We start from the raw sequence: 115,343 nt of genomic DNA on the forward strand, positions 1-115,343 counted from the left end.
TCAAAAAGGAGAGAACCAATTTGGTCCTCTCCAGGTTGTAACTTTTCATCAACCCACTACAGTTGACAAGGAGCCAGAAAATTCACGATTCAAATAATTTTGCAAAGCCTCAAAAATATTCAAAAGTTGTAAATAATTGGATAGACTGGAGCGTCCTGGAATATCATTCACATCCAAAGAAATACGCTCGACATCTTTTTCATACAAAATACGGAAAGAGACCACAGGCTGATCCGAAAAATAATTGTCACCAGCTATGAGGTAACACTCATAGATAATACCGATAGGGTTAGAGACCTTCATCTCAATGCGAATAGCTCCAAACCCCAAGTCCTCCACCTGCTGAAAACGCTCCAAAATAGCCTGTCGCTGACTGGGAATAAAGTTTGTAATCTCCATAGCAACCTCCCAACGCTTCTTTTTGTCTATTATAGCCTAAAGATGGGAAAAAATCTTGTAATGGGTTTCCTATTAAGACTACAAGACCCATGAGAGTATTATTTAACTTCTTTATAGTCTCTAAAGTCAGATTTTATATTGTTATCGTCATCATGTTCATCTACCCAATCCTTTATATCAGTAAAAGAATGAATATCTTTCTTAATACCAGCACCATCCTCTACAGAAATTACAATTGCTTGCTCTCCATTTGTTCCCAACCAATGTAAAATATCATTGGTCTGCTCTTCAGGGGAGAAATAGATTTGTGATTGTTTGTCGTATTCCCTATCTCTAAAAGACTCATATTTAGCTAACTTCTTTTTATAGGCCTTATATTTTCTATTATAATCTTCCTTAGCTTTTTGACGTACTTTTTCGTAAGCTCGATAGTCTCTCTGGTAGTCTTGTTGAGCCTTCTTATTAAGAATGTCACTAAAACTTAAGGTTTTAAAAGGAAAAATAGAATCAGGGAGAGCATTAAATTCTGGAAGTTTCTTTGGCTCTCTTGGTTTATTAGGTAGGAAACTTTTCACTGGCTCAGTTGGACCGGCTGGAAAATCCCCTTCCTTACCTTGACGGGTCAATAGTTTAAATTTCTTTAACGTATCACTATTTGTTGTTTGATTAACAGCCTCTTCGTAAATATGCTTAACTTCAGGATTTTCATTAAATAGATTAATCTGATTCTCTTGTTTTGAAGTATCTACATTATCGATCTCTTGGATAACATTGAGGTGTGCTGATAAATAGCTGTCTTTTTGAGCTGGCAATTTCTTTAAAAGCTCATCTAAGTTTCCCTCTCTTTTTAAATAGCCCCACATATTACTGTCATTCACCTGATTACGAGCAGAACTCCTATCACCGAAATAAAGCAATTCATCTTTACTGTAAGAATAATCTGGTAGGTCTCTAGTTAAAAATTGATTGGTATCGAGATTATAAGCAAATTGCTTATCGCTTTGAGAAGTAGTCAAGAAAACATAATCATAACCATCAATCTCTCTTAAAGACACACCAAACTCCTTAATATCTTCAAAATTTTTGATTTTCTTCAAATATGGGGTCAAATTAATAATTTTCTTTTCAAAATTTTTGTTAATATCATAAACTACCAAATGAGCTTGATGCAGACTACTCATGGTATCGTAATAGCGAACAAAATGATTTCTACCAATTAATTCAGTAGCTACATTATCTTCAGAATTATAATAAGTGGGTTCTTCATGACTAATGGCAACATATTGTTGACGACTACCAAAAATCTCATTGGAAGTTACCTTATCTGCTTTTAGGGCCGTCTGCAACTCTTCTACAGCTTTTTCATGAAATTTGTGCTTTGTATATGCATTTCCTAAAAAGAAAAGCATGAGTATAGCCGCAGTATAAATCCTTCCACGCTTGGAGAAGGGAAATTTTAGAATCTTCTTTATCATAACTTTTTTACAAAAATAGCCAGAACATCACATTCTGACTATTACTCTTATTTCTCTTCTTCGTCCATTGAAAGCACAGACAAGAAGGCTTCTTGGGGTACTTCCACCGAACCGATGGCTTTCATACGTTTCTTACCGGCTTTTTGTTTTTCGAGGAGTTTACGTTTACGTGAAACGTCGCCACCGTAACATTTCGCCAAGACGTTTTTACGAAGGGCCTTAATATCAGTACGAGCAACAATTTTTTGACCGATAGCCGCTTGAATGGGCACTTCGAATTGTTGACGTGGAATGATTTTCTTAAGTTTATCAACGATAAGTTTTCCACGCTCGTAGGCAAATTCCTTATGCACGATGAAGCTAAGGGCATCGACCTTGTCACCATTAAGGAGAATATCCATTTTCACCAATTGTGAGCGACGGTATTCTGACAATTCATAATCGAAACTTGCATAACCACGAGTTGATGACTTCAATTTATCAAAGAAGTCAAAGACGATTTCAGCAAGTGGAATCTGATAGATAACGTTAACACGATTATCATCGATGTATTCCATAGTCTCAAAATCACCACGTTTACGTTGCGCCAACTCCATAACCGCACCAACATACTCTTGAGGAACCATGATTTGAGCTTTAACATAAGGTTCTTCGATAGCATCAATACGTGTAGGATCTGGAAACTCAGATGGGTTAGACACTTCAAGCATGTCACCATCAGTAGTGTTAACATGGTAAACTACCGATGGTGCTGTCATAATGAGATCGATGTTAAACTCACGTTCCAAACGCTCTTGGATAACATCCATGTGAAGAAGACCCAAGAAACCACAACGGAAACCAAAACCAAGGGCTTGAGACGTTTCAGGCTCAAACTGAAGACTGGCATCGTTCAACTGGAGCTTTTCAAGAGCTTCACGCAAGTCATTGTATTTATTAGACTCAATTGGATAAAGACCGGCGAAGACCATTGGATTCATTTGCTTATAGCCATGAAGTGGCTCTGCCGCTGGATTGTCCGCAAGTGTTACTGTATCACCGACACGGGTATCCGCGACAGTCTTGATTGAGGCTGCCACATAACCAACATCACCAGTCGCAAGGTAGTCACGGCCAACAGCCTTAGGTGTGAAGATACCCACCTCAGTAACGTCAAAGGTCTTACCATTAGACATCATTTGAATCTTATCGCCAGGTTTCACCATTCCGTTAACCACACGCACTTGGAGGATAACCCCACGGTAAGCATCGTAAACAGAGTCAAAGATAAGGGCTTGAAGTGGCGCATCTACATCGCCTTGAGGCGCAGGAACCTTTTCTACGATTTGCTCAAGAATCTCCTCGATACCAATACCGGCCTTGGCTGAGGCAAGCACTGCTTCAGAGGCATCTAGACCAATAACATCTTCAATTTCTGTACGGACACGTTCAGGATCTGCGGCTGGAAGGTCAATCTTATTAATAACCGGCAAAATTTCCAAGTCATTATCAAGTGCCAAGTAAACATTGGCGAGTGTCTGTGCTTCAATCCCTTGAGCAGCATCTACTACAAGGATAGCACCTTCACAGGCAGCAAGAGAACGAGACACCTCATAAGTAAAGTCCACGTGTCCTGGTGTGTCAATAAGGTGGAAAATGTAGGTTTCACCATCCTTAGCTGTGTAGTTGAGCTCAATAGCATTTAGTTTAATAGTGATTCCACGTTCGCGCTCAAGGTCCATACTATCAAGGAGTTGCGCCTGCATCTCACGACTAGACACTGTCTCAGTCTTTTCCAAGATACGGTCAGCAAGCGTTGATTTACCATGGTCAATATGGGCAATAATCGAGAAGTTACGAATCTTCTCCTGTCGTTGTTTTAATTCTTCAATATTTGGCATTCTTATCTTTCCTAGTTCTTACTTGTGATTATAGATAAACTAATCGTTACCTTCTATTATACAAAAAAGACAGGCATTTGCCTATCTCTAATATCTGCTTTCTGATTCCGGTTAAGTCATCCTACTTCTTAAAAGTATCGTTGTAGTGCTTATTAATAATAGCTGAACGTTTGTTCTCTGTTGAACTGCTTGAAAATGGTGCTAAACCAAAAGCTAACACGACAATTCCCAATAGAATGAGGCTGAAAAATGGGTGCTCAGCAATATAGTGTAAAATGTCTGACATAGGAAGACTCCTTTAAGCGTAATTATTTAACCTTATATTATCAGAAATATTATGATTCTTCAAGAAAAAAAGAGAGCTTCCGCTCTCCCTCTTAATCTTAATGGAATTGCATACCACCATCAACGATGATTGTTTGACCAGTGATGTAGTTTGAGTCAGGTCCAGCAAGGAAGCTTACTGCAGCTGCCACATCTTCAGGCTCAGAAAGACGTTTCAAAGTGATATCTTTTGCGAATGTTTGCATACCCCATTCGTCATCTTTACCAGCATTTTTACCAACTTCGTGGGCAATGTCAAACATCATTGGTGTCTTAACAATACCTGGTGCGTAGGCATTAACAGTAATACCTGAATCAGCCAAATCACGCGCCAAAGTTTGTGTGATACCACGAACTGCAAATTTAGTACCACCATAGATAGTCAAGTTAGGGTTCCCAACGACACCAGCTTGTGAAGTCGCATTGATGATTTTACCACCATGTCCAAGAGCTTTAAATTGTGCTTGGGCAGCTTGGGCACCCCAGATCACACCACCTACATTGATATTGAATGTACGATGGAATTGTTCTTCAGTGATTGTATCAAGTGGAGTTGTAGGTGCGACACCAGCATTATTGACAACAACGTTCAAATCGCCAAAGTGATCAACAACTTTTTGGAAGGCTGCTGCTACCTCAGCTTGTTTAGACACATCTGCTACAACCGCAAATGCTTTGTCTGCTGACAATTCAGCTACCGCTTTATCAGCAGTTTCAGCATTGTAATCTAAAATCCCAACTTTAAATCCATCTTCAACTAAACGTTTTGCAATCGCAAAACCAATACCTTGACCTGCACCTGTAACAATAGCAACTTTAGACATATAAAATCCTCCTCTACCAATTGAGGCCCTACTTCGTTGATCCAACAAAGCTTATCTCAATCGGAATACGCAAAGTTAGTCAAGTTCTGGCAAAGTCATTTTCATAAGCTTTGTCTTAACTTAAATAAGATTTTACGCTTATATGAAAGCGTTGTCAAGTAAATGTCATACTTTTCTGAAAATAGATAAGGAATATCTGTTATTTTGTCCTATTATAAAACGAACTCAAAGCCTAGTGCTTCCATGTCGTCCAAGCCACCAAGGTTGGTAACATTGCTATAACCTCTCTCATGAAGCACTGCTGCAGCAAAGTCAGCCCGAGGTCCCATTTTACAATAAAGGTAAATTGAATCGTCTTTTTTAGCTGGAATGTCAGCTGTGAAAAACTGCGTGTGAGGTATTAATAAAGCATCCTTAACATGTCCTTCTGCATACTCTTCCGGACTACGAACATCAATGAGCAATCCACCTTGAGCTATATCATTTTGAATCTGCTTTAAATCCATGTTATTTACCAAACCAAAGCTCGATTTCTCGAGCCGCAGATTCTTCTGAATCGGAACCATGAACAATATTTTGTATGCCATGTTCATCGGGTGCGGTCGCAAAGTCACCTCGAATTGTGCCAGGAGCAGCTTCACCAGGATTTGTCGCTCCCATCATATCACGCCATGATTTGATAACACCTGGCCCCGAAAGAATCCCAATAATTGCTGGCCCACTCATCATATAGTTTGTAATACTAGAGAAGAATGGCTTATCTACCAACTGAGCATAATGCTTTTTAAGGCGCTCTAGGTCAAGCGTTAGCATTTCCATACGTTCAATAGTAAAGCCACGACGCTCAATACGGTCAATGACTTGTCCAACGAGGTGACGTTTAACAGCATCTGGTTTAATGATAAATAATGTTTTTTGCATGATTTCAACTTTCATTATTTTCTTTTCATTTTACCACAGGATGCCACTTTTTGCAGACTTGGGCCTTTTATAGTCTCTAACTATATGACAGGTAACAAATTAACTATTTTCCATTAGCGTGATTATGCTGCTAATTACAAAATCCCTTACCAATACAGTAAGGGATTTTGTTGTTTTCTATGCTTGAATAAAAGCTTGTAAATCTTTAAGAGCTCGCTCAGCAATTTTTCCATAGCGCTCTTTCTTGTCACGAATACGTGGGCCTTCTAACTCTTTGATAATACCGAAGTTAACATTCATTGGTTGGAAATGTTTGCTTTCAGCATGTGTCACATAATAGGGAAGACTACCGATAGCTGTTGTCTGAGGGAAGATAACTTCATCTTCACCCTTAAAGAGACGGGCAGCATTGATTCCAGCAACCAATCCTGAAGCAGCTGATTCAACATAACCTTCAACACCAGTCATTTGTCCAGCAAAGAACAAGTTAGGGTTTGATTTTGATTGGAAGGTCTGTTTAAGCAAGTTTGGCGAATCCATGTAAGAATTGCGGTGCATAACCCCATAACGCACAAATTCAGCATTTTCAAGACCTGGAATCATTTGGAAGACACGCTTTTGCTCTCCCCATTTGAGGTGGGTTTGGAAACCAACGATATTATAGAGGCTACCAGCCGCATTGTCCTGACGAAGCTGAACAACCGCATAAGGGGTCTTAAAGTCACCGTCACGTGGCCCTTTGTAATCTTCAGGATACTCCAAACCAACTGGTTTCATAGGACCATAGAGCATTGTCTTGATACCACGTTTAGCCATAACTTCGATAGGCATACAGCCCTCGAAATACTTTTCTTTTTCAAAAGAATTCAAAGGGGCTTCTTCAGCTGTTGTCAAGGCTTCATGGAAGGCCATAAATTCTTCCTTGGTCATTGGACAGTTTAGGTAAGCTGCTTCACCCTTGTCATAGCGTGACTTAAGGTAGACTTTGTTCATGTCAATAGTCGCTTTATCAACGATTGGTGCAGCAGCATCATAGAAATAGAACCCATCTCCAACGTTAAGCTTGTGAATTTTTTTAGCTAAAGCATCAGAAGTCAAGGGACCTGAGGCAATAACTGTAATGGCATCATCAGGAATTTCTGTGATTTCTTCACGGATAACTTCAATTAATGGATTGTTCTCAATTTCAGTTGTCACTGCTTCTGCATAACCTTCACGGTCAACCGCCATGGCACCACCAGCTGGCACACGGTGAACTTCTCCATTACGCATAATGATAGAGTCCAAGCGACGCATTTCTTCTTTAAGAAGCCCTACAGCATTTGTCAAGCTATCGCCACGGAAAGAGTTAGAGCAAACCAATTCTGCAAAGTTTGTTGTCTTATGCTGAGGTGTTGCTTTGACCCCACGCATTTCATATAGTTTTACCGGAATACCACGTTTAGCAATCTGATAAGCTGCTTCAGAGCCGGCCAAACCAGCTCCAATCACGTTAATATAATCTGCTTTTGATTGAGACATGACACTAATACCTCTTCGGGAACAAGATGAAATCCTGCCCCCACAAATCTTTCTTCATTTTTACTCTTAGTAGTATAGCAAAAAACTCCTCGTCTGGCGACTAGGAGTCATCTGTATTTATAGGGGTAAAATGATAGTCACTTTAGCACCACCTGTATTATCATCATTTGAAAGCGAAAGACAACCATGATGTAAGCGAACAATATCATTGGCAATAGTCAGACCAAGGCCACTATGATTGCGGCTCTGTCTACTTTTATCCTCTTGATAAAAGAGCTGAGTGGCCTTTTCAAGGGATTCAAGTGAAAATCCAGGGCCAGAGTCAAGGCAGATAAACGTAAATTCATCTTCTTCTACCCTAGCAGTTAAGAGCAACTGACTACCACTTGGCGTATGCTCTACGGCATTAGCAACAATATTCATAAAAGCTCGATTCAACAAGGATCTGTCCCAATGGCCTATGATTTCTTTCTTAATATCCTTCTTGTCAAATGCAACATTGATTTGTTTGGTTTGAGCTAGTGACAAGGTTTGAGCGTAAATGTCTTCAACAAATTCCCTAACCGAAATGTCTTCAAGTGTCAAGGTTTTCGTCAAACTCGTTTTGTTGAGTTCGGACAACTCTTGAACATAAGCATCAACCTGTGTAATCCCCTTTTGAAAATGCTCTAATAAGTCCATCTGTTCCGCATCCAAGGGAGTCATAGCTAAGAGTTCCGCATTTCCACGAGCAACTGTCAGTGGGGTCTTTAAGTCATGGGTTAAGGCTGAAATCTGATTTTGCTTATCCTGCTCTGCCTTCCAATTTTCCATTAAAGACTCACGAAGTGCTACTCGCATATGATCCAAACCACTTAAAACCTGATTGAACTCCTTAATGGTAGACCGGGAGGTTTGAAAATCCAAGTCTTGCTCTGCTATTTTCTCAGTTGCCCTCAGTATTGGTCTAAGCTGTTGACGTAATTTATTAGCATAGAACAATGTTAAAACAATAAAGATGAGTAAAATGGACACCATCATTGAACCAATCATCATAAGATCAGCATTGGGAAAATACTGGTTCATCCAAGCGTTACGATACCGAGGTGATAGTTGATAGTTGACAATGACTATGCCATCTGACCGTTCAAAAGACTGAAAATAGCCGTATATCCCACCGTGAGCATTCTTGAATTGGTAATTTAGTAAGGATTCTTCTTGCAAGTTAACTGGCATGTTAGACTTCTTAAGCTTGAAATCCCTAGTCAAAAAGACATAGCGAGTACCATCAGGCAAGACATTTGGATTAAAGACCTTAGAAGTTTCAATATCACTTCTCACAGCGGACAAATCACTCTCAACTTGATTTGCTGGAATCACAAGGCCAAAACGATAAGACAAGCTGAACAAAGACAAAATAAGAAGACTGCTGATTACCGAGAGGACCGTCAGGCTGACGACATAAGATAACAAAATTGTTCTTAGAGAGTGTTCTCGTTTTTTAATTAGTGCCACTTGTAACCAATCCCCCAGACTGTTTCAATAGGATTTTGCCCAACTTCTTTTAGCTTTGCACGGATATTTTTAATATGTTCAGCCACAGCTGTTGGACTTCCTTTATCCTCATAGCCATACAAATGCGTGTAGATTTGTTCTTTTGAAAAGACTTGGCCCTTATTTTCAGCCAAAAATTGACAAATACCGTACTCCGACTTAGTCAAATCTAACAACTGATTCTCAACATAAAGCTCCTGAGCCGACAAATCAAACTGAAAATCACCAAGTGAAAGCTTATGATGACGCTCACGATGTTCCCGTCTCAAGTGAGCAGACACACGCGCTTGAAGTTCTTTAACTCCAAATGGCTTGCAAATATAATCATCCGCCCCATAAGTCAAGCCTTGGACAATATCAGCCTCTTGCGTTTTGGCTGTAATAAAGAGGATGGGACAATCCACCTGTTCCCGAATCTCATGACAAAACTGGAGACCGTCAACATCAGGCATCATGATATCCAGCAATATCAAGTCAAACCGTGGAAGCGAGTTCTTATCCAAGTCCAAAACACTCGTAAGTCCTGTCACCTTATGGTTTTGAAGCTCTAAGGCCTTTACAACCAATTTCACAATATCTTCCTGATCATCAATAACAAGAATCTGAGCCATAAGCTTTCCTTTCGTTCAAAGTTACTCTTATCATATCATCTATAGAAGATAACTGACAAGGCGTAAAGGAGATAAATATGACTTGGATAAAAGATGTAGAACAAATATTTTGACCCATTCCCTCTTTGACCGTTATAACAAAGCAGCAAAGGAGCAGCAAATAGTTCCATCCATTCAATGTATTTAAACATTAAATCGTGAATAGAAAGTCTACCTAAAACAATCGCCATTAGTACCCAAACAAGACTAACACTCACAAAAGCAAGCACTTCTTTCTTAAGATTCTTATGACAAAGATACATAGCGATACCAGTCAAAAGCAACCATGTTCCTCCATCACTAATAAATGTATGAACTGGTAGCACTGTAAAATTGAGAAATTTTAGTAGAAAAAGTAACATAGGTTTATTCACACTTAGCAGATAAAAAGGCAACATTAGCAATGGGAGTAATATTGGGAAAAGTAAGGTTGGAATTCCTTTAAGGTATTTCTTTTCTTGAATCCAAGCGATACCTTGAAGAGCAACGAGCAAAATAGCGAACGACGACAGCATCATATTTTGTGGAAAGAAACCATCTGCCCTTACAAGAGGATGTAGAAAATTATAAAATCCAAACTGAATCAATCCCATCAAAATCGCTAAAGCATAAATTTTTAGGAAGTATTTTTTTCGATTGTGTGTATGAACGAAACCTTCAATCACAGCAAATAGGAACAAGGGGGCCGCTAATCTCCCAATCATAGTAAACCAAATGGGTATTTTCCCAGTATAGTCAAAAAAATATTGAATATGGTCGAATACCATAGTAATGAGGGCTATATATTTGAGTTGGAAACCTGATAGACTTAAACGTTTCATAATAACTCTCCTTTCTTTCATTCTCAGTATAAAAAACAAATTTAAGGAAAGTATCAGTTTTTTGGATAAAATACAAAAAACTATCCCAAGTCTTAACTTGAGATAGCTATGTCTTTATTTAACAACAGATTCTTTGTAGTCACACTCTTCGTTACTACAGATGACTTGCTTACCGCCACCACGGACCTTCTTCTCGACAAGATAATCGCCTGATTTAGGACAGTTACGTCCGACAGGGATATCCCACGACGTAAATTCACAGTCAGGATAGCGATCACAACCGTAGAAGACACGATTACGTTTTGTCTTACGTTCGATGACCTGACCTTTACCACAGGTTGGACAAGTAACGCCAATTTCTTTAGTAATGGCCTTGGTGTTATGACAGTCTGGGAAATTACTACATGCGTAGAACTTACCGTAACGACCAAGTTTGATGACCATTGGGTGACCACAGAGGTCACAATCAAAACCAGCAGGCTCATCCTTAATTTGGATTTTTTCAATACCTTCTTCAGCTTTTTCCAATTCTTTTTGGAAAGGCTTGAAGAATTCATCAATAACCTTCTGCCATTGTTCCTTACCAATTTCAACCTTATCAAGTTTACCTTCCATCTCAGCGGTAAATTTAACATCCACGATGTCTGGGAAGAATTCTACGATCAAGCTATTTACGATTTCACCAAGTTCAGTTGGCTCAAAACGTTTAGCCACCAATTTGACATAGTAGCGACGTTGGATAACATCAAGCGTTGGCGCATAAGTAGACGGACGACCAACGCCGTTTTCTTCCAGCGTCTTAATCAGTGTCGCTTCAGAATAGCGTGCAGGAGGTTGGGTGAAGTGTTGCTCAGGCGTTGTCACAACCTTCTTAACCGTATCACCCTCAGCCATATCAGGAAGCATTTTGTTCTTATCAGAGTCGTTGTAAACGGCCATATAACCGTCAAACTTGATTTGGCTTCCATTTGCTGTGAAAATGACACCATTTTGAGACAAGGTAACCTTCATCGTATCAAATACTGCAGCTGTCATTTGACTGGCTACAAAACGATTCCAAATAAGGGTATAGAGCTTGAGTTGATCCTTATCCAAATACTTAGCAATGCTTTCTGGCGTTTGAAAAACATTTGAAGGACGAATAGCCTCGTGTGCATCTTGCGCTGCTGAGCTATTTTTCACCTTGCTACCATGCTTAGAATACTTAGAACCAAAGCGTTCTGTAATAAATTCAGCAGCTTGGTTTTGAGCAACCGGACTGATACGTGTTGAGTCCGTACGCATATAGGTAATCAAACCCTGAGCCCCTGAACCAAGATTAATCCCCTCGTACAACTGCTGAGCAACCATCATGGTCTTACGTGTACGGAAGTTAATCTTATTGGCAGCATCCTGTTGTAGTGATGACGTTGTATATGGCAATGGTGCATTACGACGGCGTTCTTTTTTCTCTACCTTATCAACATTAAAGTCATCACTCGTGATACGAGAAAGAACAGCTTGAACATCGTCATTATTGTTGAGCTTAAGCTTTTTACCATCCAAGCCATAGAAGCTAGCCTGAAATTTCTTAGCCCCCTTCTTAAAGGCACCATCAATAGTCCAGTATTCTTCTGGTTTAAAGGCCTTAATTTCATTCTCACGGTCTATAATAAGCTTAAGAGCTACCGATTGGACACGCCCTGCAGAAAGACCTTTCTTAACCTTCTTCCAAAGAAGTGGAGAGATTGAGTAACCCACGATACGGTCCAAGACACGACGAGCTTGCTGCGCATCTACCAAGTCCATGTCAATGGCGCGTGGCTCCACAAAGGCATTTTTCACTGCATCCTTTGTGATTTCATTGAACACAACTCGATTCTTATCGTGATTATCCAGTCCAAGGATATGTGACAAATGCCATGAAATAGCTTCTCCTTCACGGTCCGGGTCACTTGCGAGAAAGACTTGCTTAGCTTTCTTAGCTTCTTTCTTTAATTCATTGATAAGTGGGCCCTTACCACGAATATTGATATATTGTGGTTCGTAATTGTTTTCAAAGTCAATGGACATACTTGATTTTTTCAAATCACGGATATGCCCAACAGAGGCTACAACTTTATAATTGCGCCCAAGGTACTTTTCAATGGTTTTTGCTTTGGCAGGAGACTCCACGATAACCAAATTTTTCTTTGGTGTCGCCCTCTTTTTAGTCGTCTTTTTAGCCGTTGTTTTCTTTGTTGTTTTAGTTTTCGTTTTTGTTGTCGTTGCTGTCGCCATAGATTATTTCCTTATTTTGTTATAAACTGGCTGCGCCATTAATCTGTCTATATTTTAGTCACAAGACATTAAAAAGTGCAACACCTTGGACCGAGCAACTAACATAATACCGTCCTTTCCTTAAACTGTCAATAAAAAAATTTTTTCTCTATAGGAGAAGTTTGATTTTCAAGAAAACTCAGAAAGGATATCAAAGCCCGTCGTAATACACTTTGCGCCCTCTTGAATGAGGTGATGACAGCCATCCGATTTTCCGTCTAAAATATTTCCTGGAATAGCAAAAACATCTCTTCCTTCCTCCATGGCACGCTCACAAGTAATCAAACTTCCCGATCGAAGCTTAGCTTCTACAACTAAAACCCCCTGACACAAGCCTGAAATAATACGATTTCGTTCTGGAAAATGATACTTGAGAGGTTGTTCACTCGGTGCATATTCTGAAAGCACGAGATGATTTTTACTCATATAGTCCTGCAAAGCTTTATTTTCTTTAGGATAATAGACGTCTAGTCCAGTCCCAATAACTGCAATGGTGTTACCTTTATTTTTCAAAGCTTCCATATGGGCACAGGTATCAATGCCACGCGCCAAGCCACTAACGATAGTAAAATGATTACCGAGTTCATTAACAACCTTACGAACCGACTGTTTTCCTGTTTCAGAGCACTTCCTTGCCCCAACAATTGCTAACTTAGGTTTACTCAACAACTCAATATTTCCTTGATAAAAGAGGAGAACTGGTGGATTGTAGGTGTGCTTTAACTCAATCGGATAGTCCTGGTCAAAAATAGATACTGTCGGATAACGCTGATACTGCTCTTTAAGTTGCTTAATATCTAAAGTCTTGTATTTTTCCATAAAAAGTACGGCATTTTTAGACTTTGAAACCACTGCCATATCTCGTAAACTTAATTTTCTATCTTGAGTCTTCTGATAGTCTAAAATATTAAGGATGTTTAAATTCGTCAATCCAGCGGCTTTTAGTTTAAAAAGTTCAAAGTTATTCATATAAATACCTCCATTTCTTTATTCGCAAGAGATAAAGAAAAAAGCTCCCTTTATGGAACTTTCCTTGATTATAAATCATTTTCAGACATAAAATAAGACGCTGCGCCTAGGAGGTTACTGTCGTTATGGAAATGACAAGCTTGAATTGTTATCGGCTCAAAACCTATATCAGACTTTTCATTAAATAACCCTTCATAAGCATTAACAATACCTTCTATCAAAGAATCTTGTCTGCTGATGCCACCGCCGATAACGACTCTTTCTAAGTTCATGAAAGTCTGTAAATTCAGAATAAGCACCGCAATTTCATGACAATAGTCCTTAAATAGCGAATTGAGTTTTTCAAATTGACCTTCTTCTATAGCTGAGAAGACAGCTGGACCATCATCCTGATCTAAGCCAAGTAATTGACTGGCCTCATGGACAAAACCAACCGCAGAACCTTTATTATCGACAAGGCTAATCAGTGCCTGCTTAAACAAGGCCCACTTGAAAGGGAGAGCCGTTTGACTCTTACTTTGGGAACTTGGTCCTCTCAGAAATTTGGAAACCAAGAGAGGTGTTAACAGGGCTCCCTGAGAGACGAGCCCTAAGCCAACACCCGTACCTAAAACCAAAGCAGCACCACAATCAACTTCTTGTAGACTACCATATCTAGCTTCAGCCAGAGCAGCCGCATCAGCATCATTGATAACCTTTACAGGTAATTGAAAAGTTTTAGATAGACCTGTTCCAAGAGGAATAGCTGTTAAATAAGGGATAAGGCCACCCTTGAAAACAAAGCCACGTTTACTATTAATTTCTCCCGGGCACGCAATAGCAATCCCCGAAATTTCATCTTCATATGATGAAACAATATTTTCTAAAGTTACCCAGAAATCATCTATGCTTGCTGGAGTTGGAACTTTAGATTGATTGGTAATATTGAAATTATCGTCAACTAAACCAAACTTGATAAAGGTTCCTCCGATATCAATAGCTACAATCACTCTGCTCACCTACTTTTTAAGCATTGACTTTATGGGTTCAAAGCTTCTTCTATGAATTGGCGTGATACCAAGTTTATCCAGACCAGATAAATGCTCTTTAGTTCCATAGCCTGCATTTTTGGTAAATGCATAGCCAGGATACTCTTGATCATAATCAGCCATCATCTTATCACGGGTTACCTTTGCTACGATTGATGCTGCAGCAATAGATAAGGAATTAGCATCCCCCTTAATAATTGATGTTTGTCCTATAGGTAAATCTAAAGTCATAGCATCAATTAACAACTGTTCTGGTTGAGGACTGAGGTTTTCAATAGCTTCAATCATAGCAAGTTTAGTTGCCTCATAAATATTGACATCGTCAATGACATGATTGTCCTTAACACCAATACCGACAGCCACTGCTTGTTTCATTACCTGCTTATAGATGGCTTTATGTTTTGATTTTGGGATTTTTTTACTGTCATTGAGGCCTTTGATTTTGCAAAGCTTTGGCAAGATAACAGCTGCGGCAACCACTGGTCCAGCCAGGGGGCCTCGTCCAACTTCGTCAACACCTGCAATGAGTTCAACTCCCTGGGCATAGAGCAATTTTTCGTAATTAAGCATCGTTTCCAAACGCTCATCCTCCGCAATCTCCGCCAGGATGGCCTTACGGCGTTGCTTAATAGCGGTCTGTACTCCAGTACGGCTATCTTCCTCAAATGTCGCCCAACGATGGTCGTCTAGGTCTTTCAAAGATGCTAATTGTTCCTTGACTTCTTTAATTGTCGCCATCAGTATCAACCCCAACAATATCAAGTGTGTAACGGCCTAGTTTTCCATCACGAACATCTTTGACAAAAAGACTGTAAAAACGGTCATAATCTTCACGAAAGCCTAGTTTTTGGGTCATTTCCATAATGATTTCTGGAGCCTCTTCTTCAAGGTCAATCCCTTTAAAACGTTCCTCGAGACGTTCTGGATAGTAGGTTTTAAAGTAGTTGAGTCCAAAAATAGTGACTTCATCCATTGGTAACAGCTGGTCTTTGATAGCACCCGTCAAAGCAAGTTTCAAGCCAACCAATTCATCCTCAAACTTAGGCCACAAGATACCTGGAGTATCAAGAATTTCCAAGTCCTTATTTGACTTCAACCATTGTTGGCCTTTTGTAACACCAGGTTTATTTCCCACAACAGCAATTTTTTTACCAGCGAGACGGTTCATCAAGGTTGATTTCCCTGCATTTGGAATACCAATAATCATGGTTCTCAAGGTCTCTTTCTGAATCCCACGTTCACGCAAGCGTTGAATTTTCTCAGACATAAGACTCTTAGCAGCATCTGTCACCAATTTAACCGTAGACTGCTCCTTGGAATTAATATCCAGAGTTTTAATGCCTTGTTTCTCAAAGTAAGTACGCCACTCTTTGGTACGATTGCTGTCAGCAAGATCCGATTTATTGAGAATTAAAAGCTTAGGCTTGTCGCCAACAATCTTAGTCAACATAGGGTTTTGACTTGAAAGTGGTAAACGTGCATCCACTAAAATGGTGACAAAATCAACATGCTTTATATTTTCCTGGACCTGTCGGCGAGCCTTGGACATGTGACCAGGAAACCATTGAATAGTTGCCATTTGTTTTTCTCCTCTTTAATAGCCTTAGTAAAATATCATATAAATTCTTTTAAAAAAAGCCAAAATCTTGGCTTTACTTTACTTATATTATAACAGATTTAGGTTGAGATTCCCAATTGTTATCACTTGGTTAGGCCTCAATAGGCATGAAGTTACCGACAATTTTACCGATAATTCGAGGGTCTTCATCATAATGAGCAAATTTGTCACCATAGCGTTTATTAAGAGAAACTAAACGCAAGCCCTCTTCCTCACGATAAACCTTTTTGATATAGGTTTGACCATCCCAATCCACAGCATAAACAGCACCATCATAATCAAAACCAGTTTGTTTGATCAACACTACTTCTCCATTTAAGTAAGTGGGTTCCATAGAATCTCCAAAAACCCAAGAAGCAAAATCATGGTCTAATTCTTCATCATAGAAAACTTCATCATAATTGCCATCACCAAAATAAGTATATCCTGTTCCGGCTGATAAACGCTCGAAAACTTTGTAAGAATAAAGCGGAATAACAGGTGCTTTCTGCTTTTCTGCTTCTTGTTCTTCTAAAAGAGCCTTAGTGAGTCGCAAAGCTTCTTTACGATTTTCGTCATTAAGTTCCAAGTAAACTTCCACTATCTCATGTTCAGACAGAAAATAGGTTTCAGCCACGCCAAAAAGTTGGGACAATACTGTAAGATTCTTTTGATTTGGCTTTGTCTTACCATTTTCCCAATTAAAATAAGAGGAGCGTGAAATTCCCAGATGCTTAGCCACTGATGCTTGGCTCATTCCTTGCGCTTCTCGAATTTCCTTTAGTTTTTGTCCTGAAAACATAGCCACCTCCGTAAGTTAATAAACTAACATAAGTTTACCAAAAAAAGTAGTTGATTTCAAGTGAAATCAACTACTTTTACATTTCTCTTTTGTATTATTCTTTGACCAAAAATCCTATATTGTCAAGTGCCTCTTCAATGTAATCTAAATCTTGTTGACTATCAGCTTCAACAAGGTGATAGTGAACACCATTGGTTAATTCAGATAGTGGACGAAAATCACTTGACGCTGCTTGTTCTAAAAAATGTCTAACATCTCGACGACAAGTCAACTTCAACAAGGTTTGGATTTCACCATAGACTGGATGATCAATCATGATATTTTGAATACGCCCCCCATTATCGACAATAGCTAGAAGCTCTTCTTCCATGTCATTCACCGTATGATTCACTTTAAAGAGTCGATGCTCATAAGAATTATCATCACTGTTTTTATAAATATAACCCCTGTTAGTTGAAATAATTTGAGCACCATCTGCTCGCAAAAGTGCAATATCTTGGACAATGATTTGACGGGTAACACCAAAATGTTCCGCCAAACTCTGCCCATTTATCGCTTCTTTAGACTGCTTTAACAGTGCCAATAATTCTTGCTTGCGATTTAAAGTCATAGACTAAACAACTCCTCTTACAACTATCGAATTTTTCGAATACTTTTGAAAATCGTTAATGCTATAACATAGTCTATCATACTATGGACAATAGTACCAAATCCAACTAAAACAAACAGAACATAAAATAGTTTTTGGAAGTCCTCTCCCGTTACTGAATAAAAAATCACACAAGCAATTACTTCAGCTACAGCATGAATAACACCTAAAACAAAGTTAAAAATTAGTGATGATTTATGGTTTTCTATTGTTTGAGGGAATTTTTTCAAATAAAAAGCTCCTAACAAACCAAAGACGATATGCGAGAATGCCCTAAAAACAATGACAATCGGATAGCCGGCCATAAGGAATCCTAAACTAGACGCTAAGATAACAAAAGCTGCTACCCAGGGCGATATAAACATAGCTAGAAATATTGGAACGTGACTCCCCAAGGTATAAGAAGCCGGTGGAATGATTAATTTAATTGGCATAATAATTGGGATAAGGATAGCAATCGCAGTTAACAAAGCTGCAAAGGTCATTTCTTGAATTCTCTTTTTCGGTTTCATAATCTACTCCTTTTTATTGTATATACACTAGTATATTACAATGTATATCCCTAGAAGTCAATATGCCATAAAAAAACTAGAGCCATAAGCTCTAGTCCTTCCTTATTTACGTTTTTTCTTAGCCTTCTTCATCTTGTTAGCTTGACGTTTCATAGCATGTTTCATAGCAAATGAACCGACCTTACCTTTAAGACCACCACCAAGCATTTGGCTAAGGTCCATGTTCCCAAGGTCCGGCATACCTGCGCCACCCATCATGCCTTCAAGGGCAGACATATCCATATTACCCATATCAGGCATATTTGGCATGTTTTTTGGCATATTATTTGGGTTAAGACCCATTTGACGCATCATTTGCTCCATATCACCAGACATAACACCTTGCATCATTTGTTTGGCTTGGTTGAAGTCTTTAATAAACTTGTTTACTTCGATGAAGGTATTTCCCGAACCATTGGCAATACGGCGACGACGACTTGGTGTCAAAAGATCTGGATTTTCTCGTTCTTCTGGTGTCATTGATGATACAATAGCACGCTTGCGAGCAATCTGTTTCTCGTCTACTTTAACATTAGCCAAGGCTGGATTGTTAGCCATACCTGGCAACATCTTAAGCAAATCCTCCATAGGACCCATATTTTGCACTTGGTCTAATTGGTCGATGAAGTCATTGAAGTCAAAGGTGTTTTCACGCATCTTTTCAGCCAACTCAAGAGATTTTTTCTCGTCGTACTCTTGAGAAGCTTTTTCAATAAGGGTAAGAAGGTCACCCATACCTAAGATACGGCTTGACATACGGTCTGGGTGGAAAGTCTCAATATCTGTGATTTTCTCACCAGTACCTGTAAATTTAATTGGCTTACCAGTAATCTCACGAATAGAAAGAGCCGCACCACCACGTGTGTCACCGTCAATTTTAGTAAGAACGACACCTGTGATATCCAGTTGTTCATTGAACTCCTTGGCAACATTAGCAGCTTCCTGACCAATCATGCTATCAACAACCAAGAGGATTTCGTTTGGATGGGCGAAATCCTTGATATCACGCAACTCTTGCATGAGGGTTTCGTCAATCTGCAAACGACCCGCCGTATCAATCAAGACATAGTCATTTTTATTGGCACGCGCTTGTTCCAAACCATTTTTGACAATCTCAACCGCTGGTGTCTCTGTTCCCATATCAAAAACAGGAACATTAATTTGTTGGCCCAAGGTCTTCAACTGGTCAATGGCTGCTGGACGATAGATATCCGCCGCTATCATCATTGGGCGAGCTTCTTGTTCTTTAATCAGCTTATTAGCTAATTTACCAGCAAAGGTTGTTTTACCAGCCCCTTGGAGACCAACCATCATAATGATTGTTGGAATCTTTGGAGATTTCTCAATTTCAGATGTTTCAGACCCAAGAATCTCTGTCAATTCTTCATTAACAATCTTGATGATTTGTTGTGAAGCATCAAGAGTATCAATGATTTCGTGACCTACGGCACGTTCACGAACACGTTTGATAAATGTCTTAACAACCGGTAGGGCAACGTCTGCTTCAAGGAGTGCCAAACGAATCTCTTTAGTGACTTCTTGAACTTCTTTCTCTGAAAGTTTTCCTTTACGTCTTAAATTTTTGAAAACGCCTTGCAAGCGTTCCGTTAAGCTTTCAAAAGCCATATATTATTTCCTCTCTTACTTTCTGCTTGAATCTAATCTCTATTATCAATGCTACTTAGAATTTCAATTTGTTCCTGAAGATAGCTATCATCTGGGTATTTTTCCATGATATCATCAAAAATTTGGCTACGGACGATGTAATCTGAATACATATGTAGTTTCATCTCGTAAGCTTCCAAAATCTTCTCAGTACGTTTGATGTTATCATATACCGCCTGACGACTGACGCCAAATTCTTCAGCAATTTCTGCCAAACTATAATCATCCGCATAATAAAGCTCAATATAGTTCATCTGCTTATCTGTTAACAAGGCAGCATAGAACTCAAAAAGAGCATTCATGCGATTGGTTTTTTCAATTTCCATAAGCTTCATTTTACCATAAAATCATGGTGTTAGCACGATTCTTGTGCAGAAAAAAGCAGTGTCTTCTAATTGTTCTCCAAATAAAACTCAAAACGATCACCGACATAGTAGCTACGTACATATTCGAAAGCCTGTCCATCTTGAAGAAAGGAAATTTGCGTCAGACTTAAGAGGGCATCACCAGTCTTAACCTTGAGGTGCTTGGCTAGACTACTATTGGCCAAACTAGCCGAAATGGTTTGTTGGCTCTTCCCTATTTCATAACCATTATCGGTTAAGGTCTTGAAGAAATGTTCTGTAATTTCAGATTCTTCAAAGCCACGGATAATCTTTTCAGGGATACTAGCAATCTCATATGCAACTGGGATGTCATCGGCAAAGCGAACACGCTCCATCCTAATCACATAAGACTGTGGTAAGACACCTAAATTCTTGATTTCAAACTCATTGGGATGTAGACGTTTATAAGAAATAAGCTGACTAGACGGTTTCTTGCCTTGCGCTTTGACGATTTCCGTAAAACTCGTGGTTCCACGCATCTTCTCCTTAACACGACTACTGGCAACGAAGGTCCCACTACCTGGTTTACGCTCCAAAATTCCCTCGTCAACTAACAGTGTAATGGCCTGCCGTACAGTCATGCGACTGACATCAAAAGTTTCGCAAAGATCTCGCTCACTAGGAAGACGTTGCCCAATTTTCCAAGTACCTTCATCAATATCTTTTTTTATTTTATCATGTATGCGAATATACGCTGGTAACATCTAATACCCCCCTTGTTATCCCTATTTTACAAAAAAAGTGTCAGAATTGTAAAGGTGATTAAATGACTTGTAGTTTCTCGTATAAATCTAGGTGCTAAGTCCTTAAATTTGTGATACAATGAAAGCATAAGAGTCCTTATGTGACGTAAAAAGAAAGGGTAATAATGACTGACATTTCTACATTGAATGATGTGCAGAAAATCATTGTTCTAGACTATGGTAGCCAATACAATCAGCTTATTGCACGTCGTATTCGTGAATTCGGCGTTTTCTCTGAGTTGAAGAGCCATAAGATTTCTGCTGAAGAAGTGCGCGAGATTAATCCAATCGGTATCGTACTTTCTGGTGGTCCAAACTCTGTATATGCTGATGACGCTTTTAGCATTGATCCTGAGATTTTTGAACTCGGTATTCCAATCCTCGGTATTTGTTACGGAATGCAACTGTTGACTCACAAACTTGGTGGTAAAGTTCTTCCTGCCGGTGAAGCTGGTAACCGTGAATATGGTCAATCAACACTTCGACTTCGTGCTGACTCTAAACTCTTTGCTGGTACTCCTGAAGAGCAGGTCGTCCTTATGAGCCACGGTGATGCTGTTACAGAGATTCCGGAAGGGTTCCATCTAGTCGGTGACTCAGTGGATTGCCCATTTGCAGCAATGGAAAATACGGAGAAAAACTTCTACGGTATCCAATTCCACCCAGAAGTTCGTCACTCTGTATATGGTAATGATATCTTGAAAAACTTTGCTTTTGGTATCTGTGGTGCCAAAGGTGATTGGTCAATGGCTAACTTCGTAGATATGCAAATTGCACAAATCCGTGAAACAGTTGGTGACCGCAAAGTTCTTCTTGGACTTTCAGGTGGGGTTGATTCATCTGTTGTTGGTGTTCTCTTGCAAAAAGCTATCGGAGACCAATTGACATGTATTTTCGTTGATCACGGTCTTCTCCGTAAAGGTGAGGGTGACCAAGTTATGGAGATGCTTGGAGGTAAATTTGGCCTTAACATTATCCGTGTTGATGCTTCTAAACGCTTTCTAGACCTCTTGGCTGGTGTTGATGATCCTGAGAAAAAACGTAAAATCATCGGTAACGAGTTTGTCTATGTCTTTGATGACGAAGCAAGTAAGCTTAAAGGCGTTGACTTCCTAGCTCAAGGAACACTTTATACTGATATTATTGAATCAGGTACTGAGACAGCTCAAACAATCAAATCTCACCACAACGTCGGTGGTCTTCCAGAAGACATGCAGTTTGAATTGATTGAACCGCTTAATACCCTCTTTAAAGATGAAGTACGTGCCCTTGGTACTGAAATGGGAATGCCTGACGAAGTCGTTTGGCGCCAACCATTCCCAGGACCTGGACTTGCCATCCGTGTTATGGGTGAAATCACTGAAGAGAAACTTGAAACTGTTCGTGAGTCTGATGCTATCCTTCGTGAAGAGATTGCCAAAGCTGGTCTTGACCGTGATGTATGGCAATACTTCACAGTTAACACAGGCGTTCGCTCTGTCGGGGTTATGGGTGATGGCCGTACTTACGACTACACTATCGCTATCCGTGCCATCACTTCAATTGACGGTATGACAGCTGACTTTGCGAAACTTCCATGGGAAGTTCTTCAAAAGATTTCTGTTCGAATCGTTAACGAAGTTGACCACGTTAACCGTATCGTCTACGATATTACAAGTAAACCACCTGCAACAGTAGAGTGGGAGTAAAATATAAACCTAATTTAAAGTGACTTGATTGATTTAACAGCATTTTGAATTGTTTTAAAACGCTAAAATCTAATTAATTATATTTGGTTCCCCACCAAATACCCCACCAGAAAGAAATTCTGGTGGGGATTTTTTATATCTTAATTACAAAAATAAACCAATAAGCAATGATATGGGTCAGAAAATTTTTTCTTAAAATTAATTTCCCATCTTCTACTCTCGATAATAAATTTCCGCTCCATCACTGACATGATTTTTACTCCAAAAAATTGACTCTCTTCCATCTTGTCCCTTTGGAGTAAACACTATTGGTGTCTCACTAATACCTTCTGATGTTTTTGTAACGGCTGTGAGCTTTTCTCCTTGGACGGCGAACTTTTCAAAAACTACATCACCCGAAGGATTACCATTCACTTGGGTCAAGCCATTGGCATCGAAAGTAATACTATTACCTTGTGCATTTCTCCAAGATCCTTTAACACTTGAAAAATTACCTGTTTGAATTTCTTGAATGTTCATACCACTAGATTCCGATTGAGTTTGTTTATCACCTTCTATTCGTTCCGTATAATCAAGAGCAATCCATCCTTGACCAGATTGTAATTTGCCCCAAGTGTAACCTTCTGCACTTGTTGTTTCCGAAATAGTGTGAATACCTTGAGATATCTTGCCCAGAGACTGAGACTTAGCACTAGGTTCTTTGCGTATTTCCAAATCCGATATTTGCACACGAACCTGAAAACCAGTTTCTGACTTAATATCCTCACTCTGACTAGAAGATTTCATATCACTTTCTTTTGAAGAAGTCGTTGAACCTTTATCAATTGATTCCCACTTTAAGTTTTTGAGATTCAAAGCCGTAGACGAAATACCTAGTTCATCTTCGATTTTCTTCTTATTATTTATTTGTATCGTAGTTTCTTTTTCCTTATTTGGGACACTAGCTTCAACTTTGTATAAAGTTAGGTTTACTTCTGGATTCGATGATTGCCAGGCAGCAAATACTACCTGACCGTTTTTATAAGCAGTGAGAGATGAGCGTGCTCCACCAACAGGTGCTGCATAGGCAACATGTAACAAAGTAGGTTGACTATTTTTTAGATAATATATTGCAGAAATATAATCTTGTTTACCAATCAATAACTCGTCCTGTCCATCTTTATCTAAGTCTACAAACGCATATTGAAAATCAACTGACGTCCCTGAATGCCCTAAATTATCAATGAGCATGTATTCCTCAGATGTAGCTTCAACCTGTTTCAAGGCTTCAGTTAATCGACTAGCATCACCACTATTTATTGCTTGCTGATAAGATTTATAACGATCTAAGACCGTTTGAAATGCTTCCTGTCTATTTCTCTTTAATTCTTGCTTACTAGACGAAGATGATTGCTGTGTTACCTGCTTCATTTGATTAGAGCCACACGCAACTAAGGTCAAACTACTCAGGCTTAAAAGAGATATCAGTATCCATTTTTTCATATTAAGTTCTCCTATTCTTTCAATAAATTTATTTCCTCTAAATGTTTTGATTTGATTACCCACCACTACTCATTGGCAAATTTTCTACAACTTAACATTGATCAAACTAAAATATAGGGTAGAAATAGTTAGTAAATCTTTCAATAAGTCAATATTAATTGGAAGATTCTATATGCAAAAACTATTTCAGCAAAATAGGACTCCGTTGAAGAGTACGATGAATCTTCATGAGAGTCCTATAACTATTTATTGTTTTTCATAGGTGGCATCGTGAAGTGCATAACTCACATTGGTATTAGTGAATTCAAAGAAAATAGATTCAATCTTTCCTGTCGAAAGTTCACCTTCAGCTTTTGGACCACTTGTTGCTGTAAACTTAATTTTATCACCTGCAATGCGCCAAGTACCTATTCTAGATTCTCCACTTTCTTTTGTAATTTTTAGGCTCTTATTTGATTTCAACTCAATCGTTACGTCATTTTCTCCGTCGTACCAAGTCCCGACGACCTGTTGTTCCGGAGACTTTTCACGGGTTAAGAAATATGTTCCTACACCAATACCTGCTAGTGCGATTACAACAACAGAAACAATAATTAATACTTTTTTCATTTTATATTCTCCTATTTATTATTAATAAAACTTATTTTTTTATTCTCAACTTCTCTAGAATATGGAAGTAATTGTGATTGAATTAAGGCAGTGATTCTTTAGTTATGTCATAACTTCTCACTCAGTAAAGCAATTTAGAAACTATAATTTATAACTTCTTCTTTCTCATCACTCCAGCTAGAGCAAGAAACGTAATTCCTGAAAGCGTATAAATCGCTGTATCACCTTCACCTGTTTCAGGTAATGATGCTTGATAGATCGGTACGCCATGTTTCGAAACGACATTATCGGTAATAGTGCGAACAGCAGTTCTGACATCTCGGGAAAATGAAGAGTTATAACCTACTATTTGGCCATTTTCATTAAGGAGAGGAACTGGAACATCACCTCGTTGAGAAATGACTTCATATTGTTCTCTTACTTGAGCTTGTGTATAAGCTGCTTTCACAGCTTCATATTGAGCTACTGCATCACGCTTATTGATAAGCAACCGTTTAAGTTTTTCAGTTTCTTTATCAAGAATTGATTTAGCTTCTTTATGTTTTTCTACTGCTAATTTATAAGCAACTTTAGCTTTTTCTAAATTACTATCAGCATTTTCTAGTTTGCTAAGGTAGTCTTTTGTTTCTTGAAGTTTAGTTTGAAGAGATTTAATCTCGTCTTTGATTTTAACTTCATTCGCTTTCAAAGCGTTCACTGTTTCTTGAAGAGAAGCAAGTTCTTTTTCATCTTTAGCTTTTTGAGCTTTAAGTTCTTCCAACTTAGCTTCTTCATTTTGAAGTGTTGCTTTAGCATCCGCAAGAGCTTTAGTCTTAGTTGCAACATCTGAGCTAAGATTATTAACAGCTGTTTGAGCATTAATTAATCTTAGCTCAGCTAATTCACGCGCCGAAGTCGCTTTAGCCAATTTGACTTTAGCATCAGGTGTGAGGTCAGCAGTTACTTTGAGTGAAGCAATCTTATTGCGAGTTTCTGAGAGTACTTCATTAGCAAGTTTATTTTTAGCCTGCGCATAATTTAATTCTTCATTAGCGACTTTGTTTGCGTTGTTGGCTTTTTCTTGTGCTACTTTCGCATTGGCAAGAGCTTTAGTTTTAGTAGCAACATCAGCGTTAAGATTGTCAACTGCTTTTTGAGCGTTACTGAATTGACTTTCTGCATTCTTACGTGCCTCAGTAGCTTCATCCAACTTAGCTTTGGCATCAAGTGTGAGGTCAGCAATTGCTTTGAGTGCGTTCAAAGTTTTTGTTGTACTAGATACAGCATCCTGAGCTGCTTTATTTGCTACTGATGCTGTAGTTAATCGGTTTTGGGCTGTTTTGTTAGCATTATCCGCAGAAGTTTGAACAGCTTTAGCGTCAGCTAATTGAGTTTTTACAATTGAAGAGTCAAATGGATTAGCTAATATTTTATCAGTATCTGACGAAGTGTGATTGAAATGAATTTCATGCATCAATCCAAGACCTTCTGGTGTTACGCTTGTTGCAGCACCAATATAATTTGGAACAACCTTACCGTTTTTATAGTCAGGTTTTCCTCCAACTGTTGTAATGATATGTGCATAATTCTGATTGTAGTCACTACCAAAAGTATTGATAATAGATTTATAAATACCTTTATACAAAGCTGACATTGTAGTTGGTTTAGCTTTGATGTAACCGAGGTTTTCTGCCTTCCAATGCGTAGTATCGGTTCCATAATTAGTTAGTGCACTAAGAAGATGGTCTCCATCAGGATTTGACATGTTCGAATAAGCAGTTGTGATATTCTTCATTGCTGTAACAACATCTTCTGTCACAAGAATTTCTGAATCACCCCAGATAGTTTTTCGCACTTGTTGAATCAAACTTGCTTGATAGAGTGAGAGGTTAGCAATTTGTTCTTTTGTTAAATTGCTAAGATCGTTGATTACAGTATCGTCAGCAGGATAGTTGTATTCTTTGCTATAATCACGGTTATCCCACCAAGTCTGAACAGCATCAAAGAGCTTATCTTTGTTTGCTTCTGTTTTATCTTCATAGAAGCTTCGATAAGCACTTGCAACCTCTTCTGGAATTTCAATAGTGCTAAGATTTTCTAAACTAGTTAGTTTATCTTCCAAACGTTTTACAGCTTTGTCTGCTTCTTCTTTTTTAGACTTAGCTTCAGCCGCAACAGCTATAGCAGCTGTCAATTCTGTTGAAGTTCTCGAAGCTACATTTTGTTGAGCTGTCAAAGTTTCTGTCAATGCTTGGATTTTAGCTTTTTTATCAGCATCAGTTTTTTGAGCTTCTTTCAACTTTCTTTCAGCCTCTGCTTCGGCATCTTTTTTCGTTACCAAATCAGTTTGAGCATTGTCTCGCTCTAAGATGATTTCTTTAGCTCCTGTACCATCAAGTGCTGCTTGAGCATTAATTACAGCAATATTAGCATTATTGAGTTGCTCTTTAGTCTGTTTAGCCTTAGCTTCAGCATCACTCAAAGTTTTAGAAGTGTCTTCAACAGCTTTAGCTTGAAGTTTTTCATCTTTTTCAGCTTGTTCAAGTTTAACTTTTTTATCAGCATCAGCTTTCTGTGCTTCTTCTAGCTTGCTTTTGGCATTAGCTTCAGCAGCTTTTTTCGATTCCAAATCACTTTGAGCATTATCTCGTTCTGAGATGATTTCTTTAGCTCCTGTATCATCAAGATTTTTTTGAGCAGTTTCTACATTGGTTTTAGCATTCGCTACATTAGTTTCTTGAGTAGTAATCTTTGTTTGATCACTGTTAACAATTTCAGTTTGTTTGTTAACTTTATCTTGAGCTTTAGCAGTCTCAGCTTGAGCATTCTGAAGTTGAACATCTTGATTTTCGATTGCTGATTCTGTTTCACTAATACTTTGTTTAGTTTTATCAATTTCAGCAGGAGTGGCCTTGTCTTTTATAATTTGAGCTTCATCAAGAGTTTCCTTAGCCGTAGCTTCATTTTTTTCAGCTATCTCTTCTTCAGTGATGGCCTTCTTAACTACATCTTGTTGAGCGTTTACTGCTTGTACCGTTACACTTTGTTTGTTCTCAGCTTCTTTAAGAGCTTGAATAGTTACTTTAGAACTTGAAGTATCAACTTCTGTTTTTGGGGCTTCTTGTTGATTAGCATTCGCTACAGACGTTAATCCTGTCGCTGCAATCACCGTCGAGACTCCAGCCAATGCCTTAATAGCCTCTTTCTTTTCCATTAACGCTAAAACTCCTTTTATTTTCAATAAATTATACAATTCCTATATTGTAATGTTTACATTATATAACTTAAAAACAACCTTGTAAAGTTGTTTTTAACCTTTTAAGGTGTTATAACCAACCTTTTAGGGTTGTAAAATTAACCTTGCGAGGTGGTTTATGTCAAATCTACAAGAATATATCAGTAAGCGTATTAGAGTCTTACGAATAAAAGAGGGAATGACCCAAGAAATGCTTGAAGAAAAAGCTGAATTGGGGACAAATTACGTTTATAAAATTGAAAATCTAGAACCTAACATTAAAATCAAAACTCTTGAAAAAATTATGAAAGCCTTAGATGTGGATATCCCCACTTTCTTTGATGTCACACTAAAAGAAGAAGATAGCGATTTGGTAAAATTGATTGACAATTTAAAAGCATTGCCTGAGTACAAACAAAAGAAATTAATCACAGCTATCAATACTATTATGACTGAAACAAAATAACAGAACCTTTTTGAACTGAACAACTACTATAGGTTAAATTAGAATTTAAGTAAAAGACTTATCTCAATATTGCATAGAGATAAGTCTTTTTAGCTTTCTTTATTTATCATTGTGATATATAAATCGGATACTGAAGCATTCTTTTTATCAAAAATTATGAAAAATTGTTCATTCTAATAGTATGATAACCATAATAACTAGCCCCTCCTACGACAACAACCCCTGCACCAACGAGACTCATTTTTACAGTCTTGTTCCTAATTTATTTATTTGCAATATCTTTTAAAAAATCCAATACTTTGAGATGCTTAGTAATTTATCCCTTATTATCTCTGATAGTAAAAACAAACTGTTTGTAAATACCTGACTCTAAACCCTTTTGAATATCATATTTGGCATAACTAAATTTAAATTATTATTTCCCTAAGATAATAGAATCTGATAAAATCATAGCCACACGTCTAACCGATGATTTATTTGTTTCGCACCTTCGAAGCAAAACAGACTTAAAGTCACGTAACAAACAAAAATTCCATCGACACAAATAAATCGGTGGAATTTTATTCTGATAAGCTTCTTTCAAAAGTGATTTAGTCTGTTTAAACTGCTCTACTCTTCAAGTAATCGTGATAACACTATAAGAGAGATATTATCACTTAGTGAAATCCAGTACTTTACGTCCTTGGATTTGTCCTTTTTCCATTTGATCAAAGACTTCTACCGCTGTATCAACAGGAACGGTTTCAACAACCGGTACTACCAAACCTTGTGCACCGAAGTCAAAGGCTTCTTCCAAGTCTTTACGTGTACCTACAAGAGATCCAACAACACGGATACCATCTAGAACTGTTTTGACAATTGAGAGCTCCATATATTCAGATGGTAGACCAACCGCAACGACTGTCCCACCGGCACGTACACTATCAACAGCCTGGTTGAAAGCAACTTTAGAAACAGCTGTTACAACTGCACTGTGAGTACCACCAGTTTTTTCTTGGATATAGCCTGCCACATCTTTAACTTCCTTACCATTTACAACTAAATCAGCACCAGATTCTTTAGCCAAATCAAGTTTATCTTGGTTGATATCAACAGCTACTACTCGTGCATTAAACACTTTCTTAGCGTATTGAATAGCCAAGTTACCTAGTCCTCCAGCACCGTAGATTGCAACCCATTGACCAGGTTCAACTTTAGCCTCTTTAATCGCTTTATAGGTTGTGACTCCTGCACAAGTAATAGATGAAGCTTGAGCTGGGTTAAGTCCTTCCGGAACTTTCACAGCATAGTCAGCTGTAACCAAGGCATAGTCACTCATACCACCATCCACATTATAACCTGCATTTTTTACAGAACGACAGAGAGTTTCACGACCAGTTGTACAATATTCACAATGGCCACATCCCTCAAAGAACCAAGCAATTGACACACGGTCGCCTTTTTTAAGTGTTTCAACGCCTTCACCCACTTCTTCGACAATACCAATTCCTTCATGTCCCAAGATACGACCTGGAACCTTACCAAAATCTCCATGAGCTACGTGAAGGTCCGTATGACAGACACCACAATATTCCACTTTAACCAAAGCTTGACCATGTCCTACTACCGCTGGTTTGTCATGATTAACAACTTCTACTCCTGTACCTTCATTATTAACAACAACTGCTCTCATTTTAGTTACCTCCATATAAGAACTTTAACACTTTCATTGTAGCACTTGCACAACAAATGTCAACGCTTACAATATTTTTTCTCTACCATCTAGAAATTTTCGTGAAAGCCCTTTGTACCAATCAATCATTTCCAAGATACTTGTATTTTCTTACAAGTGTCCTAGAATCCAGAAGACTGACCTCAAAATGGAAATAATGGCTGCGTCCATCCCTAGCATTCTCTTTATTCAATAAAAAATAGTTCTTCTGACTGATTGCCATTTCTCTTAAAATGTCATCCGTCAAGAAGGTCAGAGGTATATCCATAGCAGAATAGCGATAAAAATCTTCTTCAAATTTTAAATAGCTATCAGAAAAATAGTCAATCTGAAGCTTATCGTCATAAATTTTTCTCTTCTTCATTTATGGCTTCAACTCCCAAGCTAATTTCTAGTATATCCTTAATGTAAATCCGTATATGCTGCTTATCAGATTTTACCGTAACTTGATTAAGATTCAAGTCAACCACATAGCCACTACATCTACAGCATCTATTTTTATCCTTTATCTGAAAACTTCCCAATAATTGTCCCGTATAAAGCTGGTTTAATAGGGTAAATTTCTCCAAATCCTCCAAATGACTCGTAAAATCTTCTTTAGTCTTATCTTCATATAAGGAACTTGTGTGTTCTGACAAGAAAAAGCCCATCCACTTCATCATTCCCCTATCTTGATGCTCCCTAGCTGATTGAAAGGGAAGGTAACTACGGTCTATCATTTTAAGCCATCCAATCCTCCAGCAGAGTGTCCACCAATAAGCCTACTACGAGCAAGGCTCCTAGAGGCCTCTTGTAAAGCATTAGCCTTTTGAAGAGTAGTAAAGCCAAATTCCTGGCGAATACTATCTATAGCTGCTTGAAGCCTTTCTTCTTTATCAATGTCATCTGGATTATCAAATAAAGAAAGAATTTGAAGCCCTTCATCTACAAAATTTGCATAAGAGACACTCACACTTCGAACAGCTCCTCCTTGATACCTCTTCCTAAAGAGTGCAATGACGTGGCTTATTAGTACTCTCGTATTATTAGCAGGTTCAATCTTCATCTGTGCTTGTAGCGAACGTTTGCCTTCTAACTTTGAAAATCCAATGCTAATGGAAACTTGACAAGCTTTCTTATGGGCTCGTCTTAATCTAATGGCTACCTGTTCTGCCATCTCTCTTAGAATCAATTCTATATCAGCTTGACGCTCATAGTCTCGTGGTAAGATTTGAGAATTTCCTAAGCCATGTGACTTTGGTTTATAAGGTTTATGAACATTACTCTCATCAATACCATTGGCATGAAAAAAGAGGTCCAGTCCAGCAACACCTAATTCCTTTTTAAGGATATCAGGATTGCTATTCGCAAGTTCTAGAATAGAGAAAATTCCCAACTTGTTTAGACGCTTCTCCATTCGCTTTCCAATCCCCCAGAAATCAGTCATATGGGGAATATTCCAAACCTTAGTCTCGACATCTTCATAGGACCAGTTGGCTCTCATAGTAGCCGTATGTTTAGCCTCATTATCAAGAGCTAACTTAGCCAATAAGGGGTTGCTGTTAGACATCCCAACTGTTGAGTAAATACCTGTCTCCCTCCAAATATCTCTTTGGATACGCCCTGAAATCATATCTAACTTATCTTTTCTAGTAACAGTCCTATCGGGAATAAAGTAATTCAGTGACGATGTGAGATCAATGAAACCCTCATCAATCGAGTAGGGAAGAATATCTTCAACACTAGCATAATTCTGGAAAATATGTTGAATTTGAATATTCTTCTTGATATAAAGGTCCATTCTAGGAGGGACGATAAAGGTAACCTTGGCCCAAGATTCGATATAATCTACAAAATCCCTATCCGTTGGCAGTCCTTGTTTTTTGGCATTATAATAATGAAACTTACGAGAATGAATGTCAAAAGGTAAGTCATAAGAACGACTAACATTTGACTTACCAAAAACTTTTTTAAATATGGGTGAAGAAGCTAGTATCAAACCATTCGCATTTTCAGCCCTACTCATCACACATAGAGAAGTTTTAAGAGGATGCAGGCCACGTTCAACACACTCCACACTCGCATAGAAAGATTTCATATCTACAAAAGCAATATCACTTTGTGGCTCTCTTGAATAATCAAAATATCCCATGCTTGCTCCTTCGTTAGTTTATAAACTAACAATAGTATAAAATATAACTTGTTTTATTTCAAGTATTTTTCGTAAAAAATAACAACATCCCTTCTAGAATGTTGTTATCATCTTATTTTTTCCCTTTAACTTGGTCTGTGGCAACATCTTCACCAAACCATTTGTTAGAAATCTTTTGGAATTCACCATTTTTATAAAGGGTTTCAAATCCTTGATTAATTTTTGTGATTAGAGTCTTATCTGATTTACGGGCACCTACGGCAAAGCTTTCACCCTCATACCCAGCAGGCATAACGTTATACTGATCCAGAACCCCTGATTTCTCTAGGTAGTAATTAGCGTACACACGGTCAATCAACAAGCCATCAATACGTCCACTCTCCAGGTCAATCAAGGCTTGTGTAAAGGTTGAATATTGAACTGCTTTTTGGTTAGCAACAATATTCTTCAAAATTTTCGGAGAAGCATTGAAAGCATCATAACCAGAGGAACCTGCCTGAGCACCTAAGGTCTTACCGGACATTCCTGCAACAGAATCAATTCCTGAAGATTTTTTGGTTACCAGTACTTGTTCATTGATCATATAAGGTTCCGTAAAGTCTGCTGACTGCTTACGTTCATCAGTAACTGAGTAGCCATTCCAAATGAGATCAATTGTCCCATTTTTTAATTCTGTTTCCTTCATATCCCAGTCAATGGCTTGCCATTCAACATCAATACCGTACAATTTAAAAACTGCGGTAGCAAGATCAATATCAAAACCGACATAGCTACCATTTTTCTCCTCATATCCCATAGGAACAAAGGTCGCATCAAAACCAATTTTGATTTTCTTTTCTTTGGTGTAGGTTTGCCACTGGTCTTTCTGAGTTGCAAAATGTGAGCGCGAGCTGCAAGCTGATAGCGCAAACAAAGGCAAGAGAACAAGACAGCCTAGCAAAACTGTTTTTACTATTTTTTTCATGCAAAATCCTCACTATTTTGGATTGATAGTGACAATCTCATCAGCGATGTTCTGTGCGAACTGCATATCGTGAGTGATAACAATTTGCGTAATCCCTGTATCACGATTCTGCAAAATCAATTTCTCCACTTCTTGACGCAACTCAGGGTCCAACGCTGAGGTTGGTTCATCATAGCCGACGATTTTCGGATCAATCATCATAGCACGCGCAAAAGCAACCCGTTGTTTTTGTCCTCCAGAAAGAGAGTAAGGATAAGCATTTCCGTGAGCTCCAAGTCCTAAACGGTCAAGCAAACCTTGGGCTTTTTTCTGGGCATCTTCTTTAGACATTCCCATCGTCTTAATTGGCGAAAGCATCAGGTTATCTAAGACAGTCAAGTGCGGAAACAGTTGAAAATCTTGGAAAACAAAGCCCAGCAAATTACGACTTTCCATCTGATCCAAAGGAATCTCTTCATTTTCATAGATAATTTGCCCAGAATCAATGGTTTCAAGTCCCGCTAACATACGCAAAAGAGTTGTCTTACCACCACCAGATGGCCCAACGATAGCTAGGATTTTCCCCTCTTCAACAGTTAAGTTGTATTTATCAAAAATTTTGTGTTGACCAAATTGCTTGGAAATATTTTTTAATTCTAACATAAGGTCTCCTATTTGTAGTAGTTGAATTTCTTTTCGATACGTTTAGAAGCTACAGTTACCACACCAACAAGGATAAGATAGATAGCTCCAGCCACAAACATAGGTGCTAAGGTCGCATCACGATTGGCAGCGGTACGACTTTCCAAAAGGAGGTCTCCGACTCCAAGAACATAAACCAATGATGAATCTTTAACCAAGTTAATAATTTCGTTGAAGATACTTGGCAAAACAATCTTGACCACTTGAGGAAGGATAACATAGCGAATCGTTTGGAAAGGACTCAATTTAAGCATCTTGGCAGCTTCATATTGACCTTTCGGAATAGCCAAGATTCCTCCACGAAAAATCTCTGCAAAATAAGCTGCATAGTTAAGGGTAAAAGCAATAATGGCAGCTGGTAGACGGTCAAAGACAATCCCAATACTCGGAAGAACATAATACACAAATATCAGTTGCAAAAGGAGCGGTGTCCCACGCATAATCCAAACATAGAGGGTCAACAACCAATTTAAAGGTTTGAACTTAATCTGCATTAAGAAAGCAAGCACAATCCCTAATGGAATCGACAGTACGATAACAATGAAAAATACTTGAAGTGTAACTACCGCACCATTCAAAAGGGCTGGTAATACTTCCAAAACGTATGACATATAAACTCCTATAATTATTTAGTATTTTTGAATATTATACCAAAAAAAACGAAAAAAGGGTATAAAATTTTGAAAATACTAAAAGGAGAGAGGCCGAACTCATTGTAATGAACTTGAGTCCCCAGCCTCACTCCTCAAAGACTTAGCTAATATTAGCAATTGTAAATATTTAAGCTTACCTACCTATGCACTAATTTTAGACTTTCTTGACAAATTCAGATTTAAGTTTCATAGCACCAAAACCATCAATCTTACAGTCAATGTTGTGGTCACCTTCAACTAAGCGAATATTTTTAACACGTGTTCCTTGCTTGATGTCTTTGGGAGCACCCTTAACCTTAAGGTCTTTAATAACTGTGACAGTATCACCATCAGTAAGACGTGTTCCGTTGCTATCAAGAACCACAAGCCCTTCTTCTGCAACCTCGTTTGGATCCCACTCATAGGCACATTCTGGACAGACTAACAAGATACCATCTTCATAAACATACTCTGAGTTACATTTGGGACAATTTGGTAGTGACATATTTCTCTCCTAAAAATTCTGATATAGCTATTATTCTACTTTAGAATGAGTAATTACGCAAGAGTAAAAACAAACAACACCTCCTAGAAAAATCAGAGGTGTTGGCATTTTTATTCAACAGTAACTGACTTAGCCAAGTTACGTGGTTTATCAACGTCAAGTCCACGATGAAGCGTTGCAAAATAAGCAATTAATTGAGTTGGCACAACCATTGAGATTGGTGACAAATATGGATGAACGTTGTTAAGAACGATGTCATCATCTTCTTTAGCGACATTTTCTTCCGCAATAGTCAAGACTTTAGCACCACGTGCTGCTACTTCTTGAATGTTACCACGAGTATGGCTAGCAAGGACTGAATCAGACAAGAGAGCGATAACAGGCGTACCATCTTCGATAAGAGCAATTGTACCATGTTTCAACTCACCTGCTGCAAAACCTTCACATTGGATATATGAGATTTCTTTCAATTTAAGACTAGCTTCCATAGCCACATAATAATCTTGTCCACGTCCGATATAGAATGCATTACGTGTTTCTGCAAGAAGGTTGGCAACTTTCCCATCAATAACTTCTTTTTCAGAAAGTGTTGATTCGATAGATTGAGCCACGAGAGACAATTCGTGAACCAAGTCAAAGGCCTTAGCTTTTTCATTACCATTAACTTCACCCACTGCTTTTGCCAAGAAAGCCAAAGTTGCAATTTGAGCAGTATAAGCTTTAGTAGAAGCGACAGCAATTTCTGGTCCAGCGTGAAGAAGCATTGTATGGTCTGCTTCACGTGAAAGCGTTGAACCTGGAACATTTGTTACTGTCAAACTTGGAATACCCATTTCGTTAGCTTTAACAAGAACCTGACGACTATCTGCTGTTTCACCTGATTGACTAATAAAGACAAAGAGAGGTTTCTTGCTAAGGAGTGGCATACCATAACCCCACTCAGAAGAAATACCAAGCTCAACTGGTGTATCAGTCAATTCTTCAAGCATCTTCTTAGAAGCAAAACCAGCATGATAAGAAGTTCCTGCTGCAAGAATATAGATACGGTCAGCTTCTTGAACAGCCTTAATAATATCAGCATCCACAGTCACTTGACCCTTATCATCTGTATAGGCTTGAATAAGCTTACGCATCACTGTTGGTTGCTCATCAATTTCTTTGAGCATATAGTATGGGTATGTTCCTTTACCAATATCAGAAAGATCAAGCTCAGCTGTATAACTATCACGTTCTTTGACATTTCCATCATAGTCTTGAACTTCAACACTATCCGCCTTCACGATAACCAACTCTTGATCGTGAATTTCCATATATTGATTTGTTTCACGAATCATAGCCATGGCATCTGAGCAGACCATATTATAGCCATCACCAAGACCAATCAAAAGTGGTGATTTGTTTTTTGCCACATAAATTGTTGAGGCATCTTCTGAATCCATGAGGGCAAAGGCATACGATCCACGAATAATATGAAGAGCCTTCTTGAAAGCTTCAAGGGTTGACAAACCGTCTTCTTCAACAAATTTACCAATCAAGTGAACAGCAATTTCAGTATCGGTTTGACCTTTGAAATGATGACCAGAAAGGTATTCTTCCTTAATTTCAAGATAGTTTTCAATAACACCATTATGAACCAAAACAAAACGTTCTGTTTCTGAGCGGTGTGGGTGAGCATTGTCCTCTGTCGGTTTCCCGTGAGTCGCCCAACGAGTATGTCCAATGCCAGATGTTCCCTCTACTCCTTTAGTCTTAGCAGCAAGTTCTGCAATACGGCCCACAGCCTTAATTAATTGACTAGATGTATCACTAGCTACAAAGATACCAGCTGAATCATATCCTCGGTATTCTAACTTTTCAAGTCCTTGAATCAAGATATCAGTTGCATTTGTGTTCCCTACAACACCGACAATTCCGCACATATTTTTTATATAACCCCATATTAAGGAGGTTATGTCTCCTTCATTTTAAATTGGTATAGTCAATAAGCTCTTAAGAAAGCTTAACGATGACAGTATATTCCATATACTTAACATTGTCAAGCATAAAAATTGGTATAGTCCTAAAAAGAACTTTTAACACTTCTTATCCTAAGGAATAATCCTTAAAATATGCTATAATAAAGCTATGCGAATTCAACAGTTACATTATATTATTAAAATCGTCGAAACCGGCTCTATGAATGAGGCCGCAAAACAACTTTTCATTACACAACCGAGTCTTTCTAATGCTGTCCGTGATTTGGAAAGAGAAATGGGGATTGATATTTTCATCCGTAACCCTAAGGGAATCACCTTAACCAAGGATGGGGTCGAGTTTCTTTCCTATGCCCGTCAGGTAGTGGAACAAACTAACCTTTTGGAAGAACGTTACAAAAGTCATACCGAAACACGTGAATTGTTCAGTGTTTCTTCACAACACTATGCCTTTGTGGTTAATGCCTTCGTCTCACTTCTCAAGAGAGCTGATATGACACGTTATGAGCTCTTCTTACGTGAAACTCGCACTTATGAAATCATTGAAGACGTTAAGAACTTTCGATCAGAAATCGGCGTCCTCTTTCTTAATAGCTATAATCGTGACGTCTTGACTAAGATGTTTGATGACAACCGTCTCACATATACCAGTCTCTTTAAAGCCAGACCTCATATCTTTGTCAGCAAATCAAATCCATTGGCCAAGCATGAGATTGTCTCTTTAGAAGATTTAGAAGACTTCCCATACCTTAGTTACGATCAAGGAATTCATAATTCCTTCTACTATTCCGAAGAAATTCTCTCACAAATTCCCCACAAAAAATCTATAGTAGTTTCAGACCGTGCGACCCTCTTCAATCTATTAATTGGTTTGGATGGTTACACTATTGCCACTGGTATCTTAAATAGTAACTTAAATGGTGACAACATTGTCTCTATTCCACTCGATATTGATGATGAAATTGATATTGTTTACCTGAAGCATGAAAAGGCAACACTCTCTAAAATGGGAGAACAATTTCTAGATAACCTTGTTAAAGAAGTTACTTTTGACAACTAAGCTAACGACTTCTCATCTTAATCCCCACATATGTTGCTGGGGATTTTTAAGTGCGCAAAAAAAGAGCCTTTCGACTCTTACTATTATTTATAATTTTTATAGCTTGCCCAAGCCTCGTCTATAGATAAAGTTTCAGCGTCCGTGTAAGACCCTCTATAGCGATTCCAAACAAGACTACCAGTTGAACCTGTTGTTTGGGTAACTGGAGCTTGGTCATAGGCAGTAAGACCATAGTAGGCAATAATACTGTTCAACTTAGAAGCATAAAGACTATCTGTAGCATATGTTCCTGTAAGTGCTTGAGTAGCATCCGCATAACTGCTTGTATTAGATTTCCAAGTTCCAGCATAAGTTGATGATGTCATCAAAGCGGCGTAATCCGCCAAAGAGTCGCTCAAGCTACCATAAGAACGGAACGGCTGATCAATCTCATAAGTCTTCCCTGTACCATCATCTTCCCAAGTACGCATTGTTACCGAGTTTCCATTGTAAGTTCCTTTAATTCCAAAAAAGTTGTAATAAGGTGCTTGACTAAGACCTGACTGCCCAGAATTCGATTCAAGAATAGCTTGAGCAATTAGAACAGAAGCATAGATATTATAGTCTTGACCAATTTGTCTCGCAGTTTCACCGATACTACCAATAAAAGCAGTAGTCGTTTGGTTATAAGCAGCTTCAGCTTTAGCGTTGACACTGTTATCATTTTTTCTATCGGTTGTAAAAGCTAAGACTAAAAATAATGAACAAATAAAAGCTCCCACAATAAAAATCAAATACTTCTTTAAATGACGATACATATAGCCTTCCTTCTTAAGATTTCCCATTATAATATTTTAATACTATTCTATCAGAAAAAAAGGCCCTTAGCAAGTTATAGAGATGTTTTCCCAAAAAACAAGCCCTAATAACACCTTTACATAGCCTAAATAATAAGATATAATGTAGGCAATTTTTAAGGAGATGAAAAAATGAAAATCAAATCATTCTTACCTGGTATAAGTATTGCAATACTTATTTCACTTGTAGCCTGGTATCTTGGAATATTATTTCCTATTATCGGAGGGCCTGTCATTGGCCTTTTCATTGGCCTCTTGTTTGGCAGTTTAATTACAGACTCTGAAAAACTTAAAACTGGGATACAGTTCACATCCAAAAAAGTATTACAATACGCTGTTATTCTTCTAGGGTTTGGGCTAAACCTTTCTCAAGTTTTCCAAGTTGGCTTAACCTCACTTCCTATCATTTTAGTCACTATTGCTACGGCACTCAGTACAGCTTATATCATTCACCGGTTATTTAAGTTAGATAGCGAAATTACTACTTTAGTAGGAGTTGGTTCTTCAATCTGTGGAGGTTCTGCTATTGCTGCAACAGCACCTGTCATCAAAGCGAAAGATGAATCCATAGCCACAGCAATCTCGGTAATATTCTTTTTTAATATCTTAGCGGCTCTGTTCTTCCCTCACTTGGGATCTTGGCTAGGCCTTAGTAATGAAGGATTCGCCATATTTGCTGGAACAGCCGTTAACGATACTTCGTCTGTAACTGCCACTGCCAGTTCTTGGGATAGCTTGCACGGAACATCGATTTTAGAGCAAGCAACAATTGTTAAGTTAACTCGTACTCTTGCAATCATTCCTATTACACTTGGCCTATCTATTTGGCAATCAAAAAAGGAAGATAGAAAAGAGTCATTTTCTCTAATCAAAGCTGTTCCTAATTTTATTCTCTGGTTCCTAGTGGCTTCTCTCATTACAACTGTTACAACGTCTCTTGGCACATCCGCTACTGTTTTTGCTCCTTTAAAGAACCTTTCAAAGTTTATGATTATCATGGCAATGACAGCTATCGGTTACCAAACAAATCTGAAGAAACTCATTACCAAAGGCGGATCCGCTCTACTAGTTGGGGGGCTCTGTTGGGTATTGATTAGTCTTGCATCCCTGCTCATGCAAAAAGTATTAGGACTCTGGTAAAATATAAATACAAAAAAACTCACAAACTATTCGTTTGTGAGTTTTTATCACGAGATGTCATTTCTTATACTCGAAGATGTAGGTTTGAACAACCTTATCCCCTTCATTTGATACATGCAAATCAACATCATAACTCTTAGTTTGGCCACTAAAGTCTTGGACTTTATAAATACCATCTTTTTTAGCTGTAGAAGATGACTGACCAGAATAATGCTTAATTTCCAAACTTGAAGTCTTGTCTAAAGACAATGGGAAGAGTTCATTTAAAGAATAAAGGCCATAGAACGTAAAACATAAAAGGCTTAGTGAAGCAAGACTCACCAAATAATATTTACAAAAAGAACCCCATTTCAACCCCTGATTACTCACTTCGTTATTATCTTCCTTTAATCTTTAGTTCTTTTTATTAGAGTATTTTCAAATTTTATTTTACACATATTTGAAGATTTTGTCAAATTATTTGGTATTTTAAATGTATGTTATATCTACTTAATAGATTAATATGATTCTATCAGGGTAAACTAAAAGCCGTTAGCAAGCTAGCGGCAACTTTTTATTTCTGAAACAATATATTCTAGGCGGCTATAGAGACCAAGCAATAGGTCATAACTACGATTTTCATTTTCTTTCAAAACTGTATAAACTGTTGTTGCATAGGTAAATGCAAAGAAGTCATCTATGTCCTTTAGCCAATCATCAATAACTCCTAAATTTTGATCGATAATCGTGAATAAACTTGGCTGGTACCAGATAGTTCCTTCAATATAAAGGTTTTTATCAGATAATTTAGACAGGGATACTTTTAGGTCAGCAAGCTCTCTTTTGACAAGATTAGGGTCAATCTTTAAATCAAAAAGTAATCGTGCATCATGATTAAGAATATCGAGTTCTGCTTGCAGCAGTTGAATATAGTGTATCGCTACTAAATACTGGTTCATAGGTCTCTCCTGATCATCTGAAAATCGTAATATTATTGTACCACTAAAGAATGAAAAAAAGTAGTAATAATTTAATTTTTTCATGATTTTTTAGAAAAAATTTTTTTGTTTAAATCTTCTATTTTAAAATTATTGAACAAGCTATTTTTCTAAGAGTTTAAAAATGAAAGATTTTTTAAAGAAGAAAAATCACTCAAAATATGAGTGATTTAATAGTATCAGTGACTGATCATTTCTTGTGCGATATCAAAGCCACTGAGTTTTGCTGGATAATAAGTTGGCCAATTATCCATTTCTTTTAGAATCTCATCTTGACTGCTATTTCCAAAGAAAATATGGAAATGTGCTGAAGTTGTTGAATCTATTTGATGATCTGAGAATTGGACATATTGGTAAGGGTTATCTGCCGCTTGACTGTCAGTAGCTGTGAAAAGATAGCGAACACCTTTCTTACCAGAAGCATAGGTCAAAACCTTATAGCCGTCATAACGATAAGTATGTGTCACACTACTTCCATCAGTCTTAGTGAAAGTCATGGTCATTTTCTTACCATCAATCGAAATTTTAGAAACGTCTGTTTGATACCCTTTAGTATAGTAATCCTTATACTCTTGTGCTGTTTTATCCTTGTTCATTAGAGATTTGTATTCGAATACTTGGTCTAAAGTACCATCTTGAAGGTAAGGATAAACAGATTGCCAATCACCTGACCAATCAGTTAATTTTCTATCTTTAACATCCTTGTCATCAAAATAGCCATTTTGGACTGTTTTCTTATCATCACTTCCAGATTCTGGTTGGATGGTTTTACCTTCAACATCAGTAGTCAAACGAAGATTTTTTAAATTTTCGTTCATGACGCTGACATAATTTTCACCTTTTTTCAACTGATCCTTGGTTAAAGATTCAATCGGATTTAAAACTGCTGTCTTAACGCCTACTTCATTTGCTAAGGTCTTAGCAACACTACTTGAAGCATTCTCTTCAAAGTAGATATAATTAATGTTATATTCTGAGACATACTTAGAAAGACTAGCAATACGTTTAGCCGATGGATCAGACTCAGCAGAAACACCTGAAATTGGCACTTGTGTCAAACCGTAATCTAAGGCTAGATAACCAAAAGCTGCGTGTTGTGTTACGAAACTCTTCTGTTTGGCTTGACTGAGTGCTTCGGTATACTCTTTATCTAAGGTTTGTAATTTTTTAAGGTATTTCTCTGCATTTGTTGTAAACACCGCTTTCTTGTCAGGGTGTTGCGCAATCAAACCATCTCTAATGGTTTCTACCAACTTTTGAGCACGTTTTGGTGACAGCCAGACATGAGGATCATACTCATGGTGATGACCTTCTTCCCCGTGCTCATGCTCTTCTTCCTCAATACCAGGAAGAAGAACCATACCCTTACTTGCCTTAATGACTTTAGTATGTTTAGTGTTAATGGATTTTTCAACCTTTGGAACCCATGTTTCCATATTTTCATTTAGATAGACAAAAGTGTCAGCCTTTTCAATATCAGCGACATTCTTCGTAGAAGGCTGAAAATCATGGGCTTCAGTTCCTGCAGGAATAAGATAAGACACCTCTCCCTCATCACCAACAACCTGCTTGGTGAATTCATAAACGGGATAAAAACTTGTAACGACTTTCATATCACCATTGTCTTTTGAACTATGTTGGCTAGTCGTATAATAAATACCTGCACCTGCCGCTAGAACAATCGCTGCTAGGCCTGCTAGGCCAAAAATACGTTTCTTTTTCATAATAATCCTTTCAAAAAATACTTAACCAGTTAATAGTTTACCGGTTAAGTATATCACACTATTTTTATTTTGCAAGTCCTAAAATAAAAAAATTGAAATATTTCGGTGTAAATGAATTATTTGTTATACTGGAAGTATCATTTGGAAAGTAGGTTATACATGTTTCGAAAATTAACCCTGTATATTTTTTTGTTACTTTCAGCCATTGGCCTGACTTATGATACCCAATCATACACTTCAGGTGCTCTGTCTGGTTCAGCTTACGGTATCATTGGGCTATCAACACTCATTGCACTATGTTATATCGTTCCAGCTTTATTTCTTATTTATCATTTAGGTAAAAAATGGCAGGTTAGACCACTTGTGCTAGCTTTTTCCCTAATTGGTGGTCTCTTTATCACGGGATGGATGGCAGGTTATGCCAATACCTTCTCTCATGAATGGGTAACGGCCCACCTATCTTCGAAACATTTTTTCTATCGTTTTGAAGATGCTATTATGGCTCCTCTTGTTGAGGAACCTCTCAAACTGGCAGCTTTTCTCTTTGCTATCTATATGGTACCAACAAAAAATTACAAAGGGCTCTTACTTGTTGCTATAACAGCTGGTCTAGGTTTTCAGATTAGTGAAGATTTCTCCTATATCCTTTCAGATTTACCTGATGGTTTTTCTTATACGATTTCGGGAATCCTTGGCCGCAGTATTGGTGTCGTATCATCTCACTGGCTTTATACGTCTTTCTTTGCTATGGGATTAATCTTAATATGGCGTTCATGTCGAAAGCTTATTAATCAAAAATACTGCCTTATTGGCTTCCTTTATGCCTGTGGTGCTTTTGCCGCTCATTTTGCTTGGAACTCACCTCTTAGAAATTTAGAAAGTGATTTTCCCTGGGCTTCAGGCCTTCTTATTTCAATTAATCTTTTCTTCTTCATTATGCTTTATCAACTGCTATCTAGGCTTGATGAAGAAAATAACAATAGTTAAAGCACTAAAAAGCCTTTCCATTTTTTATGGAAAGGTTTTTTAATAAGTTTAATCACTCATTGAGAATCGGTTAGTCATTAAATTGCTAGCATCATCTAAGACTTTTGCCAATAGTTTATCTGTTTCTGACTGAATCTGGTCACTAATTTTTTGATTTTCAGCTTCAAAATCAATACTCTCACCATTTGCCAAAGCCGTATCGACACGATTAATCATGGCATGGCCAAGAGCCATAGTTGTTTCGACATAGTCATCCAAATCAGCTTCGTGATGTTGAAAATGAGAATCACAAATGGCAGCAATCAAGCGATTACTCCAGTAGAAATTGCCTGTGTCAACCTTATCAGTTGTTTGACGGAAATAAGCAGGCGTTGTACCAACTTGAGTCCAAAATGGTACCATGGTTCCAAAAGGCATTGATCCATAGGCTAACCATTGGATACCTGTCGTTTCAGAAGGTTTATGAGGACGCATTTGCAAGAGAGCTGTATGACTCGTACGATTAATACCAATTGGACGGAATTGACGTTGACTAACAGCATCACCTTGAGGGCCATAAGGATCATAAGGGGTGTCTTGATAATGAAGGCTCAAAACATATTTAACGTCTTCAACTGTAATTTTGCGGTAAGGTTTTTGACACCATGGAATGAAGAATGATTTTGGATCATACTCCTTTTCTGGATTCAAAAACTTTTGCATAGCCCAAGCACGTGGTGTATTGTAATGACGGTCCTTATCTCGCTGGCTACCAAAAGCATAACGTGGATTGAAGTGTTCGTTAGAATAAGTCAAATCCAAATGATGCTTATTAATAAAGTCACGAATATCTGGTGAAGCGAGATAGTCATCTGGATTTTCAAATTCATAATGATCAATACCTAGTTGATTTGGGTTGGTAACATAGACATCATCCGGAACACGTCTAGCAATCCAATGGTGACCACCAATTGTTTCTAGCCACCAAATTTCTTCAGTGTCAGAAAAAGCAATACCATTTGACTCATAAGTTCCATAAGTTTCAAGGAGTTGTCCCAAGCGAAGGACACCTTCACGAGCAGTCTTAATATAAGGTAAAACCAGAGTCAGCATATCCTCTTCGCCAAATCCATCTTTAACAAGAGGATCCGCACCAAGAACACGCGCATTGGTCGTGATTGTTTCCGTTGCACTCATAGCAACATTCGCTGAGTTAATACCGGCTTCTCCCCAGATACCATCTTTACCAAGGGCATCTGGTACGGAAGTATAACCTAATGGATTATCTGGCAAATCAATCGAAAAATCGCTAAGCACAGATTGGTAATGACGTGGTTGGTCCTCGGGTGTTACTACAAGAAACTCTTTAGGTGTGAAAACACCTGATTGAGAGTCTTCAGTACGGGCAATCATGGTAGAGCCATCATATGAGGCTTTCTTACCTACTAAAATCGTTGTACAAGCCATAAAAGCTTCCTTTCTACTTACAAATCGTCCGCAATTTTATTGATTTTTCTGAGACGATGGTTGACACCACTTTTGGTTAGAGGCGGCTCTATACTATCAGCGATTTGCTGAATTGAGTAATCTGGATTTGCAATACGGAGTTGGGCAATTTGACGCAGTTCAGCCGGCAAAATCTCCAAGCCAACCGTATCCATAATCTTGATAATGTTATTTATTGTTTTCATGCTAGCACTGATAGTCCTAGCGATATTAGCTGTCTCAGCGTTATTTGCCCGATTTAGGTCATTTCTAGTTTCTCTCATAATCTTGACTTCTTCGAAAATTTCCTTTGAAGTCATGGCTCCAATGACAAGAAGAAAATCCATAATATCTTCTGCTTTTTGAAGATAGGTCACAAAGCCATTTTTATGTTGCAAAACCTTGGCATCAAGCATAAATTTTTTCATGAGAGAGGCTAAATCCTCTGCGTGGTCCTGATAAACAGAGAAAATTTCTAATTGATAACGTCCTTTTTCAGGGTCACGTACCGTTCCTGTTGCCAGAAAAGCCCCTCGTAAATAAGACCTTCCAGCCTCATCGTCTTCCATTATTGACGTCTCAATCCCTGTCTCAAAGCCAAAGAAAGAATCCGCCAATTGTAAATCAGACAAAATATCATTGGCTTGTTCAGCCACAAAAACCGTATAGACACGATTTTTCTTGAGGTTAGTCTTATTATGGTGTCTTAACTCAGGGGCAATATGATAGCGACTCTCCATTAATTGATAAATGTGACGAGCAATCTTTGCATTCTCTGTCGAGATAGAGAGTGTCAGCCCTTGATTGGTCAAACCTACAGAACCAGACATCTTAATCAAAGCTGACAATTCGGCCTTATCTTTGGTTGATTCAGCAATGATCTCTTCTTTAACCTTGATTGTGAAACTCATGACTTCTTCCTCACTAAATGCATGAGTTCTTCAACGACTAAATCACCATCGTGGAAGGCACCCCCATTTTCTAGGCGAAGAAAATTAGATGAGACAACTGTTTTTGCTTCACGACGTAAACCGTTGAAATCATGGTCAACTTGAACAAGGTATTCGTCAAACTTGTTATTCGTCATGTATTCCAGAGGAACTTTCTCAATATTTACTAAAACATTATCAATCACATCAGAGCCAAGATGTCGATTAAGCACAGCCACATGGTCCGCATCCGAAAATTGTTCTGTTTCACCATATTGAGTCATGATATTACAAATATAAGTAACATCAGCCTTAGTCTCAATAAGCGCTTGACGAATCTCAGGGATAACTAAGTTAGGTAAAATAGATGTATAGAGAGAACCAGGGCCAAGGACTATCATGTCACTATTTAAAATAGCATCAACAACCTTACGACTTGCCTTTGGTTCATCCTCATTATAAGCATTGGTTACATAAACACGCTCAATCATGCCATCATACTTGGCAATACTACTCTCACCAGCGACCTCATGTCCATCACGAAATACCGCATGCAGTGTCAAGGCTGTTTCACTGGCAGGGTAAATCTTACCTGTCACATGAAAGAACTTGGTTAAAAGCTGCATGGCGTTGTATGTAGATCCCTGCATTTCTGAAATTCCTGCGATAACAAGATTCCCAAGAGGATGACCAGCCAATGCACCATCAGTTTTGTCAAAACGATATTGGAAAACACGTTCATAAAGTTTAGGCATATCACTCATAGCTACCAAAACATTACGTAAATCCCCTGGAGGTGTCAGTTGCATGATATCACGTAAATTTCCTGAAGAACCGCCATCATCAGCCACAGTTACAACAGCAGTAATATCAACATCTTTATGGCGCAAACTACGAAGAATGACTGGAATACCAGTTCCTCCACCTATTACTGTAATTTTTGGTTTGTTCATGAACGATTCACCGTCTCCTTACGTCGATCTTTATCACGATGTGTTTCGTTGACCGTCCAATCATTTTTCAACTCTTGAGCCAATCGATGTGCAAAAGCTACACTGCGGTGTTGGCCACCTGTGCAACCAACAGCAATAGTGAGAACAGATTTACCTTCTTTTTGGTAACCCGGTAAGATTGGTTTAATAAGTTGAGTCAAATGACTGTAAAACACCTCTGATTCCTTGTGTTCCATAACATAATCATAAACTTCTTGATCCAGACCAGTCTGGTTACGAAGAGCAGGATCATAATAAGGGTTTGGCAAGAACCGCACATCAAATACCAAATCCGCATCTAAAGGCAAGCCATATTTGAAACCAAAACTCAAGATCTCAATACGGAAAGAAGTCTGATCCTCTGTAGATGAAAACTGTTCAGAAATGGTCTTACGAAGCTGACGTGGGGTCATTTCAGTTGTATCTACAACGTTTTGGCTCAAGCTCTTAAGTGGTGATAAGAGTTCACGTTCAAGCTTAATCCCATCCAACACACGACCATCTGCAGCCAAGGGGTGGCTACGACGTGTCTCTTTATAACGAGAAACTAATTCACCATCTGTAGCATCCAAGAAAAGAATCTTGAAATTAAGTTCCTGATTACTTTCCAACTTGTCTAAAATGACATTTACCTCGTCGAAAAACAATCGACTACGCATGTCAACAACTAAGGCAATCTTAGAAGTCTCTTCACTATGTTTTACCAACTCAATAACCTTAGGCACTAATGAAGGTGGCATATTGTCGATGGTAAAGTATCCTAAATCTTCAAAGGATTGAATCGCTACAGTCTTACCTGCACCACTCATTCCTGTTACGATAACTAAATCAATTCGTTTCGTCTCCATGAATCTTCCTTTCTAATCCTTTTTCCTTCATCTTACGAATATCATCCGACATTTTTTCAACTTGTTGACTAACCGCCATTATCATTTCTGTCTGCAATTTTTGGATGGTAAGCAAATCAGACTGGTCTTGTTGCACCAAGTGATCAATCTTTTCATGCAAAAAACGAATCTCTTCCTTAGACTGTTTATTCACATGATAGTCATTTCGGGCTTGCAAACGGTCATAATCCGAAGCACGATTCTGGCTCATCATAATCAATGGTGCTTGAACCGCCGCCAAGGTTGATAAGGCCAAGTTAAGCAAGATAAATGGATACTTGTCAAAAGAAATTCCAAATGGTTGAATGACATTTAGTGCCATCCAAATCCCCATAAAAGCTATAAACGACAAGATAAAAGTCCAAGATCCACCAAATCGTGCCACTTCATCCGCAACTTTTTGACCAAAAGTAATCCGACTATCCAATTGTTCCTGGACGTCCTGATCCTCATACAACAAATTTTTGGTCACATCATGTACTGTCTCACGTACATGCTCGTTCTTTTCATTGGCACTAGCAATGATTTCATCAAGAAAAACCAATCTATAATCCAAAAGACTGATATTGCTAATAAAATCATGTCCTTGTACAAGAGGATAATCTTTTTTTACAAGCACCTGTATCCGACTGTTAAGTCGTTCAAAGTAAGAGCCATCTGTTTCATCAAACCACTCTTTAGAGATATAATCCTGAACTCTCTTTACCTGCATATTGTCGCCTTCTTTCTAGGCTCTATTATACCACAATGAATCCTTAATCGTTCAATGGATAAGGGAAAAAGAGTCCAAGATTAGTCTCAGACTCTTTCCTCTTTTAGGATATTTGATTGAAAATCATATTATTGGTAATTCAAAGTCCAGTAATAAGTACCATCTCCAGCAATGACGTAAGCTACTGCAGCTTGAGTCGTATTAGGATTCATAAGCAATTCACGAACACCACTATTTAACCATTTATTAGCGACAACTGAACCATCTGATTCTCGACGGTAGACAATACCAATGCATTTATAATCGTTTACAATATTATGTTAAGTAATATTTATTTGATTGTCAAATTATTTTATGAATAGAAGTTTTTAATAAGAGGATTACACCCCCCTAATATCTTAATGGAAATTGTGTGTAAGTTTTGTAAAAATTTCATACTCTTTCGAAATGTAAAAATCACTAACAGAAAAAGCCTTCACAGTTATAGAAGGCTTCGGACAATATTAACGATTATCAATATTTTCTGGGTAGAGGTCGTGATTAAAAAGGCGTTGCTCTGCCATTTTTTCATACTTAGTTTCTGGACGACCGTAATTATAATATGGATCAATCGAAATACCACCACGAGGTGTAAATTTACCCCACACCTCAAGGTAGCGAGGATTCAAAAGCTCTACCAAATCTTTACCAATGGTATTGATACAATTTTCGTGGAAATCTCCGTGATTACGGTAACTAAAGAGGTAAAGCTTCAATGATTTAGACTCAACACAGAGCTGGTCTGGAATATAAGAAATATAGATGCTGGCAAAGTCAGGCTGCCCAGTAATCGGACAAAGTGAGGTAAATTCTGGACAGTTGAATTTGATAAAGTAATCATTATCAGTGTGACGATTATCAAAAGACTCCAAGACTTGTGGAGAGTATTCAAAAATATAAGGTGTCTCCTTGTTACCTAGGAGAGTGAGGTTTTTCATTTCTTCTTGTTGTGACATTTTTCTTCCTTTTTTCTTGTATAATTTTGATGGTTTAGGATACACTTTCATCCTTCCTAAACACCACGCTCATTGTCGTAGAGTAGGGTATGCAGTTGAGGGAGGACACGGACGTTCCCCCACGAATCATCTGCAGCTACTGTCTCCCAGAGTTCTTTGAGACGTTCTAGTTGGTGCTGGACAATATTTCCTTCTGCTTTGGGTTCAGGATTACCAGCTGAGAGAAACATCACATCTGGTTGATAACGTTCCTGAATCATTTTAGCAAAATCCAAGTCAGCATCGTCAAAAACAGGAACCTTGAAGGTCACTTTATCAGGATCAAGCTGAGAGACAATAAAATCAAGTGTTTCCAAATTGACTTCCATCTTTGATGATGGTGGTTTAGGGCTTAGAGTGACCTGATCAATATCTCTTAGCCACTCCTGCCAACGAGATCCTTGGGTTTCAACAGCCAAAGTTACGCCTCTCACCTTGAGTTTTGAAACGAGTTCCGCCATATTGGCTGCTAAAAGCGCCGGATTTCCTCCAGATAGAGTAACATAGTCATAGGTACCGAGCGCATCCAAAGCTGCAATCACTTCATCAGCTGTCATTCGAGTAGGCTTCTCTGAGCCATCCCAAGTGAAGGCTGAATCACACCAATCACAGTGGTAATCACACCCTGCTGTTCTCACAAACATGGTCTTTTGCCCGATGGCTCGACCTTCCCCTTGAAAGGTCGGCCCAAAAATTTCAAGAACTGGTAGTTTAAGTACTCGCTCTCTAGTCATCCAACCACTCCCGTCTAAACTCTGCAAAAGCTGTCGGTGTCTCATATAGGCGTACATATTCCAAACGAAGCCCTCTTTCCTCAGGCAGATGTTGACTCGTCGTTTGGAAAATCCAGAAAACCATATTTTCCGCAGTCGTGTTCATATAAGGCAAAGTCTCATTGAGGTAGCGGTGATCCAGTTGAGGTTCCAGATAATTCTTATAAATATTCTTAAGATCACCAAAATCATAGGTCATACCACGCTCATCCAAATACCCACTGACTGCAATCTGGAGATGATAAGTATGACCATGAAGGGACTTGCATTTTCCTTCATAATGAAAGAGATGATGGGCGGCATCAAAAGTAAACTCTTTAGAAACCATTGTACGGTGAGGATTATAAACCAAAGACTCACCTGTTTCAGTCTTGATTTCTTTAGGTGCAAAAAACATTAAGCTTCTCCTCTTTCTGCAAGATATTTTTCAAGACCTCTTTGACGCAAATGACAGGCAGGACATTCCCCACATCCTGTACCTATGATACCGTTATAGCAAGTCAGCGTTTTTTCACGAACATAGTCAAAAGCTCCCAGTTGGTCAGCCAACGCCCAAGTCTCAGCCTTATCCAACCACATGAGTGGCGTTTGGATGACAAAATCATAGGCCATTGCAAGATTAAGTGTGACATTAAGTGATTTGACAAAGACATCACGACAGTCCGGATAACCAGAAAAGTCAGTCTCACAAACACCTGTCACAATATCAGTAATCCCACGTTGCTTAGCCAACACAGCAGCAAAAGAAAGGAAAAGATGATTACGCCCGTCCACAAAGGTATTAGGCACTTCACCTTCTTTAGACTCAATCTCAATATCAGATGTTAAGGCATTTTCAGTGATTTGTCCAAGTAAGGACATATCCAAAACATGGTGTTTAAGACCTTGTTCTTGCGCAATCTTTTTAGCTACTTCAATTTCCAAGCTATGACGTTGACCGTAAGCAAAAGTAACTAATTCAACAGTTTCATAATGTTTTAAAGCCCAAAAAAGGCAGGTTGTAGAGTCTTGACCGCCACTAAAGACGACCAAAGCAGATTGACGTTTCATAATATTCCTCTTTATCTCTGATGTCTGAGACACATAAAAAGCTCCCTTGAGGGAGCTAAAAAACGCCATTACTGGTTTTTTTTAGCGATGGTGTCTCCCAAACATCGAAAATTTATTTCAGCTATAGTTTATCACAGTTGAGCCAAAAAGAAAAGAGCCAAGGCTCTCATCATTAATCAATCTCAGCAATAACTTCGATTTCAATTTTAACATCTTTTGGCAAGCGTGCCACTTCAACTGCTGAACGAGCAGGGAAGTCAGCTTTAAATGCAGTTGCATAAACTTCGTTAAATGGAACGAAATCGTTAATGTCACTTAGAAAGCATGTTGTTTTGACAACATGATCAAAATCTGTTCCAGCTTCCGCCAAAATGGCACCAACATTTTTTAGCACTTGTTCTGTTTGTTCTTGAATGGTTTCACCAATGATTTCACCTGTTTCTGGTGACAATGGTACTTGACCAGAAGCAAACAAAAGATTTCCTACGATTTTACCTTGAACATAAGGACCGATTGCTGCGGGTGCTTTATCAGTATGAATAGTTTTTGCCATGATAGTTCTCCTTTGACTAGTATGTTGTTATTATAGCAAAATATTCAGAAAATTGAAACAGGTATTTTCAAAAAGAAAAGAATTAGCTCAAGACTAATCCTTCTCCTATTATTTCAAATATTTTTTGACATAGTCATAGTAATCTGGCTTTTCTTTTTTATTGAGCGCAAAGAGCATTTGGCCTAAAGATTTCACACGACTCGATTCTTATTGTAAAGGATGTGCCTACTTTACCACAATTTTTAAAGATAAAAAAACTCTCCCTGCACAGCAGAGAGAGTTCGTTCGGATTTTGTTAAGCAAGATGCTATTATCCAATTTAAACTTATGTAGACTAATCAAAGTCTGGAATATTAATCCATCTTTGTCCCTTTATTTATTATCTTGCCCATTTTCCCCAATCCAATCAGTAAGAGAGGGAAAGAGAATAGCGTTACAAGGCCCAGGATGATAAAGACTACTACAAATCCATAACTATCGATGAACCAACCCGTCAGTGGGAAGATGACAATCATGGATAGACTAAACATCATCGAATTGATGCTCAGCATGGTTGCCCGTACACTGGATGGTAAATAGCCTTGTAAATCATTGTAGTAAATGGGTTGATAAACCGCATAAAGTGCATTGGTCAAGAGATAAACACTTAGATAGGCGAATGGAGTTCTCAACCATACCAACAGCAAGGCCAACCCTGTCAGCGCAACCAGAATTGGAAAGACTTGATTGCTATTCCATTTTTTCCCGATTTGACTAGCTAGATAAACAGCTAGAAGATTTAAGAGACTACCAACAAGCATGATGAGCGATACTTGCCAACTGGCTAGGTCACTGATTTTCTGTTGGTAGTAAAAATAAAACATACACATGAAGGTTCCTAGCAGTTGATAGGTGAGCATCCAGTAAAATAAGACCGGTTTCTCCTGCCATTCTTGTTTCACCACCACCAATATCCGTTTTAAGGTTAAGCTATCTCTTTCATCACTCTTAGTTTCTGGCTCCTTCATCAGAAAAATCAAGAGAATGGAAACTAATGAAAGGCCAATCGCAATATGATAGGTCCAGGCCAAGGCTCCGTGAACAAAGAAACCAGCAACAACTGTACCTAGAGTTTGGGTGACTTCTGTTACACCAGACAAAAAGCTAGAAATCTGAAGATAGCGGTCCTTTTGATCTGCTTCAACTGCTGAATCATATAAGAAAGCCGTACTGGTCCCCGAGTCAAAATTGTAAGACCAAGCATTGACCATCATGGCAATCGCATAAATCCAAAAATTTCCCTGACCAAGTAAAATCAAGACAGAGGATCCAATACTGGCCAAGCGAGCCAAATAGAGATTGGTCTTGTAGCTAAACCGATCGGCCAACATACCTGATGGAATCTCACACAAGAGACTTGTCCCATGAAAGATACTTTCTAGTAAACCGATTTGAAGTAAGGAAAGACCATTCTGAATGAAAAATAAAATCCAAAAACTGGTGATTCCAAAATAAGATGTGAATTCCAGTCCTGCTAGAAGTGGAATATTGCCTTTGTAAGTTCTTTTAAACATCGTTTTCTCACTTTCAATATGTAATTTGATTGTTTCTAAAAGACTTACTTAGAGTTGCCTACATTTTCCTCACCTCTTTCATTTAAAGTAAAAACGCCAGTTGGCGTTTTTATTTCAGATACTTTTTGACATAGTCATAGTAATCTGGCTTTTCCTTTTTATTGAGCGCAAAGAGCATTTGGCCTTTCAGGGACTCTTTATCATTATTGGGTTGCAAAAAGAGGGCTGTCTCTTTTGATTTTGTGGGGAAAAATACAGTATAACTGGTTTCATTTCCCTGGTCTTTCAACTTAAGAGAATAATAAGTAAAACCATCTTTAGCTTTAGGACCATTCAAAGTATAATCATAGTCCTGCTTACCAATCGTTACTTTATCTTTCTTAAAAATGATCTTATAATCTTTTTTAAGAGCATCCTGAGCTTTCCACTCACCTTGTAAAGAGGGAGCAGATTTGCTACAAGCAACCATTAAAACCAAACAAAGTAAGGCTGACAAGCCAAGTAACCATCTTTTCATACACCTGCACTCCTAGAAAATTGACTTATGGTTTGATACGATGCAACATACGTGGGAATGGAATAGCTTCACGAATGTGTTTCGTACCAGCTACAAAGGTAACCATACGTTCAATACCAATACCAAAACCACCGTGAGGTACTGAACCGTATTTACGAAGGTCAAGGTAGAATTCGTATTCTGTGCGATCCATACCGAGTTCATCCATCTTAGCAACAAGCGCATCGTAGTCATCCTCACGCATTGAACCACCGATGATTTCTCCGTAACCTTCAGGTGCCAAAAGATCGGCACAAAGAACACGCTCAGGATTACCAGGAACTGGTTTCATGTAGAATGCCTTGAAACTTGCTGGATAGTTAACAACGAATGTTGGAACACCAAAATAGTTAGAAATCCAAGTTTCATGTGGTGAACCAAAGTCATCCCCATGTTCAAGATGCTCGTAGTCTGTATCTTCGTCATTTTCATGGGCTTGAAGAAGGTCGATTGCTTCATCATAAGACACACGCTTGAAAGGCTCAGCAATGTATTTCTTAAGAAGATCGACATCACGTTCAAGAATTTCAAGAGCTTGTGGTGCACGGTCAATAACACCTTGAATAAGAGCTTTGACATATGCTTCTTGCAAATCAAGCGACTCATCATGTGATAAGAATGAATACTCAGCATCCATCATCCAAAACTCAGTCAAATGACGACGTGTTTTTGATTTTTCAGCACGGAAAACAGGACCAAAGTCAAAGACACGACCAAGAGCCATAGCACCAGCTTCAAGATAAAGCTGACCAGATTGGCTCAAGAAAGCAGGTGTTCCAAAGTAGTCTGTCTCAAACAATTCTGTTGAATCTTCGGCAGCGTTACCAGACAAGATTGGACTATCAAATTTGATGAAGCCATTTTTATCAAAGAAATCATAAGTTGCATAGATAATGGCATTACGAATTTGTTGGATAGCCATTTGCTTACGTGAACGCAACCAAAGGTGACGATTATCCATCAAGAAGTCTGTACCGTGTTCTTTGGGTGTGATTGGGTAATCTTCAGATTTACCAATAACTTCCACTGCTGTTACATCAAGCTCATAACCAAATTTAGAGCGCTCATCTTCTTTGACCACACCTGTCACATAGACAGATGTTTCTTGACTAAGGTGTTTGACAACATTAAATTTTTCAGTACCTTCTTCTTCACCGAATTTTTCGATAAAGTTAGGTTTGAAAACGACAGCTTGGAAGAAAGCAGTCCCATCACGCAACTGAAGAAAGGCCAATTTCCCTTTTCCAGATTTGTTAGCTACCCAGGCACCAATAGTGATTTCTTCACCAACGTGTTTAGGCACATCAATAATTGAAACTAATTGTTTAGACATGTAAATTACTTCTCTTTTCTGTTGATCTATATTAAAATTTATTTTTCCATAAATGCTTTGATTCGGCTAACAGCCTCTTTCAAAGTATCTAGGTCTGTAGCATAGCTGAGACGAATATTTTCAGGAGCACCAAATCCTGCTCCAGTTACCAATGCGACTTCAGCCTCTTCAAGGATAGCATTGGTAAAATCATTGACATCTGTATAGCCTTTGATTTCCATAGCCTTTTTAACATTAGGGAAGAGGTAGAAGGCACCTTGAGGTTTGATAACCTCAAATCCAGGCACTTCAGCTAATAGTGGGTAGATGGTATTCAAACGTTCTTCAAAAGCTTGACGCATTTCTTCGATAGAAGTTTGATCTCCTGTCAAAGCCTCAATAGCAGCGTATTGAGAAACGGCTGTAAGATTAGAGGTTGTTTGACTGATGACCTTAGCCATACCTGCAATAATCTCTGGATCACCAACAGCAAAACCAACACGCCAACCTGTCATGGCATAAGTCTTTGAAACACCATTGATGACAATAGTTTGCTTACGAATGGCATCAGAAAGACTTGAAATCGGTGTGAAACTATTGCCATTGTATACCAAGCGACCATAGATATCATCAGCTAAAATCAAAATATCATGCTCAACTGCCCAATCGCCAATTGCTCGCAATTCTTCCTTGCTATAAATCATTCCGGTTGGATTTGATGGCGAATTAAGCAAGACCACTTTCGTTTTTTCAGTGCGAGCTGCCTCAAGCTGTTCTACTGTTGCTTTAAAGTGATTTGCTTCAGTCGTTTGGAAAGTGACCGGAACACCTTCAACCATTTTCACTTGATCTACATAAGAAACCCAACAAGGCGTTGGAATGATTACTTCGTCACCAGGATTGATAACAGTAGCAAAGAAAGCGTACAAAATAAACTTAGCACCAGTTCCGACTACAACTTCATTTGGTTTTACAGAATAACCATAGAATTTGTCCATATAGCTACCGATAGCTTCTTTGAGTTCTGGAAGACCAGAGGCTACGGTATAAAAACTTGCTTTACCACTTTCGATAGAGGCAATAGCAGCTTTCTGAATATTCTTTGGAGTAACGAAATCTGGCTCTCCAAGTGTCAAACTCAAGATATCACGTCCTTGAGCTTTTAGGGCTTTAGCACGCGCACTGGCTGCTAAAGTAACACTTTCACCCATTTCTAATACACGATTTGATAATTTTGTCATTTTTATAGTCCTTCCACTTTAATAACCTGACCCGAGATAAAATCGACCAGAAAATACTTGGTTCCTGACTTCACTTCCCAAATAGGAGTTTTCTTATACTTTCCTAAATGCACATAAGATATCTTCTTAGCACCATACGCCTTGGCAGCTTTCTCTGCTACCGACTTACTAATACCATCAGACTGCTTGTAAATATCAACCACACCTGAATCTTTACTGACAATGAGGGCAAGCTTTTCACCTTTACTCGTTTTACCAAGAAGACCATAATAGGTTTCTAGACCATGGTAGATATCAAATTCAGAAACAGTCCTAATATCCGCCTTACTCTCAGCTATGGCAATCACTTGCTTTTCAGCATCAATATAGGGCTTTGTCGCTACAATCAGTAAAGCTGTCATAGAGGCAATTAAGGTCGCAACGATTGTAATTATTCCCAAAATAATCTGTTGCTTTTTCGTCAAAGCTGATCGTTGTTTACGCATAATTTCTCCTAAAAAAGTTTCTGAAATTATTATATCAGAAAATGATAAATCTTTACATAGCTATGTCGCTAGTAATGGATATTTAACGTCATCTTTTTAGGTCTGAGAAACTCTTTCATCTTAAAATTTGATTGACATTATATAGCTAACTTTCCTTTTGCAGAAATGTCTGGATATCTTCATTGAATGTCTTAAATTTAGTTCGTTCAAGCGAAATCTCTTGAGATACTTCTTTCAAAAATAGCTTCCCATAGCTCTTGACTAGGGGGCGGTTGTCTAAAAGAAGTATAGCTGAACGCTGATCCGGACGTCTTTGCGAACGCCCAATAGCCTGTTTAAAACGCAAAATTGTCATAGGAAGACTGTAGCTATTAAAAGTATGCTTTCCTTGTTTAGAAAACCACGACTCCAATTTTTGATAGAATGGATCTTTAGGATTGTCAAATGGAAGACGTGCGATGACCTCAATAACCCTATCTTGTTGAGCAAAATCAACACCTTCCCAGAAAGAACCCATTCCAAGAAGCATATTAGTCTCACCTCTATCAAACCGTTTTTTGACGTTAAAAGCCGTACCGTTCTTTTCTTGAGTGAGGTGATGTACTTCCTGTAAATCCAGCAAATCTGAGACAGCTAACATGCTTTTTCGAGATGTGAATAAGACTAATATAGGATATTCCGTTTTAGTCAACTTCTGAAGACGTTTTGCGACAGCTTTATCATAGTCTTCTTCAGATACAACACCAATCATAGGCATGCTTTGATCAATCCAAATTGCCTGATTGAGAAGATTGTCCATTGGAAGACTAACCTTATGCACCTGATTTAGCCCTAATAAATCTGCCACATCAACTTCAGGACCAATATCAATGGTTGCTGAGACAATCAACACCTTCTGAGCACTCGGAAGATAGGCAGACAGTTTCAAAAGTTCCTGACGTGAAGCCTTTAGATAAGACACCCGATGTTCCTGATAGTAGTCAGTTTCAAGCCAAAAATGGCTGTAAAGGGGTGTTTGCAACGGAGATAACATTTTCACCAAACCGCTTTCCCCTTCAAGTTCAGTTATGGTCTGAAGCAAACAATCTAATTGCTGACGATTATACTGTTTTTGTGGGAATTGTTGGTGTTCCTGAATCAAATGACTAATTTCAAACTGCAAATTTTCAAGTAAACGCTGTTGCAGTAAGGATGGGTTACCATGATCAAGAATACGATGGATCTGTTGCAAAAGACTTGTTAAATTCACTTGGTAACGAGAAAATTGTTCTAAAGCCAGAACCATCTTTTGCCCCTCATCAATGACAAGCGTTTTCCCTCTGACAAAATCATGGTCATCCTCCATACGGGTTAAGAGATAGGCATGATTAGTGACAACAACTTTAGCCTCTTTGGCCTTTTGATAGGACTGTTGCCAAAAATCGTAATCCTTAAAAAGACTATCTGCCTTTAACTTACCATCATGTTTAATCTCATCAAAATAAGCCATGTAGCGCTGCTTCTGTCTTATCTCGTCAAGATCACCAGTCTCCGTATCTGTCAACCAAACCAAAAGTTGCATCTTATAGCGATTGACCAAACGATTACTATCCTGACGTAGTAAGGTTTGATAAAAGGCATCCAACTTAATATAATTCTGCGGTCCCTTAAGGCTGTGAAAATTAATATTAAAGATTTCAGCTAAACTTTTAGCTTCTTGACTCATAATTTGATTTTGAAGAAGCTTGGTCGGAACAGCTACAACGACTTTATCTACATTTGCTTGTGCCAAAATGGTAAGAAGATAGCCATATGTTTTCCCAATTCCTGTCTGAGCTTGAATCATGGAAATGTCAGTATTATCCAGTTCTTTTCTGACCGCCTCAGCAAACTTTTCTTGCTTAGGTCTTGTTTCCAAACCTAGGAGTGCAATATTGGTTTCAAAATCTTGAGATAATTTGCGTTCGTTCTTATAAGTCAATGGCTTTCGAAGGACAATACCAGACTCCTCAAGCATGATATACTCTTTTGCAAGTTCATGCTTTTGTCCTCTTATGGCATCACGAATGACTAACTCAGACTCAAAAAGCAAATTATCAGAAAAGGTCAAGAGTAAATCAATGGTTTGTCTAGGTAAACTAGCTATTTTATCCATTAAATGAAAAAGAAGTTGACCTGTAGCCCTTGCATCCTCAATAGCAGTATGGGCTTGAGCTAAGTCAAGATTTAAGACCTTAGATAAATGAGAGAGTTTATAGTGTTCCAGTGTCGGATAAAAAACCTGAGCCAACTCAACTGTATCAACACGGGGTGTCCTTAATTCATAGCCCTCCATGAAAAGAGCTTCTGAGAGTAGGTTGGCATCAAATTTGACATTATGGGCAACAAAAATACAATCTTCAATTAAGTCAAAAATCTTACGAGCAATTTCTGAGAAATCTGGTGCCTGGGCTAACTGCTGATCTGTAATACCCGTCAAATGAATAATATGATCATCGAGTTTTTGGTGCGGGTTCACATCACTTGCAAATTCGTCAATCACCTGACCATTTTGCATGATGACAATTCCCACCTGTATAATACTAGCCATTGACGAAGCAGATGTTGCTTCCAAATCAACAATGGCATATTTATTGGTGTTTTTTTCACTCATAGTGACCTTATTATAGCATATCCAAAACACCAAAAAAAGACAAAGTCTTTATTCCAACAATGGAAAAAGCCTAAAAATCGTGTTACACTAGTCCTATGAAAATAAAACGAATTTTAAACCCTGTTGCTCAGGAGAATACCTATATTTTAGAGAACGATACAGCTTGTTTAGTCATTGATCCAGGAAGTGATACTTCTAAAATCTTGACTGAGCTTGAAGTTATTTCCAAACCCATCGCAGCCATCCTTTTGACCCACACGCACTACGATCACATTATGAGTGTTGAAGCTGTCCGTCAAGCGCATGAGCATCCTCCTGTTTATGTCGCTGAGGCTGAAAAAGACTGGTTGATGAATCCTGTCGATAATTTATCTGGTCTTCCACGTCATGATGATATGGAGGATGTTATTGTCAATCCTGCTGACTACTACTTTGATTTCACCAAGGACTATAACATTAGCGACTTCTATTTTAAAGTTGTCCCAACACCTGGACATTCTATCGGTGGTGTTTCCTTTATCTTTGACAAGGAAGAGACTGTTTTTTCTGGTGACGCCCTCTTTAAAGAAACAGTTGGGCGATGGGACCTTCCAACAGGTAACCACGACCAGTTACTCTCTAGTATTCAAAAGCAACTCTTCACTCTTCCTAATCACTATCTCGTTTTCCCAGGTCATGGATGGGACACCACTATCGGTCACGAAAAAGTCTTTAACCCACATTTTTCATAAAAAGATAAGCTCATCACTGCCGTTTTCACTTTGGCAATGTTGGGCTTTTTGAGTACAGAAAAAGAAGACCTTTAGGCCTTCTCATCTGAAACTCTTTAGCGAGCTTATTTAGATTTAATATAGTTAACACCATCTGCTTTAGGTGCTACGGCTTTACCGAAGAATGCAGCCAAAACAATAATTGTCAAGATATATGGTGCAATTTGCAAATAGACGTTTGGTACATGTGAAATAACAGGCAACTGTTTTCCAATGATTGCCAATGATTGTGACAATCCAAAGAACAAACTTGAGAGCATAGCACCAATTGGGCTCCAACGACCGAAAATCATGGCAGCCAAGGCGATGAAACCAGGACCTGCAATCGTTGTAATGGCAAAGTTGTTTGAGATTGATTGTGCATAAACCGCACCACCAACACCACCAAGGAAACCTGAAATCATAACGCCATAGTAACGCATACGATAGACGTTAATCCCAAGTGTATCTGCTGCCTGTGGGTGTTCTCCGACTGAACGAAGACGCAAACCAAAGCGAGTCTTAAAGATAAGCCACCATGATGCTACTGAAACCAAGATAGCAACATATGCTACCAAAGAAACATTAGTGAAGAAAACTTTACCCAAGAAAGGGACACGATCTAAGATTGGGAAGGACACAGTCTTAAAGTTATAACTGATAGCAGGTGTTTGACCAGCACCATAGATAACACGTGTCAAGAACACTGCCAAAGATGGTGCGATAAGGTTCAACACTGTACCAGAGACAACATGGTCAGCTCGGAAGTTAATTGTCGCAACAGCATGGAGCAATGAGTAGAGAACACCAACCAGACCTGCTACAATCGCAGCAATCCAAGGTGTCGCATCTCCAAAACTTTCTGCAAAAGTCAAGTTAAAGAGAACACCTGCGAAAGCACCAATTACCATAATTCCTTCAAGGCCGACATTTACGATACCGCCTCGTTCAGAGAAAGTTCCACCGATACTTGTAAAAATCAATGGTGCTGAATACTTCAACATAGAGGCAACGATCAAGGCTAAAATAGTAATAAAGTCCATATTAGTTTTGTCCTCCTTTAGCTTTCACTGATTTATGACGAGGGCGAACCCAATATCTAATGATGTAGTTAGCACCAACAAAGAAGATTATCAAGGCTGATACAACATCGATAATTTCAGGTGGCACACCAATCATACCACTCTTACCAATAGACAAGACACCATAAAGAAGTGCGGCAAATGGGATACCGATAGGTGAGTTAGACGCTAAGAGCGCAACCGCCATACCGTTCCAACCGATAGCCAATGAAGAGTTTTGAACGAAGACATTTTGGAATGTCCCAAGACCTTCTACTGTTCCTCCAAGACCACAAAGAGCACCTGAGATAATCATTGACATGATAATAACACGTTTAGATGACATCCCTGCATACTCTGACGCATGAGGATTAAGACCTACAGATGTAATTTCAAAACCAGTTGTTGTTTTCTTAAGCAAGAACCAAACTAAGAAGGCAGCCGCAAGAGCCAGGAAGAAACCAATATTGAAACGTGAACCACCAGTTATTTGAGATAAATACTCTGTTTGATAACTAGCTGAGGCTACAACCTTGTTAGAAGCTTCTGAGGAACGCAACATATCAGCTGTAAATCCAAAGCGAATAATATTGTTTGCCACATACAAAATGATGTAGTTCATCATAATGGTTACAATGACCTCACTTGTTCCCAAGTAAGCACGGAGAATACCTGGAATAGCCCCAGCGATACCGCCTGCAACCAGGCCAATGATGACTGTACAGATAACTGAAACCACCTTTGGCAAATCAGGAAATGATAAAGCAAACCATACGGCAGAAACCCATCCTGCCAAGGCCTGTCCTGGCAAACCAACGTTAAAGAAACCTGCCTTAGATGCAACAGAGAATCCAAGTGCAATCAGAATCAGCGGACTCATGGCACGAAGAATTTCACCAATATTTTTCAATGAACCAAAGGCCGTTGAGAAGAGATCATAGTAAGCCCAGAATGGATCGTAACCGAAAATTAACATCAAAACGGCTCCAATCAGCATTCCCAAGAGGACAGCAATTAAAGGAACTGCCCAATTTTGTACTTTTTTAGACATTTGCTTCCTCCTTATTCAATTGTCCACCAGCCATAAGAATACCAAGATCTTGCTTATTCGTTTCAGCAGGATCTAGAATTCCCTGAATTGCACCATCATAGATAACGGCAATTCTGTCTGACATATCAAGAATTTCATCCAATTCAAAGCTGACAACAATAACAGCCTTACCTTTATCACGTTCAGCAATAATACGTTTACGGATGTACTCAATGGCACCAACGTCAAGACCACGAGTTGGTTGACTGACAATAAGAAGTTCTGGGTCACGGTCAATCTCACGAGCGATAACAGCTTTTTGTTGGTTACCACCAGACAATTCACCACCAGCAATTAATTCTCCTGCACCTCGAACATCAAATTCTTTCATCAATTCACGCGCTTTTGCATTGATGACACTATAGTTCAAGATACCATTCTTAGAATTTGGCTCTTTGTAGTAGGTTTGAAGAGCGATATTTTCAGCAACTGTCATTTCAAGGACCATACCATCACGATGACGATCTTCAGGAATATGACCAACACTCATCTCTGTAATCTGACGAGTTGTCTTATGAATAATCGATTCACCCTTGATAGTAATATCACCTGACTTAACTTTACGAAGCCCTGTAATCGCTTGGACAAGTTCTGTCTGACCATTGCCATCGATACCGGCAATACCAATTATCTCACCAGCACGCACATCTAATGACAGATTTTTAACAGCAGGAATTCCACGGTTCTCGTTAACCACCAAATTTTTAATAGAAAGAACAACTTCTTTTGGATTTGAAGGAATTTTCTCTGTCTTGAAGGAAACCTGATGACCAACCATCATTTCAGCCAAATCAGCATTTGTTGCCCCCTCAATCGTTACCGTATCAATTGATTTACCACGTCTAATAACCGTAACACGATCAGAAACAGCACGAATCTCATCCAACTTATGGGTGATAAGGATAATAGACTTACCTTCCTTAACCAAGGTTTTCATGATGTTTAGAAGTTCCGTAATTTCAGAAGGTGTCAAAACGGCTGTAGGCTCATCGAAAATCAAAATATCAGCTCCACGGTACAAGGTTTTGAGGATTTCAACACGTTGTTGAGCACCAACTGAGATATCTGCTACCTTAGCTGTTGGGTCTACTGCAAGACCGTATCTTTCAGATAGTTCAGTAATTTCCTTGATAGCCTTCTTCATATCAAGGACTCCACCAGCTTTGGTTACCTCACTACCCAGGATGATATTCTCAGCAACTGTAAAAGCTTCAACCAACATAAAGTGTTGGTGAACCATTCCAATCCCTAGTTTCGTTGCTTTAGACGGTGAATCAATCGTCACCTCTTGACCTTTAACCTTAATGGTTCCGCTCGTAGGTTGCAAAAGACCTGAAAGCATATTCATTAAAGTTGACTTACCTGCACCATTTTCACCGAGGAGGGCATGGATTTCTCCTTGTCTCACATCAAGATTGATATGATCATTTGCCACGAATTCACCAAATTTTTTGGTAATATCGTGCATCTCAATGACATTTGGCTTCGTCATACAATCTCCTTTCAAGAATAATTTTTATTTCAGCAAAGGGGATCATTAACTGCTTCCCTTTGCTGAGACAAAAATTGTCTCAGTTTAAGCTCTATAAAAACTTATGCTTAACTATTATTTGCTAAGACCATCTGTTGGTTTCAATTCACCATTCTTGATTTGATCTTTAGCTTTTACGACTGCATCTTTGATATCTGAAGGGAGATTAGATGTTACAATGTCCACGCCACCGTCTTTGATACCGTAAGTCTTAGTTTTACCACCTTCAAATTTATCGCCTTTGAGTTGTCCGTTAGCGATATCTTTAACAACTGTACCAACTTGTTTGATTGTTGAAGTCAAAACAAAGTTAGATTTTTTCTTGTCTGAAGATGTATAATTACCTTCTGCTGTTTGGTCACGGTCAACACCGATTACCCATACTTTTTTATCACTGTCAGCATCAAGTTTTTCGTTAACTTCTTTAGCAGCTGTGAAGACACCAGTACCAGTACCACCAGCAGCTTGGTAAATTACGTCAACGCCTGAAGCGTACATTGTTGAAGCGATTGTTGTCCCTTTAGCTGCATCAGAGAATGATTCAGCATATTGAACTTGTACATCAATGTCAGGTTTTACTGACTTAGCACCAGCTGTGAAACCAGCTTCAAAACGTGTAATTGTGTCTGATGTTTGACCACCGATGAAACCAACTTTATTTGTTTTTGATTGCATAGCTGCTGCGATACCTGCAAGGTAAGCACCTTCGTTATCAGCAAACAAAACGCTTTCAACGTTCTTTTGGTCTTTAATAACATCGTCAATAATTACATAGTTCACATCTTCGTGTTCTTTAGCTGCGTCTGCTACTGCATCATGAAGAGCAAAACCAACACCAAAGATGAGATTGTAGCCTTGACTTTGTGCTGAAGACAAGTTTGTTGCAAAGTCAGACTCTGAACCAGATTGGAAGTAATTGTAGCCAGAATCTTTTTCAAGTTTGTTAGCTTTACCCCAAGCTTGAAGACCTTCCCATGCTGATTGGTTAAATGATTTATCATCAACACCACCAGTATCTGTAACAATTGCAGCTTTAACTTTCGAATCAGCTGCTGAGCCACCTCGTCCACCACGAGCACAAGCTGCAAGACCAAGTGCCGCTACAGCAACAAGGCTAAGTCCGATAATTTTCTTGTTCAATTTCATCTTGAACACTCCTCCTATAACTTGCAAGATAACTTGCTTAATAAAGAATAAAATAATTCAGACTATTGTAAGTCTGTAAAAGAGTATGGTAACAACTCTCCGACTGTCATCTCGACTGTCGATTTATCTTCAGCGATAAGAATCACTTTAGAATCTGATTTAAAAAATTCCACCATTACTTGACGACAAGCTCCGCAGGGTGAGATAGGATCTTTTGTATCTCCATATACCGCAAGACACGTAAAATCCCGATGTCCTTCAGAAATGGCCTTAAAAATAGCTGTTCTTTCTGCACAGTTGGTTAAACCAAATGATGCATTTTCAATATTACACCCTTGAAAAACTTTTCCCTCTTTGGTTAGCAATGCTGCTCCAACTCTAAACTGAGAGTAGGGAACATAGGCGTTTTCTGCTGCTAAAAGAGCTGCTTCTATCACCTGAGCTTTTTTAGTAGCATTCATGACTTTCTTGCCCTTTCATAATAGCAACACCTGATGACGTTCCAATACGGGTTGCACCAGCTTTGATAAAGGCTTGTGCTGCTTCAAGTGTACGAGCCCCACCTGATGCCTTAACACCCATGTCAGGACCAACAGTCTTACGCATGAGCGCAATGTCTTCAATAGTAGCACCACCAGTAGAAAACCCTGTAGAGGTCTTAACAAAGTCAGCACCAGCACTCTTAGATAATTGACATGCCTTAACCTTTTCGTCATCTGTTAAAAGACAAGTTTCAATAATAACCTTAACAAGCTTTGTACCGCTAGACTCTACCACTGCTTTAATGTCATCTTCAACTAATTTAAAATTTCTAGATTTAAGAGCACCGATATTGATAACCATATCAATCTCATCAGCCCCGTTAGCAATGGCATCTTTAGCCTCAAAGGCCTTGACGGTAGATGTTGATGCTCCAAGCGGAAATCCTATTACCGTACAAACCTTAACTGAACTATCTTTAAGAAAGTTGGCAGCAGTCTTCACCCATGTTGGATTGACGCAAACACTTGCAAATTGATATTCCTTAGCCTCATCAATTAAGGCATGAATCTGTTCTTCATTAGCATCTGCTTTTAATAAAGTATGGTCAATATAGCTATTAACAGACATAAATAAGCTCCTTAATTAAGTTTAGATGAAGACCTAGGAAATGATTTTTAATATTTCTGTCGGTTTTTTACACACTCTACCAATAATAACATTTTTTTTGAATTCAGTCAGCAATTTTTTACTTAAATTTTCTTGACTATAAACCTTAGCAACAAGGTCTCCTTGAGCCACAGAATCACCGACTTTCTTTTCAAAAACAATTCCAGTTTCGTAATTAAGACTATCCGTTTTTGTAGCACGACCGGCACCTAATTGCATAGCAAATTTCCCGAAAGCCATCGCTGGTAGTTCTTCAATATAGCCGGCTTCATCTGCAAAAATCTCAGTCACAACTGGGGCACTACTTTGGCGATAAAGATCTTGCAAATCTCCCCCTTGAGCTTGGATAAGCTCTTCAAACTTAGCAAGGGCCTGTCCTCCGACTAAATGGTGACGAATATCTTCTTGGCTAACGTCAACTTGGGCTAATGTCAATAATATCTCAGCCAATTCACAGATAAAATCAGTAATATCTTCACGCCCCTTACCTTGCATAATTTCAAGGGCTTCGGTTATTTCCAAACGGTTACCTATGGCCTTGCCTAGAGGCTGACTCATATCAGTAATAACAGCAATTGTTTCACGATTGACTTCACGACCTAATGCCACCATGGTCTCAGATAACTTTTCGGCATCGGACATATTTTTCATGAAAGCACCTTGACCAACGGTAACATCCAGTAAAATCTTATCCGCACCTGCTGCAATTTTTTTAGACATGACAGAACTTGCGATAAGAGGAATGGAATCAACCGTAGCAGTCACATCACGAAGAGCATAAAGCAACTTATCAGCCTTAACGAGGTGTTCTGACTGACCAATCAGTGAAATGCCAATTGCTTTAACCTGCTCAATAAATTCTTCCTTGGTACGCTCAACCTGATAACCCTTGATAGACTCTAACTTATCAATGGTACCTCCCGTATGACCCAGACCACGACCACTCATCTTAGCAACCGGTACACCAAAACTCGCTACAAGTGGCATGAGAATAATAGTGACCTTGTCACCAACACCACCGGTCGAATGCTTATCAACCTTAATTCCTGGAATTTCTGACAAATCATACTGCTCACCAGAAACCACCATCTCCGTGGTTAAATCATGGATTTCACGAATAGACATACCCTGATAGTAAATAGCCATCGCTAAGGCGGCTATTTGATAGTCTGGAATAGCACCAGAGACGTAGCCATTGATAAGATAGGTAATCTCCTCAGTGCTTAATTCTCCACCATCTCTTTTCTTCTCGATTAAATCAACTGTTCTCATATTTTCTCACTTCTCAGGATATAATATCCCTTATCTTTTTTTACCACTTCAGCATTACCAAAAACATCTTCCATCTTAGCCTTTGCTGAAGGAGCTCCTTGTTTTTTCTGAATGACAATAGTCAAAGTACCACCTTGATTGAGATGATCATAAGCTTCTTCAATCACTTGATGAACAACCTTCTTACCGGCACGAATAGGTGGATTCGAAATAACATAATCGAATTTTCCAGTAACACTTTCATAGATATTAGATTGGAAAATATCAACGTCAACCTTGTTTCGTTCGGCGTTTTGTTTAGCCAAATCAATCGCCCTACTATTGATGTCAATCATAGTGACTTTGACACCTTGAACTTTGGCTAGACTAATCCCAAGTGGTCCATAACCACATCCCACATCCAGAAGTGTTTTTCCATCCTCTAAATCCAGTGAATTTAAGAGCACTTGACTTCCGAAATCAATCATCTTTTTTGAAAAAACCCCAGCATCCGTATAAAACTGGAAACTTTCCCCTAGCAAATTTACCTTTAAATCATGAATATCGTGAGCCGCATCTGGCGTCTCAGCATAGTACATTTTTGACATAATGTGTCCTTCTAATTGTAGTTTTTTTCTATTTTATCAGAAATAGAATCCTAACGCTAGTTATATGATAAGGCTTACATTTTCTTGCTTTTTCTGCTATAATGAGACTTATGCTAAATGAATTTATCAATTTTGAGACGATTTCTCGCAAAGAATGGCAACGTCTCCACCAAGAGGCTAATGCTCCCTTGACTGCTGAAGAACTTGATTCCATTCGAAGCCTAAACGATAAGATCGATGTTCAGGAAGTCAGTGATATTTATCTTCCCCTTATCAATCTCATTCGCATTTACCAAAAAAATGCCAACGATTTAACCTTCTCGAAAAGTATTTTTTTGCAAAAAACGCAGACTAACCGTCCATTTATTATTGGTGTTTCGGGTTCGGTTGCTGTCGGCAAATCAACCACCAGTCGTTTGCTCCAACTCTTGTTGCAAAGGACTTTTCCGCAATCTAAGGTCGAACTCGTCACAACTGATGGCTTTCTCTATCCTAACCAAGTTTTAATTGACAAGGGAATCCTTGATCGTAAAGGTTTCCCCGAATCTTATGATATGCCATTACTGCTCAATTTTTTAGACATTATAAAAAATGGTGGGGATGTCGAAATTCCTGTCTATTCTCATGAAATCTACGATATTGTACCAGGGCTAACACAAGAGATTAAGCAACCAAATTTTTTAATCGTTGAAGGAATCAATGTTTTCCAAAACCCTCTCAACCAACGTCTCTATATGACAGACTACTTTGACTTTTCCCTTTATATTGATGCTGGTGTCGATAATATTGAAACTTGGTACCTTGAGCGCTTCCAGACCCTTTTGGATCTCGCAAAGAATGATGAAAAAAACTATTACCATCGTTTCACCAAAATCAGAAAAGAAGACGCTTTAGCTCTAGCACAAAAGACCTGGCGAGATATTAACTTGGTTAATTTGGAAAATTATATCGAACCTACACGTAACCGTGCTGAACTCATCCTTCATAAAGGTGACAATCACAAAATTGACCTCATTCATTTAAAAAAATAGAAAAAGCTTGCCAAGGGACCTAAAATAACGTATAATGACATAGTTAGATAAATTTGGAGGTGAAAACATTGGCAAATATTAAATCAGCTATCAAACGCGCTGAACTTAACGTTAAACAAAACGAAAAAAACTCAGCTCAAAAATCAGCTTTGCGTACTGCTATTAAAGCATTCAACGCTAACCCAACTGAAGAAGCTTTCCGCGCTGCATCAGCAAGCATCGATAAAGCCGCTTCAAAAGGTTTGATTCATAAAAACAAAGCAAGCCGCGATAAATCACGTCTTGCAGCTAAATTGGCTAACTAATCTAAAGCTCCATAAGGAGTTTTTTTAGTGCCTAGAAATCATTAAAAATTAACAACAACCCCTGCTAGCCTAAAAGCTAGCAGGGGTTTTCTTCATGCAATTATACTCCAGTAATTTTAACTTCAAAAATAGTCCCTTTAGGTTGATTATCCTTTACAGTAATCGTTCCCTTAAGTGCAACTACAATTTGTTGTGCTAAGGATAAGCCTAGTCCAAAGCCACCTTTTTGTCTGGTTCTGGCCTTGTCCACCCGGTAAAATCGATCAAAGATTTTTTTCTTATCTGCATCTGAGATACCAGGACCATTATCCGCAACAGAGATATAAAGATGTCGATCATTTGTGCGAACGGTAAAGGTCACCTGTCCATCATCTTCCGTATATTTAACAGCATTGTCAAATAAAATCGTCATCAACTGTTTCAACAAGGTCTTATCAGTCTGAATAGGACGAATAACTTGATTTCGAGCAGTAAAGCCCTTCTCACTTTCTTCAGCAATCATCGCATAATTAGCAAAAACAGTATCGAAGAAAGCTGGATCTATCGTTTCAATCTCTGGCTTAATCCCATCATCACGACGGGCCAAATTCAAAAGATTTGTTGTCAAAAGACGCATATTACGTACTTCATCTAGACTTGATGCAATATTCTCCGAATTGTCTAAAATTGTACTCTCTGGCTTACGGAAAAGAACTTCAAGACGGTTTTGAATGACTGCAATAGGCGTCCTTAACTCGTGACTAGCATTTTCAACAAAGGCCTTCTGCTTTTCCAAACTTTCTTGGATAGGACGTCTTGACCATTTGGCCAGATACATACTTGCTGCTACAGACAACAGCCAGAAGAAACTCATCATAATGACGATTAGCTTAACGTAACGTTCAGTCGCCTCCTCTAACTGAGTCGTGTTGATAGCGATAACAACATACTTAGCATCAGGGTATAGACTACTATCTACCTTTTCAGTAATCAAACGATACTTTTCAGTCTGATTGAAGTAATTCTGAGCACTACCTTGACTAATAATGTCAAGATTACTTCTATCAATTGAGAGATTGGTCAAGCTAGAAAATTTATCAACAGTATTTAAGACTTTGCCATCTTTATCAAGAACGAAAACACTTGTATTAGCAGCCACTGATAAATCATGAGGAGCATCTTCCATCTTAGATTTTTTCTTTTTAGAATCTTGATTATTAGCACTGGTTTTAGGCGGCTCTGAAGACCCTTTGGTATCATATGTCTGATAAATAGTTGTCGTATTGTTTTGATCTACCTCAGAAGTCACAAAGAGTTCTCGTTTCAACATCTCCATTTCCAAATAAGAATTTGATTTGTTTGCTGCAATTTTCAAACTAGAATCAACATTAGAGTAAACACCATAACTCAAAATTTGCAATATCATGACAGTCATGATGAGGAAAATACCAGAAAAAGTCGCAAAGAAATGGATGAAAGTCTTAAAACCGTCTGACTTGATTCTCCTTAAGAGATAATTGAAAAACTTAGTCAGCATTTTTCAAAATATACCCCACGCTTCTCAAAGTTTGAAGGTTAGCCGCAAAGTCAGTTCCCTTCAATTTCTTACGAATTTTTGAAACATAAACCTCAACAACAGAGACGGTAGTATCACTATCAAATCCCCAGAGACGGTCAAAAATTTGTGACTTAGGTAGGATGACATTTTGATTTTGTAGGAAGTAAACCAGCAAATCAAACTCTTTACCTAGAAGTTCCACTTCTTTGTCTCCCACGAAAGTTGAATTCGTAGAAAGATTAACACGGACATCCCCAAAAGAGAGGGTGTTTTGGTCAAATTTACCAGAGCGTTTCAAAAGTGCTTGAATACGCATTTTTAGCTCTTCCAAATAGAAAGGTTTGGTAAGGTAATCATCAGCGCCAAGCTCAAAACCGTGTCCCTTATCATCAAGACTTTCCTTAGCGGTCATAATGAGAACAGGTGTTGTGACTCCTTTTTCACGTAGCTCCTTCAAGACCGTAAAACCATCTTTTTCAGGTAACATAAGATCTAGAAGGATTAAGTCATAAACCCCACTCTCAGCCTCATAAAGGCCTTCATCACCATCAAAAACTTGCATAACATCAGCAAAATCATCTAAAAAATCAAAAACTGAGTTTGACAAACTCAAATCATCTTCAACTAGTAATATTTTAATCATAGTTATCTCCCTTACTAGGTGGAAAACCTAGTCATATATCTCTCTAAGTCTTCCCATTATATCGAAAATACACTTAATCTTCTAGTGCTTTATTTTCTTTCGTTAAGACTCAGTTTATCTTATCTTCCTTAAGTTTTTCATAAATAGAGCAAAAAAACAGCACCAACTGGCACTGTTTCCAAGAAATATTTGTTATTAGAACAAACCAATTGCTGTTCCGTCTTCAGCAACATCCATCTTGAGGGCTGCTGGGGCTTTTGGCAAACCAGGCATGGTCATGACATTGCCTGTAAGAGCTACGATAAAGCCGGCACCAGTCTTAGGAATGAACTCACGAATCGTGATATCGAAGCCTTCTGGAGCCCCGAGTAAGAATTGATTATCAGAGAAGCTGTATTGTGTTTTAGCCATACATACTGGCAATTTGTCCCAACCAAATTCTGCAAATTGTTTGAGCTGGGTTTTAGCTTTTTTCTCAAATACAACTGATTTACCACCATAGATTTCAGTAACAATCTTTGTAATCTTTTCTTCCAAGCTGTCATCATCCGAATAGAGACGTTTGTAATCAGCATTGCCATTTTCAACAGCATCTACTACTGCATTAGCAAGGTCAATACCACCATCAGCTCCATTAGCCCAAATACTAGCCAATTCAACAGGAACATTGATTTCTGCACAAAGTTCTTTGAGGGCTGCAATCTCAGCTTCTGTATCAGCAACAAACTCGTTAATAGCAACAACAGCTGGAATTCCGAATTTACGAACATTTTCAACGTGGCGTTTCAAGTTAGCAAAACCATCACGAACGGCTTGAACGTTTTCTTCAGAAAGGTCAGTTTTAGCGACACCACCATGCATCTTAAGGGCACGAAGGGTAGCAACGATAACAACGGCATCAGGTGTCGTTGGAAGGTTTGGCGTTTTAATATCAAGGAATTTTTCAGCACCAAGATCCGCACCAAAACCAGCTTCAGTAATTGTATAGTCGGCCAAGCGAAGCGCTGTAGATGTTGCAAGAACTGAGTTACATCCATGAGCAATATTGGCAAATGGACCACCGTGAACAAAGGCAGGTGTACCATAAATCGTTTGAACTAAGTTAGGTTTGATGGCATCTTTAAGAATAAGAGTCAATGCCCCTTCAATTTCAAGGTCACGTACATAAACAGGCGTACGGTCGTAACGATAGGCAACAACAATATTTGACAAACGCTCTTTTAGGTCATTGATATCCGTTGCCAAGCAAAGAATCGCCATGATTTCAGAAGCAACAGTAATATCAAAACCATCTTCACGTGGAATACCATTAAGCGGTCCACCAAGACCAACTGTTACATGACGAAGAGCACGGTCATTAAGGTCAACGACACGTTTCCAAATAATACGGCGTTGGTCAATGCCAAGTGCATTTCCTTGGTGAATATGATTGTCAAGAAGTGCTGATAAGGCGTTATTGGCTGTAGTGATAGCATGCATATCACCTGTGAAGTGGAGGTTAATATCTTCCATAGGAAGCACTTGAGCATAACCACCACCAGCAGCACCACCTTTGATACCCATAACTGGACCAAGAGAAGGTTCACGAAGGGCAATCATGGTTTTCTTACCGATTTTATTAAGAGCATCTGCAAGACCGATTGACATGGTTGATTTACCCTCACCTGCTGGTGTTGGGTTAATAGCTGTAACCAAAATCAATTTTCCTGGTTTATTATCTTTGACTGCATTGATTTTATCAAAAGACAATTTTGCCTTGTATTTTCCGTAGAGTTCCAAATCGTCAAAGCCGATTCCAACTTTTTCAACTACTTCTGTGATTGGTTTTAATTCTACACTTTGAGCAATTTCGATATCTGATTTCATGAGACACTCCTCTATATTTTTCTTAGTTTCTATTATAACAAATAGATAGAAAAAACGCATTATTTTTAAGTGAATAGTTTTTATTGTTCGGTTTTTAAAAAATTATGGATTGTTATAACTTTATTTTATATGGTAAACATCCAAGAATACTTACTTTTATTTACTAAAACACCGATTTTTAGTACAATACTACTATGAAAATATTGATTACATCGGGTGGTACCACTGAAAAAATTGATTCCGTACGAGGAATCACAAACCATTCAACAGGACACCTTGGTAAAAAAATCGCTGAATTATTTTTAGCTAAAGGTCACCAAGTAACCTTAGTAACAACCAAAGCTGCGGTTAAACCAGAACCAAAAGAAAATCTAAAGATTACTGAAATTACCAACGTAGAGAGTCTTCTTGAAACCATGGAACCTCTCGTTAAAGAACACGACGTTCTCATCCATAGCATGGCAGTCTCGGACTACACCCCTGTTTATATGACTAGTTTTAATGAGTTGGAAAATAGTGAGGACTTTACAGAGTTCCTAAACAAGTCTAACTCTGAAAGTAAAATTTCATCCGCTTCAGATTATCAGGTTCTTTTTCTCAAGAAGACACCAAAGATTATTAGTCTTATCAAACAATGGAATCCCAATATTCTATTAGTTGGCTTCAAACTTCTCGTAAATGTCAGCAAGGAGGAACTTTTTGAGGTTGCTCGTACCAGTCTTAAACGTAATCAGGCTGACCTGATTGTAGCAAATGATTTAAGTGACATTTCAGCTAATCAACATATCGCTTATCTGGTTGATGAACAAAGTCAAGAGAAAGTGTCAACAAAATCTGAAATTGCCCAAGCCTTATTTGAAAGGATATGTCATGACTAAACGTATCATTCTGGCTGTGTCAGGATCAATTTCTGCCTATAAAGCAGCCGATCTAACAAGCAGATTAAAGAAAAAAGGTTATGATGTTCACGTCATTATGACTGAGGCTGCTCAAGCCTTTATCACCCCTCTGACACTTCAAGTTCTCTCGAAGAACCCCGTTCACACTGATGTCATGGAAGAAAAATTAGCTGAACGTATTAATCATATTGACTTAGGAAAAGAAGCTGACCTCTTTATTGTAGTTCCAGCTTCAGCAAACACTATTGCCAAATTAGCTCATGGTATGGCCGACAATATGCTGACTGCTACTGCTTTAGCTTTACCTAGCACTACCCCAAAACTAATTGCCCCTGCAATGAATACGAAAATGTATGCGAATCCACTGACTAGGAAAAATTTAGATACTTTGCATGACCTTGGCTACCAAGAAATTCTTCCAAAATCAGGTTTACTGGCTTGTGGAGATACAGGACGCGGTGCTTTGGCTGATATTGATGTCATTCTTGAAGCAATTGACTCTAAGCTAATAAATTAATTTTCTACAAACAATAGGAGATGAAGATGAATAAGAAAAGTAAGGCAAACCAAACAGCGCAGTTGGCACTCTTGATAGCTACAATGGTGGTCATTGAAGTGCTCAGTCAAACTATTTTCGCTGCTTTTGTACTCCCCATCAAACCAACCCTAACACATATTCCAGTGATTATTGCTAGTATCGTCTATGGCCCCAAAATTGGAGCCTATTTGGGTGGTTTCATGGGACTTATGAGTATCGTCCGTAACACAGTGATCTACACAGTGAGCAGCTACCTTTTTAGTCCCTTTGTTGAAGGTGGAACTTGGGCATCTGCTGTTATTGCTATTGTCCCTCGTGTATTAATCGGTATCTTACCGTATTTTGTTTACAAGATACTTCAAAACCGCTTAGGCTTGACGCTTTCTGGAGCCATTGGAGCATTTACAAATACCTTTTTCGTACTCTTAGGTATCTACTTTTTAATTCCTAATTTCTACTCACAGGGTGGCAAAACGTTAATGGCAACCATTTTTACAACCAACTCGATTGCCGAAATGGTTATTGCTGGACTTTTGACAGTAAGTATCACTCCTATGCTTCTACGATTGAAAAAGTAAATTATTTAATCTATGGATAGTGCTGAAAATCAGATACTATTCTACAAACTCGTAAGGAAAATTTTTATGAAAAAATCAACCGCTATTTCACGAATTGCCATCTTTTTTGCAGTAATGCTCACCATTCATTTTGTGACGTCCTTCATTCTCGAATTTGTTCCGTCTGGGATTCAACCGACCTTGGTTCATATTCCTGTTGTTATCGCTTCCGTCATTTATGGACCTAGGATTGGAGCCATTTTGGGACTCCTAATGGGACTCTTTAGTGTGACCATGAATACATTGGTCTTGACACCAGCAAGTTTCCTCTTTAGTCCCTTTGTCTCACATGGAAACCTCTATTCTCTCATTATTGCACTGGTTCCACGTATTTTAATTGGAGTGACTCCTTACTTCGTCTATCGCTGGCTACACAATCGTACTGGTTTGGTAACAGCTGCTATTGTCGGATCTATGACCAATACCATTTTTGTTCTATTAGGAATTTACATCTTCTTCGGCAACATCTATGGTGGCAGCTTTCAACATTTTCTTGCTTTGATTTTGACAACAAACTCTCTTATTGAAGTCATTGCTACAGTTCTTGTCGCAACTGCAGCCGTTCCGACGCTTGAAAGATTAAAATAATTAGTTAGGTCAAGACTGATATGTCTTGGCTCTTTTATTTTCATTTACATTTCAGATACCATTTTCTTTTTAAAAAGATTTACAATTATCGCTAGAATTTTCTGAAAAAATTTGTTATAATGTAAGCGGTTAGAAATATAAAGGAGAATGCTATGTCTTACACTGAAAATTATAAAAAATGGCTCGATTTTGCTGAATTACCAACTTACCTTCGTGACGAGTTGGTCGCAATGGATGAAAAAACCAAAGAAGATGCCTTCTATACCAACCTTGAATTCGGTACAGCTGGTATGCGTGGTTTGATTGGTGCTGGTACAAACCGTATCAACATTTATGTGGTCCGTCAAGCGACTGAAGGTTTGGCGCAATTAATCGACTCAAAAGGTGAGGAAGCTAAAAAACGTGGGGTTGCTATTGCCTATGACAGCCGTCACTTCTCTCCAGAATTTGCATTTGAATCTGCACAAGTTTTGGCAGCGCACGGTATCAAATCTTATGTATTTGAAAGCCTTCGTCCAACACCTGAGTTGTCATTTGCAGTACGTCATCTTCACACATTTGCTGGTATAATGGTAACAGCTAGCCACAACCCTGCACCATTTAATGGTTACAAGGTTTACGGAGAAGATGGTGGACAAATGCCACCAGCAGATGCAGATGCATTGACAGACTACATCCGTGCTATCGAAAATCCTTTCACAGTGAAATTGGCTGATTTAGAAGAAAGCAAGGCTAGTGGACTCATTGAAGTCATCGGTGAAAATGTTGATGCTGAATACTTGAAAGAAGTTAAAGATGTCAACATCAACCAAGACTTGATTAATGAATACGGTCGTGACATGAAGATTGTCTACACACCACTTCACGGTACAGGTGAAATGTTGGCACGTCGTGCACTTGCTCAAGCTGGATTTGATGCTGTTCAAGTCGTTGAAGCTCAAGCTGTTCCAGATGCTGACTTCTCTACTGTCAAATCACCAAACCCAGAAAACCAAGAAGCCTTTGCTCTTGCTGAAGAACTCGGTCGTAAAGTAGATGCCGACGTATTGGTTGCAACTGACCCTGATGCAGACCGTCTTGGTGTTGAAATTCGCCAACCAGATGGTTCTTACCTCAACCTTTCAGGTAACCAAATTGGTGCTATCATCGCCAAATATATCCTCGAAGCTCACAAAACAGCTGGTACCCTTCCAGCTAATGCAGCTCTTTGTAAATCAATCGTATCAACTGAGTTGGTAACTAAGATTGCTGAAAGCTACGGCGCTACTATGTTTAACGTCTTGACTGGTTTCAAATTTATCGGTGAAAAGATTCATGAATTTGAAACACAACACAATTACACTTACATGCTTGGTTTTGAAGAAAGCTTCGGTTACCTCATCAAGCCATTTGTACGTGATAAAGACGCTATCCAAGCTGTTCTTATCGTTGCAGAAATCGCAGCCTACTACCGTTCACGTGGCATGACATTGGCTGATGGTATTGAAGAAATCTACAAAGAATACGGCTACTTCGCAGAAAAAACTATTTCTGTTACTCTCTCAGGTGTTGATGGTGCTGCTGAAATCAAGAAAATCATGGATAAATTCCGTGGCAATGCTCCTAAACAATTCAACAAAACTGATATTGCTAAGACAGAAGACTTCTTGGAACAAACAGCTACTACTGCTGCCGGCGTAGAAAAATTGACAACTCCTCCAAGTAATGTATTGAAATACTTCTTGGCTGATGATTCATGGTTTGCCGTTCGTCCTTCAGGTACAGAACCAAAAATCAAATTCTACATTGCAACAGTTGGAGAATCTGAAGCAGATGCTAAACAAAAGATTGCCAATATTGAAGCAGAAATTAACGCTTTCGTAGGGTAATAAGATTTAACTGTTTAGACATCAAATAACACAAGATTATATTGAATAGTCTCTCAGACTATACAAGCTTACAGGGGTTAGATGGAACATTGATTCTGTCTAACCTTTTTATGATTTCCTTTATGTCTGTTTTAAGTTTGAGGGAAATCAGAACATCTTTATGCCACTACCTTTTGAGAGACAAAGAAACCACTTATAGATAAATCTATAAGTGGTTTTAAAATCGTTTTATTACTTCTCAGAATTTGAATGACTCTTAAATAAAGCATGTGTCGCATTGTAAATATGTCTAGCTGTCGCTGCATTATTCATCGTATACAGGTGAACTCCTGCAACGTCTTGTGTAACCAAATCCACGATTTGGTCAACAGCATATGCTAAACCGGCAGCTCTAAGAGATTCAGGATCATGCTCATACTTATCCAAAATAGCACGGAATTTACGTGGCAAGTGGATATTTTCACAGGTCTTAAGTAGGCGTAAGGCTTGATTACGATTCAAAATAGGCATAATACCAGCATGGATAGGCACATCAATACCAGCAAGAGTACATTTATCTTGGAAATCGTAGAAGCGTTCATTATCAAAGAAGAGTTGAGTCACAAGACTAGAGCAACCAGAATCAACTTTTTTCTTAAGATTTTGAATATCGGAGATTTGATTTGGTGAATCAGGGTGACCTTCAGGATAACAAGCACCGACAATATCAAATTGAGGAGCCTTTTCCTTGATAAACTCAATCAAATCAGTAGCATATGTGAAATCTTTAAGAGGTTCAACCCCTGGGATAATATCACCACGAAGGGCTAAAATACGATGCACACCGACAGCATCTAATTCACGAAGTGTGTCCGCAACCTTTTCTTTTGTCAAATAAATAGCTGGAAGATGGGCAATTGTCGGGATAGCTAGATCATTTTGAATATGGTTTGCCAAAGGAACCGTTGTCTCTTTGATATTATATTTGTTATTACTAGCTGTGACACTAATAAAATGGGGTGACAGTCCTTTCATATCCTCAAGGGCAAGCAAAATTTTTTCATTACCTACAGCTGGATTAGGCGGAAAGACTTCAAAAGAGAGTGATGGTGTTTGGCTTGTCATATATTTTACCTTCTTCTTTTTAGATTTTTGTTGAGACAAAAGCAAATTTTAGTGTTTAGTCATCTCAGAACCACATAGAAACAATTTTAGCTAGCCTACTTGCAAAAATCTTTAGGAATCATTACCTATTGAAGACCCTCTACACTCAGTAAGAAGGTCTTCAAAGTATTATAATGTTAATTACAAGTGTTCACGCGCTTCTTTAGCAGCATTAACTAGTTTGATCAAGCTTTCTTTTGTTTCTTTAATTCCGCGAGTCTTCAAACCACAGTCAGGGTTGATCCAAACTTTGCCACTTGGTACTTTGGCCAAGATCGCTTCGATAGTGTGATCAATTTCACCGTCTTGTGGGACACGTGGTGAGTGGATATCGTAAACCCCAGGTCCAACTTCTGTTTGGAAGTTTTTGGCTTTCAACTCATCCAAGATTTCAAGGTTTGAACGGCTAGCTTCAAATGAGATGACGTCCGCATCCAAGTTATCGATCGCTGGGATGATATCTGTAAATTCTGAGTAACACATGTGCGTGTGGATTTGTGTATCTGGCGCTACAGTTGAGTGTACCAAACGGAAGGCTGGAATCGCCCAGTCAAGGTAATCTTCGTACCAGTCGCTACGACGAAGTGGCAATTTCTCACGAAGAGCAGCTTCGTCGATTTGGATGATTTTCACGCCTGCAGCTTCAAGGTCAAGAACTTCATCCTTGATAGCAAGAGCGATTTGAAGAGTAGAATCCTTGATAGAGATGTCTTCACGTGGGAATGACCAGTTAAGAATGGTAACAGGTCCAGTCAACATCCCTTTAACAGGTTTATCTGTACGGCTTTGTGCGTAGCTAGACCATTTCACAGTGATTGGGTTAAGACGAGTAACATCTCCCCAGATGATTGGTGGTTTCACCCCACGCATACCGTATGATTGTACCCAACCGTTTTTAGAGAAGAGGTAACCAGACAAGTTTTGACCGAAGTACTCAACCATGTCGTTCCGTTCAAATTCACCGTGTACAAGAACATCAAATCCAACTTCTTCTTGCCATTTGATCCATTCATCAATTGTTTCAGCAAGGAAGGCATCGTATTCTTCTTGAGTCAATTCACCCTTACGGAAGGCCAAACGTTTAGCACGAACTTCTTTCGTTTGAGGGAATGAACCGATGGTTGTTGTTGGAAGCGCTGGAAGTTTGAAGGATTCTTTTTGGATTTCTTCGCGTTCTGCGAAAGCTGGCAAACGAGTGTAGTCTGCTTCTGTCAACGCTGCGATACGAGCATGAAGTTCAGCATTTGCTCCGACACGTTCGGTTGCAAAGAGTTCTTTGTTGGCAGCAAGAGCTTCTGCACCTTGACCATTGCGGATGGCATCCAAATCACGCAATTCACCCAATTTTTCAACCGCAAAGGCGAAGTGGTCCAAAATAGCTGGTTCAAATTCTTCATTAGCAGTTGTAAATGGCACATGAAGAAGGGAGCAAGAAGTCGTCAAGACAACCTTTTCAGCTGGAACTTGATCCAAGATTTCTAAGCTCTTTTCATAGTTGTTGCGCCAGATGTTTTTCCCATTCACAATACCAGCATAAAGGGTCTTATCAGCTGGGAAGCCACCTTTCACCAATTCAAGTGTTTTCTTCCCTTCAACAAAGTCAAGACCAATACCATCTACTGGCAAGTTCACAAGGTCAGCGTAGACATCACGAACATCACCAAAGTAGGTTTGAATCAAGACTTCAAGGCCTTTCTTGTCCGCCAAGAGTTTGTTGTAGAGGTTCAAGAAGAGAGCTTTTTCTTCGGCTGTCAAGTCTTTAACAAGAGCTGGCTCATCGAGTTGAATACGAGTCGCACCAAGCTCAGCCAATTTGGCAAAGACTTCTTGGTAAGCAGCAACCAAGCTGTCGACGAAGTCTTCAGCTTTCACACCATCTTCAAAGTCAGATAATTGAAGGAAAGTGAATGGTCCAACGACTACTGGACGAGTGTTGATCCCCAATTCTTTAGCTTCTTGGTACTCATCAAAAATCTTGTGACCAGCCAATTTCACTTCTGTTGTTTTTTCAAATTTAGGAACGATGTAATGGTAGTTGGTGTTGAACCATTTTTTCATTGGAAGGGCACGCACATCCCCTTTTTCACCTTGGTAACCACGCGCCAAAGCGAAGTATTGTTCAAGGTCTGTCAAATCCAAGTTTTGAACAGATGCAGGCACGACGTTGAAAAGGAAGGCTGCATCAAGGAAATTGTCGTAGTGTGAAAAGTCATTTGAAGGAATCTCTGAGATGCCTTGTTCTTTAACGATGTTCCAGTGTTTTGCACGCAAGTCTTTAGCAGCTGCCAAGAGCTCGTCTGCTGAGATTTCTTTTCTAAAGTATTTTTCAGTTGTAAATTTTAATTCACGGAATTCACCCAAACGTGGGAAACCAATGATAGTAGTTGACATCTTGTGTCCTCCTCTTTGTTGTTGCATTAATCTTACCAAAGAAATAGCTTTCTGTATAATTGGTATTAGTTTTCTCTATATATAGTTTTTAGCTATAACCCATAAACTAAGGGATTTGTCCTGTCTGTTATCTCCTTTTGCTTAGATATTATTATAGCTAATAACTATAGGTATGGTAGCAAAAAATCCCTAGACATTTGTCTAGAGATTCTTGTTGCTGTACCTGATAGCTTAAGCCTTACCTTTATCATTATTGCTGTATTAATAGAGAAAGCCAGACCTATAATGACTAACTCCTAATAGATTCTATCACTCTCTCTTGAATCCAAGATGATGTATAAGACATATTTTCACTATTATAACTATTCCAAATAAAATAACCAAAAACTGCTAGTACAAGTAGGAAACAAATTCCCAAAACGGCTAACCAAATGATTTGTTTCTTTAAACTGTCATATTCATTCATATAGCCATTATGAATTTTAATCAGTTCATCTCTCTTTTTGTTATTAGACTCTTTGGCAATGGCAATTTCAAGTTCATACATCTGGTGTTTCCAAGAATTGCCTTTTTTTGTTTTTTTGTTTGAAAGGTTGCTGCTACCTTTCTCAAAGTTATTCTTTTCAGTCATAATTCCCTCTAAAATCTTCTTTTACTCCTTTCATTATAACATATGTAAAACTATCTGAAAAGTTCATCTTTGGTTAAAATTTTGAGAATAAGATTTAAAACATGAAAAATAACCAGAGACAAACTTCTTATGTTATACTCTAACTATGCATAAGAAAACTGTTATTGATTTTAAAGATTTTGGGCTGAGACAAGTCTTTAAAAATCCTCTCAAAGAATTAAAAACCAAAGATATTAATGAAGTTAAACCACTTCTAGCCCAAGTAGAGGCCTATCAAAAAGAAGGCTATTATGCAGTGGGCTACCTTTCCTACGAAGCGTCTGCGGCCTTTGAACCTAAGTTTGAGGTTTTGAATGGCCCCTTAATGTCTGAATATCTCCTCTATTTCACCATTCATGAAACCGTTCAAACGGAACCTCTTCCATTATCGTATGAGCCAGTTTCTCTACCGGATTCATGGAAGGAGCTAACTTCAGCTTCTGAATATAAGGAGGCTATCCAGAAAATACATCATCATATCCGACAAGGAGATACCTACCAGGTCAACTATACTGTTCAATTGCAACAAGACCTAACTGCAGACCCTTTTGCCATCTATAACCGTCTTGTTGTCGAGCAGAATGCTCACTACAACGCCTTTATTCAACATGATGACCTTTCTATTATTTCAATAAGTCCAGAGCTTTTCTTTAAGAAAGAGGGCGATACACTAACCACACGTCCTATGAAAGGCACGACCAGTCGCGGTTTAACAACTGCCACTGACCTCAAACAGGCTCAGTGGCTTGCGCATGATCAAAAAAATCGTTCAGAAAATATGATGATTGTTGATCTCCTACGCAATGATATGAACCGTATCTCAAAAATAGGTAGTGAAAAGGTCAAAAGCCTTTGTCATGTTGAACAATACTCTACAGTTTGGCAAATGACTTCTACTATTGAAACACAGCTCTTAGAAAATAGTAATCTAAGTGATGTCTTTCAAGCACTTTTCCCTTGTGGATCAATCACTGGAGCACCCAAAATAGCTACTATGTCTATTATCTCAGCGGTAGAAAAACAGGCGCGTGGTGTTTATTGTGGGGCTATCGGTATTTTACCACCTCAGGGACCGACAATTTTCAATGTTGCAATCCGAACCCTTCAAATGCAGGGAACAAAAGCTATCTATGGTGTCGGGGGAGGCATTACCTGGGATAGCAATTGGGCAGATGAATATGAAGAAACCAAGCAAAAAGCAGCTGTTTTATATCGTCAAAATCCTAAATTTGATCTCATTTCAACTGGTCTAGTCCATCAAGGAAGATTACTCTTTTTAGAGGAGCACCTTAATCGCTTACAAGAAGCCAGCCGCTACTTTGATTTTCCTTTTAAGAAGGAAGAAGCTCACTATCAAGTAGAATCCCTGTGTCAGTCTTTTGATGTTGACACAGACTATCGGCTTAAATTCTCTCTTTCAAAAGACGGTGAACTAAAGTTTGACCATTCTCCACTAATAGACTTGTCCGATAGTTTTTGCCAAGCAAGATTAGTAGAGCAATTGCATCCTTTAAATAGCCCCTATACCTTCTTTAAAACAAGTTACCGACCTCACCTTAGTATTGGACCTCATGAGCAAATCTACTATAACCATGAGGGGCAACTCCTAGAAACCTCTATCGGTAACCTCGTTGTCAAAATTAATAACCAACTTTACACACCTCCTGTGCAACTTGGTATCCTAAATGGGATTTACAGACAGCACCTGATAGCTCAAAAAGAAGTTAAAGAAAAGGTATTAACTTTAGATGACCTAAAACAAGCTCAAGCTATCTATGCTTGTAATGCTGTGAGAGGATTGTATGAATTAAGTATTAGAGGTTAACCTGAGCTTTAAAGGACCACTTTGTGTTTTCTACCAATCCGTCACTGCTAGCGATTAAGTTTTATTACTATTTCTTCTATTGAGTAATTAACCATTTCAGTTTAAATGCAGTATAATACTAGGTAGCAGTCATTAAAGCTATGATTCCTTTAATGACAAATAACACAATCCTGAAACTTAAAGCTCAGGAACAGTTTTAGAAAGGACAAAAACCTTAAATGAAAAATTTTAAAGGCTTGACTTCTGCTGAAGTTCAAGCAAGTAAAAACACCCATGGCGATAATAGGCTCTCTAGCAAAGAAGCTAACTCGCTTCTCTCAATCTTTATAGAAGCCTTCCAAGATCAGTGGATTCTTATCCTCTTGGCTGCCTTAGGATTAAAAATTATCTTCAACTTTGTTGGAATGATTTTCCCTGCTGTTGGTGAAGCTAATTGGTATGAGGCTATCTCACTAATTTTCGCCATTTTAATGTCTACAGGATTTTCAGCCATTTCACAATACCGTAACGAGCAAAAATTCAATACCCTTCAGGAAGAGGCTTCAAAAACTAATGCTAAGGTTTATCGTGATGGTAAACTTAAAGAGGTTCTCGTGGATAATATTGTAAAAGGAGATCAAATCCTCCTTCAATCAGGGGACAAGGTTCCAGTGGACGGTATCATCTTGGAAGGTGAGTTAAAAGTAAACCAAGCTGTCTTAAATGGTGAGAGCGAGGATGCTAAAAAACTTCCTCTTGGTAATCAAGAAGAACCAGATTCTTCAGACCTCTTTACAGAGCTCAAAGTCTTCCGTGGAACTGTTGTGACTTCTGGTGAAGCTGTTATGGAGGCTACACAAATTGGTGACAATACAGTCTTAGGAAGTATTAATACCTCTCTTCAAGAAGACAGTAAAGATTCCCCTTCTAAAGAAAAGCTTAATCAACTTGCCGGAAACATCGGTGTCCTTGGTTATAGTGCCGGTGGTGCCTATTCCGTTATCAACCTTGTATTAGGCTTTATTGCCCTCAATAAGGCTAATAACCTCAATGGTGGTTCAATTTTCCTTCTTATCATTGAAACAATTCTCTTTGCGGTTACTATCATCATCATGGCTGTTCCAGAAGGACTTCCAATGATATTGGCCCTTGTTTCTTCTATGAACTCAGGTCGACTTTTGGCTCAAAATATTCTGGTTCGCCATCCTGATACCATTGAAACAGCTGGATACATGAATATCCTCTTCAGTGATAAGACTGGTACTATCACTGAAGGTAAACTATCTGTAGTTGACTTTTTCCTTGCTGATGGAACACTCTATGCAGCAACTGGTGAAACTAATGCTCCAGATTTTGACACAATGTCAGATAGCCTTAAAGCAGAAATGATTAATGGTATCGGTCTTAATAATGATGCTATGATAGCAGATGGCAATGCTGTTGGTAGTAATGCTACAGACCGTGCACTTCTTGACTTCCTTATTGGACGTGATAGCCTTAATTTTGATACCAACTCTATTACTGAGAAGCAACAATTCAACTCAGCAACAAAATTTGCAAGTGTGACGACTAATGACGGAAAAACCTACATCAAGGGCGCTCCAGAATTTATCCTAAATGACTGCTACTACTATCTTGATAAAGATGGACATAAGCAAAACTTTACAGATGATATCAAAACTCGTTTCCAAGAATTATCTTTGGAACAAGCGAACCGTTCAATGCGTTTGCTTGCTATCCTCAATACAGATGGTAATGATAAAGTCTTGATTGGTATCGTATGTATCCGTGATAATGTCCGTTCTTCAATTAAACAAACTGTTGAAACCATGAACCGTGCAGGTGTTCAAGTCGTTATGGTAACTGGTGACCGTAAGGAAACTGCCGTTGCCATTGCTAAGGAGGCTGGTATTGTTACTGGAGAAAACGACCTTGTTCTAACTCATGATGAACTCACTGACCTCTCAGATCAAGAACTTAAGCAAAAATTACCTTTCTTGAAGGTTGTTAGCCGTGCCCTTCCAATGGATAAAAAACGTCTTATCGAGGCAGCTCAAGATCTTGATATGGTCGCTGGTATGACAGGAGATGGAGTTAACGACTCACCTGCCCTCAAATCAGCTGATGTCGGCTTCTCAATGGGTGACGGTACTGAAGTCGCACGAGAAGCCTCAGATATCGTTATCTTGAATAATTCATTGACTTCGATTGAAAAAGCTGTCCTCTATGGACGCACCATGAGTAAGTCAGTAAGTAAATTTATTATCTTCCAGTTAACCGTTAACGGGACGACTATTGCCATGTCACTTCTCTCACCACTTTTAGGTCTCAAAGAGCCATTTACAATTATCCAAATTCTGTGGATTAACCTTATCATGGATACACTTGCTGCCCTTGCCTTTGGTGAAGAGCCTACGCTAGATCGTTATATGAACGAAAAACCAGTTGCTAAGAAAGCAAATATTCTTACTGGCTATATGAAGTCTGCTATCGGTGTAGCTAGTGTCTTCATTACTGTCGTATGTTTGGCAATTCTCAAAAATGTTGGTGGTATCCAAGACTTTATCACAAATGGAACTGGAAACTTTGAAATGGTAACAACATTTACATTTACTGTATTTATCTATGCCGTCATTTTCAACTCGCTTAATACACGTAGTAATGGATTCAATGTGTTTGAACATATCAGCGAAAACAAGAAATTCTCAATTGTAATGATTTCTATCGCTGTTGTTCAAACCTTGATTATCCAATTCGGTGGAAAAGTATTTAGTACTGTTCCAATGGATATTCATCACTATATCGTTGCTCTTCTTATTGCTGTATTGATTATACCAGCAGATTTCATTCGAAAGGCCCTTACAAAAAAGAATTAGCATAAACTATTTAGTTAAATCTCAAAAAGGATTGGACGTTTCTAATTACCTCCAATCCTTTTTATTTGTTCACTATTCTGTCCATCGCATAGTATAAATTGATTCATTAGATAATAGCTTAGTATCAATCTAGAATAAAATCAATATATCCTTACAAACTTGCTATAGCTTAAAAATAGGATGTTCTGAAGCCTTCGTATGAAATCCAAATATGAATGTATTGCACCAGTAAAATCATTTTAAATCTGTCACTTTTTATTACTTATATGCTCGTACAATGAGTTAACAGACTGTAAGTTGAAGTCATAATGATTTTTACCCATAACAAAAAGGCCTTCTCCAGGCCTCTTTTTGTTAAACAATATTACTTGAATTCATTTGGGTTGGCTGTGTAGTTTGCCCAATCCTTGCTATAAAAACGATCATTCAAGTTATAGCTTGGGGCAGGTGTTGGATTACTTACAAAAGGATCAACAGCCTTATCAAAGGCTACCCAACCTTTCCAGCCCATATGAATGGTATCTTGCATAAAGTAAGCTTGATCTCCATCTTTTGAGAAGTCAGCAATATTGGTAAAACCTTGACTTTCCAATTGATAACGAATCTTCAAAACTGTTGCATCATACATTTCCTGGTTAAGTCCTGTATAGGCCATCCACTTACTATTGACTGGTGGAATGACAAAGATAACATTAGTTTTTAATTTAGCAAATTGATTGAGAACCAATTGTAGGTCACCGTATTCTTGTGAAACTTCATAAGAAAGGTGTTCTTGGAAGCCTTTAAGCTTGCCAATTTTTTTAGACAAGCGTTTCTTATAGAAACGATCATCAATACCAAAGCTATTTGATTTCGTATGTTCTTCCGCATCTCTTACTGCAACTTGATCAAGGGCTTCATAAGAAAATTCATCAGGCAATTCTTTTAAATAGGGAAGAACTTTTTTATCGTAATTGGCATTATTTGGTGCTGCAAATGGACTAAATAAGGCGTCTTCACGTTTATTAAGCTCAGCCAAGAATTGTACATAAGTCTTATCAAAAGCGTTTAGTTCTTGACCTTTTGCGACCTTAGTAAGTTGAGACTTCATCGCAATCTCAGGCTTCATCTCTAAGATACGCTTTGCAGCATACTCTGAATTCTCATCAGTTTCATTTTGATTCAAGAAACTACTGAGCTGATCATTACTGAAGAACTGTTGAAAAGCTGCTGAATTGTAACCCTTCTTAGTGAACCATTGAGGAGACAAGACGTAAACAGCTGTACCATTTTTGAGTTCAGGAAGCATTTGTTGCATCCCAAGATACTGGTTTAAAGAGGCGGCACCACGTTGTCCAATAAAATATGGACGATAGTTACGATCGTATTTTTCAGCTAAAACTGCTGGATGAAGGGCATCAAAACGTAACCACTCACTAGAACCAAAGAAAGGTACAAAACGATGTTCTTTATTGGAAAGGGCATTTGTCTTATTAATACGACTCTTAAAGTTAGCTGTCGTCAGTGTCACTGCATTACGTTTATCAGTCTGATAATCATGTTTTCTGCCTTGTGGATAGCAATAAATAACCACTACTACTAAGATAAGAGCACAAATTACTGGACCAAAAATCCGCCATAAACGCTTAAGCATTGCGAAGCTCCGTTACCCCTTCAACAATCTTATTGGCAGTGTTCCAGTCATCACGACCAAATTCTGAAACTGGCACACGAATATCGAAACGTGATTCCAATTCAACAATAAGTTCAACAGTCCCCATTGAATCAAGGACACCAGCGTCGAAGAGATCTTCATCCATCATGTCAGAAACATCTTCCATGAAAAGCTCATCAATAATTTCAATAACTTGTGATTTTACATCCATTTTTATATTTCCTTTACTTATTTTTTAGTGAACCAAAGTTCATTCAAGAATCCTGAGAAAATCAAGAATGACAACATAACAGTGTTAAATGTGATAAAGATTCCTAAAGCCTTTGTCCATTTGTTATCAGGAAGAGGCTCAAGACCTGCTTTTTTACGTTCTTTATTAATAGTTTTCTTTTTACGTAACCAAGCATCGTTAATACCTAGACCGATACCATGGAAAATACCGTAGGCAATATAGTACCAGGTAACCCCATGCCAGAATCCCATTACCAGCATATTAAGAACATAGGCCACGTTTGATGTGGTATTACGATTTTTAAAAACCTTATTCCTCATCAAAACCATAACCATACGCATAAAGACAAAGTCACGGAACCAGAAAGACAAACTCATATGCCAACGGTTCCAAAATTCTTTCAAATCACGTGAAATGAAAGGCTTGTCAAAGTTTATTGGGCTCTTAATCCCCATGAGATTAGATGCTGCGAGGGCAAACATAGAGTAGCCCGCAAAATCAAAGAAGAGATCAAACCCATAAACATACATGACACCAAGCGTTGGTAGATTAAAGATACCGCCCTGGCTCAAGGCTTGTGCTTTTAATGGTGGTAAAAGCATACTTCCAAAAATCTGAGCCAAAACAAACTTATAGAGAAAACCAAGCATAATATACTTTACAGCTTGCTCTAACATGTTCAACAGCTCATCACGCTCAGGAATAGCTTGATAGTCATCATTAAAGCGTTTGAAGCGATCAATAGGACCACTTGTGAAGGTCGGCATAAAGAGCATGAATCGGAGAAATTCTCCTAGTGTGAACTCTTTAAGCAGCCCATCACGCATCTCGATAATCATACCTACTGCACGGAAAGTGAGGTAAGAAATACCAAGGAAGTTAAAAAGCGACTGGTTACCATTAATAGCTGGCTCAACCTTAACAAAAACTAGAGGTAGAACCACAAGAAAGGAGTGCAGGTAAAAGACCCACTTATTATCCTTTCGACTGCGGTAACGCTTGTAAGAATAAACCCAAATGATTTGCCATACGATATAGAAAAGCAAGGCTAATAGTTGACTCGCATGGGTACCCGTCAAGGCTAAAACAATGAAAGCTAAACTAACCAAACATTCGTAAATCGCAAAACGCTTTTTAAAGAAGAGTCCTACAAAAATCGGTAATAAAGCTAGTCCAAGATAGATGAAATAGAAAGGATTACCATAGGCCTCTAAATGAGGAAGCTGTTTCAAGAAGTCTATCATCGGTTGTTGACCTCACTGATAAGCCCCTTGATATCAATCTTCCCATTTGGTGTCAAAGGCAGGCTCTCACGATAGAGGAACTTAGTTGGCATCATGTAAGACATCATGATGTTTTCCAAGTCAGCCTTGATCGCCTTGGTAATATCAATATCACGCTCAAACTGCTCACGAACGCCATCCTTAAGAATGACATAAGCCAAGAGATTCTGAACCTTATGGTCCTTATTGTAACGTGGTACAGCTACTGCTGAATCGATGTACTTAGACTTGTTAAGGTTTTGTGAAACATCCTCTAACTCAATACGGAAACCATTGAACTTAATCTGGAAGTCCATACGTCCTCCGTAAAGAAGGAGACCCTCATCAGTCATAGTACCCACATCACCAGTATGGTAGGCAGGAAGTCCATTAAACTCGAAGAAGGCTTCCGCAGTCTTTTCAGGATTGTTCATATAACCTTTTGAAACTGCTGGACCTGATACGATGATTTCACCCTGTTGACCATTTGGAAGGATATTTCCGTCCTCATCGATAACATAAGTCGGTGAATCTTCCTTGGTATAACCAATTGGCAGGCGTTTAAGATCAGCTAACATTTCATCAGTTACTGCTACAGCCGACAAGGCTACGGTTGCTTCTGTTGGACCATAAGCATTGATAATACGTGCTTCTGGGAAACGTTGGCGAAGCTTTTGAGCAGTTTTAACGGTTAACTCTTCTCCATCGAAATAGAAATGCGTAATCTCTGGCATCTTCTCTGCATTGAAATCTTCAGACAACATGGCCATATCAGCAAAGGATGGTGTTGAGGTCCAAATAGCAATCGGAAGTGAGAAAATCGTTTCAAAGAGCTTTTTGAAGTCCTGAGTAATAGCTGAAGGAAGCGCATAGAGTGTACCTCCAAGTGCCAAAGTCGGCGCCCAATACATCACTGATAAGTCAAATGAGTAAGGTGGTTGGGCCAGCATTTGTGGGCGTTTTGGAGTCGCAAACTCCTTGTCCGTAATCATCCAGTTGGTGAAACTAAGGAGATTATCGTGCGAAATCTGTACGCCTTTAGGTTTACCCGTCGTTCCAGATGTAAAGATGATGTAATAAGTATCATCACCCTTAACAGGATGGGTCACTTCATAACTAGACTTGTTAGCGAAGCTTGCCTTCACTTGATCTAGAGTCACAATTGGCGCTTTAACATCCTCTAGTGGGAAATCGTTAATAGCAATAATCAGACTCGGCTCGGCCACTTCAACAATAGCTGTCACACGCTCAAGAGCTGAGTGACTATCAATTGGAATATAGGCATGACCAGATTTAGTTAGAGCAACGAAGGTTGCCAACATCTCATACTCTTGACCACCATAAACCACAACTGGTGATTTTTCTGGAATATCAAGACTATCAATCTTAGCAGCTAGGCTGTCTGAATCAGCCTTTAGGTCACCGTAAGTATGGACTTCCCCAAGAATATTGTAAACAGGAAAGTCTGGTTGAGATTGAGCAAATTGCTCAATCGTTTCAAGCATATCTTTAATTTTTGTGTTCGTCATTATTCTTCCTAGAATTCGTTATAGATAAAATTACCTTGACCTTGTCCCAGGTAATTGTAGAGATATATTAGGGCCATAAAAATGATGAAATAAAGCAAGGTTTGTCCCCAAAAAACAAGGACATTTTTGTTTTTTAACATTCTAATTTTCGATACCTTCTTTTTATATAATATCCACTCTAGTTTACCATCTTATTCTTATTATTTCCAATAAAAAAGGAAAAATTATTCAATTTCATCACTAGTTATTTTTGCACAAACTAATACCTAAATATCTTAAAACAGAGCTAAAAAAGCTCTGTTAGTTTTAACTGATTTGTGTCTTTTGGGCTGTCTGCATTTGATAATACATACCCTTAGCTTGCATTAGTTGATGATGAGTTCCATTCTCAACAATATCCCCATTATTCATGACTAAAATAAGATCGGCATTTTCAATGGTTGAGAGTCTATGAGCAATAATAAAACTCGTTCGGCCTTTCATCAGTTTAGCGAACGCCTCCTGAATGAGAAGCTCCGTACGGGTATCAATACTTGAGGTTGCCTCATCTAAGATAAGAATCTTAGGCAAATTAACAAATATACGAGCGATAGTCAGTAGTTGACGTTGCCCTTGAGAAAGAGATTGACCCGCATCACTTAGATAAGTGTCATAGCCTTGAGGTAACTGATTAATAAAGAAGTCAGCATTTGCGGCTTTAGCTGCAGCTATAACTTCCTCTCGGCTAGCTTTGGGGTTGCCGTAGGCGATATTGTCATGGATAGTCCCAACTTCAAGCCAGGTCTCTTGTAACACCATACCAATCTGTTTACGAAGACTCTCTCGAGTGTAATCTGTAATCGATCTGCCATCCAGTCGCAATTGGCCCTTGTCTAAATCATAAAAGCGCATCAAAAGATTAATAAGGGTTGATTTACCTGCTCCTGTCGGACCAACGATTGCAACAGTACTTGCAGCAGGAATATCAATGCTCAAATCCTTGATAAGAGGTTTGTTTGGTATGTAACCAAATTGAATATGGTCAAATTGAAATTGTCCCTGCACGTCTTCCTCTTTCAAAACCAAATGACCCGTTTCTGGGATTTCATTTTCATCCAAAATCATATAGAGACGATCAGCACAGGCAAGAGCACTTTGAAGCTCTGAAAGAACTGATGAAATATCATTGAAAGGTTTTGTGTATTGCGTGACATAGTTGAGAAAGGTTGTTAATTGGCCGACTGTAAAAGCACCACCTGACATGATACGGTAAGCTCCGACACCTGCAATCAGCGCATAAATAAGGCTATTGACAAAGCGAGTGGCCGGATTGACCGCTGATGAATAAAAGATTGCCCCCCTTGAATAAGCAGCATACTTACCATTGACTTCTCTAAAGTTTCGGACCATCTGACTTTGGGCATTTAGACTTTGGACCAGAGCTTCTTGGGTAAGACTTTCCTCAATCAGCTGAGTCTGCATCCCTCGCCACTTGGTCTGATGTCGATAAAGTTGATAACTTTTTCTGGCAATGAAGCGAGCGACAAGGACAGACAAAGGGGTCATCACCAGAACCAGAAGCATCATGAACCAATCTAAGCGAGCCATGGTAATGATAATGACAAAAATGGTTAAGAGACCAACGAAAAATTGGTTAAAAACCATGAGAAGTCCGTTGTTCAGTTGGTCACTATCAGTCGTCACACGACTAACCATATCTCCAGTTCCTTGATGATCAAGGTAACTGAGAGGCAGGGCATGAATTTTCATCATAACCCTCTCACGCAAACTCTCGCTGTAAGAATATATCAAACGGTTATAAATCAAAGGATTTAGCCACTGGATAGCACTATTAGCTACGATAACCGCAAGCATTTGCCATATTAAACGTGATATTAGAAGGACAGCATTCTTTTTGAGAACAGCATCCACTGCATCACCAATCAAAATAGGTAAATAAACCGTTAAAGCAACCTGAATAATAGTACCAACTGTCGCTATGACTAAGAGAGAGCGCTGACTTAAGATGTCTCGACTGAGACGTCTAAGCGTTGACTTATTATTTCTAGCTTTCATCAGCAGCCTCCTTTTGATGTTGAGAATAATGAATATCTTGATAAAGTTTGTTAGTGGCAAGCAATTCTTCATGATTACCCAGACCAAGTTGATGGCCCTTATCAAGAACCAAAATCTGATCGACAGCTTTTAAACTATTGGTTCTTTGCGAAATAATGATCAAGCTGGTTGATGTAAGATTTTCTCTTATGGCTGCTAATAGTCGACTCTCAGTCAAATAATCCAATGCTGAGGTTGAATCATCCAAAATCAAAAAAGGTGCTGGTCTCATCAAAGCACGCGCAATAGTCAGACGCTGACGTTGACCACCAGAAAAATTACGGCCAAATGACTCGACTGGCTCATCTAAACCAAGTTCCTTATCTCGAACAAAGTCAGCAGCCTGAGCCATGTCAAGCGCATGCCATAGTTCCTGGTCGCTAGGTTCATGCTTAAGTCCCAGGGTCAGATTAGAACGAATGGTTCCTCTAAATAACTCAGCTTTTTGAGGGACATAGGCCACCCAAGAACGCCATTCCTTTAGATTTTTTGGTGATGCTTGATTATTAAAGATGGTTAAGCTACCAAGCTGAGGTTGATATAAGTTCATGATTAAGTTGACCAAGGTCGATTTACCCGAACCTGTACCTCCAATAATGCCTAGAGACTCTCCTTCGGTCAGTCTAAGGTTAATCCCCTGAAGAGATGGCTGACTAGCTGTCGGATAGGTAAAGGAAATCTGGTCTATAGCAAGCACCAACGCTTCTTGATCAGCCTTCTTAATTGTTAAAGGTGCCTTAATGTCCTCATCCTCAAGATTGAAAATAGTTTCTACACGTTTAGCAGATATAAAACTTTGATTGAGATTAGTTAACATCATGGCTAATTTAAGGAGCTCCGTCAAAATTTGCAAGAGGTAATTAACCAAGGCAATCAGCATTCCTTGCGTCAAGAGTCCACCTTGAATCTGGAAATTTCCTTGCCAAAGAATGGCAATTAAGGTCATATTAACAACCAAAAAAGTCAAAGGACTAATGAGACTTGCTATGACCCCAGTTTTGAGTTGCCAGGTCTTCAAGTCTTTATTTACAGTTGTAAAGTCATCTAACTCACGCTCACTCTGTCCGAAGGCTCGGATAACCCTCATTCCTTCAAGTTGCTGACGAGTACTAGTAACAATTGACTCATTAATCACCCGAATTTTAGCATATAGGGGATTGACGATACGGCTTGCCACCACAATAATAAGCGTCAACACTAGAACCATACCAAGGAACCAGAGGGTCAAGCGTGGGCTAATCCGAAATGCCATAATAATAGCACCTGTCACAATAATGGGAGCTCTCAAAAAGAGTCGTAAAAATTGATTAATCCCCGTTTGAATCTGAAAAGTGTCACCAGTTAGGCGTGTCACCAAACTCGAAGTTCCTATCTCATCACGCTTTTTCTTTGATAATCGCATGATTTTGGCATAAAGATTATTGGTCAAACCTTGCGCATAGCCAACTGCTGCTCGAGATGAAAAATACTGAGCTGAAACAGCAACAACAACGCCAACAAAGGCAAGCCCAAACAAGAGAAAAATCATCATAAACAGATGATTTTGGTCTTTATTCGGAATAGTTGTGTCGACAATTCCAGCAATCACTAGTGGAACGAGGAGTTCAAAACAGGCTTCGATTAATTTAAACACGGGTCCCAGGATACTGTCTTTGACGTATCCCCTAAAATAAACTAATAATGCTTTCATTGGTCTTTCCTTAAAAATGAAGTAGCCACTCTCAGAGACGTGAGAACATACGCATCAAAAAGAGATTAAACTGTACTTCCTTAGCGTAATAAATATTTCCGCCATTTGTATAAAGCTTACCACCACCATAGTACATGGCAACTGGTTGGTAATAGGTGTAGGTCTTTCCACTGGTATTTCCAAGACTTGGAGCAACGACATTTTTAGAATAGGCCTTTGCTAGTTCAACAGTGTTTACTCCACCATTATCAGCTACATAATCAATATAGGCCTTACCAAAATTATAGGCTTGCACTGCTGTCCAAGGATCCACCTTATGGTGGGCAGCCTCTTCCAGGTTCTCTGAAAGTACTGTCACCCCCTGACGAATACTTTCTTTTCGATTTTTGATGGAGTTAGTAACCCCTGAAGAACTTTCACTGGACTGCATCACGTCATCTGTCTTCCCCTTGGTTTCTGTGTAAATCATTGCTAGGACCAAATCTACATTGGTTGTATTATCAACATCATCCTCTGCCAACACTTCCTTAACCATGGATTCATAAGCTAAGACATGTTGTATATTGGCATGCAGACGATAGGCTTGAATTCCTAGAAAGAGGACTAGCACAAGAACCACCAGACGTCTTATCCATTTAAACATATTATTTATTGATGATATCCTCGATATTTTTGATGAGAATTGAATAGGTGCCATCAGGATTTTGAATAAACTCAACACTATTAGCATCCTGATAGACGTTATTAGGCACAATTAACTCAATTCCGTTTGATAACGATAGCTTTTGATTCTCTAATTTCTTAATTTGACGAGAATGGTCAATATCTGAAACCGAAATAGGCTCAGGAATAGCCTCTTTAAGCTCATCAACGAAGGTCAAACGAGCTGTCAAATTATTATCAAAAAGCTGGTCTGCCAATTTTTCAGGAGACAATTCCTGGTCTTCTTCCAAATTATTGAAAATAGCCGATTTCATTTTTCCTTGGAAATTAAAGTCATCCTGATTAAAATTCTCAGCAATTTTTTGAGCCGTGTCTTCAACCATCTTAATTGACTTCTTGACAGACTGTTCAGGTTGGACCTGCAAGAGATTTTCAGAGAAATAATTGGCAAAACTACCGTTGTGTTTGATACGCTTTTCAATCAGATAATACTGCTTACTGCTACGGTTAATTATCAAAGCTTCATCTGGTGTCTGAGCCGCAGAAGGCAGATTATTTTGTGACAATTGAATTGGATGCTGGCTATCTCCCAAAGAATGAATCAAACTGTCCTTTAGGGCAATGCGCAAGAATGCAAAATACTCTTGTCCTTCTTTGTCAAACTGAATAAAGACCAAATCATTGGTCTTTTGATCTTCAGAAATGACAAATTCTTCCTTCCAAAGTTGGGCAATTTTGACAGAACTTTCCATCAAATCATCCCCTAGATGACTGATGAAAACATTTTCTGCTTCGAAATACCCACGTTTAGCCTCATCCGAGAAAACTTTTGACAGTTTCTTCCGGAAATACTCATCCAAACGTGGTGTTATTTCAAGAGGCGCTTCTGCCAATACCAGCTCCGTATCATTTGGCGAAAACTGATGAATGATAATGCGTTTAATATATAAATCTAACATAATCCCTTAATAAAGTGGAAAGGCATCTGTAAGTGTTTTGACTTCACCACGAATGTGTTCCAAAACTTCTGGTTTGTCGTGATTTTCCAAAGCTTGGATCATCAACTCAGCAATCTTACGGCTCTCAGCTTCACCCATACCACGACTTGTAATAGCTGGGCTACCTACACGAATACCAGATGTTTTGAATGGTGACAATTGTTCATAAGGAATACCATTTTTGTTCAAGGTAATATTCACTTCTTCAAGAACATTTTGAGCAACCTTACCATTTTCAACAACCTTAGTCACATCGACCAAGAAGAGGTGATTATTGGTTCCGCCTGAAATGACACGGAAGTCTGGATGTTGATTGAAAACATCTGCCATAGCTGCGGCGTTCTTGATGACATTTTCACCGTATTCCTTAAAGGCAGGGTCAAGTGCTTCTTTAAGGGCAACAGCCTTAGCTGCAATAACGTGTTCCAAAGGACCACCTTGCAAACCAGGGAAGACGGCAGAATTGATTTTCTTAGCAATGTCTTCATCATTAGTCAAGATCAATCCACCACGAGGACCACGGAGAGTCTTGTGAGTTGTTGTGGTTGTCACATGTGCATAAGGTACTGGACTTGGATGATGGCCTGATGCCACAAGACCAGCAATATGAGCCATATCTACCATGAGATAAGCACCTACTGCATCAGCGATTTCACGGAATTTAGCAAAATCAATGATACGTGAGTAAGCTGAAGCCCCCGCAACGATGAGTTTTGGTTTTACTTCTTTTGCTTGAGCAAGGATAGCTTCATAATCAAGAAGTTCAGTTTCCTTATCAACATTGTAAGCAACGAAGTGATAAGTCTTACCAGAAAAACTAACTGGCGCACCATGTGTCAAGTGACCACCTGCTGACAAATCCATTCCCATCACAGTGTCACCTGGTTGAATCAAAGACATGTAAACAGCAGCATTGGCCTGACTACCTGAGTGAGGTTGTACATTGGCAAATTTTGCACCAAAAAGTTTCTTAGCACGTTCAATAGCAAGGGTTTCAACCACATCAATCACGTCTGTACCACCGTAGTAACGCTTACCAGGATAGCCTTCAGCGTATTTGTTGGTCAAAAGTGTTCCTTGAGCCGCCATAACAGCCTTAGAAACGACATTTTCAGAAGCAATCAATTCAATATTGTTCTGCTGGCGTTCTTCTTCTTTGGCAACGGCGTCCCAAAGTTCAGGGTCAAATGCTTTGTAATCTTCTTTGTCAAAAATCATTGAGATCTCCTATTTATTGGTCTAATGGGTTTTTCTCAACTCACCCATACACAACTGAAAGTTTTCTCACACTTTCCCGGGTCTCTGTTAGTCATTTATTCTATGGTCAACTCTGGTAGAGCTGCCAATAGGTCATCTTTTGTAATCTTTCCCTGTCTAAGTATTCTTGCTGGAGTAACAGACAGGTCCAAAATCGTCGAATCTAGGCCCAACAGGGCATCATCATCTTGATAGCCTGTCACCTGAAAATCAAACTGCGCTCTGATGTGGTCAAAATAACGGCCACTTGCCATCCCCGACTTGTTAGCGGATGGACCAATCAGAGGTCCTTCAGCTTGAATCAATTCTCTAGTTACAGGATGGTTTGGCAAGCGAAAGCCAACCGTCGTCAAACCCGAATTAATCCACTTAGGTACTTGGCTATTAGCTTTTAAAATGATGGTCAAAGGTCCAGGCAAAAAAGCATCGTAAAGTTTTTTGAGATAGTCGGGTTGCTCTTTTGAATAGGTCAAGATATCTTCATAAGAAGCGATATTCAAATTCATAGCCTTATCCCTAGGACGATTTTTTAGCTCATAGACATGATTGACCGCCTTCTCGTCCAAAGCTCTAGCAAAAAGACCATAAACCGTCTCTGTGGGAAGGACGACTGCCCCTCCATTTGCCAAGATTGCTTTTAAATCCGTGTTAGTTTCCATCATCCATCACAACCATTCTATCCTGCCCAAATTGGTCCTTAAGGACACGCACACACTTATCTGGAAAATGTAGAGACAAGAGTTTCTTCAAATCACTGCCCTGCTTATAGCCAATCTCAAAATAGAGTTTTCCTTGAGGACTTAGATGCTTAGCAGCCCCCTCAATAATCTGTCTATAAATGGCAAGGCCATCTTCATCAGCAAACAAAGCCATCTTGGGCTCACTAGCCAAGACATTTAAACCAACTTCGTTCTTATCATTTTCAGAAATATAGGGAGGATTTGACACAATGATATCAAAACTACCAGAAATATTTTCAAAAACATCCGATTGAATAAAACTGATGTCTACTCGGTTGAGCTTGGCATTTTCTCTAGCAAGTTCTAAAGCATCCACAGACAAGTCACTGGCTGTCACTTGCCAAAGAGGACAACTCTCTTTCAGAGACACTGCAATAGCACCACTCCCTGTTCCAATATCAAGAACCTTAAGCTCTGTCTTTGGGTTTTCCGCCAAAATTAGCTCCACTAATTCCTCAGTTTCAGGACGAGGAATCAAAACACGCTCATCAACTTGAAAACGTAAGCCATGAAAATCTTCAAAACCTAAAATATACTGAGCAGGTTTATGCGCTTTTAGTTGATGAAAGATATTAGAAAGAAGCTTTTCGTCTTCCTCTGAAACTTCTTGTCGTAGATGAAGAACAAATTGCGTCAAATCCCAATGTTTCAAACCACGATAGACAAAGGACAGAGCCTCTGGCTCTTCTCCAACAGCCCCAAGTTCCTTCTCATAGCCTGCTAAGGCATCTGCCAGAATCATTTGTTAAGTTCTTCCAATTTTTGTGTTTGATCGTAAAGAACCAAAGCATCAACAACTTCATCTAGTTTACCAGCTAAAATCGTATCTAGTTTTTGAAGGGTCAAACCAATACGGTGATCCGTCACACGGTTTTGTGGGAAGTTGTAAGTACGGATACGCTCTGAACGGTCCCCTGTACCAACAGTCGATTTACGTTCAGCATCTTGTTCATCTTGAGCAATCTGTGCAAAGTGGTCAGCCACGCGGGCACGAATAATCTTCATGGCTTTATCACGGTTTTTCTGTTGCGTACGTTCTTCTTGCATTTCAACCTTAATGCCAGTTGGAATATGGACCATACGAACGGCAGTCGCAACCTTATTGACGTTCTGACCACCAGCACCAGAAGCGTGATAGATATCAACACGAAGGTCTTTAGGATCAATTTCATAATCCACTTCTTCAACTTCTGGCATGACCAAGACAGTTGCCGTTGAAGTATGGACACGTCCTTGACTCTCAGTCACAGGGACACGTTGTACACGGTGCGCTCCCGATTCATATTTGAGTTTAGAGTAGACTGATTGTCCTGAAACCATGGCAACCACTTCTTTGATACCTCCGACACCATTGTATGATGCTTCCATGACCTCAAAGCGCCAACCTTGTGTTTCAGCGTATTTTTGGTACATATTTAAGAGGTCTCCCGCAAACAAAGCTGCTTCATCACCACCTGCAGCCCCACGGATTTCAAGGATGATATTCTTGTCATCATTAGGGTCTTTTGGCAAGAGAAGAATTTTCAAACGTTCTTCGTACTCCTCTTTAGCGGCTTTGGATTCTTTGAGTTCTTCCTTAGCCATTTCTTCCAAGTCAGGATCACCGCTTGCTTCCTTAATCATCTCCTCAGCATCTGTGATGTTTTGGATAACTTGCTTGTATTCACGGTAAACTGTTACAGTTTCACGGGTATTAGCCTCCTCACGAGACAATTCCATAAAACGCTTAGTATCCGAAACAACCTCAGGGTCACTAAGTAGCTCTCCTAATTCCTCGTAACGGTCTTCAACCGCCTGCAACTGATCATAAATGTTCATTTGTTACTGTTACTCCTTGTATAACTGATAATCGTTTTTAATCCTCTTTCAAAGGAACTATTTTCTTGCGAGGTGGGTTAAACCAGTGCTTTCGACAAACGGAAATATAACTCTCATGACCTCCAATTTGAACCTGTGCCCCTTCATAAACCGGCTCTCCATTTTCCATGCGTAGAACCATAGTCGCCTTCCTAGAGCAGTAATGACAGATGGTTTTTATTTCATCAATCTTGTCAGATAAAAGCAAGAGATACTTTGATCCCTCAAACAGGTTGTTTTGAAAATCATTTTTTAAGCCAAATGCCATTACGGGAATATCCAATTCGTCAACAATACGTGCCAAATCATAGACATTTGCCCGAGTCAGAAATTGAGCCTCATCAATCAAAACACAATAGGGACTAGGATTCATAGCAGCAATGTATCCAAAAATATCCGTGTCATTACCAATTGGATAAGCCTTACGTTTCATGCCTATTCGGCTAGAAATATAACCTACACCATCTCGATTATCCAGACGACTGGTCATAAGCACAACTGGTTTTCCCTGTTCTTCATAATTATGGGCCACCTTGAGAATTTCAATAGATTTTCCCGAATTCATGGTGCCGTAGCGAAAATAAAGCTGTGCCAAACCAGACTCCTCTAAAATATATTTTGTACTTATTTTATCATAATTCGAGACGCAAAAGGGCCTGATACTGAACAATTTTTGAAAAAAATCACATTGTCTTCTTATTCTTGACTCAAATAAGAAAATCAGTACTAACCTTTTTAACAGAGCACTTAGTCATTCTGTTTGAACTACACTCGTTTAGCTCTTACATCTGCTTTATCCTAACCTTATTTCTTATGAATAAGCCTGAGTCAATTTTTCAAGAAGTTCTTCTTTCTCTTCATCACTAGCAAAGGAAGCCTCTATCGCTGTCTTATTGTGAACAAAAAAATCTTGAACAGAAGTGTTAAAATACTTGTGATAGAGTTCGTATTCTTTGGTTAGGTTTGTATCAGAAACGGTACGATTGTCCGTATTAATCGTAATGTTTGCCCCCGCTGCTTTCATTTTTAGGTAAGGGAAATCAGCAACAGTAACAGCAGCCTTGGTCTGGAGATTACTTGTCAGACACAATTCACCTGTGACACCATTTTTTACAAATTCTTCCAAAAGTTCAGGCTCTTGAGCAAGGATAGTCGCATGTCCATTACGCTTGATTCCCATTGCAATAGACTGAGCTAGAAAGGCTGGGCAGCCACACTCACCTGCGTGGAAAGTCATAGGACGGTCGTAAGTCTGAACTTGTTCAATCAAAGATTCAATAGCCCTTGGTCCATAATGATGCTCATCACCAGCAAAATCAAAGCCAACAAAATCAGTCTCTTCAACCTTATTGGCTTCATCAAGGATACGAGAAGTCAAATCTTGGTCCGATTGACGCATTCCACAAACCAAGGCCTTAGCCACAATACCGAATTCGTCCTGAGCTTGACGTAACCCTTGACAAACAGCTTGGATAGTTTCAACGACAGTAAGCCCCTTATCCATAGACAATTCAGGTGCAAAACGCACTTCAATATAGATGACATTCTCAAGAGCAGCCTGCTTAGCCACATCATAGGCAGCAAGGGTTAAAGCTTCCTTAGTCTGTAACAGTGGGCGAATGTAATCGAAAGCCACCAAATAATCCAGAAGACTCTCACAGGTATGTGGAGCTGTCACATGGTGTTTGAGCTCTGCGTCATCTTCTGGTAGTGCAATCTGTGCTAATTTAGCAAGATGACGAATGGTCTCTATTGACAAAGAACCATCCAAATGGCAGTGCAATTCTGTTTTAGCCAAGTGATGAAAATCGATAGCTGTCAAATTTTTTACTCTCCCAATCTTTGTTTTTGTTAATCAAATAAAATTAATTTTTACTATATTATCATTCCATAGAAAAAAGTCAAGATGCTAAAGCCAATGAGACATAGCAGATTCTTGAAATGCCACTTGCATTTTGTTAGGATGTAACTATCAAGAATACAAGGAGAATTATCATGTCTGACTATATTTTACCCGAAGTTTGGGAAAATCCTGCTGCTATGGGAGGAGCCTGGGGTGGTATTAACCAACCGACTGCTGGTGCCCGTTTTGAACAAACCTTACCAAAAGGCAATCAACCTTTCCAACTCTATACTCTTCCGACGCCAAACGGTATCAAGGCAACTATCATGTTAGAAGAACTTAAAGAACTCGGTGTGACTCAAGCAGGATATGATGCTTATCGTATTAAGATTGGTAATGGTGATCAGTTTGGATCAGACTTTGTTGCTATCAATCCAAATTCAAAAATTCCTGCCATGATGGATTATTCCCAAGACCAACCCGTTCGTGTCTTTGAATCAGCTAACATCCTCCTTTACTTGGCTGAAAAGTTTGGAAAACTTATTCCAACTGATCACGCTAAACGTACTGAAGTTCTCAACTGGCTCTTTTGGCAAACAGGCGCTGCACCTTTCCTAGGCGGTGGTTTTGGTCACTTCTTCCATTACGCTCCTGAAAAAATCGAATACGCCATCAAACGTTTTGCTATGGAAGCCAAACGCCAACTTGACCTGGTGGATAAAGAACTTGCAACCAAACCTTATATCGCTGGGGATGAGTACACTATCACTGATATCGCAATCTGGTCTTGGTATGGCCGACTTGCTCAGGATAAGATTTGGGACAAGGCTGGTATCTTCCTTAACGTTAAAGAATACAAGCATCTTCAAGCTTGGGCTGATAAGATCAGCAACCGTCCAGCTGTTCAGCGTGGCCTTGATGTTGATTATAAAGAAATTTAATCTTTGCAACGGTTAGTTTAGGCTAATCGTTTTTGCTTCTATTCATGATATAATAGAAAAAAATCACAAGGAGATTTTCATGACTGTATTTCAAGCTATTTTAGAAAAAATAAAAGCTTATGACACTATTATTATTCATCGCCACCAACGACCAGACCCTGATGCCATCGGTAGTCAGGTAGGTTTGAAGGAAATTTTGAAAACAAACTTTCCAGATAAAAAGGTCCTTGCAACTGGTATCAATGAACCAACTCTATCTTGGATTGCTGAGATGGATGAAGTAGCTTATCAGGATTATGAAGGAGCTCTTGTTATCGTTACTGATACCGCCAATACTCCTCGTATTGATGATGACCGATATAGTAAGGGCGACTTTCTTATCAAAATTGACCACCATCCTAACGATGATGCTTACGGAGACCTGCTTTTAGTTGATACTACTGCTTCAAGTGCCAGCGAAATTGTGACAGACTGGGCCCTCACTGTCGGTTTAGCCCTTTCAGATGCAGCTGCACGTGTTCTATATAATGGCATAGTTGGCGATACGGGACGCTTCCTCTTCCCATCGACAACTGCAAAAACACTTCACATTGCAGCAAAACTACGTGAATACGACTTCGATTTTTCTGCTATGGCACGTCGTATGGACAGTTTTCCCTTCAAAATCGCTAAATTGCAAGGCTATGTTTTCGATAATCTTGAAGTCGATGAAAATGGGGCAGCTCGAGTCGTCCTAACACGAAAAGTACTTGATGACTTTAATGTCTCTGATGCTGAAAGTTCAGCCATTGTTGGCACTCCTGGTCGTATTGACACCGTTCAATCATGGGCTATTTTCGTAGAGCAGCCTGAAGGGCATTACCGTGTGCGCCTTCGTAGTAAGTCTATTGTCATCAACGAGATTGCTAAGCGTCATGACGGTGGTGGACACCCACTTGCCAGTGGTGCCAATTCCTACAGCTTAGAGGAAAATGACCAAATCTATCAAGAAATCAAGGATACTGTTGCCCATGCAACTCACTAATCGTCGTGTACATCTTATGGGAACTGTTATTGATGTTTCCATCTATCATAATCAACCAGAACCCGTACTAGACCAGGTTGAGGCATTGCTTCATCTTTATAATAAGCGATTCTCTGCTAATGACGACAGTTCTGAACTCATGCAAATTAATAAGGCTGCCGGTATACACCCTGTAAAGATTCATCCAGAACTGTTCGAACTGATTTCTCTTGGAAAATGGCATAGTTGCCAAGTTGGAAGCCACCTTAATATTGCCATTGGTCCTCTCATTCAGACCTGGCGGATTGGCTTTTCTGATGCCAGACTTCCTCAGCCCACAGAAATCAGCCCACTTTTAAACCTCATCAATCCAACTGCTATTAGCTTATCCGAAGAAGATCATAGTGTCTTCCTCAAAGAAAAGGGGATGAAAATTGATCTGGGTGCCTTAGCTAAGGGTTATATCGCAGATCGGATTGCAGACTTTCTCAAAGTTGAAAAAGTAACCAGTGCCTTGATAAATCTAGGAGGCAATGTTCTAACCTTCGGACCAGCTCTCCATAATCCTGACCATAAATGGCGAATTGGTATTCAAAATCCTAAGGAGACGAGGAACACCAATCTCATGGTGCTTGCTATCAGAGACCAATCTGTCGTCACTTCTGGAATCTATGAACGGACTTTTGAAATAGACGGTAAGACCTATCATCATATTTTTGATAGTCAAACTGGCTATCCTGTTACTAGCAATCTTGCAAGCCTTACTATCATTTCTCCACTTTCAGTTGATGGCGAAATTTGGACGACTCGATTATTTGGGTCAAGTCTTGAGCATATTTTCCAAGAAGTTAGTGCCCATGAAGACCTTGAAGCCATTATTATTGATAAAGACAACTACTGCTTTCAAACAAGCGGTGTATACAAGATACGACTTTCCTAAAAAATAGGGAAAAAGACTTGTCAAGAAGTTAAGGTTTTGATAAACTAGAATAGTTAAAAAAAACTATGGTGCGGAAAGTACCATGGCAGAAAGGAAACATTTTAACATGAAAAAAGATATCCATCCAGATTACCGTCCAGTAGTATTCATGGACACAACTACTGGTTACCAATTCCTTAGCGGTTCAACTAAGTACTCAAACGAAACAGTTGAATTCGAAGGTGAAACTTACCCACTTATCCGTGTAGAAATTTCATCAGATTCTCACCCATTCTACACTGGCCGTCAAAAATTCACACAAGCAGACGGACGCGTGGATCGTTTCAACAAAAAATACGGTCTCAAATAAGCAACATTTTGTTGTTGAACCATTCCATTTGGAATGGTTTTTTCTTTATCTTTAAATCTATTGCTATTACAGAAGCTTTATTGAAGACTTAAAAAACAGCATCCCAATGGATACTGTCTTAATAAACTATTAAACTCCGGCTTTACCGATAAGCATTGCCCAGATAAAGAAGATGGCAAATCCGAACAAGAAAATCAAACCTGCAATGGCAAGCACTTTCAACCAGGTTGGAAAATCTTTCTTAGCCTTAGTGACAAGCACATAGTTCAATAGCGCAAAGAAAGGTGTTGTCAAGAATGAACCAATCATGGCGAAACGAAGCATGGTACCAACTTGACCTTGGAAGAAGATAATGATGATAAGACCAATAATTGAAGTCAAAGTCATCCATACGTTCAAAGGTGTTGCACTGGATTCTTTCTTGTTAAACAAAAGTCGTAGAGATATCTCATTTACACGTGAATAACCATCAATAACTGTGATAACGGTACCAAAAATACACAAGAAAGCAATGAAAGTAATCAAGTAGCGAGACCAAGTACCAAGCACTGATTCATACATACCGACGAATTGTGCGATATAGGCCGCTGAGGCTGCTACCACAGGTTTACCAGTTGGATACTGAATAAGAGCACCAAGAGCTACAAAGAATACTGCCAAGATAGCCGTTCCGATATAGCCAACATTAAAATCAAAGAGTGCATCATCAGTGTTAAAATCAACCGATTTCTTTTTCTCGGCAGACCAAAGTGAGTTGATGGCTGAAATTTCGATTGGAGCTGGCATCCAACCAAGAAGCGACACGATAAATGGAAGAGCCGCTAGTTGCCATGGACTTTTCTCTACGAAATCCACGCTATACTCTGGGTGTTTGATAGCGGCAATAATAACCGCTCCTACGGTTGCAATGGTCAAGGCAGACATAATCCATTTGGCCATACCATCAAGAAGTTTGTACCCCCCAAAGAGCAACATTCCCCAGATAATAGCAACCAAGATGAACGACCAAACAGTAATGGTCAAACCTAGCATGGGAAAGGCACTCGCAATGATAGCCGCACAGAGGATAGCAACACCTGCTGTATTAACCAAAGCTGAGAAAACATTGAGGATGAAGAATACCCAAAGGTAGAACTTCCCTTTTTCAGCATATCCTTCAACCAGAGTTTTTCGGTTCTATAATTTTTAGGGTTGATGGAATTTTTCCACCAACCCTATTTTGTGTATACAAAAAGGCCAACATCCATTATATTAAAAGCGCTGAAACCTAAAACAAAAGGATGATGACCATATGAACAATATACTAGAAGCTACACTACAAATCAAAGATAAAAACATGATTTGGGATAATAAAGTTCAAGAGAAGGTATTTAAAAAGAGAAAATCTTTATTTTATTCAGCTACATATACGCATAAACCAGAATTTTGTACTGTTTGTGGATGTGTTAGCCAAAATAATAATATCGTTAAAAACGGCACGAAAACATCTCGTATCACTCTCTGTTCTGTTTCAGGCCTTCCGGCCTACTTAAATCTACGCAAGCAGAGATTTCTCTGTAGAGAATGCGGCTCTTCATTTACCGCAGACACTAGTCGAATCGTAGAAAAACACTGTCATATCTCTAAAAGATTAAAAAATGAAATCAAATCAAAAATTAGTGAAACAGTATCTGAAACATATATCGCAAAAGAAACAAATGTTTCAGTTCATACTGTAAGACGTATCATAGATGATACAGCACGATTATTGACCATTAAACCATTACACGATTTACCTGAGCATTTGTGTTTTGATGAATTTAAATCCGTTAAATCTTCCGATAGTAATATGAGCTTCATTATTTGTGATAGCACTACACACAAGCTGGTCGATGTTGTACGAGATAGAAAATCTTACAGTTTGAAACAATATTTTTATCGTTTTGAGCCTAAGACTAGATTAAAGGTAAAAACCATCTCTATCGACATGTACGTACCGTACATTCAATTAATAAAAGAAATGTTTCCTAACGCTAAAATTATCATTGATCCTTTTCACATCGTACAAGCCTTAAATAGAGAATTAAATCGAACTCGGGTACGTGTCATGAATCAGCATCGTTATAAAGACGCTAAATTATATCGAAAGTTAAAACATTATTGGAAGTTAATTTTAAAGAATCCTAATGAACTTCAGAACTATAAATATAATCGTTATAAGCTTTTTGAAAGCTTTATGACAACCCAAGGAATTGTGGATTATATCTTAGAAAACAATCCATCTCTTAAACATGATTATGAGGTTGTACATTCACTTCGTGAATGTATACAGGATAGAGATTATATAGAATTCAAGGAAACGATTGAAGCAGCTACGCAATTAGACCTATCTCCTGGGTTAAAAAGAGTATTAAAGACTCTTATGACTTACTTGCCATATATTCAAAATACTTGTGAGTATCCAACTAGAACAAATGGCCCTATCGAAGGAATAAACAATAAAATAAAAGTGCTTAAAAGAAATGCCTACGGTTTTAAAAACTATTACCATTTTAGAAACAGGATTATCTTAATAACAAAAATGTTTGGCCCAAAACAAAAAGGAATTAAGCAACAATTAGTTGCTTAATCCCTTCCTAAAATTCTTCATCAACACTATTTGACAAAGAGCCAGTTTTTCCAGTATCTGCTGTGTATTCCGCACCAAAACGGAAAAATGGATATTTAAAGAGGTTAGCTAGAATAACTAAACCTAACAAGGCCCAGCCATACATACCTCCGGCTTGTGTTGAAGAAACGATATGGGAACCACCTACGGCAGCAGATGCCATTAGGATACCTGGTCCCATTGCTTTTATTTTACTACGCCAGGTTGACTGACTCGTAACACTTGATTGTGACATAAAAAGCCTCCTAAAACAATTTTCAGAATAATCTGAATTGATGGTTACTATTTTACACAATTGTGTAAAAAATTTCAATAGTATTTCAAATATTTTCTGAAAAATCGAAAAAAGCCATCCAAACGGATAGCTCTTTCACTATTTAAACAATCCAGTAAAGAAATCTACGATAGCTTGCCAGATTTGTGCAAAAATATTTTTGCTATTTTCAAGTGTCTTGTTAGCATCAAATTTTAAGTTGATGCCAGAGAAGGTATTTCCAGCTTTAGAAACGATAGAATCTTTCAGAGAACTCAAGCTTGACTTGAAACTTGCACTATCAATGATTGAGGACTTAGATAAATTCAAAGCAAAATTAACCAAAAGATTGATTTGATTATCAGAAAGATTCAAGTTGTAGTTATTGATGGTTTGCTGAACAATTGTTTTAGCTTGATCTTCAGTCAACTTGTCGCCTTTATCTGCAACTGCAGATTTGATATCAGTCATGGCTACATTAAGCTTATCAGCATCATAGTTACTCTTACCTGAATTTTCCTCATTGATTTGAGAAAGGGTTTTAAGTTCCTCTTGGGCAAGCTCCTTGCTTTCATCTGAAACTTTGGCTCCATTTTGCTCAAGGGAATAATAAATACCAGCCAAGGCACTTTCACCAGTAACGGCAATCGGTGCTGCTACTGTAATCTTAGCATGTTCAATACCAAGTGTCGTTGCGGCATTACGATACATATCCGATGTAACTTTCGTGATATTTTGTGGCGTTACAATATCAACAGTCAAGGTTTCTTTAGCACCTAGCTTTGCGATTTTAACCGAGGAATATAACTGTAAACTAGAATCGTCTGCAACATTCATGATTTTTGCATATGCTGATGTCGTTAGCGTCTTAACATTGGTATCTTTATTGCTATCATAACCCAACAAATTCAAGGTCTGGTTGCGTTGATCTTCTGACAAAGAATACCCCATGACATAGTCAGGCTGAACATAAGATTCATCAATAACCTTTTGAACGTCTGACGATGTGGCTGCTTGAGCAGCTGAAGCAAAGGTAGTCACTGAAGCTAACAGAGCAGCCCCAGTAATAAAAAGTTTTTTCAATTTCATGTGTTTTTCCTTTCGAAAATAGATTAGTATCCATAATCTCCTAAAGGACGACTGACAAAAGGGTCAGACATGAATTAATTATACCATGACTTGAAAAAATAAGGTCAAAAAAACTACTCATGCAACTCCAAAGGAAGACCATCAGGATCGTCAAAAAAAGTCATCTTTTCGCCAGTAAACGTATCCCTTCGAATAGGTTGGCAAGAGATACCTTTTTCATCTAAGTCTTTTACAACTTCCTCTATATGAGAAACCTTGAATGCTAAATGACGCAAGCCACAAGCTTCAGGATAGGATGGACGTTGAGGTGGCTCCACATAGGCCGGATCATTCGTTTTAGTGCCAAAGATTTCAAGCTCTATGGCTCCACAACGTAAGTCTAACTTATAATCATGACGCTCGGGACGATGATTTTCCCTAATGATTTCAAAACCAAGTTTATTGACATAAAAATCTCGAGAGCGCTCATAATCAGAAACTATGATGGCAACATGGTGTACCGTATTTAAAAACATTTTTTCCTCCTTAGAAAAAGGCCTTACGGCCTTTTCTCAACTTTGAAATTGGTTATATGATTTGTTAAAGGCATCAATAATATCTGAATTAGCCTTATCATATTCTACTTGAGTTTTCAAAACTCCTTTGACAATTGTACGCTGAGTTGCTTCAGCATCTGTACAAGTCACAAGAGTAACTTCTGACTTACCAGGTGTATCATCAACCACCGCTACTTCAGTTGGTTGAACAACTGTAACCTCACTAATGACATAAGTGTAGACTTTATTTTTATCCGTAAGATAAATCTTCATGCCTTTCTTAGCCCTATCAAGAGGTGAAAAAAGCATATCAGAAGCCCCTGCAATACCAAAAACATGGTGACTAGCCAGGGCATAATTGTTTTCCCCACCCATGACTTGAGTTTCCTTCATGGTTCCTGCACCGTAAGTCAACTCTGTATTTCCAAGACCTTTGAAAATAGGGAGATTGATACCGACCTCAGGAATGGCAATACCACCAATAACCGGAAGCTTTTGAGCATCCATTTGCGCTTGCAAAACGAATCCAGTACTGATTGATTGAACATTTTCAAAGTCAAAGCTAGTCTTAGCTTCTTTGTTTTTCTCAATTGTCTTTTTAGAAACATTACTAACTTGATATTTATTGGTGTTCCAGGCAATCACAGTGTTGCGGATGGACTTATTGAAAAATAGCGCTAGACCAACAACCAAAAGAACAACAATCAAAACCCAACGAAGGATTTCAAGCCATTTATGACGGTTTTTAGTCGTCTTGTTTTTCTTATCTCTACTCATCAGTTATCACCACTTTCTTGGTCGGCCTCGGGAGCTTTTACAACTTCTTCTGGTTCAACCAAAGCAAAAGTTACAATTCGAGCAGAATTATCCAAACGCATGACCTTAACCCCTTGAGTGGCACGTCCAGTTTGGGAAATATTGGCAACTGCTGTACGAATGATAACACCTGTATCAGTCATGACCATGATGTCCTCGTTACCAGAAACGGTAGCAATACCAGCTAAATGACCGTTCTTATCAGTGATATTAGCCGTCTTGATACCTTTACCGCCACGGCCCTTAGTTGGGTATTCAGTGGCTGAAGTACGCTTACCATAACCTTTTTCAGAGATAATCAATACTTCTTGGTCGTCCGTAATGGCGGCAGCACCAACGACTTGGTCGCCATCACGAAGAGTCACTCCTTTAACACCAGCAGCCATACGACTCATGCTTCGAATCGTATTTTCCTTGAAGCGTACACTGTATCCAAACTTGGTACCAATGATAATTTCTTCATTTCCTGTAGTCAAGAAGACATTGATTAGCTCATCACCTTCTCTAAGTTTTAAGGCAATCAAACCATTTTGGCGAATGTTTTTGAACTCGGCTTCTTTAGTACGCTTAACCAAACCTTGACGAGTTACAAAGACTAGGTGATTATTTTCAGAAGCTTCATCACTCTTAGCATTAATCACCGTTTGAATGGTCTCACCCTCGTCTAACTTCAAGAGGTTGACAATTGGTAATCCCTTGGCTGTACGACCATATTCAGGGATTTCATAGCCCTTAAGACGGTATACACGCCCTTTGTTAGTCATAAAGTAAAGGTGATCATGAGTGCTAGTTGAAACAATATCACGAACAAAGTCATCGTCATTAACACCAGTACCTTGGACCCCACGTCCACCACGTTTTTGTGAGCGGAACTCATCTTGAGCCAAACGTTTAATATAGCCTTTGTTTGAAAGCGTAATAACCACATCTTCTTCTTCGATGAGGTCTTCATCTTCAAGTGAGACAACTTCACCGACCATAAGTTCGGTACGACGAGCATCTCCGAATTTTCGCTTGCTCTCATCCAATTCTTCTTTGATAATGGCAATAACACGTCCAGGTTTCGCCAAGATATCGGCCAAGTCTGCAATCAAGTCTAACAGATCATTATATTCGTTTTGAATCTTATCACGTTCCAAACCGGTCAAACGACGCAAACGCATATCAAGAATCGCTTGGCTTTGACGTTCGGTAAGTTCGAAACGAGCCATCAACTCAGCTTGTGCTTCCGAATCCGTTTGACTGTTACGAATAATTGCAATCACTTCATCCAAGTGATCAAGTGCAATTAACAAACCTTCTAAAATATGGGCACGTGCCTCAGCCTTATCCTTGTCAAACTGTGTGCGACGAACCACAACTTCTTTTTGGTGGGCAATATAATCCGCCAAGATTTGACGCAAAGAAAGGATTTTAGGAACACCCTTTTCAATGGCCAACATGTTAAAGCTGAAGTTAGTCTGAAGTTGCGTTAATTTGAACAGGTTATTCAAGATAACATTGGCAGAGGCATCACGACGCACTTCAATAACAAAGCGAACTCCTTCACGAGATGACTCATCACGGACTGCTGTAATTCCTTCAACACGTTTTTCTTGGGCCAAACGAACAATATGTTCATGGACCTTATTCTTATTAACCATGTAAGGAAATTCTGTAACGACAATGCGCTCACGACCAGATTTCGTGGTCTCAATTTCGGTACGAGAACGAAGTACGATAGAACCCTTACCAGTCTCATAGGCACGGTGAATACCGGTTTTCCCCATGACCAGACCACCCGTTGGAAAATCAGGGCCAGGAAGAACTTCCATCAACTCACGTGTTGTGACCTCAGGGTTGTCCATCATCAATTTGACAGCATCAATTGTCTCAGACAGATTGTGCGGTGGGATATTGGTCGCCATACCAACGGCAATCCCTGTTGCGCCATTAACAAGTAAATTAGGAATACGTGATGGCAGAACAATTGGCTCACGTTCCGAACCATCGTAGTTATCTTGAAAATCAACAGTATTTTTGTTGAGATCACGGAGCATTTCCAAGGCGAATTTTGACATACGCGCCTCAGTGTAACGCTGAGCGGCGGCTCCGTCACCATCCATAGAACCAAAGTTACCGTGACCATCAACCAACATGTAACGGTAGCTCCACCATTGGGCCATACGAACCATAGCCTCATAGATAGATGAATCACCATGTGGGTGATATTTACCCATGACATCCCCAGTGATACGAGCTGATTTTTTATGTGGTTTATCAGGTGTCACCCCAAGCTCATTCATTCCATAAAGGATACGACGTTGTACTGGTTTTAAACCATCACGAACATCTGGCAAAGCACGAGCAACGATTACACTCATGGCGTAATCAATAAAACTCGTTTTCATTTCAGATGTCAATTTAACGTCAATTAAATTATTATCTTGCACCTTTAAAATGCCTCTTTTCTTTCATTCAAATCATTCCAAACTCTAATAAAAGAGCATAGAAAATTTCTATATTATTATACCATAAAAACAACGAACCTTTTAACAATTTCAGATAACCCCTAAAAACCTTATACCCAAAGGCTTTTAAAATGCTATCACCTAATTAAATTCAAAATAATTAAACAACATTCCCTATATTACCCACTTAAATCTCTATATTTTCTTCTTTTTTGGTTATATTTTGGTTAAATCAAAACCCCGAATTACATCAATATAATCACTTTTCATAGCATTAGTAATATGAGTATAGATTCGAGTTGTCGTTTTTTCATCCGTATGACCGACACGTTGCATAATCACTTTTAATGGTAAACCCATCTCAACTAATAAACTAATATGAGAATGTCTAAACACATGACTTGTAGGCTTTAAATCAGGTCTTATCCCTGACTTCAAAGCATACTTCGCTAGATAATTATTAAAATTAGCATTACTAAATAGAGATTGTACATTATTCACAAAAACAAACGATTGATATTTCTCACTCTTATTATGCTTAAAAGCCTCAAGTAAAATTTCTTTACAACGGTCATTAAAATAAACTGTTCGATAAGCACTTGCTGTTTTAGGTGATGATAACCTAAACTGATTATCAATATTCAATCTACTAAGTGTACGATTCACAGTCAAACACATATTTTCAAAGTCAACATCCTCTTTTTGTAAGCCTGACGCTTCACCAAAACGCAAGCCAGTAAGATAAAGGAACTCAGCCAATAATGCTGAAATCTTATGTCTTTTTATAGTATTTAAATACTCAAACAATGCTTTTGCTTCTTCTTTTGAATAAAACTTCATATTCTTTCTATGAAGCTCATCAATACTACTATATAGTCTAGGTAATTTAACTTTTGACACAGGATTTTCAGATAACATATCCAAACGTTTACCGTAATCAAAAATCATATTTATAACCGAAAGCATAACTCTTAACGTTCCTATTTTTTTGTCTAACGATAAAATATATTCCTGTATTTCAATACTAGATATTTTGTCTATATTCTTTTCATAAAATCTTTGACTAAAATCCTTAATCACTTTCAATTGTGTATAAAACGTACTTTCTTTAACACTAACTTTTCTAAAAGCCAACCACGACTCATAAAGT

The 115,343-nt window shown here is 38.8% G+C and carries 109 protein-coding genes and 2 pseudogenes (1 of these 111 running past the window's edge); 20 read left to right on the plus strand and 91 right to left on the minus strand.

The genetic code is table 11. From position 1 onward, the window contains the following. Window positions 1-48: 48 nt before the first annotated feature. The 22 genes from QRD39_RS00005 to QRD39_RS00110 form a co-directional block, all read right to left on the minus strand. A complete protein-coding gene (locus QRD39_RS00005) occupies window positions 49-399 on the minus strand; it encodes a hypothetical protein (RefSeq protein WP_285955213.1) in 351 nt (116 codons plus the stop codon). Window positions 400-497: 98 nt separating this feature from the next. Continuing rightward, window positions 498-1,874, minus strand: coding sequence for a hypothetical protein (locus QRD39_RS00010; RefSeq protein WP_285955214.1), 1,377 nt, complete (start codon window positions 1,872-1,874; stop codon window positions 498-500). 47 nt (window positions 1,875-1,921) lie between these two features. Continuing rightward, on the minus strand, window positions 1,922-3,754 hold the full coding sequence (gene lepA, locus QRD39_RS00015) for a translation elongation factor 4 (protein WP_164376197.1): 1,833 nt from the start codon (window positions 3,752-3,754) through the stop codon (window positions 1,922-1,924). Between the two features lie 121 nt (window positions 3,755-3,875). Further along, on the minus strand, window positions 3,876-4,040 hold the full coding sequence (locus QRD39_RS00020) for a hypothetical protein (RefSeq protein WP_008534734.1): 165 nt from the start codon (window positions 4,038-4,040) through the stop codon (window positions 3,876-3,878). Window positions 4,041-4,137: 97 nt separating this feature from the next. Beyond that, window positions 4,138-4,902 (minus strand): (S)-acetoin forming diacetyl reductase, encoded by a 765-nt coding sequence (locus QRD39_RS00025; RefSeq protein WP_008534735.1) that lies wholly within the window; start codon window positions 4,900-4,902, stop codon window positions 4,138-4,140. 212 nt (window positions 4,903-5,114) lie between these two features. Next, complete coding sequence (locus QRD39_RS00030; RefSeq protein WP_008534736.1) at window positions 5,115-5,408, minus strand: rhodanese-like domain-containing protein; 294 nt, start codon at window positions 5,406-5,408, stop codon at window positions 5,115-5,117. 1 nt (window position 5,409) lies between these two features. Next, entirely contained in the window at window positions 5,410-5,823 is a 414-nt protein-coding gene (gene ndk / locus QRD39_RS00035) for a nucleoside-diphosphate kinase (protein WP_198003205.1), read from the minus strand. Between the two features lie 177 nt (window positions 5,824-6,000). Next, the gene (gene trmFO, locus QRD39_RS00040; RefSeq protein WP_285955215.1) at window positions 6,001-7,344 is read right to left on the minus strand and encodes a methylenetetrahydrofolate--tRNA-(uracil(54)-C(5))-methyltransferase (FADH(2)-oxidizing) TrmFO; all 1,344 of its coding nucleotides are present in this window, start codon (window positions 7,342-7,344) and stop codon (window positions 6,001-6,003) included. A gap of 117 nt (window positions 7,345-7,461) precedes the next feature. After that, window positions 7,462-8,838, minus strand: coding sequence for a HAMP domain-containing sensor histidine kinase (locus tag QRD39_RS00045; protein ID WP_285955216.1), 1,377 nt, complete (start codon window positions 8,836-8,838; stop codon window positions 7,462-7,464). Next, a complete protein-coding gene (locus tag QRD39_RS00050) occupies window positions 8,829-9,488 on the minus strand; it encodes a response regulator transcription factor (RefSeq protein ID WP_143567222.1) in 660 nt (219 codons plus the stop codon). Before QRD39_RS00050 ends, QRD39_RS00045 begins: the two co-directional genes overlap by 10 nt. A 35-nt stretch (window positions 9,489-9,523) precedes the next feature. Continuing rightward, the gene (locus tag QRD39_RS00055) at window positions 9,524-10,348 is read right to left on the minus strand and encodes a TraX family protein (RefSeq protein ID WP_285955217.1); all 825 of its coding nucleotides are present in this window, start codon (window positions 10,346-10,348) and stop codon (window positions 9,524-9,526) included. A 114-nt stretch (window positions 10,349-10,462) separates the two neighbouring features. Beyond that, window positions 10,463-12,607 (minus strand): type I DNA topoisomerase, encoded by a 2,145-nt coding sequence (gene topA, locus QRD39_RS00060; protein WP_285955218.1) that lies wholly within the window; start codon window positions 12,605-12,607, stop codon window positions 10,463-10,465. A gap of 168 nt (window positions 12,608-12,775) precedes the next feature. Further along, on the minus strand, window positions 12,776-13,615 hold the full coding sequence (gene dprA / locus QRD39_RS00065; protein WP_021145282.1) for a DNA-processing protein DprA: 840 nt from the start codon (window positions 13,613-13,615) through the stop codon (window positions 12,776-12,778). A gap of 68 nt (window positions 13,616-13,683) precedes the next feature. Then, on the minus strand, window positions 13,684-14,604 hold the full coding sequence (locus QRD39_RS00070) for an ROK family protein (RefSeq protein ID WP_285955219.1): 921 nt from the start codon (window positions 14,602-14,604) through the stop codon (window positions 13,684-13,686). A gap of 9 nt (window positions 14,605-14,613) precedes the next feature. After that, window positions 14,614-15,381 carry a ribonuclease HII gene (gene rnhB / locus QRD39_RS00075; RefSeq protein WP_285955220.1) on the minus strand — a complete coding sequence of 256 codons (768 nt, stop codon included), beginning with the start codon at window positions 15,379-15,381 and terminating at the stop codon, window positions 14,614-14,616. After that, complete coding sequence (gene ylqF / locus QRD39_RS00080) at window positions 15,368-16,222, minus strand: ribosome biogenesis GTPase YlqF (protein ID WP_285955221.1); 855 nt, start codon at window positions 16,220-16,222, stop codon at window positions 15,368-15,370. Before ylqF ends, rnhB begins: the two co-directional genes overlap by 14 nt. A 130-nt stretch (window positions 16,223-16,352) precedes the next feature. Next, window positions 16,353-17,042, minus strand: a complete 690-nt coding sequence (locus QRD39_RS00085; protein WP_285955222.1) for an XRE family transcriptional regulator — start codon at window positions 17,040-17,042, stop codon at window positions 16,353-16,355. Between the two features lie 94 nt (window positions 17,043-17,136). Then, the gene (locus QRD39_RS00090; RefSeq protein WP_002888502.1) at window positions 17,137-17,652 is read right to left on the minus strand and encodes a transcription repressor NadR; all 516 of its coding nucleotides are present in this window, start codon (window positions 17,650-17,652) and stop codon (window positions 17,137-17,139) included. Between the two features lie 23 nt (window positions 17,653-17,675). Then, complete coding sequence (locus tag QRD39_RS00095) at window positions 17,676-18,203, minus strand: ECF transporter S component (protein WP_285955223.1); 528 nt, start codon at window positions 18,201-18,203, stop codon at window positions 17,676-17,678. A gap of 102 nt (window positions 18,204-18,305) precedes the next feature. Next, a complete protein-coding gene (ffh, locus tag QRD39_RS00100; protein WP_143567212.1) occupies window positions 18,306-19,868 on the minus strand; it encodes a signal recognition particle protein in 1,563 nt (520 codons plus the stop codon). 32 nt (window positions 19,869-19,900) lie between these two features. Continuing rightward, entirely contained in the window at window positions 19,901-20,233 is a 333-nt protein-coding gene (locus QRD39_RS00105) for a putative DNA-binding protein (RefSeq protein ID WP_156685100.1), read from the minus strand. A 65-nt stretch (window positions 20,234-20,298) separates the two neighbouring features. After that, window positions 20,299-20,997 (minus strand): GntR family transcriptional regulator, encoded by a 699-nt coding sequence (locus QRD39_RS00110; RefSeq protein WP_002888505.1) that lies wholly within the window; start codon window positions 20,995-20,997, stop codon window positions 20,299-20,301. 164 nt (window positions 20,998-21,161) lie between these two features. Between QRD39_RS00110 and guaA the strand changes: the two genes are divergently transcribed. Continuing rightward, window positions 21,162-22,724, plus strand: a complete 1,563-nt coding sequence (guaA, locus tag QRD39_RS00115; protein WP_002888506.1) for a glutamine-hydrolyzing GMP synthase — start codon at window positions 21,162-21,164, stop codon at window positions 22,722-22,724. A 213-nt stretch (window positions 22,725-22,937) separates the two neighbouring features. Here guaA and QRD39_RS00120 read toward each other — a convergent pair whose 3' ends face one another. From QRD39_RS00120 to QRD39_RS00130, 3 genes are all read right to left on the minus strand, one after another. Then, window positions 22,938-24,269: a DUF6287 domain-containing protein gene (locus tag QRD39_RS00120; protein WP_285955224.1), complete on the minus strand. Its 1,332-nt coding sequence runs from the start codon at window positions 24,267-24,269 to the stop codon at window positions 22,938-22,940. Window positions 24,270-24,452: 183 nt separating this feature from the next. Further along, window positions 24,453-24,815: a hypothetical protein gene (locus QRD39_RS00125; protein WP_285955225.1), complete on the minus strand. Its 363-nt coding sequence runs from the start codon at window positions 24,813-24,815 to the stop codon at window positions 24,453-24,455. A gap of 148 nt (window positions 24,816-24,963) precedes the next feature. Beyond that, entirely contained in the window at window positions 24,964-28,008 is a 3,045-nt protein-coding gene (locus tag QRD39_RS00130) for an SEC10/PgrA surface exclusion domain-containing protein (protein WP_285955226.1), read from the minus strand. 160 nt (window positions 28,009-28,168) lie between these two features. Between QRD39_RS00130 and QRD39_RS00135 the strand changes: the two genes are divergently transcribed. After that, on the plus strand, window positions 28,169-28,495 hold the full coding sequence (locus tag QRD39_RS00135) for a helix-turn-helix domain-containing protein (RefSeq protein ID WP_003097338.1): 327 nt from the start codon (window positions 28,169-28,171) through the stop codon (window positions 28,493-28,495). A gap of 652 nt (window positions 28,496-29,147) precedes the next feature. On the opposite strand, the gene adhP is transcribed toward QRD39_RS00135, so the two are convergent. The 9 genes from adhP to glmS all read right to left on the minus strand — a co-directional run bounded on the left by adhP (window position 29,148) and on the right by glmS (window position 37,038). Continuing rightward, window positions 29,148-30,167: an alcohol dehydrogenase AdhP gene (gene adhP / locus QRD39_RS00140; RefSeq protein WP_002888530.1), complete on the minus strand. Its 1,020-nt coding sequence runs from the start codon at window positions 30,165-30,167 to the stop codon at window positions 29,148-29,150. Between the two features lie 121 nt (window positions 30,168-30,288). Beyond that, the gene (locus QRD39_RS00145) at window positions 30,289-30,570 is read right to left on the minus strand and encodes a DUF5960 family protein (protein WP_021151803.1); all 282 of its coding nucleotides are present in this window, start codon (window positions 30,568-30,570) and stop codon (window positions 30,289-30,291) included. Then, entirely contained in the window at window positions 30,548-30,925 is a 378-nt protein-coding gene (locus QRD39_RS00150) for a hypothetical protein (RefSeq protein ID WP_143567209.1), read from the minus strand. Before QRD39_RS00150 ends, QRD39_RS00145 begins: the two co-directional genes overlap by 23 nt. Then, on the minus strand, window positions 30,922-32,337 hold the full coding sequence (locus QRD39_RS00155; protein ID WP_285955227.1) for a Y-family DNA polymerase: 1,416 nt from the start codon (window positions 32,335-32,337) through the stop codon (window positions 30,922-30,924). Before QRD39_RS00155 ends, QRD39_RS00150 begins: the two co-directional genes overlap by 4 nt. A gap of 112 nt (window positions 32,338-32,449) precedes the next feature. Then, a complete protein-coding gene (locus QRD39_RS00160; RefSeq protein ID WP_008534762.1) occupies window positions 32,450-33,301 on the minus strand; it encodes an amino acid ABC transporter substrate-binding protein in 852 nt (283 codons plus the stop codon). 12 nt (window positions 33,302-33,313) lie between these two features. Then, entirely contained in the window at window positions 33,314-33,943 is a 630-nt protein-coding gene (locus QRD39_RS00165) for an amino acid ABC transporter ATP-binding protein (protein ID WP_002888526.1), read from the minus strand. 8 nt (window positions 33,944-33,951) lie between these two features. Then, window positions 33,952-34,593, minus strand: a complete 642-nt coding sequence (locus QRD39_RS00170; RefSeq protein WP_285955228.1) for an amino acid ABC transporter permease — start codon at window positions 34,591-34,593, stop codon at window positions 33,952-33,954. 196 nt (window positions 34,594-34,789) lie between these two features. Continuing rightward, window positions 34,790-35,119, minus strand: coding sequence for a zinc ribbon domain-containing protein YjdM (locus QRD39_RS00175; RefSeq protein WP_021145256.1), 330 nt, complete (start codon window positions 35,117-35,119; stop codon window positions 34,790-34,792). A gap of 110 nt (window positions 35,120-35,229) precedes the next feature. Further along, complete coding sequence (gene glmS, locus QRD39_RS00180) at window positions 35,230-37,038, minus strand: glutamine--fructose-6-phosphate transaminase (isomerizing) (protein WP_285955229.1); 1,809 nt, start codon at window positions 37,036-37,038, stop codon at window positions 35,230-35,232. Window positions 37,039-37,243: 205 nt separating this feature from the next. Here glmS and QRD39_RS00185 point away from each other — a divergent pair, with 205 nt between their 5' ends. Further along, on the plus strand, window positions 37,244-38,152 hold the full coding sequence (locus QRD39_RS00185; protein ID WP_002888521.1) for a LysR family transcriptional regulator: 909 nt from the start codon (window positions 37,244-37,246) through the stop codon (window positions 38,150-38,152). An 83-nt stretch (window positions 38,153-38,235) separates the two neighbouring features. On the opposite strand, the gene QRD39_RS00190 is transcribed toward QRD39_RS00185, so the two are convergent. After that, on the minus strand, window positions 38,236-38,949 hold the full coding sequence (locus QRD39_RS00190; RefSeq protein WP_021145253.1) for a glucosaminidase domain-containing protein: 714 nt from the start codon (window positions 38,947-38,949) through the stop codon (window positions 38,236-38,238). A gap of 171 nt (window positions 38,950-39,120) precedes the next feature. Here QRD39_RS00190 and QRD39_RS00195 point away from each other — a divergent pair, with 171 nt between their 5' ends. Then, window positions 39,121-40,128, plus strand: coding sequence for a YeiH family protein (locus tag QRD39_RS00195; protein ID WP_285955230.1), 1,008 nt, complete (start codon window positions 39,121-39,123; stop codon window positions 40,126-40,128). A gap of 57 nt (window positions 40,129-40,185) precedes the next feature. Here the strand turns inward: QRD39_RS00195 and QRD39_RS00200 are convergent, their stop codons facing one another. The 3 genes from QRD39_RS00200 to QRD39_RS00210 all read right to left on the minus strand — a co-directional run bounded on the left by QRD39_RS00200 (window position 40,186) and on the right by QRD39_RS00210 (window position 42,829). Beyond that, the gene (locus QRD39_RS00200; protein ID WP_042766926.1) at window positions 40,186-40,497 is read right to left on the minus strand and encodes a hypothetical protein; all 312 of its coding nucleotides are present in this window, start codon (window positions 40,495-40,497) and stop codon (window positions 40,186-40,188) included. A 170-nt stretch (window positions 40,498-40,667) separates the two neighbouring features. After that, complete coding sequence (locus QRD39_RS00205; protein ID WP_285955231.1) at window positions 40,668-41,066, minus strand: hypothetical protein; 399 nt, start codon at window positions 41,064-41,066, stop codon at window positions 40,668-40,670. A 218-nt stretch (window positions 41,067-41,284) separates the two neighbouring features. Continuing rightward, the gene (locus QRD39_RS00210) at window positions 41,285-42,829 is read right to left on the minus strand and encodes a metal ABC transporter solute-binding protein, Zn/Mn family (protein ID WP_285955232.1); all 1,545 of its coding nucleotides are present in this window, start codon (window positions 42,827-42,829) and stop codon (window positions 41,285-41,287) included. 159 nt (window positions 42,830-42,988) lie between these two features. Between QRD39_RS00210 and QRD39_RS00215 the strand changes: the two genes are divergently transcribed. Further along, window positions 42,989-43,816, plus strand: a complete 828-nt coding sequence (locus tag QRD39_RS00215) for a PrsW family glutamic-type intramembrane protease (RefSeq protein ID WP_285955233.1) — start codon at window positions 42,989-42,991, stop codon at window positions 43,814-43,816. 48 nt (window positions 43,817-43,864) lie between these two features. Here QRD39_RS00215 and QRD39_RS00220 read toward each other — a convergent pair whose 3' ends face one another. The 17 genes from QRD39_RS00220 to QRD39_RS00295 all read right to left on the minus strand — a co-directional run bounded on the left by QRD39_RS00220 (window position 43,865) and on the right by QRD39_RS00295 (window position 59,989). Continuing rightward, window positions 43,865-45,262: a C69 family dipeptidase gene (locus QRD39_RS00220; RefSeq protein WP_285955234.1), complete on the minus strand. Its 1,398-nt coding sequence runs from the start codon at window positions 45,260-45,262 to the stop codon at window positions 43,865-43,867. 17 nt (window positions 45,263-45,279) lie between these two features. Continuing rightward, window positions 45,280-46,191: a DNA-binding protein WhiA gene (gene whiA / locus QRD39_RS00225; protein WP_004184083.1), complete on the minus strand. Its 912-nt coding sequence runs from the start codon at window positions 46,189-46,191 to the stop codon at window positions 45,280-45,282. Beyond that, complete coding sequence (locus tag QRD39_RS00230) at window positions 46,188-47,162, minus strand: YvcK family protein (RefSeq protein ID WP_285955235.1); 975 nt, start codon at window positions 47,160-47,162, stop codon at window positions 46,188-46,190. Before QRD39_RS00230 ends, whiA begins: the two co-directional genes overlap by 4 nt. Further along, window positions 47,159-48,049, minus strand: coding sequence for an RNase adapter RapZ (gene rapZ, locus QRD39_RS00235; protein WP_285955236.1), 891 nt, complete (start codon window positions 48,047-48,049; stop codon window positions 47,159-47,161). Before rapZ ends, QRD39_RS00230 begins: the two co-directional genes overlap by 4 nt. Beyond that, window positions 48,030-48,800 carry a DUF1003 domain-containing protein gene (locus tag QRD39_RS00240; protein ID WP_004184087.1) on the minus strand — a complete coding sequence of 257 codons (771 nt, stop codon included), beginning with the start codon at window positions 48,798-48,800 and terminating at the stop codon, window positions 48,030-48,032. The genes rapZ and QRD39_RS00240 overlap by 20 nt, the downstream gene beginning before the upstream one ends. Before the next feature lie 128 nt (window positions 48,801-48,928). Continuing rightward, window positions 48,929-49,114, minus strand: coding sequence for a CAP domain-containing protein (locus QRD39_RS10120; protein WP_353056649.1), 186 nt, complete (start codon window positions 49,112-49,114; stop codon window positions 48,929-48,931). A 189-nt stretch (window positions 49,115-49,303) separates the two neighbouring features. Next, window positions 49,304-49,795, minus strand: coding sequence for a preQ(1) synthase (gene queF / locus QRD39_RS00245; RefSeq protein WP_003097375.1), 492 nt, complete (start codon window positions 49,793-49,795; stop codon window positions 49,304-49,306). 56 nt (window positions 49,796-49,851) lie between these two features. Next, on the minus strand, window positions 49,852-50,568 hold the full coding sequence (queE, locus tag QRD39_RS00250) for a 7-carboxy-7-deazaguanine synthase QueE (protein ID WP_285955237.1): 717 nt from the start codon (window positions 50,566-50,568) through the stop codon (window positions 49,852-49,854). Further along, window positions 50,561-51,004, minus strand: coding sequence for a 6-carboxytetrahydropterin synthase QueD (gene queD / locus QRD39_RS00255; RefSeq protein WP_285955238.1), 444 nt, complete (start codon window positions 51,002-51,004; stop codon window positions 50,561-50,563). Before queD ends, queE begins: the two co-directional genes overlap by 8 nt. Further along, entirely contained in the window at window positions 51,004-51,657 is a 654-nt protein-coding gene (gene queC, locus QRD39_RS00260; protein ID WP_285955239.1) for a 7-cyano-7-deazaguanine synthase QueC, read from the minus strand. The genes queD and queC overlap by 1 nt, the downstream gene beginning before the upstream one ends. A gap of 172 nt (window positions 51,658-51,829) precedes the next feature. Continuing rightward, window positions 51,830-52,210 (minus strand): RidA family protein, encoded by a 381-nt coding sequence (locus QRD39_RS00265; RefSeq protein WP_008534794.1) that lies wholly within the window; start codon window positions 52,208-52,210, stop codon window positions 51,830-51,832. Between the two features lie 353 nt (window positions 52,211-52,563). Then, window positions 52,564-53,763, minus strand: coding sequence for an MFS transporter (locus QRD39_RS00270; protein WP_285955240.1), 1,200 nt, complete (start codon window positions 53,761-53,763; stop codon window positions 52,564-52,566). Between the two features lie 109 nt (window positions 53,764-53,872). Next, window positions 53,873-54,280: a hypothetical protein gene (locus tag QRD39_RS00275; RefSeq protein ID WP_285955241.1), complete on the minus strand. Its 408-nt coding sequence runs from the start codon at window positions 54,278-54,280 to the stop codon at window positions 53,873-53,875. Between the two features lie 25 nt (window positions 54,281-54,305). Beyond that, window positions 54,306-55,652 carry an asparagine--tRNA ligase gene (gene asnS / locus QRD39_RS00280; protein ID WP_021145235.1) on the minus strand — a complete coding sequence of 449 codons (1,347 nt, stop codon included), beginning with the start codon at window positions 55,650-55,652 and terminating at the stop codon, window positions 54,306-54,308. 38 nt (window positions 55,653-55,690) lie between these two features. Then, a complete protein-coding gene (locus QRD39_RS00285; protein WP_285955242.1) occupies window positions 55,691-56,872 on the minus strand; it encodes a pyridoxal phosphate-dependent aminotransferase in 1,182 nt (393 codons plus the stop codon). A gap of 2 nt (window positions 56,873-56,874) precedes the next feature. After that, window positions 56,875-57,357: a cell wall elongation regulator TseB-like domain-containing protein gene (locus tag QRD39_RS00290; protein ID WP_008534800.1), complete on the minus strand. Its 483-nt coding sequence runs from the start codon at window positions 57,355-57,357 to the stop codon at window positions 56,875-56,877. 145 nt (window positions 57,358-57,502) lie between these two features. Continuing rightward, window positions 57,503-59,989: a bifunctional DnaQ family exonuclease/ATP-dependent helicase gene (locus QRD39_RS00295; protein WP_285955243.1), complete on the minus strand. Its 2,487-nt coding sequence runs from the start codon at window positions 59,987-59,989 to the stop codon at window positions 57,503-57,505. 95 nt (window positions 59,990-60,084) lie between these two features. Between QRD39_RS00295 and QRD39_RS00300 the strand changes: the two genes are divergently transcribed. Next, complete coding sequence (locus tag QRD39_RS00300) at window positions 60,085-60,720, plus strand: MBL fold metallo-hydrolase (protein WP_285955244.1); 636 nt, start codon at window positions 60,085-60,087, stop codon at window positions 60,718-60,720. A 104-nt stretch (window positions 60,721-60,824) separates the two neighbouring features. On the opposite strand, the gene QRD39_RS00305 is transcribed toward QRD39_RS00300, so the two are convergent. The 8 genes from QRD39_RS00305 to QRD39_RS00340 all read right to left on the minus strand — a co-directional run bounded on the left by QRD39_RS00305 (window position 60,825) and on the right by QRD39_RS00340 (window position 68,574). After that, window positions 60,825-61,781 carry an ABC transporter permease gene (locus tag QRD39_RS00305; protein WP_060933762.1) on the minus strand — a complete coding sequence of 319 codons (957 nt, stop codon included), beginning with the start codon at window positions 61,779-61,781 and terminating at the stop codon, window positions 60,825-60,827. 1 nt (window position 61,782) lies between these two features. Further along, a complete protein-coding gene (locus QRD39_RS00310) occupies window positions 61,783-62,850 on the minus strand; it encodes an ABC transporter permease (protein ID WP_008534804.1) in 1,068 nt (355 codons plus the stop codon). Continuing rightward, window positions 62,843-64,381: an ABC transporter ATP-binding protein gene (locus tag QRD39_RS00315; RefSeq protein WP_285955245.1), complete on the minus strand. Its 1,539-nt coding sequence runs from the start codon at window positions 64,379-64,381 to the stop codon at window positions 62,843-62,845. The genes QRD39_RS00310 and QRD39_RS00315 overlap by 8 nt, the downstream gene beginning before the upstream one ends. A gap of 114 nt (window positions 64,382-64,495) precedes the next feature. Beyond that, entirely contained in the window at window positions 64,496-65,560 is a 1,065-nt protein-coding gene (locus tag QRD39_RS00320) for a BMP family lipoprotein (protein WP_285955410.1), read from the minus strand. 68 nt (window positions 65,561-65,628) lie between these two features. Then, window positions 65,629-66,027: a cytidine deaminase gene (locus tag QRD39_RS00325; protein ID WP_285955246.1), complete on the minus strand. Its 399-nt coding sequence runs from the start codon at window positions 66,025-66,027 to the stop codon at window positions 65,629-65,631. Continuing rightward, window positions 66,014-66,676: a deoxyribose-phosphate aldolase gene (gene deoC, locus QRD39_RS00330; protein WP_285955247.1), complete on the minus strand. Its 663-nt coding sequence runs from the start codon at window positions 66,674-66,676 to the stop codon at window positions 66,014-66,016. The genes QRD39_RS00325 and deoC overlap by 14 nt, the downstream gene beginning before the upstream one ends. Window positions 66,677-66,709: 33 nt before the next feature. Further along, window positions 66,710-67,987: a pyrimidine-nucleoside phosphorylase gene (locus QRD39_RS00335; RefSeq protein WP_285955248.1), complete on the minus strand. Its 1,278-nt coding sequence runs from the start codon at window positions 67,985-67,987 to the stop codon at window positions 66,710-66,712. Next, window positions 67,984-68,574, minus strand: a complete 591-nt coding sequence (locus QRD39_RS00340; protein WP_285955249.1) for a class I SAM-dependent methyltransferase — start codon at window positions 68,572-68,574, stop codon at window positions 67,984-67,986. The genes QRD39_RS00335 and QRD39_RS00340 overlap by 4 nt, the downstream gene beginning before the upstream one ends. A 110-nt stretch (window positions 68,575-68,684) precedes the next feature. On the opposite strand from QRD39_RS00340, the gene coaA reads away from it, so the two are divergent. Then, window positions 68,685-69,605 (plus strand): type I pantothenate kinase, encoded by a 921-nt coding sequence (coaA, locus tag QRD39_RS00345; RefSeq protein WP_285955250.1) that lies wholly within the window; start codon window positions 68,685-68,687, stop codon window positions 69,603-69,605. A 68-nt stretch (window positions 69,606-69,673) separates the two neighbouring features. After that, window positions 69,674-69,910: a 30S ribosomal protein S20 gene (rpsT, locus tag QRD39_RS00350; protein ID WP_003093369.1), complete on the plus strand. Its 237-nt coding sequence runs from the start codon at window positions 69,674-69,676 to the stop codon at window positions 69,908-69,910. A 100-nt stretch (window positions 69,911-70,010) separates the two neighbouring features. On the opposite strand, the gene QRD39_RS00355 is transcribed toward rpsT, so the two are convergent. The 3 genes from QRD39_RS00355 to QRD39_RS00365 all read right to left on the minus strand — a co-directional run bounded on the left by QRD39_RS00355 (window position 70,011) and on the right by QRD39_RS00365 (window position 73,956). Beyond that, window positions 70,011-71,426, minus strand: a complete 1,416-nt coding sequence (locus QRD39_RS00355; RefSeq protein ID WP_285955251.1) for a sensor histidine kinase — start codon at window positions 71,424-71,426, stop codon at window positions 70,011-70,013. After that, window positions 71,416-72,090: a response regulator transcription factor gene (locus QRD39_RS00360; protein WP_021145215.1), complete on the minus strand. Its 675-nt coding sequence runs from the start codon at window positions 72,088-72,090 to the stop codon at window positions 71,416-71,418. Before QRD39_RS00360 ends, QRD39_RS00355 begins: the two co-directional genes overlap by 11 nt. A gap of 195 nt (window positions 72,091-72,285) precedes the next feature. After that, window positions 72,286-73,956, minus strand: a complete 1,671-nt coding sequence (locus QRD39_RS00365) for a formate--tetrahydrofolate ligase (protein ID WP_008534819.1) — start codon at window positions 73,954-73,956, stop codon at window positions 72,286-72,288. 194 nt (window positions 73,957-74,150) lie between these two features. Between QRD39_RS00365 and QRD39_RS00370 the strand changes: the two genes are divergently transcribed. The 5 genes from QRD39_RS00370 (at window position 74,151) to QRD39_RS00390 (ending at window position 78,466) form a co-directional block, all read left to right on the plus strand. After that, window positions 74,151-74,834: a phosphopantothenate--cysteine ligase gene (locus tag QRD39_RS00370; protein ID WP_285955252.1), complete on the plus strand. Its 684-nt coding sequence runs from the start codon at window positions 74,151-74,153 to the stop codon at window positions 74,832-74,834. After that, window positions 74,827-75,372: a phosphopantothenoylcysteine decarboxylase gene (coaC, locus tag QRD39_RS00375; protein WP_285955253.1), complete on the plus strand. Its 546-nt coding sequence runs from the start codon at window positions 74,827-74,829 to the stop codon at window positions 75,370-75,372. The genes QRD39_RS00370 and coaC overlap by 8 nt, the downstream gene beginning before the upstream one ends. A gap of 26 nt (window positions 75,373-75,398) precedes the next feature. Then, a complete protein-coding gene (locus tag QRD39_RS00380) occupies window positions 75,399-75,971 on the plus strand; it encodes an ECF transporter S component (protein ID WP_008534825.1) in 573 nt (190 codons plus the stop codon). Between the two features lie 66 nt (window positions 75,972-76,037). Next, complete coding sequence (locus QRD39_RS00385) at window positions 76,038-76,598, plus strand: ECF transporter S component (protein WP_143567178.1); 561 nt, start codon at window positions 76,038-76,040, stop codon at window positions 76,596-76,598. Between the two features lie 152 nt (window positions 76,599-76,750). Then, window positions 76,751-78,466 carry a phospho-sugar mutase gene (locus QRD39_RS00390; protein WP_285955254.1) on the plus strand — a complete coding sequence of 572 codons (1,716 nt, stop codon included), beginning with the start codon at window positions 76,751-76,753 and terminating at the stop codon, window positions 78,464-78,466. Window positions 78,467-78,697: 231 nt separating this feature from the next. On the opposite strand, the gene metF is transcribed toward QRD39_RS00390, so the two are convergent. The 3 genes from metF to QRD39_RS00405 all read right to left on the minus strand — a co-directional run bounded on the left by metF (window position 78,698) and on the right by QRD39_RS00405 (window position 82,631). Then, window positions 78,698-79,570, minus strand: coding sequence for a methylenetetrahydrofolate reductase [NAD(P)H] (metF, locus tag QRD39_RS00395; RefSeq protein ID WP_021145206.1), 873 nt, complete (start codon window positions 79,568-79,570; stop codon window positions 78,698-78,700). A 180-nt stretch (window positions 79,571-79,750) separates the two neighbouring features. Continuing rightward, window positions 79,751-82,000: a 5-methyltetrahydropteroyltriglutamate--homocysteine S-methyltransferase gene (gene metE / locus QRD39_RS00400; RefSeq protein WP_285955255.1), complete on the minus strand. Its 2,250-nt coding sequence runs from the start codon at window positions 81,998-82,000 to the stop codon at window positions 79,751-79,753. 289 nt (window positions 82,001-82,289) lie between these two features. Beyond that, a complete protein-coding gene (locus tag QRD39_RS00405; RefSeq protein ID WP_285955256.1) occupies window positions 82,290-82,631 on the minus strand; it encodes a hypothetical protein in 342 nt (113 codons plus the stop codon). 145 nt (window positions 82,632-82,776) lie between these two features. On the opposite strand from QRD39_RS00405, the gene pabB reads away from it, so the two are divergent. Both pabB and QRD39_RS00415 read left to right on the plus strand, forming a co-directional pair. Continuing rightward, entirely contained in the window at window positions 82,777-84,495 is a 1,719-nt protein-coding gene (pabB, locus tag QRD39_RS00410) for an aminodeoxychorismate synthase component I (protein WP_285955257.1), read from the plus strand. 218 nt (window positions 84,496-84,713) lie between these two features. Then, entirely contained in the window at window positions 84,714-87,350 is a 2,637-nt protein-coding gene (locus QRD39_RS00415) for a calcium-translocating P-type ATPase, PMCA-type (RefSeq protein ID WP_285955258.1), read from the plus strand. Between the two features lie 364 nt (window positions 87,351-87,714). On the opposite strand, the gene dltD is transcribed toward QRD39_RS00415, so the two are convergent. From dltD to add, 15 genes are all read right to left on the minus strand, one after another. Further along, window positions 87,715-88,983, minus strand: a complete 1,269-nt coding sequence (gene dltD / locus QRD39_RS00420; protein WP_285955259.1) for a D-alanyl-lipoteichoic acid biosynthesis protein DltD — start codon at window positions 88,981-88,983, stop codon at window positions 87,715-87,717. Then, window positions 88,976-89,215, minus strand: coding sequence for a D-alanine--poly(phosphoribitol) ligase subunit DltC (dltC, locus tag QRD39_RS00425; protein WP_002887828.1), 240 nt, complete (start codon window positions 89,213-89,215; stop codon window positions 88,976-88,978). Before dltC ends, dltD begins: the two co-directional genes overlap by 8 nt. A 17-nt stretch (window positions 89,216-89,232) precedes the next feature. Further along, complete coding sequence (dltB, locus tag QRD39_RS00430; protein ID WP_008534837.1) at window positions 89,233-90,480, minus strand: D-alanyl-lipoteichoic acid biosynthesis protein DltB; 1,248 nt, start codon at window positions 90,478-90,480, stop codon at window positions 89,233-89,235. Then, complete coding sequence (gene dltA, locus QRD39_RS00435; protein ID WP_285955260.1) at window positions 90,477-92,027, minus strand: D-alanine--poly(phosphoribitol) ligase subunit DltA; 1,551 nt, start codon at window positions 92,025-92,027, stop codon at window positions 90,477-90,479. Before dltA ends, dltB begins: the two co-directional genes overlap by 4 nt. Before the next feature lie 8 nt (window positions 92,028-92,035). Further along, window positions 92,036-92,167 carry a teichoic acid D-Ala incorporation-associated protein DltX gene (locus tag QRD39_RS00440; RefSeq protein ID WP_021145197.1) on the minus strand — a complete coding sequence of 44 codons (132 nt, stop codon included), beginning with the start codon at window positions 92,165-92,167 and terminating at the stop codon, window positions 92,036-92,038. A 166-nt stretch (window positions 92,168-92,333) separates the two neighbouring features. Continuing rightward, window positions 92,334-94,082, minus strand: coding sequence for an ABC transporter ATP-binding protein (locus QRD39_RS00445; RefSeq protein ID WP_285955261.1), 1,749 nt, complete (start codon window positions 94,080-94,082; stop codon window positions 92,334-92,336). Then, window positions 94,072-95,811, minus strand: coding sequence for an ABC transporter ATP-binding protein (locus tag QRD39_RS00450; RefSeq protein WP_285955262.1), 1,740 nt, complete (start codon window positions 95,809-95,811; stop codon window positions 94,072-94,074). Before QRD39_RS00450 ends, QRD39_RS00445 begins: the two co-directional genes overlap by 11 nt. Before the next feature lie 31 nt (window positions 95,812-95,842). Beyond that, window positions 95,843-96,454, minus strand: coding sequence for a lysozyme family protein (locus QRD39_RS00455; protein ID WP_037608918.1), 612 nt, complete (start codon window positions 96,452-96,454; stop codon window positions 95,843-95,845). Between the two features lies 1 nt (window position 96,455). Next, window positions 96,456-97,433 (minus strand): nucleoid-associated protein, encoded by a 978-nt coding sequence (locus tag QRD39_RS00460; protein WP_037608920.1) that lies wholly within the window; start codon window positions 97,431-97,433, stop codon window positions 96,456-96,458. Window positions 97,434-97,439: 6 nt separating this feature from the next. Further along, window positions 97,440-98,690, minus strand: coding sequence for a serine hydroxymethyltransferase (gene glyA / locus QRD39_RS00465; RefSeq protein ID WP_285955263.1), 1,251 nt, complete (start codon window positions 98,688-98,690; stop codon window positions 97,440-97,442). Between the two features lie 95 nt (window positions 98,691-98,785). Further along, window positions 98,786-99,391, minus strand: a complete 606-nt coding sequence (locus QRD39_RS00470; RefSeq protein WP_285955264.1) for an L-threonylcarbamoyladenylate synthase — start codon at window positions 99,389-99,391, stop codon at window positions 98,786-98,788. Then, window positions 99,378-100,211, minus strand: a complete 834-nt coding sequence (gene prmC, locus QRD39_RS00475; protein WP_285955265.1) for a peptide chain release factor N(5)-glutamine methyltransferase — start codon at window positions 100,209-100,211, stop codon at window positions 99,378-99,380. Before prmC ends, QRD39_RS00470 begins: the two co-directional genes overlap by 14 nt. Continuing rightward, window positions 100,208-101,287, minus strand: coding sequence for a peptide chain release factor 1 (gene prfA, locus QRD39_RS00480; protein ID WP_002887844.1), 1,080 nt, complete (start codon window positions 101,285-101,287; stop codon window positions 100,208-100,210). Before prfA ends, prmC begins: the two co-directional genes overlap by 4 nt. Before the next feature lie 37 nt (window positions 101,288-101,324). Continuing rightward, a complete protein-coding gene (locus QRD39_RS00485) occupies window positions 101,325-101,921 on the minus strand; it encodes a thymidine kinase (RefSeq protein ID WP_002887845.1) in 597 nt (198 codons plus the stop codon). A gap of 216 nt (window positions 101,922-102,137) precedes the next feature. Next, window positions 102,138-103,148: an adenosine deaminase gene (add, locus tag QRD39_RS00490; protein WP_285955266.1), complete on the minus strand. Its 1,011-nt coding sequence runs from the start codon at window positions 103,146-103,148 to the stop codon at window positions 102,138-102,140. Window positions 103,149-103,321: 173 nt separating this feature from the next. Here add and yghU point away from each other — a divergent pair, with 173 nt between their 5' ends. The 4 genes from yghU to QRD39_RS00510 all read left to right on the plus strand — a co-directional run bounded on the left by yghU (window position 103,322) and on the right by QRD39_RS00510 (window position 106,402). Further along, window positions 103,322-104,110, plus strand: a complete 789-nt coding sequence (gene yghU, locus QRD39_RS00495; protein WP_285955267.1) for a glutathione-dependent disulfide-bond oxidoreductase — start codon at window positions 103,322-103,324, stop codon at window positions 104,108-104,110. Between the two features lie 79 nt (window positions 104,111-104,189). Further along, window positions 104,190-105,134, plus strand: a complete 945-nt coding sequence (locus tag QRD39_RS00500; protein WP_285955268.1) for a DHH family phosphoesterase — start codon at window positions 104,190-104,192, stop codon at window positions 105,132-105,134. After that, entirely contained in the window at window positions 105,121-106,053 is a 933-nt protein-coding gene (locus tag QRD39_RS00505; RefSeq protein ID WP_285955269.1) for an FAD:protein FMN transferase, read from the plus strand. Before QRD39_RS00500 ends, QRD39_RS00505 begins: the two co-directional genes overlap by 14 nt. Before the next feature lie 106 nt (window positions 106,054-106,159). Beyond that, window positions 106,160-106,402: a type B 50S ribosomal protein L31 gene (locus QRD39_RS00510; RefSeq protein ID WP_008534857.1), complete on the plus strand. Its 243-nt coding sequence runs from the start codon at window positions 106,160-106,162 to the stop codon at window positions 106,400-106,402. 129 nt (window positions 106,403-106,531) lie between these two features. Here QRD39_RS00510 and QRD39_RS00515 read toward each other — a convergent pair. Further along, window positions 106,532-107,572, minus strand: a pseudogene (locus tag QRD39_RS00515) (divalent metal cation transporter); the annotation flags it as partial. Window positions 107,573-107,693: 121 nt separating this feature from the next. Here QRD39_RS00515 and QRD39_RS00520 point away from each other — a divergent pair. Continuing rightward, entirely contained in the window at window positions 107,694-109,010 is a 1,317-nt protein-coding gene (locus QRD39_RS00520) for an ISL3-like element ISSpn3 family transposase (protein WP_084870161.1), read from the plus strand. A 43-nt stretch (window positions 109,011-109,053) separates the two neighbouring features. Here QRD39_RS00520 and QRD39_RS00525 read toward each other — a convergent pair. The 6 genes and pseudogenes from QRD39_RS00525 to QRD39_RS00550 form a co-directional block, all read right to left on the minus strand. Continuing rightward, window positions 109,054-109,284, minus strand: a pseudogene (locus tag QRD39_RS00525) (divalent metal cation transporter); the annotation flags it as partial. 138 nt (window positions 109,285-109,422) lie between these two features. Further along, window positions 109,423-110,391 carry a DUF1002 domain-containing protein gene (locus tag QRD39_RS00530; RefSeq protein WP_002887854.1) on the minus strand — a complete coding sequence of 323 codons (969 nt, stop codon included), beginning with the start codon at window positions 110,389-110,391 and terminating at the stop codon, window positions 109,423-109,425. Between the two features lie 113 nt (window positions 110,392-110,504). Further along, a complete protein-coding gene (gene gloA2, locus QRD39_RS00535; RefSeq protein WP_285955270.1) occupies window positions 110,505-110,906 on the minus strand; it encodes an SMU1112c/YaeR family gloxylase I-like metalloprotein in 402 nt (133 codons plus the stop codon). A 36-nt stretch (window positions 110,907-110,942) separates the two neighbouring features. After that, window positions 110,943-111,704: a class A sortase gene (locus tag QRD39_RS00540; RefSeq protein ID WP_285955271.1), complete on the minus strand. Its 762-nt coding sequence runs from the start codon at window positions 111,702-111,704 to the stop codon at window positions 110,943-110,945. Beyond that, window positions 111,704-114,175: a DNA gyrase subunit A gene (gene gyrA, locus QRD39_RS00545; protein WP_285955272.1), complete on the minus strand. Its 2,472-nt coding sequence runs from the start codon at window positions 114,173-114,175 to the stop codon at window positions 111,704-111,706. The genes QRD39_RS00540 and gyrA overlap by 1 nt, the downstream gene beginning before the upstream one ends. A 234-nt stretch (window positions 114,176-114,409) precedes the next feature. After that, a protein-coding gene (locus tag QRD39_RS00550; protein WP_285955273.1) for a tyrosine-type recombinase/integrase crosses the window boundary here: on the minus strand, window positions 114,410-115,343 show its 3' portion. Its footprint extends 197 nt past the window's final position; the window shows 934 of its 1,131 coding nt (coding positions 198-1,131); its start codon lies beyond the right edge, outside the window; the stop codon is at window positions 114,410-114,412.

The organism is Streptococcus raffinosi, assembly GCF_030284685.1.
In the GTDB taxonomy this organism is placed as follows: Bacteria; Bacillota; Bacilli; order Lactobacillales; family Streptococcaceae; genus Streptococcus; species Streptococcus raffinosi.

Coding starts and splice junctions, on each gene's coding strand:
- QRD39_RS00510 (WP_008534857.1), top strand. CDS start 106,160: ATGAAAAAAGATATCCATCCAGATTACCGTCCAGTAGTATTCATGGAC.
- QRD39_RS00205 (WP_285955231.1), bottom strand. CDS start 41,066: ATGAACCAGTATTTAGTAGCGATACACTATATTCAACTGCTGCAAGCA.
- QRD39_RS00160 (WP_008534762.1), bottom strand. CDS start 33,301: ATGAAAAAAATAGTAAAAACAGTTTTGCTAGGCTGTCTTGTTCTCTTG.
- QRD39_RS00220 (WP_285955234.1), bottom strand. CDS start 45,262: ATGGCTTGTACAACGATTTTAGTAGGTAAGAAAGCCTCATATGATGGC.
- QRD39_RS00050 (WP_143567222.1), bottom strand. CDS start 9,488: ATGGCTCAGATTCTTGTTATTGATGATCAGGAAGATATTGTGAAATTG.
- ffh (WP_143567212.1), bottom strand. CDS start 19,868: ATGGCTTTTGAAAGCTTAACGGAACGCTTGCAAGGCGTTTTCAAAAAT.
- QRD39_RS00310 (WP_008534804.1), bottom strand. CDS start 62,850: ATGTCTAAAAAAGTACAAAATTGGGCAGTTCCTTTAATTGCTGTCCTC.
- QRD39_RS00240 (WP_004184087.1), bottom strand. CDS start 48,800: ATGCAGGTAAAGAGAGTTCAGGATTATATCTCTAAAGAGTGGTTTGAT.
- QRD39_RS00150 (WP_143567209.1), bottom strand. CDS start 30,925: ATGATAGACCGTAGTTACCTTCCCTTTCAATCAGCTAGGGAGCATCAA.
- QRD39_RS00110 (WP_002888505.1), bottom strand. CDS start 20,997: ATGTTACCAGCGTATATTCGCATACATGATAAAATAAAAAAAGATATT.
- QRD39_RS00170 (WP_285955228.1), bottom strand. CDS start 34,593: ATGTCATACGTTTTGGAAGTATTACCAGCCCTTTTGAATGGTGCGGTA.
- queD (WP_285955238.1), bottom strand. CDS start 51,004: ATGTTTTTTGCACCTAAAGAAATCAAGACTGAAACAGGTGAGTCTTTG.
- asnS (WP_021145235.1), bottom strand. CDS start 55,652: ATGTCTAAACAATTAGTTTCAATTATTGATGTGCCTAAACACGTTGGT.
- QRD39_RS00455 (WP_037608918.1), bottom strand. CDS start 96,454: ATGTTTAAATGGATAAGACGTCTGGTGGTTCTTGTGCTAGTCCTCTTT.
- rnhB (WP_285955220.1), bottom strand. CDS start 15,381: ATGGCGACAATTAAAGAAGTCAAGGAACAATTAGCATCTTTGAAAGAC.
- QRD39_RS00450 (WP_285955262.1), bottom strand. CDS start 95,811: ATGAAAGCATTATTAGTTTATTTTAGGGGATACGTCAAAGACAGTATC.
- QRD39_RS00145 (WP_021151803.1), bottom strand. CDS start 30,570: ATGAAGAAGAGAAAAATTTATGACGATAAGCTTCAGATTGACTATTTT.
- QRD39_RS00365 (WP_008534819.1), bottom strand. CDS start 73,956: ATGAAATCAGATATCGAAATTGCTCAAAGTGTAGAATTAAAACCAATC.
- QRD39_RS00500 (WP_285955268.1), top strand. CDS start 104,190: ATGACTGTATTTCAAGCTATTTTAGAAAAAATAAAAGCTTATGACACT.
- QRD39_RS00210 (WP_285955232.1), bottom strand. CDS start 42,829: ATGAAAAAGAAACGTATTTTTGGCCTAGCAGGCCTAGCAGCGATTGTT.
- QRD39_RS00315 (WP_285955245.1), bottom strand. CDS start 64,381: ATGACGAAGCCAAATGTCATTGAGATGCACGATATTACCAAAAAATTT.
- queF (WP_003097375.1), bottom strand. CDS start 49,795: ATGTCACAACAAGAAGAAATGAAAAACCTCACTCTCCTAGGTAACAAG.
- metF (WP_021145206.1), bottom strand. CDS start 79,570: ATGACAAGCCAAACACCATCACTCTCTTTTGAAGTCTTTCCGCCTAAT.
- QRD39_RS00540 (WP_285955271.1), bottom strand. CDS start 111,704: ATGAGTAGAGATAAGAAAAACAAGACGACTAAAAACCGTCATAAATGG.
- QRD39_RS00275 (WP_285955241.1), bottom strand. CDS start 54,280: ATGAAAAGATGGTTACTTGGCTTGTCAGCCTTACTTTGTTTGGTTTTA.
- topA (WP_285955218.1), bottom strand. CDS start 12,607: ATGGCGACAGCAACGACAACAAAAACGAAAACTAAAACAACAAAGAAA.
- lepA (WP_164376197.1), bottom strand. CDS start 3,754: ATGCCAAATATTGAAGAATTAAAACAACGACAGGAGAAGATTCGTAAC.
- QRD39_RS00265 (WP_008534794.1), bottom strand. CDS start 52,210: ATGGCAAAAACTATTCATACTGATAAAGCACCCGCAGCAATCGGTCCT.
- guaA (WP_002888506.1), top strand. CDS start 21,162: ATGACTGACATTTCTACATTGAATGATGTGCAGAAAATCATTGTTCTA.
- QRD39_RS00390 (WP_285955254.1), top strand. CDS start 76,751: ATGTCTTACACTGAAAATTATAAAAAATGGCTCGATTTTGCTGAATTA.
- QRD39_RS00190 (WP_021145253.1), bottom strand. CDS start 38,949: ATGTATCGTCATTTAAAGAAGTATTTGATTTTTATTGTGGGAGCTTTT.
- QRD39_RS00155 (WP_285955227.1), bottom strand. CDS start 32,337: ATGGGATATTTTGATTATTCAAGAGAGCCACAAAGTGATATTGCTTTT.
- QRD39_RS00290 (WP_008534800.1), bottom strand. CDS start 57,357: ATGCGTAAACAACGATCAGCTTTGACGAAAAAGCAACAGATTATTTTG.
- QRD39_RS00305 (WP_060933762.1), bottom strand. CDS start 61,781: ATGGACTTTATTACTATTTTAGCCTTGATCGTTGCCTCTATGTTGAAG.
- ndk (WP_198003205.1), bottom strand. CDS start 5,823: ATGCAAAAAACATTATTTATCATTAAACCAGATGCTGTTAAACGTCAC.
- QRD39_RS00055 (WP_285955217.1), bottom strand. CDS start 10,348: ATGAAACGTTTAAGTCTATCAGGTTTCCAACTCAAATATATAGCCCTC.
- yghU (WP_285955267.1), top strand. CDS start 103,322: ATGTCTGACTATATTTTACCCGAAGTTTGGGAAAATCCTGCTGCTATG.
- QRD39_RS00440 (WP_021145197.1), bottom strand. CDS start 92,167: ATGTTAAAAAACAAAAATGTCCTTGTTTTTTGGGGACAAACCTTGCTT.
- QRD39_RS00445 (WP_285955261.1), bottom strand. CDS start 94,082: ATGAAAGCTAGAAATAATAAGTCAACGCTTAGACGTCTCAGTCGAGAC.
- QRD39_RS00340 (WP_285955249.1), bottom strand. CDS start 68,574: ATGTCAAAAATGTACTATGCTGAGACGCCAGATGCGGCTCACGATATT.
- QRD39_RS00195 (WP_285955230.1), top strand. CDS start 39,121: ATGAAAATCAAATCATTCTTACCTGGTATAAGTATTGCAATACTTATT.
- prmC (WP_285955265.1), bottom strand. CDS start 100,211: ATGATTCTGGCAGATGCCTTAGCAGGCTATGAGAAGGAACTTGGGGCT.
- QRD39_RS00355 (WP_285955251.1), bottom strand. CDS start 71,426: ATGCTGACTAAGTTTTTCAATTATCTCTTAAGGAGAATCAAGTCAGAC.
- glmS (WP_285955229.1), bottom strand. CDS start 37,038: ATGTGCGGAATTGTCGGTGTTGTAGGGAACACAAATGCAACTGATATC.
- QRD39_RS00405 (WP_285955256.1), bottom strand. CDS start 82,631: ATGACTGAAAAGAATAACTTTGAGAAAGGTAGCAGCAACCTTTCAAAC.
- QRD39_RS00370 (WP_285955252.1), top strand. CDS start 74,151: ATGAAAATATTGATTACATCGGGTGGTACCACTGAAAAAATTGATTCC.
- QRD39_RS00520 (WP_084870161.1), top strand. CDS start 107,694: ATGAACAATATACTAGAAGCTACACTACAAATCAAAGATAAAAACATG.
- QRD39_RS00085 (WP_285955222.1), bottom strand. CDS start 17,042: ATGTTTTCAGGACAAAAACTAAAGGAAATTCGAGAAGCGCAAGGAATG.
- pabB (WP_285955257.1), top strand. CDS start 82,777: ATGCATAAGAAAACTGTTATTGATTTTAAAGATTTTGGGCTGAGACAA.
- dltC (WP_002887828.1), bottom strand. CDS start 89,215: ATGGATGTAAAATCACAAGTTATTGAAATTATTGATGAGCTTTTCATG.
- whiA (WP_004184083.1), bottom strand. CDS start 46,191: ATGAGTTTCACAATCAAGGTTAAAGAAGAGATCATTGCTGAATCAACC.
- dltB (WP_008534837.1), bottom strand. CDS start 90,480: ATGATAGACTTCTTGAAACAGCTTCCTCATTTAGAGGCCTATGGTAAT.
- gloA2 (WP_285955270.1), bottom strand. CDS start 110,906: ATGTTTTTAAATACGGTACACCATGTTGCCATCATAGTTTCTGATTAT.
- QRD39_RS00095 (WP_285955223.1), bottom strand. CDS start 18,203: ATGAAACCGAAAAAGAGAATTCAAGAAATGACCTTTGCAGCTTTGTTA.
- QRD39_RS00005 (WP_285955213.1), bottom strand. CDS start 399: ATGGAGATTACAAACTTTATTCCCAGTCAGCGACAGGCTATTTTGGAG.
- QRD39_RS00020 (WP_008534734.1), bottom strand. CDS start 4,040: ATGTCAGACATTTTACACTATATTGCTGAGCACCCATTTTTCAGCCTC.
- QRD39_RS00185 (WP_002888521.1), top strand. CDS start 37,244: ATGCGAATTCAACAGTTACATTATATTATTAAAATCGTCGAAACCGGC.
- QRD39_RS00505 (WP_285955269.1), top strand. CDS start 105,121: ATGCAACTCACTAATCGTCGTGTACATCTTATGGGAACTGTTATTGAT.
- QRD39_RS00215 (WP_285955233.1), top strand. CDS start 42,989: ATGTTTCGAAAATTAACCCTGTATATTTTTTTGTTACTTTCAGCCATT.
- QRD39_RS00385 (WP_143567178.1), top strand. CDS start 76,038: ATGAAAAAATCAACCGCTATTTCACGAATTGCCATCTTTTTTGCAGTA.
- trmFO (WP_285955215.1), bottom strand. CDS start 7,344: ATGTCTCAATCAAAAGCAGATTATATTAACGTGATTGGAGCTGGTTTG.
- queC (WP_285955239.1), bottom strand. CDS start 51,657: ATGAAACGTCAATCTGCTTTGGTCGTCTTTAGTGGCGGTCAAGACTCT.
- queE (WP_285955237.1), bottom strand. CDS start 50,568: ATGACTAGAGAGCGAGTACTTAAACTACCAGTTCTTGAAATTTTTGGG.
- QRD39_RS00030 (WP_008534736.1), bottom strand. CDS start 5,408: ATGGATTTAAAGCAGATTCAAAATGATATAGCTCAAGGTGGATTGCTC.
- metE (WP_285955255.1), bottom strand. CDS start 82,000: ATGTCAACTACTATCATTGGTTTCCCACGTTTGGGTGAATTCCGTGAA.
- QRD39_RS00025 (WP_008534735.1), bottom strand. CDS start 4,902: ATGTCTAAAGTTGCTATTGTTACAGGTGCAGGTCAAGGTATTGGTTTT.
- QRD39_RS00105 (WP_156685100.1), bottom strand. CDS start 20,233: ATGGAAATTGAAAAAACCAATCGCATGAATGCTCTTTTTGAGTTCTAT.
- coaA (WP_285955250.1), top strand. CDS start 68,685: ATGCTAAATGAATTTATCAATTTTGAGACGATTTCTCGCAAAGAATGG.
- QRD39_RS00270 (WP_285955240.1), bottom strand. CDS start 53,763: ATGTTTAAAAGAACTTACAAAGGCAATATTCCACTTCTAGCAGGACTG.
- QRD39_RS00130 (WP_285955226.1), bottom strand. CDS start 28,008: ATGGAAAAGAAAGAGGCTATTAAGGCATTGGCTGGAGTCTCGACGGTG.
- deoC (WP_285955247.1), bottom strand. CDS start 66,676: ATGTCTGTTAATAGCTATATTGACCATACTTTATTAAAAGCAGATGCT.
- QRD39_RS00300 (WP_285955244.1), top strand. CDS start 60,085: ATGAAAATAAAACGAATTTTAAACCCTGTTGCTCAGGAGAATACCTAT.
- QRD39_RS00175 (WP_021145256.1), bottom strand. CDS start 35,119: ATGTCACTACCAAATTGTCCCAAATGTAACTCAGAGTATGTTTATGAA.
- QRD39_RS00010 (WP_285955214.1), bottom strand. CDS start 1,874: ATGATAAAGAAGATTCTAAAATTTCCCTTCTCCAAGCGTGGAAGGATT.
- QRD39_RS00470 (WP_285955264.1), bottom strand. CDS start 99,391: ATGATGGAAACTAACACGGATTTAAAAGCAATCTTGGCAAATGGAGGG.
- QRD39_RS00380 (WP_008534825.1), top strand. CDS start 75,399: ATGAATAAGAAAAGTAAGGCAAACCAAACAGCGCAGTTGGCACTCTTG.
- adhP (WP_002888530.1), bottom strand. CDS start 30,167: ATGAGAGCAGTTGTTGTTAATAATGAAGGTACAGGAGTAGAAGTTGTT.
- QRD39_RS00090 (WP_002888502.1), bottom strand. CDS start 17,652: ATGACTTTAAATCGCAAGCAAGAATTATTGGCACTGTTAAAGCAGTCT.
- QRD39_RS00335 (WP_285955248.1), bottom strand. CDS start 67,987: ATGAGAACAGTTGATTTAATCGAGAAGAAAAGAGATGGTGGAGAATTA.
- QRD39_RS00230 (WP_285955235.1), bottom strand. CDS start 47,162: ATGAACAAACCAAAAATTACAGTAATAGGTGGAGGAACTGGTATTCCA.
- dltA (WP_285955260.1), bottom strand. CDS start 92,027: ATGACGAACACAAAAATTAAAGATATGCTTGAAACGATTGAGCAATTT.
- rapZ (WP_285955236.1), bottom strand. CDS start 48,049: ATGGAGACGAAACGAATTGATTTAGTTATCGTAACAGGAATGAGTGGT.
- QRD39_RS00285 (WP_285955242.1), bottom strand. CDS start 56,872: ATGACAAAATTATCAAATCGTGTATTAGAAATGGGTGAAAGTGTTACT.
- QRD39_RS00325 (WP_285955246.1), bottom strand. CDS start 66,027: ATGAATGCTACTAAAAAAGCTCAGGTGATAGAAGCAGCTCTTTTAGCA.
- QRD39_RS00125 (WP_285955225.1), bottom strand. CDS start 24,815: ATGAAAAAAGTATTAATTATTGTTTCTGTTGTTGTAATCGCACTAGCA.
- QRD39_RS00415 (WP_285955258.1), top strand. CDS start 84,714: ATGAAAAATTTTAAAGGCTTGACTTCTGCTGAAGTTCAAGCAAGTAAA.
- prfA (WP_002887844.1), bottom strand. CDS start 101,287: ATGAACATTTATGATCAGTTGCAGGCGGTTGAAGACCGTTACGAGGAA.
- dprA (WP_021145282.1), bottom strand. CDS start 13,615: ATGAATAACTTTGAACTTTTTAAACTAAAAGCCGCTGGATTGACGAAT.
- glyA (WP_285955263.1), bottom strand. CDS start 98,690: ATGATTTTTGACAAAGAAGATTACAAAGCATTTGACCCTGAACTTTGG.
- QRD39_RS00360 (WP_021145215.1), bottom strand. CDS start 72,090: ATGATTAAAATATTACTAGTTGAAGATGATTTGAGTTTGTCAAACTCA.
- ylqF (WP_285955221.1), bottom strand. CDS start 16,222: ATGGCAACTATTCAATGGTTTCCTGGTCACATGTCCAAGGCTCGCCGA.
- QRD39_RS00295 (WP_285955243.1), bottom strand. CDS start 59,989: ATGAGTGAAAAAAACACCAATAAATATGCCATTGTTGATTTGGAAGCA.
- QRD39_RS00135 (WP_003097338.1), top strand. CDS start 28,169: ATGTCAAATCTACAAGAATATATCAGTAAGCGTATTAGAGTCTTACGA.
- QRD39_RS00460 (WP_037608920.1), bottom strand. CDS start 97,433: ATGTTAGATTTATATATTAAACGCATTATCATTCATCAGTTTTCGCCA.
- QRD39_RS00165 (WP_002888526.1), bottom strand. CDS start 33,943: ATGTTAGAATTAAAAAATATTTCCAAGCAATTTGGTCAACACAAAATT.
- dltD (WP_285955259.1), bottom strand. CDS start 88,983: ATGCTTAAGCGTTTATGGCGGATTTTTGGTCCAGTAATTTGTGCTCTT.
- QRD39_RS00530 (WP_002887854.1), bottom strand. CDS start 110,391: ATGAAATTGAAAAAACTTTTTATTACTGGGGCTGCTCTGTTAGCTTCA.
- coaC (WP_285955253.1), top strand. CDS start 74,827: ATGACTAAACGTATCATTCTGGCTGTGTCAGGATCAATTTCTGCCTAT.